101 protein-coding genes and 1 pseudogene (2 of these 102 only partly in view) are annotated in these 114,208 nt (G+C 72.0%); 60 read left to right on the top strand and 42 right to left on the bottom strand.

Features of this window, described 5'->3' with window-relative positions; all coding sequences use genetic code 11:
* Positions 1-67: the 5' end (the start) of an APC family permease gene (locus ACKUU6_RS13005; protein WP_407988666.1), read on the bottom strand. It extends 1,277 nt beyond the left edge of the window; 67 of the gene's 1,344 nt are visible here — the first part of the coding sequence; its start codon is at positions 65-67; its stop codon lies off the left edge, out of view.
* 87 nt (positions 68-154) lie between these two features.
* Here ACKUU6_RS13005 and ACKUU6_RS13000 point away from each other — a divergent pair, with 87 nt between their 5' ends.
* Entirely contained in the window at positions 155-1,129 is a 975-nt protein-coding gene (locus ACKUU6_RS13000; protein WP_407988665.1) for a 4-hydroxy-3-methylbut-2-enyl diphosphate reductase, read from the top strand.
* 67 nt (positions 1,130-1,196) lie between these two features.
* Positions 1,197-1,937, top strand: coding sequence for a polyphosphate--glucose phosphotransferase (gene ppgK, locus ACKUU6_RS12995; RefSeq protein WP_407988664.1), 741 nt, complete (start codon positions 1,197-1,199; stop codon positions 1,935-1,937).
* Positions 1,938-1,992: 55 nt separating this feature from the next.
* Here the strand turns inward: ppgK and ACKUU6_RS12990 are convergent, their stop codons facing one another.
* Positions 1,993-2,556 carry a DUF6542 domain-containing protein gene (locus ACKUU6_RS12990; RefSeq protein ID WP_407988663.1) on the bottom strand — a complete coding sequence of 188 codons (564 nt, stop codon included), beginning with the start codon at positions 2,554-2,556 and terminating at the stop codon, positions 1,993-1,995.
* Between the two features lie 236 nt (positions 2,557-2,792).
* Here ACKUU6_RS12990 and ychF point away from each other — a divergent pair, with 236 nt between their 5' ends.
* On the top strand, positions 2,793-3,866 hold the full coding sequence (gene ychF, locus ACKUU6_RS12985; protein ID WP_407988662.1) for a redox-regulated ATPase YchF: 1,074 nt from the start codon (positions 2,793-2,795) through the stop codon (positions 3,864-3,866).
* 79 nt (positions 3,867-3,945) lie between these two features.
* Here the strand turns inward: ychF and ACKUU6_RS12980 are convergent, their stop codons facing one another.
* From ACKUU6_RS12980 to ACKUU6_RS12970, 3 genes are all read right to left on the bottom strand, one after another.
* The gene (locus ACKUU6_RS12980) at positions 3,946-4,560 is read right to left on the bottom strand and encodes an antibiotic biosynthesis monooxygenase (RefSeq protein ID WP_407988661.1); all 615 of its coding nucleotides are present in this window, start codon (positions 4,558-4,560) and stop codon (positions 3,946-3,948) included.
* 153 nt (positions 4,561-4,713) lie between these two features.
* On the bottom strand, positions 4,714-7,251 hold the full coding sequence (gene lanL, locus ACKUU6_RS12975; protein WP_407988660.1) for a class IV lanthionine synthetase LanL: 2,538 nt from the start codon (positions 7,249-7,251) through the stop codon (positions 4,714-4,716).
* A gap of 1 nt (position 7,252) precedes the next feature.
* Positions 7,253-7,432 carry an SflA family class IV lanthipeptide gene (locus ACKUU6_RS12970; protein WP_407988659.1) on the bottom strand — a complete coding sequence of 60 codons (180 nt, stop codon included), beginning with the start codon at positions 7,430-7,432 and terminating at the stop codon, positions 7,253-7,255.
* Positions 7,433-7,766: 334 nt separating this feature from the next.
* On the opposite strand from ACKUU6_RS12970, the gene ACKUU6_RS12965 reads away from it, so the two are divergent.
* From ACKUU6_RS12965 to ACKUU6_RS12955, 3 genes and pseudogenes are all read left to right on the top strand, one after another.
* A complete protein-coding gene (locus ACKUU6_RS12965) occupies positions 7,767-8,876 on the top strand; it encodes a transposase domain-containing protein (RefSeq protein WP_407988658.1) in 1,110 nt (369 codons plus the stop codon).
* A 176-nt stretch (positions 8,877-9,052) separates the two neighbouring features.
* Positions 9,053-10,143 (top strand): annotated as a pseudogene (locus tag ACKUU6_RS12960) (dihydrofolate reductase family protein).
* A gap of 68 nt (positions 10,144-10,211) precedes the next feature.
* Positions 10,212-10,865 carry an HAD-IA family hydrolase gene (locus ACKUU6_RS12955; RefSeq protein ID WP_407988657.1) on the top strand — a complete coding sequence of 218 codons (654 nt, stop codon included), beginning with the start codon at positions 10,212-10,214 and terminating at the stop codon, positions 10,863-10,865.
* A 54-nt stretch (positions 10,866-10,919) separates the two neighbouring features.
* Here the strand turns inward: ACKUU6_RS12955 and ACKUU6_RS12950 are convergent, their stop codons facing one another.
* Positions 10,920-11,501: a pyridoxamine 5'-phosphate oxidase family protein gene (locus tag ACKUU6_RS12950; protein ID WP_407988656.1), complete on the bottom strand. Its 582-nt coding sequence runs from the start codon at positions 11,499-11,501 to the stop codon at positions 10,920-10,922.
* Positions 11,502-11,635: 134 nt separating this feature from the next.
* Here ACKUU6_RS12950 and ACKUU6_RS12945 point away from each other — a divergent pair, with 134 nt between their 5' ends.
* The 16 genes from ACKUU6_RS12945 to ACKUU6_RS12870 all read left to right on the top strand — a co-directional run bounded on the left by ACKUU6_RS12945 (position 11,636) and on the right by ACKUU6_RS12870 (position 34,620).
* Entirely contained in the window at positions 11,636-12,445 is an 810-nt protein-coding gene (locus ACKUU6_RS12945; RefSeq protein ID WP_407988654.1) for a methyltransferase domain-containing protein, read from the top strand.
* 138 nt (positions 12,446-12,583) lie between these two features.
* A complete protein-coding gene (locus tag ACKUU6_RS12940; RefSeq protein WP_407988653.1) occupies positions 12,584-13,006 on the top strand; it encodes a (deoxy)nucleoside triphosphate pyrophosphohydrolase in 423 nt (140 codons plus the stop codon).
* Positions 13,007-13,194: 188 nt separating this feature from the next.
* The gene (locus tag ACKUU6_RS12935) at positions 13,195-15,945 is read left to right on the top strand and encodes a SpoIIE family protein phosphatase (RefSeq protein ID WP_407988652.1); all 2,751 of its coding nucleotides are present in this window, start codon (positions 13,195-13,197) and stop codon (positions 15,943-15,945) included.
* Positions 15,946-16,076: 131 nt separating this feature from the next.
* Complete coding sequence (locus ACKUU6_RS12930; protein ID WP_407988651.1) at positions 16,077-18,659, top strand: SpoIIE family protein phosphatase; 2,583 nt, start codon at positions 16,077-16,079, stop codon at positions 18,657-18,659.
* 90 nt (positions 18,660-18,749) lie between these two features.
* Positions 18,750-20,477 (top strand): ABC transporter family substrate-binding protein, encoded by a 1,728-nt coding sequence (locus tag ACKUU6_RS12925; RefSeq protein ID WP_407988650.1) that lies wholly within the window; start codon positions 18,750-18,752, stop codon positions 20,475-20,477.
* 233 nt (positions 20,478-20,710) lie between these two features.
* A complete protein-coding gene (typA, locus tag ACKUU6_RS12920) occupies positions 20,711-22,579 on the top strand; it encodes a translational GTPase TypA (RefSeq protein WP_407988649.1) in 1,869 nt (622 codons plus the stop codon).
* Between the two features lie 414 nt (positions 22,580-22,993).
* The gene (locus ACKUU6_RS12915; RefSeq protein WP_407988648.1) at positions 22,994-24,619 is read left to right on the top strand and encodes a peptide ABC transporter substrate-binding protein; all 1,626 of its coding nucleotides are present in this window, start codon (positions 22,994-22,996) and stop codon (positions 24,617-24,619) included.
* Positions 24,620-24,756: 137 nt separating this feature from the next.
* The gene (locus tag ACKUU6_RS12910) at positions 24,757-25,683 is read left to right on the top strand and encodes an ABC transporter permease (protein ID WP_407988647.1); all 927 of its coding nucleotides are present in this window, start codon (positions 24,757-24,759) and stop codon (positions 25,681-25,683) included.
* Positions 25,676-26,620 (top strand): ABC transporter permease, encoded by a 945-nt coding sequence (locus ACKUU6_RS12905; protein ID WP_407988646.1) that lies wholly within the window; start codon positions 25,676-25,678, stop codon positions 26,618-26,620. Before ACKUU6_RS12910 ends, ACKUU6_RS12905 begins: the two co-directional genes overlap by 8 nt.
* A gap of 15 nt (positions 26,621-26,635) precedes the next feature.
* Positions 26,636-27,685, top strand: coding sequence for an ABC transporter ATP-binding protein (locus tag ACKUU6_RS12900; protein WP_407988645.1), 1,050 nt, complete (start codon positions 26,636-26,638; stop codon positions 27,683-27,685).
* Entirely contained in the window at positions 27,678-28,691 is a 1,014-nt protein-coding gene (locus ACKUU6_RS12895) for an ABC transporter ATP-binding protein (protein ID WP_407988644.1), read from the top strand. Before ACKUU6_RS12900 ends, ACKUU6_RS12895 begins: the two co-directional genes overlap by 8 nt.
* A gap of 152 nt (positions 28,692-28,843) precedes the next feature.
* Entirely contained in the window at positions 28,844-30,463 is a 1,620-nt protein-coding gene (locus tag ACKUU6_RS12890; protein WP_407988643.1) for a peptide ABC transporter substrate-binding protein, read from the top strand.
* A 79-nt stretch (positions 30,464-30,542) separates the two neighbouring features.
* Positions 30,543-31,469 (top strand): ABC transporter permease, encoded by a 927-nt coding sequence (locus ACKUU6_RS12885; protein WP_407988642.1) that lies wholly within the window; start codon positions 30,543-30,545, stop codon positions 31,467-31,469.
* Positions 31,462-32,469, top strand: a complete 1,008-nt coding sequence (locus tag ACKUU6_RS12880) for an ABC transporter permease (RefSeq protein WP_407988641.1) — start codon at positions 31,462-31,464, stop codon at positions 32,467-32,469. Before ACKUU6_RS12885 ends, ACKUU6_RS12880 begins: the two co-directional genes overlap by 8 nt.
* Positions 32,470-32,483: 14 nt before the next feature.
* Entirely contained in the window at positions 32,484-33,539 is a 1,056-nt protein-coding gene (locus tag ACKUU6_RS12875) for an ABC transporter ATP-binding protein (RefSeq protein ID WP_407988640.1), read from the top strand.
* Positions 33,529-34,620 (top strand): ABC transporter ATP-binding protein, encoded by a 1,092-nt coding sequence (locus ACKUU6_RS12870; protein WP_407988639.1) that lies wholly within the window; start codon positions 33,529-33,531, stop codon positions 34,618-34,620. The genes ACKUU6_RS12875 and ACKUU6_RS12870 overlap by 11 nt, the downstream gene beginning before the upstream one ends.
* 46 nt (positions 34,621-34,666) lie before the next feature.
* Here ACKUU6_RS12870 and ACKUU6_RS12865 read toward each other — a convergent pair whose 3' ends face one another.
* The 9 genes from ACKUU6_RS12865 to ACKUU6_RS12825 all read right to left on the bottom strand — a co-directional run bounded on the left by ACKUU6_RS12865 (position 34,667) and on the right by ACKUU6_RS12825 (position 45,373).
* Positions 34,667-35,743 (bottom strand): ABC transporter ATP-binding protein, encoded by a 1,077-nt coding sequence (locus tag ACKUU6_RS12865; protein WP_407988638.1) that lies wholly within the window; start codon positions 35,741-35,743, stop codon positions 34,667-34,669.
* Positions 35,744-35,762: 19 nt separating this feature from the next.
* Positions 35,763-36,836 (bottom strand): ABC transporter ATP-binding protein, encoded by a 1,074-nt coding sequence (locus tag ACKUU6_RS12860; RefSeq protein WP_407988637.1) that lies wholly within the window; start codon positions 36,834-36,836, stop codon positions 35,763-35,765.
* 67 nt (positions 36,837-36,903) lie between these two features.
* Entirely contained in the window at positions 36,904-37,881 is a 978-nt protein-coding gene (locus ACKUU6_RS12855) for an ABC transporter permease (RefSeq protein WP_407988636.1), read from the bottom strand.
* A gap of 129 nt (positions 37,882-38,010) precedes the next feature.
* Positions 38,011-39,783, bottom strand: a complete 1,773-nt coding sequence (locus ACKUU6_RS12850; RefSeq protein ID WP_407988635.1) for an ABC transporter substrate-binding protein — start codon at positions 39,781-39,783, stop codon at positions 38,011-38,013.
* Between the two features lie 98 nt (positions 39,784-39,881).
* Positions 39,882-40,910 (bottom strand): ABC transporter permease, encoded by a 1,029-nt coding sequence (locus tag ACKUU6_RS12845; RefSeq protein ID WP_407988634.1) that lies wholly within the window; start codon positions 40,908-40,910, stop codon positions 39,882-39,884.
* 535 nt (positions 40,911-41,445) lie between these two features.
* Complete coding sequence (locus tag ACKUU6_RS12840; RefSeq protein ID WP_407988633.1) at positions 41,446-43,536, bottom strand: hypothetical protein; 2,091 nt, start codon at positions 43,534-43,536, stop codon at positions 41,446-41,448.
* 281 nt (positions 43,537-43,817) lie between these two features.
* The gene (locus tag ACKUU6_RS12835) at positions 43,818-44,246 is read right to left on the bottom strand and encodes a DUF6113 family protein (RefSeq protein ID WP_407988632.1); all 429 of its coding nucleotides are present in this window, start codon (positions 44,244-44,246) and stop codon (positions 43,818-43,820) included.
* Positions 44,243-45,142, bottom strand: coding sequence for an N-acetyl-1-D-myo-inositol-2-amino-2-deoxy-alpha-D-glucopyranoside deacetylase (mshB, locus tag ACKUU6_RS12830; protein WP_407988631.1), 900 nt, complete (start codon positions 45,140-45,142; stop codon positions 44,243-44,245). Before mshB ends, ACKUU6_RS12835 begins: the two co-directional genes overlap by 4 nt.
* Before the next feature lie 36 nt (positions 45,143-45,178).
* Positions 45,179-45,373 carry a DUF2304 domain-containing protein gene (locus ACKUU6_RS12825; protein ID WP_407988630.1) on the bottom strand — a complete coding sequence of 65 codons (195 nt, stop codon included), beginning with the start codon at positions 45,371-45,373 and terminating at the stop codon, positions 45,179-45,181.
* Positions 45,374-45,603: 230 nt separating this feature from the next.
* Between ACKUU6_RS12825 and ACKUU6_RS12820 the strand changes: the two genes are divergently transcribed.
* The 5 genes from ACKUU6_RS12820 (at position 45,604) to ACKUU6_RS12800 (ending at position 51,396) form a co-directional block, all read left to right on the top strand.
* Positions 45,604-47,724 (top strand): S9 family peptidase, encoded by a 2,121-nt coding sequence (locus ACKUU6_RS12820; protein ID WP_407988629.1) that lies wholly within the window; start codon positions 45,604-45,606, stop codon positions 47,722-47,724.
* A 147-nt stretch (positions 47,725-47,871) separates the two neighbouring features.
* Entirely contained in the window at positions 47,872-48,822 is a 951-nt protein-coding gene (locus ACKUU6_RS12815) for an ABC transporter ATP-binding protein (RefSeq protein WP_407988628.1), read from the top strand.
* Positions 48,819-49,541, top strand: a complete 723-nt coding sequence (locus ACKUU6_RS12810) for an ABC transporter permease (protein WP_407988627.1) — start codon at positions 48,819-48,821, stop codon at positions 49,539-49,541. Before ACKUU6_RS12815 ends, ACKUU6_RS12810 begins: the two co-directional genes overlap by 4 nt.
* Positions 49,542-49,549: 8 nt before the next feature.
* Positions 49,550-50,794, top strand: a complete 1,245-nt coding sequence (locus ACKUU6_RS12805) for a sensor histidine kinase (protein ID WP_407988626.1) — start codon at positions 49,550-49,552, stop codon at positions 50,792-50,794.
* The gene (locus ACKUU6_RS12800) at positions 50,791-51,396 is read left to right on the top strand and encodes a response regulator (RefSeq protein ID WP_407988625.1); all 606 of its coding nucleotides are present in this window, start codon (positions 50,791-50,793) and stop codon (positions 51,394-51,396) included. Before ACKUU6_RS12805 ends, ACKUU6_RS12800 begins: the two co-directional genes overlap by 4 nt.
* A gap of 39 nt (positions 51,397-51,435) precedes the next feature.
* Here the strand turns inward: ACKUU6_RS12800 and ACKUU6_RS12795 are convergent, their stop codons facing one another.
* Together ACKUU6_RS12795 and ACKUU6_RS12790 are read right to left on the bottom strand one after the other, a co-directional pair.
* Positions 51,436-52,308 (bottom strand): transglutaminase family protein, encoded by an 873-nt coding sequence (locus tag ACKUU6_RS12795; RefSeq protein ID WP_407988624.1) that lies wholly within the window; start codon positions 52,306-52,308, stop codon positions 51,436-51,438.
* Positions 52,309-52,329: 21 nt separating this feature from the next.
* Entirely contained in the window at positions 52,330-53,343 is a 1,014-nt protein-coding gene (locus tag ACKUU6_RS12790; protein ID WP_407988623.1) for a GNAT family N-acetyltransferase, read from the bottom strand.
* A gap of 131 nt (positions 53,344-53,474) precedes the next feature.
* Between ACKUU6_RS12790 and fdxA the strand changes: the two genes are divergently transcribed.
* Positions 53,475-53,807, top strand: a complete 333-nt coding sequence (gene fdxA, locus ACKUU6_RS12785) for a ferredoxin (RefSeq protein ID WP_057227153.1) — start codon at positions 53,475-53,477, stop codon at positions 53,805-53,807.
* Positions 53,808-53,811: 4 nt separating this feature from the next.
* On the top strand, positions 53,812-54,957 hold the full coding sequence (gene dapC, locus ACKUU6_RS12780; protein ID WP_407988622.1) for a succinyldiaminopimelate transaminase: 1,146 nt from the start codon (positions 53,812-53,814) through the stop codon (positions 54,955-54,957).
* An 85-nt stretch (positions 54,958-55,042) separates the two neighbouring features.
* On the opposite strand, the gene ACKUU6_RS12775 is transcribed toward dapC, so the two are convergent.
* Together ACKUU6_RS12775 and ACKUU6_RS12770 are read right to left on the bottom strand one after the other, a co-directional pair.
* Positions 55,043-55,807 (bottom strand): hypothetical protein, encoded by a 765-nt coding sequence (locus tag ACKUU6_RS12775; RefSeq protein WP_407988621.1) that lies wholly within the window; start codon positions 55,805-55,807, stop codon positions 55,043-55,045.
* Between the two features lie 316 nt (positions 55,808-56,123).
* Positions 56,124-57,065 (bottom strand): hypothetical protein, encoded by a 942-nt coding sequence (locus ACKUU6_RS12770; RefSeq protein ID WP_415927190.1) that lies wholly within the window; start codon positions 57,063-57,065, stop codon positions 56,124-56,126.
* 96 nt (positions 57,066-57,161) lie between these two features.
* Here ACKUU6_RS12770 and dapE point away from each other — a divergent pair, with 96 nt between their 5' ends.
* Together dapE and ACKUU6_RS12760 are read left to right on the top strand one after the other, a co-directional pair.
* Positions 57,162-58,250: a succinyl-diaminopimelate desuccinylase gene (gene dapE, locus ACKUU6_RS12765; RefSeq protein WP_407988619.1), complete on the top strand. Its 1,089-nt coding sequence runs from the start codon at positions 57,162-57,164 to the stop codon at positions 58,248-58,250.
* Positions 58,251-58,314: 64 nt separating this feature from the next.
* Positions 58,315-59,121: a TIGR00730 family Rossman fold protein gene (locus ACKUU6_RS12760; protein WP_407988618.1), complete on the top strand. Its 807-nt coding sequence runs from the start codon at positions 58,315-58,317 to the stop codon at positions 59,119-59,121.
* Positions 59,122-59,232: 111 nt separating this feature from the next.
* Here the strand turns inward: ACKUU6_RS12760 and folP are convergent, their stop codons facing one another.
* Positions 59,233-60,045: a dihydropteroate synthase gene (folP, locus tag ACKUU6_RS12755; protein WP_407992114.1), complete on the bottom strand. Its 813-nt coding sequence runs from the start codon at positions 60,043-60,045 to the stop codon at positions 59,233-59,235.
* 155 nt (positions 60,046-60,200) lie between these two features.
* Here folP and ACKUU6_RS12750 point away from each other — a divergent pair, with 155 nt between their 5' ends.
* Complete coding sequence (locus ACKUU6_RS12750; RefSeq protein WP_407988617.1) at positions 60,201-60,662, top strand: DivIVA domain-containing protein; 462 nt, start codon at positions 60,201-60,203, stop codon at positions 60,660-60,662.
* Positions 60,659-61,228 (top strand): DNA-3-methyladenine glycosylase I, encoded by a 570-nt coding sequence (locus ACKUU6_RS12745; RefSeq protein WP_407988616.1) that lies wholly within the window; start codon positions 60,659-60,661, stop codon positions 61,226-61,228. Before ACKUU6_RS12750 ends, ACKUU6_RS12745 begins: the two co-directional genes overlap by 4 nt.
* Positions 61,229-61,290: 62 nt before the next feature.
* Here ACKUU6_RS12745 and ACKUU6_RS12740 read toward each other — a convergent pair whose 3' ends face one another.
* Positions 61,291-62,079, bottom strand: a complete 789-nt coding sequence (locus ACKUU6_RS12740; RefSeq protein ID WP_407988615.1) for an enoyl-CoA hydratase-related protein — start codon at positions 62,077-62,079, stop codon at positions 61,291-61,293.
* 293 nt (positions 62,080-62,372) lie between these two features.
* On the opposite strand from ACKUU6_RS12740, the gene ACKUU6_RS12735 reads away from it, so the two are divergent.
* Positions 62,373-62,540, top strand: a complete 168-nt coding sequence (locus ACKUU6_RS12735; protein ID WP_082597987.1) for a DUF3117 domain-containing protein — start codon at positions 62,373-62,375, stop codon at positions 62,538-62,540.
* Between the two features lie 85 nt (positions 62,541-62,625).
* Here the strand turns inward: ACKUU6_RS12735 and ACKUU6_RS12730 are convergent, their stop codons facing one another.
* Entirely contained in the window at positions 62,626-63,291 is a 666-nt protein-coding gene (locus ACKUU6_RS12730; RefSeq protein ID WP_407992113.1) for an O-methyltransferase, read from the bottom strand.
* A gap of 258 nt (positions 63,292-63,549) precedes the next feature.
* Here ACKUU6_RS12730 and sigE point away from each other — a divergent pair, with 258 nt between their 5' ends.
* From sigE to ACKUU6_RS12710, 4 genes are all read left to right on the top strand, one after another.
* A complete protein-coding gene (gene sigE / locus ACKUU6_RS12725; RefSeq protein ID WP_407992112.1) occupies positions 63,550-64,254 on the top strand; it encodes an RNA polymerase sigma factor SigE in 705 nt (234 codons plus the stop codon).
* A gap of 71 nt (positions 64,255-64,325) precedes the next feature.
* The gene (locus ACKUU6_RS12720; RefSeq protein WP_407988614.1) at positions 64,326-65,087 is read left to right on the top strand and encodes an anti-sigma factor family protein; all 762 of its coding nucleotides are present in this window, start codon (positions 64,326-64,328) and stop codon (positions 65,085-65,087) included.
* 109 nt (positions 65,088-65,196) lie between these two features.
* Complete coding sequence (locus tag ACKUU6_RS12715; RefSeq protein ID WP_407988613.1) at positions 65,197-65,622, top strand: sec-independent translocase; 426 nt, start codon at positions 65,197-65,199, stop codon at positions 65,620-65,622.
* A 110-nt stretch (positions 65,623-65,732) separates the two neighbouring features.
* Positions 65,733-66,401 carry a hypothetical protein gene (locus ACKUU6_RS12710; protein ID WP_407988612.1) on the top strand — a complete coding sequence of 223 codons (669 nt, stop codon included), beginning with the start codon at positions 65,733-65,735 and terminating at the stop codon, positions 66,399-66,401.
* 64 nt (positions 66,402-66,465) lie between these two features.
* Here the strand turns inward: ACKUU6_RS12710 and ACKUU6_RS12705 are convergent, their stop codons facing one another.
* The 5 genes from ACKUU6_RS12705 to ACKUU6_RS12685 all read right to left on the bottom strand — a co-directional run bounded on the left by ACKUU6_RS12705 (position 66,466) and on the right by ACKUU6_RS12685 (position 71,339).
* Positions 66,466-67,626, bottom strand: a complete 1,161-nt coding sequence (locus ACKUU6_RS12705; RefSeq protein WP_407988611.1) for an Mrp/NBP35 family ATP-binding protein — start codon at positions 67,624-67,626, stop codon at positions 66,466-66,468.
* Positions 67,627-67,682: 56 nt separating this feature from the next.
* Positions 67,683-68,255 (bottom strand): DUF1003 domain-containing protein, encoded by a 573-nt coding sequence (locus ACKUU6_RS12700; RefSeq protein ID WP_407992111.1) that lies wholly within the window; start codon positions 68,253-68,255, stop codon positions 67,683-67,685.
* Between the two features lie 49 nt (positions 68,256-68,304).
* The gene (locus ACKUU6_RS12695; protein WP_407988610.1) at positions 68,305-69,591 is read right to left on the bottom strand and encodes a magnesium transporter MgtE N-terminal domain-containing protein; all 1,287 of its coding nucleotides are present in this window, start codon (positions 69,589-69,591) and stop codon (positions 68,305-68,307) included.
* 235 nt (positions 69,592-69,826) lie between these two features.
* Positions 69,827-70,651, bottom strand: a complete 825-nt coding sequence (locus ACKUU6_RS12690; protein WP_407988609.1) for a MerR family transcriptional regulator — start codon at positions 70,649-70,651, stop codon at positions 69,827-69,829.
* Between the two features lie 136 nt (positions 70,652-70,787).
* Positions 70,788-71,339, bottom strand: coding sequence for a hypothetical protein (locus ACKUU6_RS12685; protein WP_407988608.1), 552 nt, complete (start codon positions 71,337-71,339; stop codon positions 70,788-70,790).
* Positions 71,340-71,432: 93 nt separating this feature from the next.
* Here ACKUU6_RS12685 and ACKUU6_RS12680 point away from each other — a divergent pair, with 93 nt between their 5' ends.
* Complete coding sequence (locus ACKUU6_RS12680; protein ID WP_407988607.1) at positions 71,433-72,413, top strand: DMT family transporter; 981 nt, start codon at positions 71,433-71,435, stop codon at positions 72,411-72,413.
* Here the strand turns inward: ACKUU6_RS12680 and ACKUU6_RS12675 are convergent.
* Positions 72,410-73,537: a magnesium and cobalt transport protein CorA gene (locus ACKUU6_RS12675; protein WP_407988606.1), complete on the bottom strand. Its 1,128-nt coding sequence runs from the start codon at positions 73,535-73,537 to the stop codon at positions 72,410-72,412. The genes ACKUU6_RS12680 and ACKUU6_RS12675 overlap by 4 nt on opposite strands.
* A 435-nt stretch (positions 73,538-73,972) precedes the next feature.
* On the opposite strand from ACKUU6_RS12675, the gene ACKUU6_RS12670 reads away from it, so the two are divergent.
* Positions 73,973-74,590, top strand: a complete 618-nt coding sequence (locus ACKUU6_RS12670) for a suppressor of fused domain protein (protein ID WP_407988605.1) — start codon at positions 73,973-73,975, stop codon at positions 74,588-74,590.
* A 7-nt stretch (positions 74,591-74,597) separates the two neighbouring features.
* On the opposite strand, the gene ACKUU6_RS12665 is transcribed toward ACKUU6_RS12670, so the two are convergent.
* The 6 genes from ACKUU6_RS12665 to ACKUU6_RS12640 all read right to left on the bottom strand — a co-directional run bounded on the left by ACKUU6_RS12665 (position 74,598) and on the right by ACKUU6_RS12640 (position 80,090).
* A complete protein-coding gene (locus ACKUU6_RS12665; RefSeq protein WP_407988604.1) occupies positions 74,598-75,212 on the bottom strand; it encodes a MarC family protein in 615 nt (204 codons plus the stop codon).
* Between the two features lie 86 nt (positions 75,213-75,298).
* Entirely contained in the window at positions 75,299-76,147 is an 849-nt protein-coding gene (locus ACKUU6_RS12660) for a PHP domain-containing protein (RefSeq protein ID WP_407988603.1), read from the bottom strand.
* 80 nt (positions 76,148-76,227) lie between these two features.
* Positions 76,228-76,866, bottom strand: coding sequence for a DUF6758 family protein (locus tag ACKUU6_RS12655; protein WP_407988602.1), 639 nt, complete (start codon positions 76,864-76,866; stop codon positions 76,228-76,230).
* A gap of 244 nt (positions 76,867-77,110) precedes the next feature.
* Positions 77,111-77,257 carry a hypothetical protein gene (locus tag ACKUU6_RS12650; RefSeq protein WP_184914594.1) on the bottom strand — a complete coding sequence of 49 codons (147 nt, stop codon included), beginning with the start codon at positions 77,255-77,257 and terminating at the stop codon, positions 77,111-77,113.
* Between the two features lie 308 nt (positions 77,258-77,565).
* A complete protein-coding gene (locus tag ACKUU6_RS12645) occupies positions 77,566-78,432 on the bottom strand; it encodes an alpha/beta fold hydrolase (RefSeq protein ID WP_407988601.1) in 867 nt (288 codons plus the stop codon).
* Positions 78,433-78,527: 95 nt separating this feature from the next.
* Complete coding sequence (locus ACKUU6_RS12640; protein ID WP_407992110.1) at positions 78,528-80,090, bottom strand: DEAD/DEAH box helicase; 1,563 nt, start codon at positions 80,088-80,090, stop codon at positions 78,528-78,530.
* A gap of 592 nt (positions 80,091-80,682) precedes the next feature.
* Here ACKUU6_RS12640 and ACKUU6_RS12635 point away from each other — a divergent pair.
* The gene (locus ACKUU6_RS12635) at positions 80,683-81,447 is read left to right on the top strand and encodes a ferritin-like fold-containing protein (protein WP_407988600.1); all 765 of its coding nucleotides are present in this window, start codon (positions 80,683-80,685) and stop codon (positions 81,445-81,447) included.
* 28 nt (positions 81,448-81,475) lie between these two features.
* On the opposite strand, the gene ACKUU6_RS12630 is transcribed toward ACKUU6_RS12635, so the two are convergent.
* From ACKUU6_RS12630 to ACKUU6_RS12620, 3 genes are all read right to left on the bottom strand, one after another.
* The gene (locus tag ACKUU6_RS12630; RefSeq protein WP_407988599.1) at positions 81,476-81,757 is read right to left on the bottom strand and encodes a hypothetical protein; all 282 of its coding nucleotides are present in this window, start codon (positions 81,755-81,757) and stop codon (positions 81,476-81,478) included.
* A 119-nt stretch (positions 81,758-81,876) separates the two neighbouring features.
* Positions 81,877-82,104, bottom strand: coding sequence for a DUF3107 domain-containing protein (locus ACKUU6_RS12625; RefSeq protein WP_407988598.1), 228 nt, complete (start codon positions 82,102-82,104; stop codon positions 81,877-81,879).
* Between the two features lie 120 nt (positions 82,105-82,224).
* Entirely contained in the window at positions 82,225-82,881 is a 657-nt protein-coding gene (locus ACKUU6_RS12620; RefSeq protein ID WP_407988597.1) for a TetR/AcrR family transcriptional regulator, read from the bottom strand.
* 237 nt (positions 82,882-83,118) lie between these two features.
* Here ACKUU6_RS12620 and ACKUU6_RS12615 point away from each other — a divergent pair, with 237 nt between their 5' ends.
* From ACKUU6_RS12615 to moeZ, 5 genes are all read left to right on the top strand, one after another.
* Positions 83,119-84,030, top strand: coding sequence for an alpha/beta fold hydrolase (locus ACKUU6_RS12615; RefSeq protein ID WP_407988596.1), 912 nt, complete (start codon positions 83,119-83,121; stop codon positions 84,028-84,030).
* Between the two features lie 284 nt (positions 84,031-84,314).
* Positions 84,315-85,832 carry a DUF3492 domain-containing protein gene (locus ACKUU6_RS12610; RefSeq protein ID WP_407988595.1) on the top strand — a complete coding sequence of 506 codons (1,518 nt, stop codon included), beginning with the start codon at positions 84,315-84,317 and terminating at the stop codon, positions 85,830-85,832.
* Entirely contained in the window at positions 85,832-86,884 is a 1,053-nt protein-coding gene (locus ACKUU6_RS12605) for a hypothetical protein (protein ID WP_407988594.1), read from the top strand. Before ACKUU6_RS12610 ends, ACKUU6_RS12605 begins: the two co-directional genes overlap by 1 nt.
* Entirely contained in the window at positions 86,884-87,834 is a 951-nt protein-coding gene (locus ACKUU6_RS12600; protein ID WP_407988593.1) for an NAD-dependent epimerase/dehydratase family protein, read from the top strand. The genes ACKUU6_RS12605 and ACKUU6_RS12600 overlap by 1 nt, the downstream gene beginning before the upstream one ends.
* A gap of 174 nt (positions 87,835-88,008) precedes the next feature.
* On the top strand, positions 88,009-89,187 hold the full coding sequence (gene moeZ / locus ACKUU6_RS12595; RefSeq protein WP_407988592.1) for an adenylyltransferase/sulfurtransferase MoeZ: 1,179 nt from the start codon (positions 88,009-88,011) through the stop codon (positions 89,185-89,187).
* Between the two features lie 49 nt (positions 89,188-89,236).
* Here the strand turns inward: moeZ and ACKUU6_RS12590 are convergent, their stop codons facing one another.
* Positions 89,237-91,843: a lysylphosphatidylglycerol synthase domain-containing protein gene (locus ACKUU6_RS12590; protein WP_407988591.1), complete on the bottom strand. Its 2,607-nt coding sequence runs from the start codon at positions 91,841-91,843 to the stop codon at positions 89,237-89,239.
* A 155-nt stretch (positions 91,844-91,998) separates the two neighbouring features.
* Between ACKUU6_RS12590 and ACKUU6_RS12585 the strand changes: the two genes are divergently transcribed.
* The 4 genes from ACKUU6_RS12585 (at position 91,999) to ACKUU6_RS12570 (ending at position 100,281) form a co-directional block, all read left to right on the top strand.
* On the top strand, positions 91,999-92,331 hold the full coding sequence (locus tag ACKUU6_RS12585; RefSeq protein WP_407988590.1) for an MGMT family protein: 333 nt from the start codon (positions 91,999-92,001) through the stop codon (positions 92,329-92,331).
* Between the two features lie 19 nt (positions 92,332-92,350).
* A complete protein-coding gene (locus ACKUU6_RS12580) occupies positions 92,351-95,623 on the top strand; it encodes an ATP-dependent helicase (RefSeq protein ID WP_407988589.1) in 3,273 nt (1,090 codons plus the stop codon).
* 52 nt (positions 95,624-95,675) lie between these two features.
* Positions 95,676-98,867, top strand: coding sequence for a UvrD-helicase domain-containing protein (locus ACKUU6_RS12575; RefSeq protein ID WP_407988588.1), 3,192 nt, complete (start codon positions 95,676-95,678; stop codon positions 98,865-98,867).
* A 283-nt stretch (positions 98,868-99,150) separates the two neighbouring features.
* Positions 99,151-100,281: a PP2C family protein-serine/threonine phosphatase gene (locus ACKUU6_RS12570; protein WP_407988587.1), complete on the top strand. Its 1,131-nt coding sequence runs from the start codon at positions 99,151-99,153 to the stop codon at positions 100,279-100,281.
* 34 nt (positions 100,282-100,315) lie between these two features.
* Here ACKUU6_RS12570 and ACKUU6_RS12565 read toward each other — a convergent pair whose 3' ends face one another.
* Positions 100,316-101,236, bottom strand: coding sequence for an endonuclease/exonuclease/phosphatase family protein (locus ACKUU6_RS12565; RefSeq protein ID WP_407988586.1), 921 nt, complete (start codon positions 101,234-101,236; stop codon positions 100,316-100,318).
* Positions 101,237-101,297: 61 nt separating this feature from the next.
* Between ACKUU6_RS12565 and ACKUU6_RS12560 the strand changes: the two genes are divergently transcribed.
* The 5 genes from ACKUU6_RS12560 to nudC all read left to right on the top strand — a co-directional run bounded on the left by ACKUU6_RS12560 (position 101,298) and on the right by nudC (position 108,130).
* Complete coding sequence (locus tag ACKUU6_RS12560) at positions 101,298-101,924, top strand: PadR family transcriptional regulator (RefSeq protein WP_407988585.1); 627 nt, start codon at positions 101,298-101,300, stop codon at positions 101,922-101,924.
* A 39-nt stretch (positions 101,925-101,963) separates the two neighbouring features.
* On the top strand, positions 101,964-102,734 hold the full coding sequence (locus ACKUU6_RS12555; RefSeq protein WP_407988584.1) for an ABC transporter ATP-binding protein: 771 nt from the start codon (positions 101,964-101,966) through the stop codon (positions 102,732-102,734).
* Complete coding sequence (locus tag ACKUU6_RS12550) at positions 102,731-105,622, top strand: FtsX-like permease family protein (protein WP_407988583.1); 2,892 nt, start codon at positions 102,731-102,733, stop codon at positions 105,620-105,622. The genes ACKUU6_RS12555 and ACKUU6_RS12550 overlap by 4 nt, the downstream gene beginning before the upstream one ends.
* Positions 105,623-105,758: 136 nt before the next feature.
* Positions 105,759-107,159, top strand: coding sequence for a dipeptidase (locus tag ACKUU6_RS12545; protein WP_407988582.1), 1,401 nt, complete (start codon positions 105,759-105,761; stop codon positions 107,157-107,159).
* A complete protein-coding gene (nudC, locus tag ACKUU6_RS12540; RefSeq protein WP_407988581.1) occupies positions 107,156-108,130 on the top strand; it encodes an NAD(+) diphosphatase in 975 nt (324 codons plus the stop codon). Before ACKUU6_RS12545 ends, nudC begins: the two co-directional genes overlap by 4 nt.
* Positions 108,131-108,237: 107 nt before the next feature.
* Here nudC and ACKUU6_RS12535 read toward each other — a convergent pair whose 3' ends face one another.
* Positions 108,238-108,732, bottom strand: a complete 495-nt coding sequence (locus ACKUU6_RS12535) for an ATP-binding protein (RefSeq protein WP_407988580.1) — start codon at positions 108,730-108,732, stop codon at positions 108,238-108,240.
* A 186-nt stretch (positions 108,733-108,918) separates the two neighbouring features.
* Between ACKUU6_RS12535 and ACKUU6_RS12530 the strand changes: the two genes are divergently transcribed.
* On the top strand, positions 108,919-109,770 hold the full coding sequence (locus ACKUU6_RS12530; protein WP_407988579.1) for a GntR family transcriptional regulator: 852 nt from the start codon (positions 108,919-108,921) through the stop codon (positions 109,768-109,770).
* A gap of 33 nt (positions 109,771-109,803) precedes the next feature.
* On the opposite strand, the gene ACKUU6_RS12525 is transcribed toward ACKUU6_RS12530, so the two are convergent.
* Positions 109,804-110,061 (bottom strand): mycoredoxin, encoded by a 258-nt coding sequence (locus ACKUU6_RS12525; RefSeq protein WP_350661091.1) that lies wholly within the window; start codon positions 110,059-110,061, stop codon positions 109,804-109,806.
* A gap of 157 nt (positions 110,062-110,218) precedes the next feature.
* On the opposite strand from ACKUU6_RS12525, the gene ACKUU6_RS12520 reads away from it, so the two are divergent.
* The 4 genes from ACKUU6_RS12520 to ACKUU6_RS12505 all read left to right on the top strand — a co-directional run bounded on the left by ACKUU6_RS12520 (position 110,219) and on the right by ACKUU6_RS12505 (position 114,109).
* Positions 110,219-112,489: an ATP-dependent DNA helicase UvrD2 gene (locus ACKUU6_RS12520; protein ID WP_407988578.1), complete on the top strand. Its 2,271-nt coding sequence runs from the start codon at positions 110,219-110,221 to the stop codon at positions 112,487-112,489.
* Between the two features lie 272 nt (positions 112,490-112,761).
* On the top strand, positions 112,762-113,190 hold the full coding sequence (locus tag ACKUU6_RS12515) for a hypothetical protein (RefSeq protein ID WP_407988577.1): 429 nt from the start codon (positions 112,762-112,764) through the stop codon (positions 113,188-113,190).
* A 164-nt stretch (positions 113,191-113,354) separates the two neighbouring features.
* Complete coding sequence (locus ACKUU6_RS12510) at positions 113,355-113,717, top strand: WhiB family transcriptional regulator (RefSeq protein ID WP_407988576.1); 363 nt, start codon at positions 113,355-113,357, stop codon at positions 113,715-113,717.
* 149 nt (positions 113,718-113,866) lie between these two features.
* The gene (locus tag ACKUU6_RS12505; RefSeq protein ID WP_407992109.1) at positions 113,867-114,109 is read left to right on the top strand and encodes a hypothetical protein; all 243 of its coding nucleotides are present in this window, start codon (positions 113,867-113,869) and stop codon (positions 114,107-114,109) included.
* A gap of 96 nt (positions 114,110-114,205) precedes the next feature.
* Here the strand turns inward: ACKUU6_RS12505 and ACKUU6_RS12500 are convergent, their stop codons facing one another.
* Positions 114,206-114,208 carry the 3' end of an ABC1 kinase family protein gene (locus tag ACKUU6_RS12500; RefSeq protein ID WP_407988575.1) on the bottom strand. It continues 1,350 nt past the right edge of the window, so only the last 3 of its 1,353 coding nucleotides appear in the window; the start codon falls outside the window, past its right edge; it ends in the stop codon at positions 114,206-114,208.

Raw genomic sequence — 114,208 nt, 5'->3', positions numbered from 1 at the left:
AGACCATCAGATCGCGTACGCCCAGGCTGCGGCGCAGCGCGCCCCGGGTCCCACTCTGCTCAGCCATGCTCAGATTTGAGCACTTCTGTCCCAATCTCTCCGGGAGCCGGTGCCCGTCGGCGCGGCCCGGGGGTCCGCCCGTACCATGGGAGCCATGTCCAACTCTGCGCAGCGCCGTGTCCTGCTCGCCGCCCCCCGGGGCTACTGCGCGGGCGTCGACCGCGCCGTCATCGCCGTGGAGAAGGCCCTGGAGCAGTACGGGGCCCCGATCTACGTCCGCAAGGAGATCGTCCACAACAAGTTCGTGGTGCAGACCCTGGAGAAGCAGGGCGCGATCTTCGTCGACGAGACGGAGGAGGTTCCGGAGGGCTCGATCGTGGTCTTCTCCGCGCACGGCGTCGCCCCCTCGGTGCACGACGAGGCCAAGATCGGCAAGCTCGCCACCATCGACGCCACCTGCCCCCTGGTCACCAAGGTGCACAAGGAGGCCGTCCGGTTCGCGGACGAGGACTACGACATCCTGCTGGTCGGCCACGAGGGCCACGAGGAGGTCGTCGGCACGATGGGCGAGGCGCCCGACCGGATCCACCTGGTGGACGGTGCCGAGGACGTCGCCAACGTGCAGGTGCGGGACGAGTCCAAGGTGGTCTGGCTGTCCCAGACCACGCTGTCGGTGGACGAGACGATGGCCACCGTCGGCGAGCTGAAGAAGCGCTTCCCACTGCTGGTCAGCCCGCCCAGCGACGACATCTGCTACGCCACCCAGAACCGCCAGGTGGTGGTCAAGCAGATCGCCCCCGAGACCGACCTGTTGATCGTGGTCGGCTCCAGGAACTCCTCCAACTCGGTGCGCCTGGTCGAGGTCGGCCTGGAGTACGGTGCCAAGGCCGCCCACCTGGTGGACTTCGCCGACGAGATCGACGAGAGCTGGCTGGAGGGCGTCACCACGGTCGGTCTGACCAGCGGCGCCTCCGTCCCGGAGATCCTGGTCGAGGGGGTGCTCGCCTATCTGGCCGAGCGCGGCTACGGCGACGTCCAGACCGTCAAGACCGCCGAGGAGCACCTGATCTTCTCGCTGCCCAAGGAGCTCCGCCGCGACCTGCGCGCGGAGGCGGCCGGCAAGCTGTAGCGCGCGGCGGGCCCCCGGCCCGTACGTTTGTCCACAGGTCTGTGGATTTCCTGGACGGAGACGCGTGGTGACGGCTGTGTTCGGTGTGGACATCGGTGGTTCGGGCATCAAGGGTGCCCCGGTCGATCTCGAACGGGGCACGCCGGCGGAGGAGCGCTACAAGGTCCTGACGCCGCGTCCGGCCTCGCCCTCGGCGGTGGTCGAGGCGGTCCGCGAGGTGGTCGAGCACTTCGACCACCAGGGCCCGGTCGGTCTGACCTTCCCGGGCGTGGTGGTCGGCGGCCGCATCCTGACCGCCGCCAACGTGGACGAGGACTGGATCGGGCTGGACGCCGCCGGCCTGTTCCGGGAGACCCTGGACCGGCCCGCCACGGTGCTCAACGACGCCGACGCGGCCGGTCTCGCCGAGGTCAGGTACGGCGCGGGCCGGGACCGGGGCGGCGTGGTGCTGATGCTCACCTTCGGCACCGGCATCGGCAGCGCCCTCTTCACCGACGGCGCCCTGGTGCCCAACACCGAGCTCGGCCACCTCGAACTGCGCGGCAAGGACGCCGAACGCCGGGCCTCCTCGGCCGCCCGCGAGCGGCACGAACTGAGCTGGCCCGAGTGGGCGGTGCGGGTGGACGAGTACCTGGACCTGGTGGAGCGGCTGTTCTCGCCGCAGCTGATCATCGTCGGCGGCGGCGTGAGCCGGAAGCACGACAAGTTCCTGCCGCTGCTCAAGGAGCGCACGGCCGAGGTGGTCCCGGCGGTGCTGCGCAACGACGCGGGGATCGTCGGCGCCGCGATGGCCGCGGCGAGCGACTGAGCCGCCGTCACCTCCGGAGGCCCGGGCTGCGCCGACGTGCCGTCAGCGCGGGGGATCAGGATGCCCGGCTGCGCCGGATGTGTCGCTGTGCCAGGAACCGGGCGGCCACGATCACCACGGCCAGACCGGTACCGGTGAACAGCCAGCCGGCCCGCAGCGCCAGCCCGCTGGCCAGTGCCACCACCTGACCGGTCACCCCGGAGGCGGAGCCCGGTGCGAAGCAGACCAGCGCCAGCGCGAACGCGATCGGCCCGCTGATCGGGGCGGCCGGCAGGTCCGCCAGCCGTACCCGGACGGCCAGTTGGAAGCAGACCACCAGGAACCCGAGCCCGAACAGCACCCCGAGGTCGTCGAAGAGCAGCCGGTCCACCGCCGCCGCCGCGAGGGTCGCGACCAGCGCCAGGACGCCCGTACCGATCGCCGTCAGCCGGGCGGGCGGCCCACTGCGCGCCTTCGACCTGGAGCGCCACTGCTGCGGCAACCGCAGGGGCAGCCGCAGCTTCGGAGCCGCGGTCCGGGCGTCGGGGGGCGAGGCAGGCCCCGGTACGGCGGCCCGACCGGCGCCGGCTGGCGGCCGGCGTCGGGGCCCTGGCGGCTGGGTACGGGTGCTCTGCTCCACCCGTCCAACGTACGGTCCGATCATCGCCACACGGTGTAATGGCGCATCCGTCTCATTCCGTGTCCCGGCCGGCGTAACGGTCCGGCTCCGCCGCTGGTACCCCGGTCGGCCCCCGCTCTCGTCTCCGGCTCCTCCCCACGGCCCGACGGCGTGGCGTGACCGGGGCCGTAGACTTGGCGATCGGCTCGGGGCACCCGCGCCGCTCCACGCCCTCCAAGCCCACGGGACTGCGCCACATGTCGCTCACGATCGGAATCGTCGGCCTGCCGAACGTCGGCAAGTCGACCCTGTTCAACGCCCTGACCAAGAACGACGTGCTGGCGGCCAACTACCCGTTCGCCACCATCGAGCCCAACGTGGGCGTCGTCGGCGTGCCGGACGCCCGGCTGGCCGTCCTGGCCGAGATCTTCGGCTCGCAGCGGATCCTCCCGGCGACGGTCGACTTCGTCGACATCGCGGGCATCGTCCGCGGCGCCTCGGTCGGCGAGGGCCTGGGCAACAAGTTCCTGGCGAACATCCGCGAGTCCGACGCGATCTGCCAGGTCATCCGCGCCTTCGTCGACCCCGACGTGGTGCACGTGGACGGCAAGGTCTCGCCCAAGGACGACATCGAGACCATCAACACCGAGCTGATCCTCGCCGACCTCCAGTCGATCGAGAAGGTCCTGCCGCGGCTCCAGAAGGAGTCCCGGCTGAAGAAGGAGTCCGCGGCCACCCTGGCCGCCGCCGAGGCCGCCCAGAAGATCCTGGAGTCCGGCAAGACCCTCTTCGAGGTCGGCTTCGACGCCTCCTCGGTCCGCGAGCTGCACCTGCTCACCACCAAGCCCTTCCTCTACGTCTTCAACGTGGACGAGGAGGAGCTCACCAACGAGGAGTTCAAGGCCGAGCAGCGGGCCCTGGTCGCCCCCGCCGAGGCCATCTTCCTCAACGCCAAGATCGAGTCCGAGCTGATCGGCATGGACGAGGACGAGGCCCTCGAACTCCTCCAGTCCATGGGCCAGGAGGAGACCGGCATGTCCACTCTCGGCCGCGTCGGCTTCGAGACCCTCGGCCTGCAGACCTACCTCACGGCCGGCCCGAAGGAGGTCCGCGCCTGGACCATCAAGAAGGGCGCGACCGCCCCCGAGGCGGCCGGTGTGATCCACACCGACTTCCAGAAGGGCTTCATCAAGGCCGAGATCGTCTCCTTCGACGACCTGGTCGAGTGCGGCTCCATCCCCGAGGCCCGCGCCAAGGGCAAGGCCCGCATCGAGGGCAAGGAGTACGTCATGCAGGACGGCGACGTGGTGGAGTTCCGCTTCAACGTGTAGTCCTGCGGCGAACGTGCAGGTCGGAAGGGGTCGGACTCGGTCGGGTCCGGCCCCTTCCGCATGTCCGTGCCGGAGTCCGTCAGGCGTTGGGGACCGTCGTGGCCACGAGTACCTCGAACTCCTCGAGGCTGCTGGTGCTGAGGCGGGCCTTCGCGGTGGCCTCGCCGCGGACCGCCGCGACGGCGCTGCGGGATGCCGTGAGTGCGGCGCGGTCGGTGTAGAGGGAGCCGACGGCGGCTCGGCCGCGGTCGCGGTCGACGATGAGGGAGAAGCCGGCCAGGCCGGGGATCTTCTGGAGCGTGGGCAACGAGGTGTTGCGGAACGTGTCCACCAGGAGGTCGATGCCGGCGGGCTCGACGTCCATGCGGACCAGCCGGAAGCCTGCGCCGGGCCCGAGGGTGTCCGCGCGGCGGACGACCGCCGCCTCCCAGTTGTCGACCGTCATGGTCTGCGCGAAGGGCGCCATCATCCCGGCCCGCTGCTTGCCCAGGTTCTCGTAGCTGGCCTGCCGGGTGGCCTCGTCCTCCCACCACGACCCGATCAGGATCTTGCCGAGCTCGCGGTCGACGTACAGCCCCATCCCGCGGTAGCCCGGCTGCGCCGCCAGCAGCTCCTGGCCCTCGGTCCGGAGCGCTTCGGCGACCCCGTCGAGCTTGGCCGGATCACCCGTCATGTAGATGCTGCGAACGTACATTGCGCCCTTCCCTGGCTTCCGGTGGCCCGTGCGGGCCCGTGTTTCCCTGCTCCATGCGATGGCCGGGGCGGGTGGCGGGCAACGCGGCAGCGGCGTTCGGGTGAGGAGCCGGGGCATCGGTCCGCCATGTGCAGGGCGGGGCCAGCGAAGTGGTCAGCCGATCAGGCCGAGGCGGGGGCCGCCGCGGGAGTGGAGGCGGCGGAGGAAGGCGAGGACGCCCGCTGAGCCGCCGGCCCAGGTGGGGGAGGGGGTGGTCAGGTCTGTGTTGGGGAAGAGGGGGCGGGACCAGGTGCCGCCGCTGCGGGCGAGGATGAGGGCCGCGATCGTGCGGGCGGCGTCCCAGAACTCCTCGGAGTCGGAGGGGATGGAGGAGCCGGAGGCCACCGCGACGTCCACCATCAGGTCGCCGACGCCGGCCAGGCCGCAGCACTGCGTGACCAGCGGCATGCGCGGCGCCAGCGCGGCGCAGGTGCGGGCGGTCTGCTGGGCGAGGGTGAGGTACTCCGGCTGGTCGAGGCGGTCGGCCGCTCGGACCAGTAGGGAGCCGAGGCCGGCCAGGCCCCGGCACCAGGAGCCGTAGCGGCGGGTCGCTCCCGGCGTGGTGGCCGCCGTGATGATGCCCGGGGTGAGGGCGGCGAGGCGGGCGCAGGCCGTCCGGGCGTGGTCGACGGCGGTTGCGTTCCGGGTGGCGGCGGCGTATTCGAGCAGGAAGTAAGCGGTGCCGGCCTCGCCGTGGGCGAAGCCTTCGCGGAGGGCGGCGCTTCCGACCGTGTCGGCGCCCGTGGGGGTCAGCCGGGCGGTGCCGGACGTGAGCATCCGGTGGCACTCGGCGGCGACGGCGAGGTGGTCGGTGGGGGAGGGGGCGAGCCGGGCGAGGAGCAGTCGGCCGAGGCCGATGCCCGCGACGCCCTCGATCTGGTCCGCTTCCGGTGGTCCGCCGGCCGGTCCTTCGGTCGGCAGGGCGGGGAGCTCGGTGCGACTGGTCGATCCCGCTGCGGTCAGGAAGAGTTGGACGCCGGTGTGCCCCGAGTAGAAGCCGGGTGACAGGGCCCTGGACTGGGTGGCGGTCCACTGCGCCAGTGCGTCGACGGTCTCCCGTACCCCGTCCCGGTGCGTGTGGTGCAGCAGTTCCAGGCCCAGCCCGGAGCTGCCGCCGTAGATGTCGACGGGAAACGGAAGAGCGCTGGTGGCCGCCGGGTCCACGATCCTGCGCGCCTCGCTGACGCAGTAGGAAGCGGTGTGCTCGACGATCTCCCCGAGCAGGTCGTCGTCGACCCGAGGCCGCCGGGCAGTCCGGGGCCGATCCACTCCGGACTGCCCCGCCCCGGACCGCCCCGCCGTCCCGGTGCGCAGCCGACCGGCGCCGACGGACCGTACGGAAGGGTCGAAGCTCATCAACTCGGCGATCGCCGAACGGATTTCGCGATGGTCCCGCCCGGGTAGCGCCCAGGCCAGGCCCAGCAGGGTGCGGTCCCGGTTGACCACGGCGTCGGAATCGACGATCACCGGGTCCATGCCGGTGGCGGCGAAGAACAGGGTCGCGCCCAGGGCGTAGTAGTCGTCGGCGGCCCGGGCCGGTCCGTCCGGGTGCTCAACCGGCTGGCTGTAGCCGGGAGTTGCACCGCTCGGTCCGGTGCCGTCCAGGGTGCTGACGCCGAAGTCGATCACCTGGCACCGGCCGGTGCGGTCGAGCACCACGTTGTTGGGCTTTAGGTCGCGGACGACCACGCCCTGGTCGTGGATGTCGTCCAGTACGCGCAGGAGTTGGATGGCGAGGCCGGAGAGGGTGCGGTCCTGCCGGGTGTCGTCGTCGCGGTAGGGGCCGTGTTCCTGGACCTCCCGGCGGAGGTCGCGGTCGCCGCAACTGCTCATCACCAGGTACTCGTCCGACCGGTGCCGGAAGTAGTCCACCACCCGGGGCACGCCCGCGACGGTACCGAGCACGGTGAGAACGGCGCGCTCGTTGCGCAGCCGGTCACGGGTGTCGGCGCCGGATTCGTCCTCGGCCACGAAGGCCCTCGCCTGTTTGACCACCACCGGATGCCCCGACTTCAGGTCGGTCGCGCGGTAGACGTTGCCCTGTGGTTTGCGCACGATGCCGGCGGTGACCCGGTAGCGTCCGCCGCCGAAGCCGGACGGTCTCCTGGTGCGCCGGGGTTCGCCGGCGAACGGATCCTCGGCCCACGGGGGACAGCGGTAGGAACCGGTGGCGAGTCCGTCGAAGACCTGCCCGTCCGGTCCGGTCATGACCGATTCCAGCCGCCCGCTGCGACCGGTCCGGTAGTCGCCGGTGAAAGGGCCGTACCGGTAGTAGACGGGGGCTCCGGGATCGACCCGCCGGTCGCTGACGATCTGCGGGCCCTCCCGGCCGCGCAGCACCGCGACGAGCTCCTCGGCGATCCCGGCGATGGTGCCCGGCGGCGGGTAGACCGTGATCGCCTTGCCGACCGAACCCGAGCTCCGCGCACCGGAGTTGATGGCTCGCAGGACCTCCTGGTCCTTGGCGAACTTCGCGTGGCAGACATGCCGCAGTAGTACCGGCAGCACGAGACCGGTCACGGTCTCCAGGTCACCGGGCCGGGCCGAGACGTGCAGTTTCCATCCGTGCTCCATCGCCGGCATCCGTGGATCGGTCAGGTACGACCAGACGTCGTCCGACCATCCGCTGCGGCCGGCGATGGGCCCGGTCACCTCAGGAGTTCTTCTCGCAGGCGAAGCGGGTGGTGGCGGTGACCCACGGGTCGGCGAGGCACGCCGTGTGCTCCAGGTCCTTGCGGTCGTCGTCCTCGAACACGATCACCTCGTCGTCGAGGTCGAGCGGTCCCGCGTCGCGGAAGTCGGTCTTCAGGAGTTCCAGCACGGCAGTGGGCATGTGACGCCTCCGGGTCTTGTCGCGCGTTCGATGATGGCGAAGGTCGCGGCCGGTGGGGACCGGTGGGTCCGTCGGGCCGGGGTCCTGGTCCACGAAGGTAGATAGCGCAGATCGACCTGACAAGGGGTCAGAAACCGTTAACTTAGCGGCCGTTCGTGCGCCATTCGGGCTCCGGAGCGGCTGGACTTCGTGCTCGGATCGTTCGCGAGTCCCCCACTGGTTCTCCATCGTTTGCACGCTGAAAGCTTCCATCGAACACACGGTCGTGGTTGCATGGGACCGCAGGGCGAGTGATCCATCGCGGGGGCGGACATCCGGGCGGGGGCTCGAAACCATGGCGCGCACCGGGCAGTTCCCGCCCGTACCCGGGGAGCGATTAGCCGACCTCCTCGGCGTCTGCGCCCTGACCTCGGCCCTGCCGGAGGCCCTGGTGGACCGGGCCGTCGCGGCCGCCGGCCGGACCGAGCGGCGCAGCCGGGCCCTGCCGGCCCGCACCGTCCTGTACTTCACCCTGGCGATGTGGCTCTACCCGTCCAGCGGGTACGGCGAGGTCATGCGGCTGCTCCTGGCCGGGCTGGCCCGCAAGCACCGGTGGGCACGGCCGGTGCCTGTGCCGTCGACGGCGGCGATCACCAAGGCCCGGCAGCGGTTGGGCCCGGGGCCGCTGCGCTCGCTGTTCGAGCAGGTCGCCGAGGTGTCCGACCCCGGTGTGGCGAGCGGGCGCCACCGCCGCCGGCGCCTGATGTCGCTGGACACGGCCCTGCTGGACCTCCCCGACTCGCCCGGCAACCGCAAGGAGTACGGCGGCTCCGCCGTCGCGGCTGACGCCCGGGCGCTGCCGCAGGTGCAGGTCGTGGCGCTCGCCGAGAGTGCGACCCACGCCGTCCGCGCGGCAGTGTTCGGCCCCCGCGGTGCCGATCTGGCCCGCGAGATCCTCCCGGCGCTGGGGCCCGGCCAGCTCGTCCTGGCGTCGTGCGGCGCCCTGTCGTACGACCTGTGGACCAGGGCCCGTGGGCGCGGCGCGGATCTGCTCTGGCAGGCGAAGCCCTCCCTGGACCTGCCGCCGCTGCGAGTCCTCGACGACGGCTCCTACCTCTCCCGGCTGGCCGGTCCCACGGCCGCCGACCGCCTCGTCCCGGTGCGCGTGGTCGACTGCGCCCTGCCCGTCCTGGACCGCTCGGGCCGGTGTACGGGCATCCGGGCCGGACGCCTGGTCTGCTCGATCCTGGAACCGGCCGGGGCCGCCGCCGCGGACCTGACCCGGCTGTACGGCGAGCGCTGGCGCCTCGACACCCTGCTGGACGAGCTCGACGCCCGCCGGGGCGGTGCCCGCCCGGTGCTCCGCTCGAAGACCCCGGCCATGGTCGAACAGGAGGTCTGGGCGATGCTCCTCGCCCACCACGCGATCCGGGCCCTCGTGGTGGGCGACGCGGAGGGCTGGTGAGCGCGGTCCCGCCCGGCTCGAAGGCGCGGTGGTCCGGCTCTCACCAGCGAGTCGGCGCCAGCGGAGGCCGTCGCCGACTCCGTAGCCGCTGACGCGCTGTCGTACGGTGGCGGCAGACCCCTAGAGAACGGACCGGTCCCGTGGCTCCTCGCCCGTACGTCCTGCTGAGCGCCGCGATGTCGATCGACGGGTACCTGGACGACGCCTCGGTGGAACGGCTGCTGCTCTCCGGGCCGGACGACTTCGACCGGGTGGACGAGCTGCGGGCGGCCAGCGACGCGATCCTGGTGGGGGGCAACACGCTGCGCCGGGACAATCCCCGACTGCTCGTCAACTCGCCTGCCCGGCGGGCCGAACGGCGCCGGGCCGGGCGGCCCGAGTACCCCGTCAAGGTGACCCTCAGCGGCAGTGGCGACCTGCCGAGGGAGCTCAACTTCTGGCACACCGGCGGCGAGCGGATCGCGTACACCGGGACCGCCGCGAGCGACCGGCTGACCGCCGAGCTGGCCGGGCTGGCCGAGGTGGTGGCGCTCGGCGAGCGGGTGGAACTGGGAGCGGTGCTGGACGACCTGGGCGCGCGGGGGGTGGGCCGCCTGATGGTCGAGGGCGGCAGCAGCGTGCACACCCAGTTCCTGGCCCAGGGGCTGGCGGACGAACTCCAGCTGGTGGTGGCGCCGCTGCTGGTCGGGCAGCCGACGGCGCCGAGGTTCGTCGGCCCGGCGGCCTTCCCGGGCGGACCGACCCGGCGGATGCGGCTGCTGGAGGCCCGTACGGTGGGTGACGTCGTGCTGCTCCGCTACGCACTCAAGGAGAACGCCTCGTGAAGACCGACGCCGACTGGCTGGCCCGGGCGGTCGAACTGTCCCGGCACTGCCCGTTCTCGGAGACCGCCTTCTCGGTCGGGGCGGTGATCGTCGGGGCGGACGGTGAGCTGCTCAGCGAGGGGTACAGCCGGGAGACCGACGAGAAGGTGCACGCGGAGGAGTCAGCGCTCGCCAAGCTGCCCGACGGTGACCCGAGGCTGCGGACCGCGACCGTGTACAGCTCGCTGGAGCCGTGCGGGGAGCGGGCCTCCCGGCCGCGCACCTGCGCGCAGCTGATCATCGCCGCTGGGGTGCCCCGGGTGGTGCTGGCCTGGCGTGAGCCGGACCTGTTCGTGACCGGCTGCCAGGGGACGGCGCTGCTCACCGCCGCGGGCGTCGAGGTGGTCGAGCTGCCGGAGCTGGCCGAGAAAGCTCGGGCGGTCAACGCGCACCTGCTCCGCTGACCCCTCGGTCACCGGCGGGCCCGAGCTTTGTAGCCTGGTATGACAAACCCGCTCGGAGGAGTCTGCCCATGCCTGTCACCCTGTCCGCCCGCGCCCTGCTGCTCGACATGGACGGCACCCTGGTGAACTCCGAGGCTTCGGTGGAGCGTTGCTGGCGACGCTGGGCCGCCGAGCACGGGATCGACGGCGACGAGGCGATGCGGGTCGTGCACGGCCGGCAGGGCCACCTGAGCATGGCGATCCTGCTGCCGGACCGCCCGATGGAGCAGAACCTGGCGGACAACCGGCGGATGCTGGCCGAGGAGAGCGCCGACCTGGACGGTGTGGTCGAGGTGCCGGGCGCGGCGGTCTTCCTGGCGGCGCTGGAGCGGCTGCCGCACGCGCTGGTCACCTCGGCGGACGAGACGCTGGCCAGGGCCCGGATGACGGCGGCCGGGCTGCGGCTCCCCGACCTGCGGGTGACCGCCGAGTCGGTGGGTGCCAGCAAGCCGGACCCGGAGGGCTTCCTGAAGGGCGCGGCGGGCCTGGGCGTGGACCCGGCGGACTGCGTGGTCTTCGAGGACTCCGAGGCGGGCATCACGGCGGGCCTGGCGGCCGGCATGCGGGTGGTCGGCGTCGGCCCGCGCGCGGCCGCGTTCGGCCCGACCGTGCAGGTGGACACCCTGGAGCAGGTCCGGATCGTCCCGGCCGCCGACGGCGGCCTGCTGCTGGAGATCGGCTGAGCACCCGTCGGACCAGGCCCGTCGCTCCTCCCGGACGCGGCGGGCCGTCCGACCTCAGGGTCGGGGCGGCAGCGGCAGCGGCAGTGCGGGCAGGCCGTCCAGGCTGACCGGGACGTGCGGCTTGCCCTCGCAGTAGGTGGCGAACTCCTCGTCGGTCTTGCGGTCGAAGTACTCCGCGTGCAGCGAGCGGTCCCCCTGGTAGTCCATCAGCGGCACGGCGAAGCCGCAGGAGTCGCTGACCCGGGTGGCGTGCACCAGCACGATGCAGCGTAGGGCGCTGCCGTCGGCGCTCGGGTCGAAGCGGCCGAGCAGCTCGGCGAACCGCGGATCGTCCCGGAACACCGGCTCACCCCGGCCGTGCACCCGGACCACCGTGGGCGGCCCGGTGAAGGCGCACCACATCAGCGTGATCCGGCGGTTCTCCCGCAGATGGGCCAGGGTCTCGGCGGTGCTGCCGCCGAAGTCCAGGTAGGCCAGCGTCAGTTCGTCCAGCACCACCAGCGTGCCGGCCCGGCCCTTGGGCGAGACGTTGACGTGGCCGTCCTCGGACAGCGGGGCGGTGGCGGTGAAGAAGACCGGCTGGCTCTCGATGAACTTCCGCAGCCGACCGTCGATGCGCTCGTATGTCTTTCCCATGGGCTGATTGTGGCGAACCGGGTTCGCACGGGCGATCGGTGTCTTGTCATGCGAGACGGATATTCTCAAGGTGCGAGACGGGACGTACGCTCGAGGCAGCGGCGAACGGGCCGTCAGGACGAGGGGAATTCACCGTGAACGACCGTCAGGCCGTCTACACCCATGGCCATCAGGACTCCGTACTGCGCTCGCACCGGTCCCGCACGGCTGCCAACTCGGCGGCCTACCTGCTGCCCGAACTGCGGGCCGGTCAGGCCCTGTTGGATGTCGGCTGCGGCCCGGGAACGATCACCGTGGACCTGGCCGAACTGGTCGGTCCGACCGGACGGGTGGTCGCGGTGGACCGCTCGGCCGAGGTCCTGGCCCAGGCGGCCGGGTACGCGGCCGGGCGTGGGATCGGCAACGTGACCTTCGAGTGCGCCGACGCCTACCGACTGCCGTACGCGGACGGCGAGTTCGACGTGGTGCACGCGCACCAGGTGCTGCAGCACGTGGCCGAACCGGTGGCGGTGCTGCGCGAGCTGCGCCGGGTGACCGCGCCCGGCGGGGTGGTCGCTTTCCGGGACGCCGACTACGCGGCGATGGCCTGGTACCCCGAACTTCCGGAGCTGGCCGACTGGATGGCGCTGTACCAGCGGGTCGCGCGGGCCAACGGTGGGGAGCCGAACGCCGGGCGAAGGCTGGCCGCCTGGGCCAGGGCGGCCGGGTTCGACGCGGTCGAGTGCTCCTCGTCCACCTGGACGTACGCCACGGCCGAGCAGCGCGCCTGGTGGGGGGAGAGTTGGGCGGACCGGGTGGTCGGCTCGGACTTCGCCCACGGGGCGAGCGCCTTCGTCGGCGCCGGGGAGCTGGCCGGGATCGCCGCGGGCTGGCGGCGCTGGGCCGCTGACCCGGACGGCTGGTTCGCCGTACTGAGCGGCGAAGTGCTGGCCCGGGTCCGGTAGTTCGCCCCCGGCCCGCCGCTTACCTGCCGTTAACCGCAGCCGTACCCGCCGGTAGCAGAGCGGCCGTAGCTTTCGGGGTGCACCTGGCCCGGCCCGCCCCCCACCGGGCCGGGCCGCTTCGGCTCGTAGGGTGTCGCCATGGGCACGTACCGGGTGGAGCGGCAGGACGACGACGGCAACCGGATCGTGGTGGGCGGCGCGCTCATCCACCGGGGCCGGGTGCTGGCCGCCCGGCGCAGTGCCCCGCCCGAGGTGGCGGGCGGCTGGGAGTTCCCGGGCGGCAAGGCCGAGCCGGGGGAGACCGAACAGCAGGCCCTGGAGCGGGAGCTCCGGGAGGAGCTCGGGGTACGGGCCCGTGCGCTGCACCGCCTGCCCGGCAGCTGGCTGGTCCGCCCCGGTCTGGAACTCCGGATCTGGGCCGCCGAACTGCTCACCGGCGAGCCGCAGCCGCTCCAGGACCATGACGAACTCCGCTGGCTCGGCCCCACCGACCTCACCACGGTCGACTGGCTGGCCCACGACCGCGAGGTGCTTCCGCACGTGGCAGCCCTGCTGCACTGAGGGGCGGCTCGGCCGCTGTCGCCCTTGGCCCCGCCGCCGAGGCCCCTGCCGAGAGTGGAGCGTCCTCCCGTAGCGGGGTTGGGCCAGGTAGGCCAATCGGAAAAGCCGACGCGTCCGCCGGGGTAGCCTGGCGTTCGGTTGGGTATGTCACTTTTCGGCAGTATTCGTCACCATAGGTGAGGCGGTCGGTGTCGAGCACGGGTAACGAGGGCGGAGAGCAGCCGTCCAGGGACGGAGCCTCCCGGCGGGGGCCGCAGCGGGCGGCAGCCGGTGCGGGGGCGAGCCCACGGCCCAGGACGGTCGGCAGTGCTTCGGCCCGCGCCCGCCTCCGCCGTCTGACCCCGAAGCCGGCCGCCTCCAGGGCCGGCACCACCCAGGCTCCGCGCCCGTCCGCCGAACCCCGGACATCGAGCGCCCGGGGCGGCCCGACCGTCCCGTACCCGGGGCTGGACAGGGCACCCGTGGAGGCGCTGGGTGAGCGTGCCGAGGGCAGCCTGTTCGACGTGGTGAAGGTCGCCATCGCGATCCTGGACACCTCCGGCCGGGTGGTGCTCTGGAGTCCGGCCGCCGAGCAGCTGCTCGGGTGGCCGAGCGAGCTGCTGGTCGGCCGCCGGATCGACGAGCTGATCGCGGATCAGGGCCTGGTGGGGCGGGTCAAGGCGGCGATCCAGGAGACCCTGCGCAACGGCCACTGGCAGGGCTTCACCTCCTTGCAGCACCGGGACGACGGTGAGGTCGGGGTGGAGGCCAGGATCTCGCTGCTGGTGGATGGTGACGGCACCCCGTTCCTCCAGGTAGCGCTGGCGGAGGCCGGTGCGCTGCGGGCGGTCGAGCGCGACCTCGCGGTGCGGGACGCGCTCTTCGAGCAGTCCCCGCTGGGCATCGCGATCCTGGACACCGACCTGCGGTACACCGCTGTCAACCACACGCTGGCCGAGATGAACGGTGTCCCGGCGGAGGAGCACGTCGGCCGGACCACCGGGGAGACGCTGCCCGAGCGGGCCGCCGACGAGATCACCGCGATCCAGCGGCAGGTGCTGGCCACGGGCGAGCCGGTCATCGACGTCACGCTGGCCTCGCCGGTGACCGCGCGGGGCGGCTTCCGGTCGATCTCGTACAGCCGGATGACCGACCGGGCGGGCCGGGTGCTCGGGATCTCCGGGACCGTCATGGACGTGACCGAGCGCTACCGGGCGGTGGCCAAGGTCGAGCACGCCCGGCGCAGGCTGTCGCTGCTCAACGAGTTCGGGTCCCGGGTCGGGGACCTGCTGGACGCCGCCCGGATCGCCCAGGAGCTGGCCGGCGCGGTGGTGCCCAGGCTGGCCGACTACGCGGCGGTGATCCTGCTGCAGGCGGTCGCGCACGGCGACGACCTGCCCCGGCACGGCCACGACCGCAGGACCTCGCTGCTCCAGCTCGGCACCGCCTCGGTGCAGGACGCCCCCGAGGTCGAGGTGATGCTCCGCCGGGGAGCCAGGATCACCTTCGCCGACGACTCCGCCTTCGGCCGCGCGCTCCGTACCGGTATCCCCGAACTCCTTTCGGGTCCTGACGAGTTGAGCGAACTGACCTACCCCGGCGACCCCAAGGTGCAGGCCGCGCACGACCTCGGCGTGCACTCCAGGCTGGTGGTCCCGTTGCGGGCCAGGGGCATCGTGATCGGCCTGCTGGTGATCAGCCGGGCCGGGTACCGGGAGGGCTTCGACCGGGACGACCTGGCGTTCAGCGTCGAGCTCGCCGACCGTGCGGGCAGCTCGCTGGACAACGCCCGGCTCTACGCCCGGGAGCGGACCGCCGCGCTCACCCTGCAGCGCACCCTGCTGCCGCAGCAGGTCCCGCAGCCCGCCGGGGTCGAGGTCGCCTACCGGTACGTGCCCGGCAGCAGCGGCACCGAGGTCGGCGGCGACTGGTTCGACGTGATCCCGCTGCCGGACGGCCGCACCGCGCTGGTGGTCGGAGACGTGATGGGCCACGGCCTGCGGGCCGCCGCCACGATGGGACGGCTGCGCACCGCCGTACGCACCCTGGCCGGGCTCGACCTGGCGCCCGAGGTGCTGCTACGGCACGTCCACGAGCTCACCGACGACCTGGCCCACGGGCCGGACGAGGCGCTGCTCGCCACCTGCGTGTACGCCGTCTTCGACCCGTCCACCCAGCGGCTGACCGCGACCAAGGCGGGCCACATCCCGCCGATCCTGATCGTGCCCAAGGAGACGGCGAACGAGCCTTCCCGGGTTGGCAGCGCGCTGCCCGGCGGGGTCGGTCAGATCCTCGACCTGCCGTCGGGGGCCCCGCTCGGCGTCGGCGGGGTGCCGTTCGAGTCGATCGAACTGGAGATTCCCGAGGGCAGCCTGCTGGTGCTCTGCACCGACGGCCTGGTGGAGTCGAGGGACAAGGACCTGGACGTCGGCCTCGGCCGGCTGCTGAGCGTCCTCGAACAGCCGTACGCTTCCATCCAACAGGCGTGCGAAGCCGTCCTCGACACCATGGAGCAGGGTCGCGAACCCGACGACGTGGCGCTGCTGCTGGCCCGGCTCGGCCGGGGCCGGGCGGGCATCCCGACCGCAGGCTGGACGCTGCCCGCCGAGCCGACCGCGGTCTCCCGGGCCCGGCGGCTGGTCCGCAGCACGCTGGCCGAGTGGGAGGTCGAACACCTCACCGACACGGCCGAGTTGCTGGTCAGCGAGCTGGTCACCAACTCCGTCAGGTACGCCAGCGCCCCGATCGGTGTCCGGCTGACCCTCGGCGACACCCTGCTGGTGGAGATCACCGACCCGCTGCCCGACCCGCCCCGGGAACGCCACGCCGCCGAGGCGGACGAGGGCGGCCGCGGCCTGGAGCTGGTCGGTCGGCTGGCGCTGCGCTGGGGAGCCCGGGCCGAGGGTATGGGAAAGGTGGTCTGGTTCGAACTCGACCCGGCGGACGACCATCTGGAGTAGCAGGGCCGCCGACCTGTGATCTTGTGGATCGCCGGAGGTTCGAACAGCCCCCTCCGGGTAAGGAGGAGCAGGGGCAGTGGAGTCCTGAGTCGATTTGTGATGTTGGGGGCGTGTGCGCCTGCCCTCCGATGATGAATACTCGGTGTTCTCGACATCCGGATGGGCGCGGGTTGGAGGGGATCGGACCGTTGAACAGCATCCCGGCGTGGAAAGCGTCGAGCGACAGCGGCCACGTCGTCGTGCCCGGGCAGCCAAGCGGTCCGAGTCTCCGGGCGGCCACGGCCACCGCCGACTGGGGTGACTACGACAAGTCCGGCACGATCTACGACTACATCCGGGTCGCCACCTTCGCGATCGGCCCGGACGGCCGGATCACCCAGTGGAGCGCCCGCGCGGCCGAGTTCTTCGGCGTCCCCGCCGCGGAGGCGGTCGGTACCGACCCGGTGACCACCTTCGTCCCGCGCGAGCTCTGGCAGCGCGGCCGGGCCCGGCTGGAGAGCATCCTCGCGGGCGAGGAGTGGGTGGGCACCGCCCCGTACCGGGACGCCACCGGCACCGAGGGCCTGGCCGAGCTGTACGTGATGCCGGACAGCGGCACCCCGGGCGCCACCTGCCTGGCCGTCGACCTCGGCCGGCTGCGCCGGATCGAGACCGACCTGGCCGCCTCCGAGGCGGTCTTCGGGCAGACCCCGACCGGCTTCTTCCTCTTCGACCCCGAACTGCGCCTGCAACGGGTGAACCAGGCGTTCGCCTCCGCCGTCGGCCTGCCCACCCACGAACTGCCCGGGCTGAACCCGTACGACCTGTTCCTCCCCGGCGAGGCGGACCGGCTGCTGGTCGCGCTGCGCAAGGTGCTCGCGGGCGGCGGTCCGGTGCTCGACCTGCGGTTCACCGGCGCGGTCCCGCGTACCGCCACCGTGCCGGCCAGGGACGGCGGCCGCCGCTGGGCGATCTCGCTGTACCGGCTGAACAGCGCGAACGGCCGCCCGATGGGCGTGGCCGGCCAGGTGCTCGACGTGACGAGCCGTCATGTCGCCGAGCGCGAGGCGGCCGGGGTCCGGCGCAGCCTCGCCCTGCTCAACGAGGCCAGCACCCACATCGGCTCCACCCTGGACCTGGAGACCACGGCCAAGGAGCTGCTGGACGTGATCGTCCCGCAGTTCTGCGACCTGGCCAGCGTCGACCTCTACACCGCCCTGCTGTCCGGCGAGTCGGGGCCGGTCTCCGGCCAGAGCGGCGCTGCCGACGGCAGCGGCGAGCTGCGCCGGGTGGCCGTCTCCAGCGTGGTCGGCGGCGCCTCCAGCGTGCTCGGCGCCGAGGGTGCCGTCCCGGTCGCCGAGGCCGGCGGCTCGCTCTGTTACCCCCGCCGCTCCCCGCACGCCCGCGCGCTGCGCACCGGCCGCAGCGTGGTCCCCCAGCCGGGGCCCGACCCGCTGCTGCGTTCCACCCTCGTGGTCCCGCTGGTCGCCCGCGACCAGGTGCTCGGCCTGGTCCAGCTCTCCCGTGCGATCGGCAGCGAACCTTTCGACGCCCGGGACGTGGCGATCGCCGAGGAACTGGTGGCCCGCGCCGCCGTCTGCGTCGACAACGCCCGGCTCTACCGCCGCGAGCACGAGCGCGCGCTGATCCTCCAGCGCAGCCTGCTCCCCCCGGGCAACCCGGCCGCCACCGGCCTGGAGATCGCCCGCCGCTACCTGCCCAGCAACAACAACACCGAGGTCGGCGGCGACTGGTTCGACGTGATCCCGCTGCCCGGCAGCCGCACCGCGCTGGTGATCGGCGACGTGATGGGCCGCGGTCTGCGTGCCGCCGTCGCGATGGGGCAACTCCGCACGGCCGTACGCACCCTGGCCCTGCTCGAACTCGACCCGGCCGAGGTGCTCACCGCCCTCGACGAGATCGCCCGCGGCCTCGGCGGCGACACCACGGCCCCCGGCGAGGAGGCCGAGGTCTACCTCGCCACCTGCGTCTACGCCGTCTACGACGCGGTCAAGCAGCGCTGCGTCTTCGCCAACGCGGGCCACCTGCCACCCGTCCTGCTCAGCCCGGGCGAACCGGCCCGGATGCTCGAAGTCCCGCCCGGCCTCCCGCTCGGCGTCGGCGGCGAGCCCTTCGAGGAGGTCACCGTCACTCTGCCGGACGGCGCGGTGCTCGGCCTCTACACCGACGGCCTGGTGGAGTCCCGCAAGCACCAGCTGGACGAAGGCCTGCGCGCCTTCCGCACCGCCCTCAACGGCGGCTCCCGCGAGCTGGAGAGCCTCTGCGACGAGGTCCTGCACGAGCTGATCCCGCACCACGGCGAGGACGACATCGCCCTCCTGATGGCCAAGGTCCAGCCCCTCCCCGAGGACGCCGTCGGCGACTGGAAGCTCCCCTCCGAACCCACCTCGGTCAGCAAGGCCCGCGACCTCGCCTGCTCCTGGCTGCTGGTCCGCGGCCTGGACGAGCTGGTCGACACCACCGAGCTGCTGGTCAGCGAACTGGTCACGAACGCCCTCCGGCACGGCCGCGGCGACATCCGGCTACGACTGCTCAGGGACCGGACGGTGGTCTGCGAGGTCTGGGACGACGGCTACGCCCAGCCCCGCCAACGCCGCGCCCAGGAGACCGACGAAGGCGGCCGCGGCCTCCAGCTGGTCAGCCTCCTCGCCGAACGCTGGGGCAGCCGCCGCACCCCCAACGGCAAGATCGTCTGGTTCGAGCTCACCCTCTGAGGGCTGTCCGACAGCGCCGAACGGGTGCTTCCGGGAACGCTCACGCCGTGTCAGCCCCGAGCAGGTGTCGGTTGCCGCTTCACTCGGTGGATGCGTGCCCGCAAGCTTCTCGCCGTCGCCGTCCTGACCGTGCTGCTGGCCGGATGTTCCGAGGACCCGGCGTCCCGGCCGGCCGCGTCGGACGTCACCACCGTGGCCCGTGACCAGGTGCGGGACGGTGGGACGCTGCGGTGGGCGGTGGAGACCGTCCCGGCGACCCTGAACGTGTTCCAGCCCGAGGCCACCGCCGACTCGGAGCTGCTCGCCGAGGCCCTGCTGCCGCACCTGTTCCGGCTGGACGACCACGCCCGGGCCACCGCCGACCCGGACTACCTGGCCGCCGCCGAGTCCACCCCGGCCGGGCAGACCCCGCAGACCGTCACCTACCGCCTCAACCCGAAGGCGGTCTGGTCCGACGGCACCCCGATCACCGCCGCCGACTTCACCGCCCAGTGGCACGCCCTCGGCGAGGGCGCCGACCCGGCCTACCGCAGCGACCACCCGGCGGGGTACGCCGCGATCTCCGCCGTCACCCAGGGCGCGGACGCCCACGAGGTCAAGGTCACCTTCAAGCAGCCGTACGCCGGGTGGCGGACGCTGTTCAGCCCGCTCTACCCGGCCGCCGCCACCGCGACCCCGGCCGCGTTCAACCAGCCGCTGACCAACGCCCCCTCGGCCGGCCCGTTCACCGTGAAGACGTACGACCGGGACGGCGGCAAGGCGACCGTGGTCCGCAACCCGCTCTGGTGGGGCGACCCGGCCAAGGCGGAGGCCATCGACTTCGTGGCGACCCCGGCCGCCAAGCGGCTGGACGCCCTGGACCAAGGCGCGCTGGACATCGCCGCACTCACCGACAGCGTCGACCACGCCACCCCGGCCGATCCGAAGACCAGCGCCGCCCCGCCGGACGCGGCCGCCCTCGCCGAGGCGTCGGCCCAGGCGCTGCGCCGGGCGGAGGCGCTGCCGGGCCTGAAGCTCTACCGGGCCGCCGCCCCGTCCTTCGCGCAGCTCACCCTGAACGGCACCCGCGGTCCGCTGGCCGACCCCGCCGTCCGCCGGGCGGTGGCCCGCGCGGTCGACCGACAGCGGATCGCCGACGCCGCCGTCACCCCGCTCGGACTGGCCGCCGTGCCGCTCGGGCACCACCTGCTGATGGCGGGTCAGGACGGCTACCAGGACAACAGCAGCGCCATCGGCACCACCTCCGCCGCCGAACTGCTCGACCGGGCCGGCTGGCACACCGGCGGCGCCGCCAGGACGAAGGACGGCAAGGAGCTGGCGCTCGGCCTGCTGATCCCGGAGGGCTCCGCCTCCGCCCGCCGGGTGGCCGACGCACTGACCGCCGAACTGGCCGCAGCGGGCATCACGCTGCGCCCGCAGGCCGTACCGGCGGAGAGCTTCCTGCGCGACCACCTGGCCACCGGTGAGTACGACCTGGCCCTGTTCTCCTGGCCGGCCACCTCGGACCCGGCCGGGGCGAGCGCCCGCTACAGCAAGCCCCGTCCCGGGCCGGACGGTCTGCCGGTGGTGGGCCGGAACTACGCCAGGACCGGTAGCGAGGAGATCGACCAGCTGCTCGCCGCGGCGGGGGCCGAGCTCGACCCGGCGGCGCGGCAGGCCGTGCTGCAGAAGGCCGACGCGCGGATCTGGCAGCTGGCCCACTCCGTCCCGCTCTACCAGCGCCCCGACCTGGTGGCGGTCCGTACCGGGGTGGTGAACGTGGGCGCCTTCGGCTTCGCCACGCCGCGCTTCCAGGACCTCGGTCTGCGCCGGAGCTGACGGCCCGGTAGGGGGCGCTGACCCGTCCGGCCTGCCCGTTTCGGTGCCGCTGGGTGGTTCCACGTACCATAGGAGGAAGCCGTGGCATGTCGTGCCCGGCGGGTGGACCGGTAGTAGCAGGCGGAACGGGCGGCAGCGATCAACAGGATCGCCAGTCACCCGCGGCGAAGACGCTGATCAACGCTGAACGCAGCCGGGCGCCGTAACCCACGATCCGGGAGATTCCGCTCAGCATGCCCACGCGCAGTGACATCCGTAACGTTGCCATCGTCGCCCACGTCGACCACGGCAAGACGACCCTGGTCGACGCCATGCTGAAGCAGGCCGGCGCCTTCGCCGCCCACCAGCACCTCGATGACCGGATGATGGACTCCAACGACCTGGAGCGTGAGAAGGGCATCACCATTCTCGCGAAGAACACGGCAGTGAAGTACCACCCCAAGGAGGGTGGCGCGCCGATCACCATCAACATCATCGACACTCCCGGCCACGCCGACTTCGGTGGCGAGGTGGAGCGCGGTCTCTCCATGGTCGACGCCGTCGTGCTGCTGGTCGACGCCTCCGAGGGTCCGCTGCCGCAGACCCGCTTCGTGCTCCGCAAGGCGCTGACCGCCAAGCTTCCGGTCATCCTCTGCATCAACAAGACGGACCGCCCGGACTCCCGGATCGACGAGGTCATCAACGAGACCTACGACCTCTTCCTGGACCTGGACGCGACCGAGGACCAGATCGAGTTCCCGATCGTCTACGCCTGTGCGCGTGACGGCGTGGCTTCGATGACCAAGCCGGAGAACGGCACCGTCCCGGCCGACAGCGACTCGCTCGAGCCGTTCTTCTCCACCATCCTGGAGCACGTCCCGGCGCCGGTCTACGACGACGCCGCCCCGCTCCAGGCCCACGTCACCAACCTGGACGCCGACAACTTCCTCGGCCGCATCGCGCTCTGCCGCGTCGAGCAGGGCGAGCTGCGCAAGGGCCAGCAGGTCGCGTGGATCAAGCGTGACGGCAGCATCCAGAACGTCAAGATCACCGAGCTGCTGATGACCGAGGCGCTCACCCGCAAGCCGGCCGAGGTGGCCGGTCCCGGCGACATCTGCGCCGTCGCGGGCATCCCGGACATCATGATCGGCGAGACCCTGGCCGACCCGGAGAACCCGATCGCGCTGCCGCTGATCACGGTCGACGAGCCGGCCATCTCGATGGTCATCGGCACCAACACCTCGCCGCTGGTCGGCAAGGGCGGCAAGGGCCACAAGGTCACCGCCCGCATGGTGAAGGACCGCCTGGACCGCGAGCTGATCGGTAACGTCTCGCTCCGCGTGCTGCCGACCGAGCGTCCGGACGCCTGGGAGGTCCAGGGCCGTGGTGAGCTCGCGCTCGCCATCCTGGTCGAGACCATGCGCCGGGAGCTGTTCGAGCTCACCGTCGGCAAGCCGCAGGTGGTCACCAAGGTCATCAACGGCAAGGTGCACGAGCCGGTCGAGCGGATGACCATCGACAGCCCCGAGGAGTACCTCGGCGCCATCACCCAGCTGATGGCGACCCGCAAGGGCCGCATGGAGACCATGACGAACCACGGCTCCGGCTGGGTCCGCATGGAGTTCATCGTCCCGTCGCGCGGCCTGATCGGCTTCCGGACCCAGTTCCTCACGGACACCCGTGGCACCGGTATCGCGCACTCCATCTTCGAGGGCCACGAGCCGTGGTTCGGCGAGCTCCGGATGCGCAACAACGGTTCGCTGGTGGCCGACCGCGCGGGCGTCGTGACGCCGTTCGCGATGATGGGCATCCAGGAGCGCGGCACGCTCTTCGTGGAGCCCACCACCGAGGTGTACGAGGGCATGATCGTCGGCGAGAACTCGCGCCAGGACGACATGGACATCAACATCACCAAGGAAAAGAAGCTCACCAACATGCGTGCGGCTTCCTCCGACACCACCGAGAACCTGGTGCCGCCGCGCAAGCTCTCACTGGAGCAGAGCCTCGAGTTCTGCCGCGAGGACGAGTGCATCGAGGTGACCCCGGAGACCGTGCGCATCCGCAAGGTCGTCCTGGACGCCAAGGAGCGTGGCCGTACGGCCTCGCGCGCCAAGAAGAACTGACCCACCCGCTCCACCGGCCCGGCCGGGCACTCCTCCTCGGAGTGCCCGGCCGGGCTTTTTCGTGACGCTGTGCTGTCAACGCGCGTAGCGGGGGTGAATTGACGGTGTTCGGTAATCGGACGTGACGAGCTGTCATTCATGACAACTGTCCGTTTAGTACCTGTCTGGGTATGTCTGCTATGTCCGATTTCTAAAACCAAGTGACCTTTCATGTGACCAAAATGAGATCAGTAATGGCCTGGTTCGTATCCGAGCGTGACGGATAGTGGGTTCAGTCGAGCTCGGGTCAAAGGTCTGCGCAGGGGTGCGCGCCGAACCTGAGCGAGGAAAGCACCGTCTGACCCACGGCGATGACGCCGGTCAGCCCCCGCGGTGCACTCCACGTTCGCAACAGGAAATTCAGGAGGCACACCCATGCGCGGTGCCAGCCAGGCCAAGTGGGTCGTCGCAGCAGTCGCGGTCGCCCTTGCGGCCACCGCCTGCGGTAGCGGTTCGTCGTCCAGCTCGGGCGGAGCGGCCAACGCGGCCGGGACGTTCAGCTACCAGAGCACCGAGCCGCAGAACCCGCTGCAGCCGGCCAACGCCATGGAGGTCGGTGGCGGTCGCATCATCAAGACCCTGTTCAAGGGTCTGGTGGACTACGACCCCGCCAACGGCCAGCTGCGCAACCAGGTCGCCGACAAGATCGAGACCACCGACGCGCAGAACTACACCGTCACCCTGAAGTCGGGCTGGACCTTCCACGACGGCACCCCGGTGACCGCCGCGTCCTTCGTGGACGCGTGGAACTGGGCCGCCAACGTCAAGAACAACCAGATCAACTCCGACTGGTTCTCCGACATCGCGGGCTACGACGCGGTCCACCCGGACAAGGGCGAGCCGACCGCGGACAAGATGTCCGGCCTGAAGGTCGTTGACGACACCCACTTCACCATCGGCCTGACCGGCCCGGTCTCGTACTTCCAGTACAAGCTCGGCTACACGGCCTTCTCGCCGCTGCCGAAGGCGTTCTTCACCGACCCGGCGGCCTACGGCCAGAAGCCGGTCGGCAACGGCCCCTACAAGTTCGTCTCGTGGGAGCACAACCAGGCCATCACCGTGGCCTCCTACGACAAGTACGCGGGGACGGACAAGCCGAAGAACGGCGGCATCGTCTTCAAGAACTACGCGCAGGCCGACGCCGCCTACAAGGACCTGGTCTCCGACAACCTGGACGTGCTCGACCAGGTCGACCCGAGCGACCTGGCCTCGTACAAGAACGACCTCGGTGACCGTGCGGTCGACCAGGCCCAGGGCGCCATCCAGAACATCTCGTTCGCGATGTACCAGGACGGCTGGAAGGGCGTCGACAAGGCGAAGGTCCGTCAGGGCCTCTCCATGGCGATCGACCGCGACACCATCACCAAGACGGTGCTGAACGGCTCGCGCCAGGCCGCCGACAGCTGGGTCGCCCCGGGCGCCATGGGCTACAAGGCCGGCACCTGCGGCGACGCCTGCAAGTACGACCCGGCCAAGGCCAAGCAGCTGGTGACCGAGGGCGGCGGCGTCCCGAACAACAAGCTGACCATCACGTACAACGCCGACGGCGGCCACAAGGAGTGGGTGGACGCGGTCTGCAACTCCATCCGCCAGGCCACCGGCGTGGAGTGCGTCGGTGACGCGAAGCCGGACTTCAAGACCGCGCGCGACATCATCAAGAAGAAGCAGGTCCCGAGCATGATGCGGACCGGCTGGGTGCAGGACTACCCCCTGAACGCCAACTTCCTGCGTGACGTCTACGGCACCGGTGCCGCGGCCAACGACGCCGGCTACTCCAGCGCCGAGTTCGACAAGTTCGCCGCCGAGGCGGACAAGGCGACCACGGTCGAGAAGACCGCCGAGCTGTACCAGCAGGCCGAGGCCCAGCTGGCCAAGGACATGCCGGCCATCCCGCTCTGGTACTACAAGACCACCGCGGGCTACTCGAAGAACGTCCAGAACGTGAAGTACGACTCCTTCGGCGACCCGGTCTTCACCCAGGTCGAGGTCAAGCAGAAGTAACCAGGCCAGCACCGCGCGGCTTGAAGCGACACGGCCGGTGCCCACTCCGCCTCACGAAGGCGGTCCGGCACCGGCCGTTGTCATGAGAACCCTCTGAATCGGGATGACGGCCCGTCAGAGCATCAATTGGAGGCATGATGGGGCGCTTTGTCGCGAGGCGACTGCTCCAAATGATCCCGGTCTTCTTCGGAACCACCGCGCTGATCTTCTTCATGGTCCGCGTACTCCCGGGAGACCCGGTCGCCGCGATGTGGGGCGACAAGGCGCCGGACCCGGCCCAGCTCGCTGCGCTGACGCACCAGATGGGTCTCGACAAGCCGCTGCTCCAGCAGTACCTGCAGTACATGGGTGACCTGTTCACCGGCGACTTCGGCCGGACCATGGCGGGTCGTCAGGTCATCGACGTGATCGGCGAGGCCCTCCCCGTCACCGTCCGGCTGGCGCTGATGGCCTTCGCCATCGAGATCGTCTTTGGCGTCGGGATCGGCCTGCTGGCCGGCCTCAAGCGCGGGAAGTTCGCCGACAAGGGGACCCTGGTCTTCACCCTGATCCTGATCTCGATCCCGGTGCCGGTGCTCGGCTACCTGTTCCAGACGCTCTTCGCGGACCAGCTCAAGTGGGTCACGCCGACCGTCCAGGACTCGATGAACCTGGGTCAGCTGCTGCTCCCCGCCGTGGTGCTGGGCTCGCTCTCGCTGGCGTATGTGGCCCGGCTGAGCCGCACCTCGATCGTGGAGAACATCCGCGCCGACTACATCCGCACCGCGGTGGCCAAGGGCCTGCCGCGCCGCCGGATCATCGGCACCCACCTGCTGCGCAACTCGATGATCCCGGTCGTGACCTTCCTCGGCACCGACCTCGGTGCCCTGATGGGCGGCGCGATCGTCACCGAGGGCATCTTCAACGTCAAGGGCGTCGGCAACGCGCTGTTCCGCGCGATCGGCCAGAAGGAGGGCTCCACGGTCGTCGGCTTCGTGGTCGTCCTGGTCATCGTCTACCTCGTCGCCAGCCTGATCGTCGACCTGCTCTACGCGGTCCTGGACCCGAGGATTCGGTATGCCTGACCTGATCGAGAAGAAGACCACCGCCAAGATCCCGGGGCAGAGCGGCAGTCCGGCCCCGGCGCCGAAGCCGGAGAAGGCCCGTAGCCTCGGCTCGGACGCCTGGGAGGAGCTGCGCCGCCGCCCGATCTTCCTGATCTCGGCCGGGCTCATCCTGGTGCTGATCGTGATGACCGTGGCTCCCGGCCTGTTCACCTCGGTGGACCCGCGCGCCGGTGACCTGCGCAACCACTTCCTGACGCCGCCGAACTACGGCCACCTGTTCCAGGCGGACTGGTTCGGCTACGACGGCCAGGGCCGGTCGATCTACTCCCGCGTGGTGCACGGCGCCCGGGCCTCGATCATCGTCGGCATCTGCGTGACCGCTGCGGTGACGCTGACCGGTGGCTTCGTCGGCATGCTGGCCGGGTACTTCGGCGGGTGGATCGACACCGTGCTGTCCCGGCTGACCGACATCTTCTTCGGCATCCCGCTGCTGCTCGGCTGCCTGGTGGTGCTGAACGCCTTCACCGAGCGCACCGTCTGGTCGGTGGTCTTCGCACTCACCGCGCTCGGCTGGACCCAGATGGCCCGCGTGATGCGCGGATCGGTGATCACCGTCAAGCAGGCCGACTACGTGACCGCCGCCAAGGCGCTCGGCGCCGGTACCGGCCGGATCATGCTCAAGCACATCCTGCCGAACGCGATCGCCCCGGTGATCGTGGTGGCCACCATCGCGTTGGGCGGCTACATCGCCACCGAGGCGACCCTGAGCTTCCTCGGCATCGGTCTCCAGGACCCGACCATCTCCTGGGGCATCGACATCAACTCGGCCCAGAAGTCGATCCGTACCGCCCCGTTCGTGCTGTTCTTCCCGGCCGGAATGCTCAGCCTCACGGTGCTGGCCTTCATCATGATGGGCGACGCCGTGCGTGACGCCCTCGACCCGAAGCTGCGCTGAGAGGCGGTAGGCACCATGACCACTGTGATCGAGAAGGCTCAGGCGGCCGACCGCCTGACCCCGGGCACTCCGCTCCTCGAAGTCCGGGACCTGCACGTCGAGTTCAAGACCAAGGACGGCATCGCCAAGGCCGTCAACGGCGTCAACTACAGCGTCAGCGCGGGCGAGACCCTGGCCGTGCTCGGCGAGTCGGGCTCCGGCAAGTCCGTCACCGCCCAGACCATCATGGGCATCCTGGACATGCCGCCGGGCCGGATCACCTCCGGGGAGATCCTGTTCCGCGGCCAGGACATGCTCAAGATGACCGACGAGCAGCGCCGGCAGATCCGCGGCCGCAAGATCGCGATGATCTTCCAGGACGCGCTGTCCTCGCTCAACCCGGTGCTGAGCGTGGGCTACCAGCTCGGCGAGATGTTCCGGGTGCACGAGGGCGCCTCCCGCAAGGAGGCCAAGGCGAAGGCCATCGAGCTGATGGACCGGGTCCGGATCCCGGCCGCCAAGCAGCGAGTCGGCGACTACCCGCACCAGTTCTCCGGCGGTATGCGTCAGCGGATCATGATCGCGATGGCGCTGGCCCTGGAGCCGGACCTGATCATCGCGGACGAGCCCACCACCGCCCTGGACGTCACCGTCCAGGCCCAGGTGATGGACCTGCTGGCGGAGCTCCAGGCCGAGTACCACATGGGCCTGATCCTGATCACCCACGACCTCGGCGTGGTCGCCGACGTCGCGGACAAGATCGCGGTGATGTACGCCGGCCGGATCGTCGAGACCGCCCCGGTGCACGAGCTGTACGCCAACCCGGCGCACCCGTACACCGAAGGCCTGCTCCGGTCGATCCCGCGCCTGGACCAGAAGGGCCAGGAGCTCTACGCGATCCAGGGCCTGCCGCCCAACCTGCTGAAGGTGCCCGCCGGTTGCGCCTTCAACCCGCGCTGCGACCGGGCCACCGACCTGTGCCGCAGTGAGATCCCCGCGCTGCACCAGGTGCTCGACCGGGACGGCGCCGAGCTCGCCGGCCGGAAGAGCGCCTGCCACCTCTGGAAGGAGACCCTCCATGGCTGAGCCCATCCTGGAGGTCAAGGACCTGGTCAAGCACTACCCGCTCAGCCAGGGCGTCCTCTTCAAGAAGCAGGTCGGCGCGGTCAAGGCGGTCGACGGCATCTCCTTCGAACTGATGCAGGGTGAGACCCTCGGCATCGTCGGCGAGTCGGGCTGTGGCAAGTCCACCCTGGCGAAGGTGCTGATGAACCTGGAGCGGGCGACCGCCGGCCAGGTGCTCTACAAGGGCGAGGACATCTCCAAGCTCTCGGGCGCCGCGCTGAAGGCCGTCCGTCGCAACATCCAGATGGTCTTCCAGGACCCGTACACCTCGTTGAACCCCCGGATGACGGTGGGCGACATCATCGGCGAGCCGTACGAGATCCACCCCGAGGTGGCGCCGAAGGGCGACCGCCGGAAGGCCGTGCAGGACCTGCTGGACGTGGTCGGGCTCAACCCGGAGTACATCAACCGGTACCCGCACCAGTTCTCCGGTGGTCAGCGTCAGCGGATCGGCATCGCGCGGGGTCTGGCCCTCAAGCCGGAGATCATCATCTGCGACGAGCCGGTCTCCGCGCTGGACGTCTCGGTGCAGGCGCAGGTGATCAACCTGCTGGAGCAGCTGCAGGGGGAGTTCAACCTCTCCTACATGTTCATCGCGCACGACCTCTCGATCGTCCGGCACATCTCCGACCGGGTCGGCGTCATGTACCTCGGCAAGATGGTCGAGATCGGCACGGACGAGGAGATCTACGAGCACGCCACGCACCCGTACACGCAGGCGCTGCTCTCCGCCGTGCCGGTGCCCGACCCGACCGCGCGGGCGAACCGGGACCGGATCGTGCTGGTGGGTGACATCCCGTCACCGGCCAACCCGCCGAGCGGCTGCCGCTTCCGCACCCGGTGCTGGAAGGCGGAGGAGCGCTGCTCGACCGAGCTGCCGCTGCTCGCGGTGCCGTCGCTGGACGGCCCGGCGGCGCACGAGTCGGCCTGCCACTTCGCGGCGGAGCGTGTCCTCAGCACGGTCTGACGCCTGCTCAGTCTGACGGCCCCACAGCTTCGGCTGTGGGGCCGTCGGCGTTGTGGCCTCCACCCATCCGGCGGTACCACGGTCGCGTCGTCGGTTCCGAGCGCTTCGAATGGGGTGTGATGCGTCACAGACCTTCTGAGGAGGAGCCCTCCATGCCCGCAGCCACCCGAACCCGCTGGGCCGTTATCGGTGCGACATCCGTGGCCCTGGTGGCCACCGGATGCGGAAGCAGCGGGAACAGCGGCGGTTCGTCCGACGCCGGCAAGTCCTTCAGTTACCAGAGCAGCGAGCCGCAGAACCCGTTGCAGCCGGCGAACGCCAACGAGACCGGCGGCGGCCGGATCGTACAGAACCTGTTCAAGGGGCTGGCCGACTACGACCCGAGCAGTGGCAAGCTCCGGATGCAGGTGGCCGAGAAGATCGACACCACCGACTCGCAGACCTTCAACGTGACGCTGAAGTCCGGCTGGACCTTCCACGACGGCACCCCGGTCAAGGCGAAGAACTTCGTGGACGCCTGGAACTGGGGCGCGAGTACCGCGAACAGCCAGATCAACAGCTCCTGGTTCTCCGACATCCAGGGCTACGCCGACGTGCACCCGAAGAGCGGCACGGCGGCCCAGAAGACCATGTCGGGCCTGACCGTGGTGGACGACACCCACTTCACCATCAAGCTCACCGGCAAGGTGTCGTACTTCCCGTACAAGCTCGGGTACATCGCCTTCTCGCCACTGCCGGACGGGTTCTACGCGGACCCGACCGGGTACGGCCAGAAGCCGGTCGGCAACGGCCCGTACCAGTTCGTCAGCTGGGACCACAACTCACAGGTCGTCACCAAGGCCTACCCGAACTACCAGGGCGTGGACAAGCCGAAGAACGGCGGTGTGGTGTTCAAGATGTACACCACCGCCGAGGCCGCCTACGCGGACCTCCAGTCCAACAACCTGGACGTGATGGACCAGGTGCCGCCGTCGGCGCTGGCCAACTACAAGAACGACCTGGGTGACCGGGCGATCGACTCCCCGCAGGGTGCCATCCAGAACATCGGCTTCACGCTCTACCAGGGCGACTGGGCCGGGGCGAACAAGGCCAAGGTCCGGCAGGGCCTGTCGATGGCGATCGACCGCGACACCATCACCAAGACGGTGCTCCAGGGCTCCCGCAAGCCCGCCAGCGCGTGGGTGGCCGAGGGTGTCGAGGGCTACAAGGCCGGCACCTGCGGCGACTTCTGCACCTTCAACGCCGACAAGGCCAAGCAGCTGATCACCGAGGGCGGCGGCGTCCCGAACAACAAGCTGACCATCACGTACAACGCCGACGGCGGCCACAAGGAGTGGGTGGACGCGGTCTGCAACTCGATCCGCCAGGCGACCGGTGTGGAGTGCGTCGGTGACCCGAAGACCGACTTCAAGACCGCCCGGGCGGCGATCACCGGCCACACCATCAACGGCGCGTTCCGCACCGGCTGGGTGCAGGACTACCCGCTGAACGCCAACTTCCTGTCGGACGTCTACAAGACCGGTGCGGCCTCGAACGACTTCGGTTACAGCAGCCCGCAGTTCGACCAGCTGGCCAACACGGCCGACCAGGCCGACTCGATCCAGGCCTCGGCCACCGGCTACCAGTCGGCGGAGGCGGTGCTCGCGCAGGACTTCCCGGCGATCCCGCTCTGGTACTACCGGACCAACTCCGGCTACTCCACCAAGGTGCAGAACGTGAAGTTCGACTCCTTCGGCAACCCGGCCTGGACCCAGGTCGAGGTCAAGGGCTGACCCTGATCCGCGTCGGCCCCGCCCTCCCATGCGGAGGGCGGGGCCCGGCCACCAAGTCATCCCCTCGGAAGGAGGTTCAATGGGCCACTACGTCATGCGGCGCGTGCTGCAGATGATCCCGGTCTTCTTCGGCGCCACGTTCCTGATCTTCGTGATGGTGTACGGCCTGCCGGGCGACCCGATCGCGGCGATGTTCGGGGACAAGGCCGCCGACCCGGCGACCGTCGCGAACCTGCGGCACCAGTACCACCTCGACGAGCCCTGGTGGAAGCAGTACCTGATCTACATGGGCAACGTCTTCCAGCTGGACTTCGGCACCAGCTTCACCGGCCGTCCGGTCTCGGAGATCATGGCGGACGCCTTCCCCGTGACCATCCGGCTCGCCCTGGTCGCCTTCTTCTTCGAGATCGTGATCGGCCTGCCGCTCGGCCTGCTGGCCGGCCTCAAGCGGGGCTCCTTCGGCGACACGAGCGTGCTGATCATCACCCTGATCGTGATCTCCATCCCGGTCTTCGTGCTCGGCTACATCGCCCAGACCGTCTTCGCGATCGATCTCGGCTGGGTCACCGCCACGGTTCAGGACTCCACCGACATCCTCCAACTGCTCCTGCCAGGGCTGGTGCTGGCCTCGCTCTCCCTCGCGTACGTGGCCCGGCTCACCCGGACCTCGATCGGCGAGAACCTCCGGGCCGACTACCTGCGCACCGCGGTGGCCAAGGGGCTGCCCCGGCGCACCATCATCGGCCGGCACCTGCTGCGCAACTCGCTCATCCCGGTGGTCACCTTCCTGGGCACCGACCTGGGCGCGCTGATGGGCGGGGCGATCGTCACGGAGGGCATCTTCAACATCGCGGGCGTCGGCAACATCCTCTACAAGGCGATCCGGACCAAGGAGGGTCCGACCGTGGTCGGCATCGTCACCGTCCTGGTGATCGTCTACCTGGTCGCCAGCCTCGTCGTGGACCTGCTGTACGCCGTCCTGGACCCGAGGATCCGCTATGCCTAGCACCGACCTCCCCGACGACCACGACCCGCTGCGGCGGATCCCGCCGACGGACAGCGACCACCTGGACTACGTGGGCCAGCAGGGCCTGGCGGTTGAGCAGGACACCTTAATCGAACCGGACCCCGCCAAGCGTGAAGCGGCCCGCAGCCTCTGGGGCGACGCCTGGCGGGACCTGCGGCGGCGGCCGATCTTCATCATCTCGGCGCTGCTGATCGTGCTGCTGCTGCTGATGGCCATCTGGCCCGGCCTGTTCACCGACACGAACCCGCGCCAGGCCGACCTGGCGAAGAACTACCTCAGGGAGCCGGACTGGGCCGACGTGTTCGGGGCCGGCTGGTTCGGCTACGACGGCCAGGGCCGGTCGATCTACGCCCGGGTGATCTACGGTGCCCGGGCCTCGATCACCGTCGGCATCTGCGTCACCCTCGCGGTCACCCTGCTCGGTGGTCTGACCGGCATGGTCGCCGGGTACTTCGGCGGCTGGACGGACGCGGTGATCTCCCGGATCATCGATATCTTCTTCGGCATCCCGCTGCTGCTCGGCGCTCTGGTGCTGCTGAACGCCTTCGCCACCCGCACGGTCTGGTCCGTGGTGATCGCGCTGGCCGTGCTCGGCTGGACCCAGCTGGCCCGCGTGATGCGTGGCTCGGTGCTGACGGTCAAACAGGCCGACTACGTGGTGGCCGGCCGCGCCCTCGGCGCCGGAACGGGGCGACTGATGCTCCGTCACATCCTGCCCAACGCGGTCGCCCCGGTGATCGTGGTCGCCACCATCGCGCTCGGCGGCTACATCACGGCCGAGGCGACGCTGAGCTTCCTCGGCATCGGCCTGCAGGACCCGACCATCTCCTGGGGCGTGGACATCTCCTCGGCCCAGAAGGTGATCCGCACGGCTCCGTTCGCGCTCTTCTTCCCGGCCGCCGCGCTCTCCCTGACCGTGCTGGCCTTCATCATGATGGGCGACGCCGTGCGTGACGCCCTCGACCCGAAGCTGCGCTGAGAGGAAGGGCTGTGATGAGTAGTACAGCGGTCGACACCGGCAAGCCCGCCCGCCAGGCGCCCTACGAGGGTCCGCTGCTCGACGTCCGGGACCTGCACGTCGAGTTCAAGACCCGGGACGGCCTGGTCAAGGCGGTCAACGGGGTCAACTACAGCGTCAGCGCGGGCGAGACGCTGGCCGTGCTCGGCGAGTCGGGCTCAGGCAAGTCCGTCACCGCGCAGGCCATCATGGGCATCCTCGACATGCCGCCGGCCCAGATCCCGCACGGCGAGATCCGCTACCGGGGTCAGGACATGCTGACCATGGACAAGGAGAGCAGGCGGCAGATCCGCGGCCAGAAGATCGCGATGATCTTCCAGGACGCGCTCTCCTCGCTCAATCCGGTGCTGACCGTCGGGTACCAGCTCGGCGAGATGTTCCGCGCTCACCACGGCACCTCACGCAAGGACGCCAAGGCGAAGGCGATCGAGCTGATGGACCGGGTGCGGATCCCGGCCGCCAAGGACCGCGTCGGGGACTACCCGCACCAGTTCTCGGGCGGTATGCGTCAGCGGATCATGATCGCGATGGCACTGGCCCTGGAGCCGGACCTGATCATCGCGGACGAGCCGACCACGGCGCTCGACGTGACGGTGCAGGCGCAGGTGATGGACCTGCTGGCGGAGCTCCAGGCCGAGTACCACATGGGCCTGATCCTGATCACCCACGACCTCGGCGTGGTGGCCGACGTGGCCGACAAGATCGCGGTGATGTACGCCGGCCGGATCGTCGAGACCGCCCCGGTGCACGAGCTCTACGCGCGCCCCGCGCACCCGTACACGCGGGGGCTGCTGGACTCCATCCCGCGCCTGGACCAGAAGGGCCAGGAGCTCTACGCGATCCAGGGCCTGCCGCCCAACCTGCTGCGGATCCCGCCGGGCTGCGCGTTCAACCCGCGCTGCCCCCGGGCCCAGGACATCTGCCGCCAGGAGGTGCCGCAGCTGTTCCAGGTCACCGACCGGGACCAGGTGGAGCTGCCGGGCCGGCGGAGTGCCTGCTTCTTCTGGAAGGAGACCCTCGATGACGCCTAACGGCGCGAGCGCGCTCGGCAGCACGGAGCCCGAGGAGGTGGTCTTCCGGCACAAGGTGTCGAAGGGCGAACCGATCCTGGAGGTGCGCGACCTGGTCAAGCACTTCCCGCTGACCAAGGGCGTCGTGTTCCGGAAGCACGTCGGAGCGGTCAAGGCGGTCGACGGGGTCTCCTTCGACCTGATGCAGGGTGAGACGCTCGGCATCGTCGGCGAGTCGGGCTGTGGCAAGTCCACCCTGGCCAAGGTGCTGATGAACCTGGAGCCCGCCACGGGCGGGTCGGTCCGCTACAAGGGCGAGGAGATCTCCCGACTGAGCGGGGCCGGTCTCAAGGCCGTGCGACGCAACATCCAGATGGTCTTCCAGGACCCGTACACCTCGTTGAACCCCCGGATGACGGTGGGCGACATCATCGGCGAGCCGTACGAGATCCACCCCGAGGTGGCGCCGAAGGGCGACCGCCGGAAGGCCGTGCAGGACCTGCTGGACGTGGTCGGGCTCAACCCGGAGTACATCAACCGGTACCCGCACCAGTTCTCCGGTGGTCAGCGTCAGCGGATCGGCATCGCGCGGGGTCTGGCCCTCAAGCCGGAGATCATCATCTGCGACGAGCCGGTCTCCGCGCTGGACGTCTCGGTGCAGGCGCAGGTGATCAACCTGCTGGAGCAGCTGCAGGGGGAGTTCAACCTCTCCTACATGTTCATCGCCCACGACCTCTCGATCGTCCGGCACATCTCCGACCGGGTCGGCGTCATGTACCTCGGCAAGATCGTGGAGATCGGGACCGATCTGGAGATCTACGACCACGCGACCCACCCCTACACGCAGGCGCTGCTCTCGGCGGTGCCGGTGCCCGACCCCGCGGCCCGGGTCGACCGGGACCGGATCGTGCTGGTGGGTGACGTGCCGTCACCGGCCAACCCGCCCTCCGGCTGCCGGTTCCGCACCCGGTGCTGGAAGGCGCAGCCGAAGTGCGCGGAGGAGGTGCCGGCGCTGATGGCGCGGGAGTGGCTCACGGAGCTGGCGGCGCACGACTCGGCGTGCCACTTCGCGGCGGAGCGAGAAGTGGACCTGCGGAAATGACGGAGGGCCGCCCCACCGGGGCGGCCCTTTCGCCTGACAGCTCCTCTTACAGCTCCTTGGCGTCCCGGGGCTCCGGGACCGCGGCGGTGCTGCCGTCCTCCGGGAAGTGGCAGGCCGTCAGGTGGCCGACCTCGCTGCCGGAGAGCTGCACCAGCGGCGGCTCCTCGGTGGCGCACTTGTCCTGGGCCTTCCAGCACCGGGTGCGGAAGCGGCAGCCGGAGGGCGGGTTGATCGGCGACGGGACGTCACCGACCAGCCGGATCCGCTCGCGGACGTCGTCCGGGTCGGCCTCGGGCACGGCGGAGAGCAGCGCGTGGGTGTACGGGTGCCGGGGGCTCTCGTACAGCGACTTGCGGTCCGCGATCTCGACGATCTTGCCCAGGTACATCACCGCGACGCGCTGCGAGAAGTGCCGGACGATCGAGAGGTCGTGCGCGATGAACAGGAAGGCGATGCCGAGGTCCTTCTGCAGCTGCTGCAGGAGGTTGACGACCTGGGCCTGGATCGAGACGTCGAGCGCGGAGACCGGCTCGTCGGCCACGATCAGCTTCGGGCTCAGCGAGAGCGCGCGGGCCACGCCGATGCGCTGGCGCTGGCCGCCGGAGAACTCGTGCGGGAAGCGGTTGTAGTGCTCCGGGTTGAGACCGACGGTCTCCAGGAGCTCCTGCACCTTCTTCTGGATGCCGCCGGGCGGGTTGATGCCGTTGATCTCCATCGGCGCGCCGATGATCGCACCGACGGTCTGCCGGGGGTTCAGCGAGGAGTACGGGTCCTGGAAGATCATCTGGATCTCGGACCGGATCGGCGCCAGCTGCTTGCGCGAGGCGTGCGTGATGTCCTGCCCGGCGTACGTCAGCTTGCCGTCGGTCGGCTCCAGCAGCCGGGTGACCAGGCGGCCGAGGGTCGACTTGCCGCAGCCCGACTCGCCGACCAGGCCGACGGACTCGTTCGGGTACACGGAGAGGTCGATGCCGTCGACCGCGTGCACGGCGCCGACCTGGCGCTTGAACAGGAAGCCGTCCATCACGGGGAAGTGCTTCTTCAGACCGTGCAGCTCGAGCAGCGGTTCGCCGGCGGCCGGTACGAGGCCTTCGGACTTGTCGAGGGTCAGTTCGTTGCTCATGGTGTGTAACCGGTCCCTCTCAGCCGAGCCGCGGCTGGATCTGGTCGATGAAGATGTCCTGCTTCTGCCCGGCGGACAGGTGGCAGGCGGTGGCGTGCCCAGCGGCGGGGGCGAGCGGCGGGCGCTCGGTGGTGCACTTCCCGCCGATGACCTTCTCACGGTGGTCGCAGCGCGGGTTGAACGGGCAGCCGGTCGGCAGGTTGATCAGGCTCGGCGGGGTGCCGCGCACCGGCCGCAGCGGCACGTCGACCGGGCCGGTCAGGTTCGGCATCGAGGAGAGCAGGCCCCAGGTGTAGGGGTGCTGAGGGGTCTTCAGCACCTCGCGCACGGTGCCGCGCTCGACCGCCCGGCCCGCGTACATCACCATGATGTCCTGCGCCGTCTTGGCCACCACGCCGAGGTCGTGGGTGATCAGGATGATCGCGGTGCCCATCTCCTGCTGGAGGTCCTTGAGCAGGTCGAGGATCTGGGCCTGGACGGTGACGTCCAGCGCGGTGGTCGGCTCGTCCGCGATGACCAGCTTCGGGTTGCAGACCAACGACATGGCGATCATCGCCCGCTGGCGCATACCGCCGGAGAACTGGTGCGGGTAGTCGTCCACCCGGGTGGTCGGCTGCGGGATGCCGACCTTGGTCAGCATCTCGATCGAGCGGTCCCGGGCTTCCTTCTTGCTCGCACCGGTGTGCTTGCGGTAGGTCTCGCCGATCTGCTTGCCGATGGTGTGGAACGGCGACAGCGCGGTCAGCGGGTCCTGGAAGATCATCGACATGGTGTTGCCGCGGAGCTTCTCCAGCTCCCTGGTCTCCAGGCCCACCAGCTCCCGGCCGGACAGCCTGATCGAGCCGGTGATCTCGGTCTTCGCCGGGTTGTGCAGCCCGAGGATCGCCAGGTTGGTCACGGACTTGCCGGAACCGGACTCACCGACGATGCCGAGGGTGGTGCCCGCCTCGACCTCGAAGGAGAGCGAGTCCACGGCCCGGACCACGCCGTCCTCGGTGCTGAAGCGGACCGAGAGGTCGCGGACGGAGAGGAAGGGCGAGCTGCCGCCGCCGTGGCTGGCGGCCGCCTCCTCGGGCTTGGCCTGGGTGGTCATGGACGGGGCTCCTCGGTGCGGTACGTGAGGTCGGAACGGCTGGGACGGCCAGGGGTGTCGGCCGGGGTCAGGCCAGGCGGATGCGCGGGTCGATCAGGGCGTACATGGCGTCCACGATGATGTTGAAGATCACGATCAGGGTGGCGGCCACCATGGTGACACCGACCAGCATCGACAGGTCCGAGTCGTTGTAGGCGCCGATCGCGAGCTGGCCGAGACCGTGCAGACCGAAGGTGGTCTCGGTGATGATCGCGCCGCCGAGCAGGACGCCGAGGTCGATGCCGAAGACGGTGACGATGGTGCCCATCGCGCCGCGCCAGGCGAACCGGAGGAAGACGGAACGGCCCGACATGCCCTTGGCGCGTGCGGTCCGGACGTAGTCCTCGGAGAGCTGCTCGACCATCGAGGAGCGGGTCATACGGGTGTAGTTTGCGGTCCAGATGAGCGACAGCACGATCCACGGGACGAGCAGGCCGCTGGCCCAGCCGATCGGGTCCTCGGTGAACGGTACGTACGTGGGCTGCTTCAGCCAGTCGGTGCTGTAGACGAACACGACCAGGGCGAGCGGGCCGGCGACGTAGATCTGCATCGAGGTGGCGATCAGCGAAGCGGCGCTGGCGATCTTGTCGGCGGCCTTGCCCTGCTTGTGGGCGGCGAGCATGCCGGTGCCGATACCGAAGATCAGGAAGACGACGGCCGAGCCCACGGTGAGGGACACCGTGGTCGGGAACCGGTCCAGCAGGACGTCGGTGATCATCTCCTGCTTGACGTAGGAGTAACCGAAGCAGGGGGCGTCGCAGTGGCCGGCGGAGAAGTCACGGCCGGTGAAGATCCCGCTGAACCAGTGCCAGAACTGCATGATGACCGACTCGTCGAGTCCCATGCTGTGCCTGATCAGGGTCAGGTTCTCGGGGGTGCAGACCTTGCCGCAGGAGAGGCGCGCCGGGTCCGCCGGAATGGCGAAGAACAGCGCGAAGGTGACCATGCTGACGATCAGCAGGATGACGAGTGCGCCGAGTGAACGGCGGACGAGGAAACGGAGCATGGGTCGGGCTCTCCTGGTCGGGGCGCCGGCTGCGAAGTGCGGTGGGCGGAGCAGGGCGGGGAATGGACCCCGTCAGGGGGCCCCGGCCACTTGGATTGCAAGCGGGCGGGGCCCCCTGACGGTCAAGGACTACTTGACGTAGATGTTCAGCGGGTACTGCAGGCCGAAGATCGAGTCGTACTTCACGCCGCCGAGGCCCGAACCGTAGAGGCTCAGCGAGCGCTGGTAGACGTCCGGGATGGACGCGGCAGCGTCCTGCAGCTTCCGGTCGATCGCGGCCCACGCCTTGCCCTGCGCGACCGGGTCCGCGATCTTCGCGGCCTCGTCCATCGCCTTGTTCAGCTCGGGGTCGTTGTAGTGCGCGTAGTTCGACGCACCGTCAGCGATGGTGCGACCGTCCCACGGCTGGAGCGAGGTGTAACCGGTCGGCCAGTCGGCGCCCCAGCCACCCCAGTAGAGGTCGTACTCGTTGTTGATCAGGCCGATGGCGTCGTAGTACGTCTTCGGGTCCAGCGGCTTCGGGACGAACTTGAAGCCGGCCTTCTCCAGGGCGACGCGGATCGACTCGGTGAGCTGCTGCTGCACCGGGGTGTTGTTGAACGCGTAGACGATCGTCTGACCGGTGGCGCCGGCCTCGGCGAGCAGCTTCTTGGCCGCCTCCGGGTCGCCCTCCGGGTGCTTGAGGATGTCGTACTTGTCGTTCGCCTCGTAGCCGAGGACGGTCGGGCTCATGTAGTTGGTGGCGTAGTCACCGTAGCTGGTGCCACCGGAGAGCTGACGCGTCTGCTGGTGCGGGAACGCGCGGATCAGCGCCTCGCGGACCTTCTGGTCCTTGATGCGGCTGTTGTTGATGTAGTAGTAGTCGACGTACGGCGTCAGACCCTGGAGCGTCCGGGCCTTGAGCTTCTCGTCGCCGTTCTTCACCTGGTCGATGTAGGTGCGGTAGACCGTGTTGTGGAAGCTGAAGGCGGTCTTGTCCGGGCCGTTGTCGGCGAGGAAGCGCTCGGTCGACGGCTGCTGCTGGACGCCGAACTCCATGTGCCACTTGTCCGGGTACGCGTTCCGGATCGGGTCGGTGGCCGGGTCCCAGTTGGGGTTGCGGACCAGGTCGAGCGACTTGTCGGTGACGTGCTCGGCGATCTGGTACGGGCCCGAGGAGAAGGGCTTCTTGTCGTACGCCTCCTTGGTGTCCTGAGCCTTCGGCACCACGCCGTAGCCGGTCATGGCCAGGGTGAAGTTGGCGTCCGGGTGGACGTCCGCGAAGGTGATCACGACGGTCTTCGGGTCCGGGGTCTGGACGAGGTCCAGCTCCTTGCCCTCGTACGGGCCCGGGTAGAACTCGCGGTACTTGTCGACGCTGCCGGACAGCCACTGCTGGATGTACGTCGGGCCCGACTTCACGAACGGCGCGAAGGTGCGCTCGATCGAGTACTTGATGTCGGCGGAGGTGATCGCGGTGCCGTCCTGCCACTTCACCCCGTCCTTGAGGGTGAACTTCCAGGTCTTGCCGCCGTCGGTGGTGGTGCCGGTGTCGGTGGCGAGGTCACCGACCAGCTTCTGGGTGCCGTCCGGCAGGTACTTGTAACCCGTCAGCTGACGGGTGAACAGGAGGGAGACCTCACTGTTGGTGTTGACGTAGACCTGCGCCGGGTCCAGGTGGCTGAAGTCGTCACGGTCAATCATGTTGACCGTGCCGCCCTTCTTCGCGTTCGGCTCCGCAATGGCCGGGCCGGTCGAGTCGGCGGCGGTGCCGACCGCGACGGAGGCCGCAGCGATCTTGCTCTTCGAGGCCTCGGGCTTGGCGCCGTCGCTCGAGTTGCCGCTGGAGCAGGCGGTGGTGACGGTCAGTGCCCCGACAACCATGACGGCTGCGGCGAGCCGCCGTGACTTGCGTGCGTTCATTTTCGTCCTGCCTAGTGAAAGTGCCGGAATATTCGGTGGGTTGCCCGGGGCGGGCGTGCCGATCCCCCCGGAGTCTGTGAGTGACGCTCAGAGTGGCGTCAGCGGTTGGCCTTCGGGTCGAAGGCGTCGCGGACGGAGTCCCCGAGGAGGTTGAAGGCGAGCACGAACAGCACCATCGCCAGACCGGGGAAGAGCAGGAAGGTGACGTCGGACCGGAGGTACTCGGCGGCCATCGCGATCATGCGGCCCCAGTCGGGGGTCGGCTCGCTGACGCCCACGCCGAGGTAGGAGAGACCGGCCTCGGCGGTCACGAAGGCGGGGAGCGCGAGGGTGGACTGCACCAGGATCGGGGTCCACAGGTTGGGCAGCAGCTCCTTGAAGATGATCCGGCCCGGGGAGGCGCCCGTCACCTTGGCCGCCTCGATGAACTCCCGCTCGCGGAGGGAGAGCGTCACACCGCGAAGGATGCGGGACAGCGACATCCAGCCGAGCAGCGAGAGCACCAGGGTCACCGCCACGAACGGCAGCCAGGTCGGCGTGGCCTCGTCCTTGGCGACCAGCAGGCCGGTGACCACCGGCATGGTGGCGACCAGGAAGATCTGCGACGGGAACGACATCAGGATGTCGATGGCGCGGCCGATGAAGTAGTCGGTCTTGCCGCCGAGGTAGCCGGCCGCGATGCCGAGGGCCACACCGATCACCGTGGTGAGCAGCGTGGTGGCGAAGGCGATGATCAGCGAGGTGCGGATGCCGTAGATCAGCTGCGTGAGCACGTCGCGGCCCAGGCCCGGCTCGATGCCGAACCAGAAGTCGCCGCTCATGCCCCCGTTGGGGCCGACCGGCAGGGCGCTGTCGGTCAGCAGGGTCGGGTCGTTCTGCCCGTACGTGGTGTTCGGGTCCTTGCCGTACAGCATCGAGATCAGCGGAGCGGCGATCGCGATCAGGATGAAGAACAGCACGATCACCGCACTGACCACGCCGGTCCGGTCGCGCATGAAGCGGCGACGCATCAGCTGGCCGGGAGAGAGCCCCCGGAAGACCGCGGCGGACGAGGCTTCGGTCTGGCTGAGGGTATCGGCCGTCCCGAGAGTGTCGGCCTCGGTCGGGGCCTGAGTGGGGTTAGTCATGGTGCTGGAGCTCCCGCCCGGGGTGTAGCGGCTGCAAAAAGGTGATCGCACGGACTCTTGCAAGTCGTTTATCGAACGTCAAGAGTTCCTCAGTTGCTGGCCGTGCATTTCTTGGTTCGTGTTGGAATGTCAACCACTTCGTAGTTCCAGACACCTTGACAAGCGTTCGGCGATACCGTCAAAAGCGGACATAACATTGCAAAGAGAGTTCACGCGTCCGTAACCCGCACTTGGTCGCTCCGGTATCTGAACAGACCGTGTGCGCGTTCGATGATGTGATGCGCGTAGACCATGTGTCCGTTATGGCGGCTATCACGGAGAATGTCCCGTGCAATTGCATGTCCGATAATCGGACACTACCGCTTTGTTGGGCTCGGCAGGGAATTTGGGGGTCATCGACCCAATTCACCCGGGGCCGTTGTCACGCACCGTTGCTGGCAATTTCACGCCACTGGCGAGTATTCGCCGCCCGATGGACCCGAAAAGCGCGGGTCGGGACCGTGTCGGTCCCGACCCGCGCTGGAGCTGACGTGGGTCAGCTGAACTTGTACGCCCGGGTGCCGGTCTTCTCCAGCATCGAGGCGATGCCGTCCGCGACGTCCTGGGTGGTGATCGGGACCAGGGCGTTGCCCTTCTTGGTCTTGCTCTTGGCGAAGGCACCGTCCAGCTCGGCGGTGAGCTTGTCCAGGTCCCAGGTGAGCACGATCTTCCCGGAGGCGTCCGGGGCCAGCGTGAGCACCTTGGCGGCGACCGCCTTGGTGAAGTCCCAGCGCTTGGTGCCCGCCGTGACCGAGACGGGGCCGCTGGTGACCTGCTTGCCGAGCGACTCGGCGGCGGCCTTGAGGGCGTCCTCGGAGACCTTCGGCTGAGCGGCCGTCACCGGCACGGTCAGCACCGCGTCCGGCTGCCCGGCGCTCCGCGCCCGGTAGGCCTGCTCGACCGTGTCCATCGCGGCGGCGGCGTCCACCTGCTGGCCGGCCCGGCCGGGGACCACTTCGGTCTTGCCGTCCGGGGTGAACCGGACAAAGCCCTCCTGGAGGCCCAGGCTGGACTTGGCGCTCAGACCCTCCAGCGCGGCCTTCAGCTTGGCCCGGTCCACCCGTACCTCGGGAGCCACCGCCTTGCTGCCGCCGGCCAGTGAACCGATCACCTCGACCGGGTTGTAGCTGTGCCGGGTCAGCCCGTCCACCGTCGCGGTGGTGTCGAAGCCGAGCCCGGCGGCGGTCGGGTCGAGGTCCACGGTCTGCTCGCCGAGCTTGAGCTTGAGCGGCTGCAGCCCCGTCTTGGCGACCGTGCCGTCCAGCACGCTGACCGCCTGGTCCCGGGTGTCACCGCCGATGTCGGTGCCGAGCACCGTGGTGCCCTTGGGGATGTCGGCCTGATTGAGCATCAGCCCGGTGCCGTACGCGGCCGCGCCGGCGAACAGCACCAGGACCACGCCGTACGTGGCCAGCTTGCGGCCCTTGCCGCCCGACGGGCGGGCCGCCGCCGGTGCCTTGGCGGCGGGCTTCGGCGCGGGCTCCTCAGCCTCGACGGCCGGCTCGGGCACCGCGGTACCGAACGGGTCGGCGGATGCGGGCGGCCCGGCCGTCGCGAACGGGTCGGTGGTGGCGAAGGGGTCCGACGCTCCGAACGGGTCGGCAGCGGGCAGTCGGCCGCCGGTCGGGCGAGTGCCGGGGAACGGCTCGGCGGGCTCGTACGAGACGTCGGCGAACCGCCCGGGCGCGGGCGACTGCCCGGTGCCGAACGGGTCCTTCGGAGGCTGCGGGGAGGCCGGGGGAGCGGAGCCGAACATCGCGGCACCGCCAGGTATGGCGCCGGGCCGGGGGGCCGGGGTCTCGAACTCGTTCTGGATCGGGTCGAAACCGCCGATCTGGGTGTCCTCCGGCTCGCCGGCGTATCTGGGCGCGAACGGGTCCGCTCCCTGCGGCGCCTGACGGACCGGCTCCTCGCGGAACGGGTCCGCCGCGTACGGGTCCGCCGCGTACGGGTCGTTGGAGTACGGCCCGGCGGGCGGTCGGCGGTCGGCGTACGGGTCGTCCGCCCGGCCGGTCGGCGCCGGCGGCCCGGACGGGGCGAACGGCGAGGCCGGGGCGCCGGAGGGCCTCGGCGCGGGCTGCTGGGCGGCGGCCTCGGCCCGCGGCGCACCTGCGGTCACCGGGGCCGGCGCGCCCTTCTGCCGGGGGCGGAACCACTCGCCGGTGGACTCGCCGTCGGGCGGCCCGGCGGGAGCCTCCTGCTGCCACTCCGGCGGCAGGTTGGCCGGCGTGCTGCTCGGTGCGGCCGCGTCGACCACGCCCAGCACCGGGGAGGACGGGGCCGAGCGGTGCCTGGGCCCGGCCGGTTCAGCCGGTTCGCCGTTCTTCACCGTGCTGCGCACGACCACCGGCGGGATCGGCCGGGAGCCGGGGATGTTGATCCTGACCCGGGTGGTCAGCGTGGTCTCGGTCTTCGGGACGTCCTCGGCCTCGGCCGGCCGGGCGGCCGCCTGCTGACCGCCCGTCGGGCCGAACGGGTCGGCGCCGTTCGGGATGCCCGTGCCGTACGGCGGGGTGCCCGACGGGTAGGCATCCGGCCCGGTACGTCGGGGCGACGGATGCGCGCTGTCAGATTCGCGGCTGCTCAATGCTGCTCTGCTCCGGGTTCGCGGCCGCGCCGTGGGAACGGCGGTCGCGGGTTGTGGGACGACGGTCTTCCGGCGGCGGCTGCTGCACCGGCCGATGGGACCGAACACCCCTCCGACACCAGCTCTTCACATAGCTTCGGCAGGCCGGCAGGCCTGTCGCGGCACCACCTTACTGGGCAAACGTACGTGGTGAACTGGTTCGGATAGAACCCGTTACGTCCCCTTTTTCCGGGAAAGGTGGGGCAGTCTCCGGGAAAGGTGGGGTCACCGCTCCCGGACCGTCAGCGCGTCAGAGTCCCGTAGCCGAAGCCCGACCTGGTCGGCAGGGTCGCGCAGACCACCCCGCCGACGGCGCCCAGGAACAGGTAGGCGTACGAGGTGAACCCGGCCGCCAGGACGAAGTCACCCTCCGGGCGCGGGGCCATCAGGACCAGCAGCAGCAGGAACCAGCCCGCCAGCGGCACCCCTGCCCCGAGCTTGGTTCCGGTCACCCGCACACCGCCGTAGAACACCGCGACGGTCGCCGTCAGGGACAGCAGCAGCCCGGCCGGCGGCCAGAGCGACTGCACGAAACAGCCGCAGAGCGAGACCAGGGCGCCCAGCACGAACAGGACGGGATAGGCCACCAGGCGCCCGGTGCGCGACGGCTGACGCTCGGCCAACCGCTCCTCGCGGCTGCCGAGTACCCGGGCGGGCAGGGTGCGGATCATCGGTGCGCCTCCAGCCCGAGACCGGCGAAAAGGTCGGTCTCCGGCAGCTCGGGTCCGGGCTCGCCCCGGACCAGCTGGTAGTACTCGGTGGCCACCAGCGGCTGTCCGAGGTCGTTGCTCAGCGCGAAGTGGGCGCCGGACACGGTGATCTGGGTGGCGTGCGCCGCCATCGCGGCCGCCTTCGCCCCGGCGTACGCCGTGCCGTCCAGCACCGTGGTGACCAGCTCGTCAGGCACCACGCCCGGCACGTCGGCCGGGACGGCGACCCCGGGGAACGGTGCGGCGGCGGCGGTCGCGGCCAACCCGGCCTCGATCACCGAGCGCGGCATCCGGTTCCAGTACACCTTGGCGATCCGCCAGGCCGGCCCGAGCTCCGGCCGCCAGGCCGGGTCGGCGGCCAGCTCGTACGCCCGCATGGCGACCTGATGGGCCTTCACGTGGTCGGGGTGCCCGTAGCCGCCCTGCTCGTCGTACGTGACCAGCACCTGCGGCCGCAGTTCCCTGACCACCGCCACCAGGTGACCGGCGGCCTCATCCAGCGGGGCGCGCCAGAAGCAGTCGGGGCGGTCGTTCTCCGGCAGGCCCATCATCCCGGAGTCCCGGTAGCGGCCCGGGCCGCCCAGGAAGCGGACGTCGGTGACCCCCAGCGCGTCCATCGCGGCGGTGAGTTCGCCGATCCGGTACGTGCCGAGGGTGTCGCTCCGGTCCGCGGTCAGCTCCGCCAGTTCCGGCGGGATCACCTCACCGCCCTCGCCGAGCGTGCAGGTCACCAGGGTGACGGCGGCGCCCTCGGCGGCGTACCTGGCCATGGTCGCGCCGTTGCCGATCGACTCGTCGTCGGGGTGGGCGTGCACCAGCAGCAGCCGGCGCGCGGGCCGGTCGGAGGCAGCGGTCATACCGGGCAGCCTACCGACCGGCCCGTCCGGGCCGGCTCAGAGCTTGATGCCGTTGATCATGCCGGCCACGTTGCTGGTCACCTGCTGGATCGAGGGGGCGATCGAGCTGGACGCCAGGTAGAAGCCGAGCAGCGAACAGATGATCGCGTGCGCCAGCTTGAGCCCGGAGCGGCGGATCAGTACCACCACGATGACCAGCATCAGGACTGCTGCGGAGATGGAGAGAGCCATCAGGCTCACACCCTTCTTTCTCGGGTGCACCGCCCTGGGCGGGGCGGCGGGGACATGTGGCTCAAGGAATACCCGATGAGTGAGCGACGCATTACGTTCGGTGAGACGTCCGGCCCGTTCGGAGCAGCCCGTCACCCGGCCCCCGGGCCGGTGGGAAGGGGCGCGGAGGCCCGGTGACGCGGGTTACGGGTCCTGCTCCGAACGAGTGATCACCGTCTAGGGTCGGTGCCATGACCACCGACACATTTCCCCGGCAGTACGCGCGCACCCAGCGCTTCACCGTCGGCGCCCCCCGGTCCTTCGCCGTCGCACCCGACGGGTCCCGGGTCGTCTTCCTCCGTGCCAGGGGCGGCGAGGAGCGCGCCAACCTGCTCTGGACCCTGGACCCGGCCACCGGTCTGGAGCGGATCGCCGCCGACCCGGTGGCCCTGCTCGGCGGCGGCGAGGAGAGCCTGTCGGCCGCCGAGCGGGCCCGCCGGGAGCGGAGCCGGGAGGGCTCGGCCGGCATCGTCGGCTACACCCTGGACGGGACCGGGGCGCTGACCGCCTTCGCGCTCTCCGGCCGCCTGTTCGTCGCTGACCTGACGGGGGAGCGGCCGACCCGCGAACTGCCCGCCGCCGGGCCGCTGGTCGACCCCAGGCTGTCGCCGGACGGGAGTCACGTGGCGTACGCGACCGTCGAGGGCGAGCTGCGGGTGACCCGTACCGACGGCTCCGGGGACCGGGCGCTGGCGACCCCGGAGCGGGCCGGGGTGACGTGGGGTCAGGCGGAGTTCATCGCGCAGGAGGAGATGGACCGGGACCGCGGCCACTGGTGGGCCCCGGCCGGTGACCGGCTGCTGGCCGCCAGGGCCGACGACGCCCCGGTGCAGCGCTGGTGGATCGCCGACCCGGCCAACCCCGGCAGCGTGCCCGCCGAGGTGGCCTACCCGGCGGCCGGCACCGCCAACGCCGAGGTCGGCCTCTGGCTGCTCGGCCTGGACGGCTCCCGCACCGAGCTGAGCTGGGACCGTGCGGCCTTCCCCTACCTGGCCCGGGTGCACTGGTCCGAGCAGGAGCTCACCTTGCTGGTGCAGGCCCGCGACCAGCGCAGCCAGCGGTATCTGACGGTCGACCAGGCCACCGGCGCCACCAGTACGGTGCTGGAGGAGAGCGACCCGGTCTGGCTGGACCTGTTCTCCGGGGTCCCGGCCAGGACCGCCGAAGGACAGCTGGTCCGGATCGCCGACCAGGACGGCGCCCGGGCCCTGGTGGTCGGCGAGCGGCAGCTGACCGACCGTCGGCTGCACGTCAGGTCGGTGCTCTCGGTGGGCGCCTCGACCGTGCTGTTCACCGCGAGCGGCGGCAGCGATGAGAGCGACCCGGTGCCCGGCTGGATCGGCACCTTCGAGATCGGCCTCGACGGCACCGGCCTGACCAGGCTCGGCGCCGCCGGTGCGGTCTCCGCCGTCCGGGGCGGCGACGTCACGGTGCTGGTCAGCGCGGACCCGGCCTGGTCCGGCGGCCGGGTCGAGGTGCTGGTGGACGGCGAGCCGCTGGCCACCGTCGTCTCGTACGCCGAGACGCCGCTGATCACCGCCCGCCCGGAGTTCGTCTTCGCGGGCGAGCGCAGGATCCCGACCGCCGTCCTGCTGCCGACCGGCTACGACCGGGAGCGGGACGGGTTGCTGCCGGTCCTGATGGACCCGTACGGCGGCCCGCACGGGCAGCGGGTGGTGCGGTCGCAGAACCCGCACCTGACCTCGCAGTGGTTCGCCGACCAGGGCTTCGCGGTGATCGTGGCCGACGGCCGGGGCACCCCGGGCCGCAGCCCGGAGTGGGAGAAGGCGATCGCCTTCGACTTCGCCGGGGCCACCCTGGAGGACCAGGTGGACGCGCTCCGGGCGCTGGCCGACCGGTACCCGCTGGACCTGGAGAAGGTCGCCATCCGGGGCTGGTCGTACGGCGGGTACCTCGCCGCGCTCGCGGTGCTGCGCCGCCCCGACGTGTTCCACGCGGCCGTCTCCGGCGCACCGGTCACCGACTGGCGGCTCTACGACACCCACTACACCGAGCGCTACCTCGGCCACCCGGACCAGCATCCCGAGGTCTACGACACCAACTCGCTGACCGCCGACGCCGCAAAGCTGGAGCGCCCGCTGATGCTTGTGCACGGTCTCGCCGACGACAACGTGGTGGCCGCGCACACCCTGCGGCTGTCCTCCGCGCTGCTCGCCGCCGGGCGCCCGCACACCGTGCTGCCGCTCTCCGGGGTTACCCACATGACCCCGCAGGAGCAGGTCGCGGAGAACCTGCTGCTGCTTCAGGTCGACTTCCTGAAGCGGGAGTTGGGGCTCTCGATCAACAGCTGACGGTCGGTCACGGCCCCGGCGTCACGCCGGGGCCGTGACATCCGTCATGCGGAGCACACGACGGTGCACACTGACGGCGCACCCCCTGTTCCCGGGATTCTTGAGTGGTCGGGCCGAGAGGCGGACCGAACGGGGAGAGGACAGGACATGGGCACGGTGACAGCGGCGGAGACCGAGGTGGCCGCCTTCCGTCAGGTGAGCAAGAGCTACGGCTCGGTGCAGGCGGTCAACGGTCTGGACCTGGTGCTGCGGCCCGGTGAGACGGTCGCGCTGCTCGGCCCGAACGGGGCCGGCAAGTCCAGCAGCCTGGACCTGCTGCTCGGTCTGCGGGAGCCCGACCAGGGCACCGTCTCGCTCTTCGGCGGCAGCCCGCGGGCAGCCATCGAGGCCGGCCGGGTCGGCGCGATGCTGCAGAGCGGCGGCCTGCTCGGCGAGGTCAAGGTCCGCGAACTGGTCGGGTTCGCCTGTGACGTCCACCCCCGGGGGCACAACCCGACGACGGTGATGGAGCGCGCCGGGATCACCGAGCTGGCCGAGCGCAAGGTCGACAAGCTCTCCGGCGGCCAGGAGCAGCGGGTCCGGTTCGCCCTCGCGATCGCCGGGGCCAACGACCTGATCGTGCTGGACGAGCCGACCACCGGCATGGACGTCTCGGTCCGCCAGCAGTTCTGGGCCGCGATGCGGGCCGAGGCGGACGCGGGTCGCACGGTGCTGTTCGCCACCCACTACCTGGAGGAGGCGGACTCCATCGCGGACCGGGTCCTGGTGCTGCACCGGGGCCGGTTGATCGCCGACGGCACCTCCGCCGAGATCAAGGCCAAGGCCGGCGCCCGCCGGATCTCCTTCGAGCTGCACCCCGCCGACGGGACCGCCGAGGAGAGCGTGCTGCGCGCCCTGCCCGGCACCGTGGGCCTGGACCTGACGACCCGTCCGGACGGCGTGCGCGGTGTCCGGATCCGCAGCACCGACGCCGACGCCGGGGTGGCCGGCCTGTACCGGGCCGGGCTCTACCCGCGGGCCCTGGAAGTCACCAGCCTGGGCCTCGAGCAGGCCTTCCTGACCATCACCGGCGAGGCCGACGAGGAGAACGCGCGATGAAGACCCTGGTGCAGCTCGAGATCATGCGGACCTTCCGCAACAAGCGCTACCTGATGTTCACGGTGCTCTACCCGGCCCTGCTCTACGTCTTCTTCATCAACGCCTACGACGGCGGGACGGTGGCCGGCGGGGTGTCGGTGAAGGCGTACTTCATGGTCTCGATGGCCACCTTCGGCGCGGTCGGCGCGGTGCTCACCGGAAGCGCGCAGCGGATCTCGCTGGAGCGGAAGAGCGGCTGGGTGCGGCAGTTGAGGCTGACCGCCCTGCCCGGCCGGGCGTACACCGTCGCCAAGATCGCCTCCTGCGCGGTCACCACGCTGCCCGCGATCCTGGTGATCTTCGTGATCGGCGCCTTCGAGGGCGTCGAGCTCTCGGCCGCCGAGTGGCTCGGCCTCGGCGTGGCGCTCTGGCTCGGCAGCTTCGTCTTCGCGGCGCTCGGGGTGGCGCTGGGCTACGCGGCCCAGCCGGACGCGGTGCAGCCGATCGTGATGATCGTCTACATGCTGATGGCGCTGTTCGGCGGCACCTGGTTCCCGGTCGGGGACTCGCTCAAGACGGTGGCGCGGTTCAACCCGGTGTACCTGTACAACCAGTTGGCCAGCTTCGTGCAGCCGGGCAAGTCGCTCGACCTCGGCGCGGTGGCCGGACTGGCCGGCTTCCTGGTGGTCTTCGTCGCCGGGGCGGCCTTCCTCTACCGCAAGGACACCAAGCAGGCATGATGACCGGCATGTCGAAGTTCCTCCCCGCCCGCTTCCGTCCCACCGGGACGGCGGCGGGCGGTGCCGCTGACTCGTTCGCCGTCGTGCCGGGCGCCCGGGTCGAGAACGTCCGCCAACTGGTGGTCAAGCTCGCCTGGATGCTGCTCTGGATGGTCTACCTCTACTACCCCGTGGAGGACCTGCTCGGCGACGAGCACACCCTGGCGGGCAAGATCGCCGGCTGGGCCGCGCTGTCCGCCTTCCTGGCCGCGTACCTGGGCGTGGTCGCGGTCCGTTCGATGGCCTCCCCGCACTGGCACGGCGGGCTGGCGGTGGCCGGCGTGATGCTGGTGCTGGCGCTGGCCACCTCGCTCACCTTCGGGGTGCCCTGGCTGGTGCTGTTCACCTACACCTCGGTCTGCGTCGGAGCCGTACTGCCGCCCAGGCTCGGCCTGATCGGGGTGGCCTCGATCACCGCGATCGCCGTGCTGGTCGCGCTGGTCATCAACACCGAGCGGGACACCATGGCGGCAATCGTGCTGCCCTGCTTCCTCAGCGGGCTGGCCATGAACGGCCTGCAGCGGCTGATCAGCACCATGCGCGAACTCCGCGAGGCCCGGGCCACGGTGGCCCACCTGGCGGCCTCGGAGGAGCGGCTGCGGCTCGCCCGCGACCTGCACGACCTGCTCGGCCACTCGCTCTCGCTGATCACCATCAAGGCCCAGCTGGCCGGCCGGCTGCTCGACCAGGACAAGGGCGAGGCGGGCCGGTCCCAGGTGGACGACATCGAGCAGGTCGCCCGGCAGGCGCTGACCGACGTCCGGGAGGCGATCGGCGGCTTCCGCCGTCCCACCCTGGCGGTCGAACTCGCGGCCGCCCGCAGCGCCTTGACGGCGGCCCAGATCACCGTCGAGGCCGACCCGGCGATCGCCGACCCGCAGCCCGACCTGGACGCCCCGGAGGCCGCCGCGCTGGCCTGGGCGCTCCGGGAGGCGGTCACCAACGTGGTCAGGCACGGCCAGGGCGCCACCAGGTGCGGCATCGGGCTCGACCGGACCTGGGAGGAGGACGGCAGCCGGTTCGCCGTCCTGGAGGTCAGCGACAACGGCCGAGGGCCGGGCAAGTCCCCGGCCGGGAACGGGCTTTCGGGCCTCCAGGAGCGGCTCGCCCTGGTCGGCGGCCGGCTCGACACCGGTCCCGGGACCCGCGGCAAGGGATTCCGGCTGCGGGCGCTGGTCCCGGTCCGGGTGGTGGCCGATAGTGTGCCCGAATGATCAGGGTGCTGCTGGCCGAAGACCAGGGAATGGTGCGGGAGGCGCTGGCCGCGCTGCTCTCGCTCGAGGGTGACATCGAGGTGGTCGCCCAGGTGGCGCGTGGCGACGAGGTGGTGGCCGCCGTGCTCGACCACCAGGTGCAGGTCGCCGTACTGGACATCGAGATGCCCGGGATGACCGGCATCGAGGCGGCGGCCGAACTCCGCAGGGCCGCACCGGACACCAGGGTGGTGATCGCCACGACCTTCGGACGGCCCGGCTACCTGCGCCGCGCGATGGAGGCGGGGGCCGACGCCTTCCTGGTCAAGGACGCCCCCGCGGCGGAACTCGCCGAGGCGGTCCGGCGGGTGCTCCGGGGCGAGCGGGTGATCGACCCGACGCTGGCCGCCGCGGCACTGGCGGAAGGTGCCAACCCGTTGACCGCCCGCGAGCGCGACGTCCTCGGCGCGGCGGCGGACGGTGCGGTGAACGCCGAGATCGCGGCGCGGCTGCACCTTTCCGAGGGGACGGTACGGAACTACCTGTCGATGGCCATCCAGAAGACCTCGGCCCGCAACCGGGCCGAGGCGGTACGGCTCGCCCGCGAAAAGGGCTGGCTATAGGCGCTGCGGCGGCCCGAACCGAGAGTCCGGCAGGCGACTTCAGTTGAGCCGGTGTCGCGCGGCGCGGGCTTCGTGGCGGGTGCGGGAGGCGCCGTCGGGGTCGAAGGCGTCGAGGATCTCCGCGTAGGCGTCCATTTCGGCTGCTCCCGCGATGAAGTCGCCGGTGCGGACCAGGAGTTGGGCGCGTTCCAGGCGCAGCTGCGCCGGGTGGCGGGGGAGCAGCAGGGAGAGTTCGGTGGCCCAGAGCTGGGTGCGGGCGTGTTCGGGGCGGTCGGCGGCCCAGCTCCGGATGTTGCCGAGCACCCGGAGGACCACGTCCAACGGCTGGGCGGGGGAGAGCATTTCGGGTGAGAAGTGGTGTCCGGCGGCGGTGGCCAGCCGGGCCACGTCGGGCAGGTCGAGCAGTCGGCCGCCGTGGTACGGATCGGCGAGGACGTACTCCTCGCCGCCGGCCGGGTCGCCCACCGCGACGATGAAGTGGCCGGGCAGGGCCACGCCGCGGACGGTCAGCCCGGCCCGGCGGGCCACCGTCTGCCAGACCAGCGCCAGCATGATCGGCAGGCCGCGCCGCCGCCGCAGCACGTCCGGCAGCAGCGAGGACTCCAGCCGCCGGTAGTCGGCCGGCCGCCCGTGGAACCGTTCCCGGCCGCCGAGCACGGCCGCCAGCAGGGCGGCCACCTCGTCGGCGCCGGCCGGTGCCCGCTCACGGACCGCCAGCCGGACGGCGGCGGCGTGCCGGTCCAGGGCGGCCTGGCAGGCCGCCACCAGCTCGTCCAGGGTCGGCGGTTCGGAGCCGTCGGCGGGCGGCTCGGCCAGCGTGTGCTCGGCGGCGGCGAGCACACAGAGCAGCACCGGGTCGGGGTCGTCGGCCCTGGCCTCGGCGCGGAAACGTGCACGGCTCTGCTCGGTCACTGTCCACACTCTCCGGTGACGCTACCGCCGGGGCAGGCCGGCGTAGTGGTAAGTGTGACTGGTGGTGAAGCCCAGGTGGTCGTAGAGGGCGATCGCGCCGGTGTTCACCGCCTCGACCTGGAGGTAGGCGCCGGTGGCGCCCTCCTCGGCGGCGCGGGCCGCCAGCACGGCCATCACGGTGGAGGCCAGCCCGGTGCGGCGGGCGTGCGGGGCGACCTCGATCGCGCCGAAGCATGCCCAGGGGCCGTCGATGACGCACCGTCCGATCGCGATCGGCGGCTGTCCCGGCACACCGGGCACCGTGGCGAACCAGACCGAGGGGCCGCCGTGCAGCACCTGGTGGGCGGCCCGTTCCACCTCGGGGTCGTCGGTGACCCGCCGGTAGCGGGAGAGCCAGGCGGCGTCCGCGGTCCGGGCGAGCCGTACGCGGTCGTGCCCGGAGCCGAGCCTCACCAGACCGGCCAGCGGTGCGACGCGGACCGTGGTGGGGGCCTCCTCGGCGCCGAGCCGGGCCAGTTCGGCGGCCAGATCGGGCGGCGAGCCCGGGGTGGTCACCTCGACGACTGCGGGCAGGCCGCGCGCGGCGTACCAGTCCTGGACCGCGTCCAGCGCCTCGGGCAGCGGGAGGCCCGGATCGCCGAGGGTCTGGACGGAGTTGGCCCGCCGGGTGAAACCGGCGGAGGCGCGCAGTGTCCAGTCACCGAGCTGCTCCTGCTCGACGGCCGGCCAGCCGCGGGAGGCGATCCGCTGCAGCTCCACCGGGGAACTGGCGGGCAGTGGGGCGCGCCGGCCCGGGAAGAGCGGGACCGCCTTGCCTGCCACCAGCAGATCCTCCGGGAAGGTGACCTCCGGGCCGGTCCTGGGCACCACGGTGAGGCCGTGATCGTCCCAACGGGCGAGCACCCCGATCACATCGCGGAACACCGGCCGGTCGTTCACCAGCTCCGAAATGCGCCGTACCGAGACCCGTCGCCCCACGTCAGAGCGGTCGAGCCGGACCTCGGGACGGCCTCCGGCGACGGTTCCATCCATCATCAAGGGCACCTCCTGTGCAATTGCGGTCTCTGACCCGCGATACTAGGGGCGGGCATCGACGACGCCGCGCGTATCCGCGCACGCAAGCAACTAGTTTGGGCTGCCACGCCCAACCGAGGAGGAACGACAGCGTGACCTACGTCATCGCGCAGCCTTGTGTCGACGTCAAGGACAAGGCGTGCATCGAAGAGTGCCCTGTTGACTGCATCTACGAGGGTCAGCGTTCGCTCTACATCCACCCGGACGAGTGTGTCGACTGCGGTGCCTGCGAGCCGGTCTGCCCGGTCGAGGCGATCTTCTACGAGGACGACACCCCGGAGGAGTGGAAGGACTACTACAAGGCCAACGTCGAGTTCTTCGACGACCTGGGTTCCCCGGGCGGCGCCTCCAAGCTCGGCCTGATCGACTCGGACCACCCGTTCATCGCGGCCCTCCCGCCGCAGAACGCCGACAGCGGCCACTGAGCGAGTGAGCACCGAAGACACCACGCGCGCGCCGCTCCCGGGTCACCCGGGGGCGGCGCGCCGCGTCTCAGACCTGTTGCCCACCTTCCCCTGGGACAAGCTGGAGCCGTACAAGCGGACGGCGCTGGCCCACCCGGACGGACTCTGCGACTTCTCCGTCGGCACGCCGGTGGACCCGGTCCCCGACGTGATCCAGAAGGCGCTGGCGGCCGCCACCGACACGCCCGGCTACCCGACCGTCTGGGGCCCGGCGGAGCTCCGCGAGGCGATCGCGGGCTGGCTGCGCCGCCGGCTCGGGGCCGAGATCGGCCCGGAGGCGATCCTGCCGACCATCGGCTCCAAGGAGCTGGTGGCCTGGCTGCCCGGCCAGTTGGGGCTCGGCCCCGGCGACCAGGTGGCCTACCCCACGCTGGCCTACCCGACCTACGAGGTCGGCGCCCGGCTGTGCGGCGCCGAGCCGGTCGCGTACGACTCGGTGGACGAACTCGACCCGGCCCGGGTCCGGCTGCTCTGGCTCAACTCCCCGTCCAACCCGACCGGTCGGGTGCTGACGGCGGACCAGCTCCGGCACGCCGTGGCCTGGGCCAGGGAGCACCGCGTGCTGCTGGTCAGCGACGAGTGCTACCTGGAGCTCGGCTGGGAGGCCGACCCGGTCTCGGTGCTGAACCAGGACGTCTGCGGCGGCGACCACGAGGGCCTGCTCGTCGTGCACTCGCTCTCGAAGCGGTCCAACCTGGCCGGCTACCGCGCCTCGTTCGTGGCGGGCGACCCGGTGGTGGTCCGGGAGTTGCTGGAGATCCGCAAGCACGGCGGGATGATCGTGCCCGCGCCGGTGCAGGCCGCGACGGTCGCGGCGCTGGCCGACGACCGGCACGTGGCCGAGCAGCGCGAGCGGTACGCGGCTCGCCGGTCCGCACTGCGGGCGGCCCTGGAGGCGTACGGCTTCCGGATCGAGCACTCCGAGGCCAGCCTGTACCTGTGGGCCACCCAGGACCGCCCCTGCTGGGAGACGGTCGCCGAACTCGCCGAACTGGGCATCCTGGTGGCGCCCGGCGACTTCTACGGCCCCGCGGGTGACCGGTTCGTCCGGGTGGCCTTCACCGCCACCGACGAACGGGTCGCGGCGGCGGTGGCGCGCCTCAAGCGCTAGAAGCTGCCGGCGGTGCGACTGAGCGCCCTGCGCAAGGCGAAGGCCCCTGCCCGATCCGGGCAGGGGCCGATTTTTTGACGGAGGATCAGCCGCCGAGCGGCAGGCCACCGGGCAGGCCGCCACCGAGCAGGCCGGTCACCGGGCCGAGCGCACCGCCGCCGAGGCCGCCGCCGCCCAGGCCGGGAGCGCCGCCCAGGCGGTTGCTGCCGTCGGTCGGGTCCTGGGTGTCGATCGGGAGCTTGCCGGTGTCGGGCAGGGCATTGCCCAGGCCGGCCGGGAGGGCGCCGGTGAGCTGGTGGGTGTCGGGCATGCCGCCGGTCGGGAGGGCGCTGGAGGCGAGGCCGGTGAGCGAGCCCGAGGTGAGCTGGCCGAGCGGCAGGCCGGGGACGGCGGCGCTGCGGGTGCCGGCCGCGGGGGAGCCGGGCAGGTGCGGCACCTTGTCGGTGACGGCGGGGGCGAGCCGGTCGACCAGGGCGGGGGCGGCCTTGCCGGCGACGGCGGCGAGCACGCCCGCGGTCTCGGTGGTCTTGGCGGCCGGGGCGGCCACCTTGCCGAGGGTCTGGTCGGCGTCCGGGAGGGCGCCCGCGACGGCCTTGCCCGCGACGTCGGCGGTGGCCGGGACGCCGGTCTGCACGGTGGCCGCAGTGGTGTCGGCGGCGGCGTGGCCGGCGTCGTGGGTGGCCCCCTGGAGCGTCGCGTTCGGCTGGTCGAGCTGGCTCAACCCGGCCCCCAGGTCGGTCGGCGGCACCAGGTCGGCGGCGGACGCCGCGCCTGCTGCGGCCATCGGGGTCGCGGCGGCGGCAACGAGCAGCGCGGCCTGGGCGATCCGGCGCGTGAGGGGGAGAGACATGGTGCTCCTAAGAGGTGAGGTCCCCCCGGCTGTGCACGTACTCGGGCCAGGGGTGTCCGTCGGGCGGACGACGTTATTACCGCTGGAGGAGCCAGAAGGTTTCGCCGCTCGAAGGTCAAGAACCGGCAAAGGAGCAGCGATCCATTCTTGGACACTCGCGACATTTCGCCCCGCTCGCCACGGGCTGACGAAACGTCACACCTCTTGGTGCACAAGGAGAGTACGGAGACTCCTGCCCGGCCCGCCCGGGAGCCTGGAGCCGTCCACCAGGATTGACCGGAATCACCCGGTCGGCCGGTGGTAGCTCATCAGTGCGTCAACCGGTCTTCGGGGCACCCAGCGTGACCAGCACCCGGTCCGCGCCGACGCCCTCGGCCCCCTTCGACTGCCAGCCGTCGGTGGGCCTGTCGACCTTCCAGACCTTGCCGTCGTACGAGACCTGACCGATTCCCAGGTCCCCGGCCTGGGCCACCGCCCACTGGGCCACCGCCCAGCCGGTCTGCCGCTGGGTGGCCCCGGCCTGCGGGGTCAGCGCCATGCCGGTCCGGGTCTCCTTGCCGGCCGGCGGGACCGGCGTGGCGGTGACCAGCCTGCCGAACTCGCGGCGGGCCCGGTCGGCGAGGCCCGGCTGTGGCACGTCCTGGTTGGCCGCTGCGGCGGTGGCCGCGAGGTCGTGCACCACGCAGCTCAGGGCGGCGGGCTCGCGGCCGGTCAGGGCCGAGGCGAGCAGGGTCGCGTTGGTCTCGTGCTTGGCGTACGCCTGCGGAAAGCCGCTGCGCTGCACCTCCTGGGCCGCGTCGGTGAGCGGCAGCCGGGCATAGCCGGGCACCTTGACCAGGCTGTCCAGGAACTTGTTGGTGGCGTACACCGGGTCCCTGATCTGCTCGACGGTGCCCCAGCCCTGCGACGGGCGCTGCTGGAACAGGCCGACCGAGTCGCGGTCGCCGCCGTACAGGTTGTGGATCTTCGACTCCTGCATCGCGGTGGCCAGTGCGATGGTGACGGCCCGCTCGGGCAGGCCGCGGGAGAGGGCCACCGCGGCGATGGTGGCCGCGTTGGCTGCCTGGGCGAGTTCGAGGTCGCCCTTGCCCGTACCGGTGGCCACGGTGCAGCCCTCGGGCGGCGGGACCAGCTTGTCCCGGTTGAGGTAGAGCACGGTGCCCGCGAGCACCGCGAGGGCGGTGAGCCCGACCAGTACCCGGGCCACCGGCCGACGCCGACGGCCCGTCGTCTCCTCTGCCGCAGTCTCGGCCACCACAACCCCTCTCGCCTCGCGTTCTCGCCCGCACACCGTACCCACTCGGACGGCTGTGCGGTGGCGGTGGTTGCAACGGCGGCTACTACGCTGGCGGCCATGACCAGCCCTGAGATCTCCCTGCACCAGAGCCTCGACCTCGGCCTCGACGGCGGCACGCTGACCGCCAGGCTGGTCGACTTCCCCTCCGTCAGTGGGAGCGAGGGCCCGCTGGCCGACGCGGTGGAGGCGGCGCTGCGGGCGTACCCGCACCTGACCGTCGACCGGTACGGCAACAACGTGGTGGCCCGCACCGACCTCGGCCGGGCCGAGCGGGTACTGCTGGCCGGGCACCTGGACACCGTGCCGATCGCCGACAACGTGCCCTCGCACGTCGAGGGCGACCTGCTCTACGGCTGCGGCACCTCCGACATGAAGTCCGGTGTCGCCGTGCAGCTCCGGCTGGCCGCCACCCTGCCGGAGCCGAACCGGGACCTCACCTTCGTCTTCTACGACTGCGAGGAGATCGAGGCGTCCCGGAACGGCCTCGGCCACCTGGTGGACCGCCACCCCGACTGGCTGACGGCCGACTTCGCGGTCCTGATGGAGCCGAGCGGTGCGGTGGTCGAGGGCGGCTGCCAGGGCACCCTGCGGGTCGACGTCCGGCTGACCGGCACCCGGGCCCACTCGGCCCGCAGCTGGCTCGGCGACAACGCCATCCACAAGGCGGGCGAGGTGCTGCGGCGGCTCTCCGAGTACCAGCCGCGCCGGGTCGAGATCGACGGCCTGGAGTACCGCGAGGGCCTGAACGCCAACCTGATCAGCGGCGGGGTGGCCGCCAACGTGATCCCGGACGAGTGCGTGGTGCACGTCAACTTCCGCTTCGCGCCCGACCGGAGCATCGCCGAGGCCGAGGCACACGTCCGCGAGGTGCTGGCCGGCTTCGAGGTGGTGGTCACCGACGCCGCCCCCGGCGCCCTGCCCGGGCTCGACCAGCCCGCCGCCCGGGACTTCCTGGCCGCGGTCGGCGGTCAGGCCAGGGCCAAGTACGGCTGGACCGACGTGGCCCGGTTCAGCGCCCTCGGCGTCCCCGCAGTCAACTACGGCCCCGGCGACCCGAACCTGGCGCACAAGCGCGACGAGCACTGCTCGCTCAGCGCCATCACCGAGGTGGAGAACCGGTTGCGGGCCTGGCTGACGGCCAACTGACCGTCATCCGACGTACCTTCCGTTGTTCCCCTGATTCGGCGAACAACGGGCGTAGGGTTTCGTCATGACAGCCACTGGAGACGAAAAGCACTACGCGGACAGCCCTGACCAGGGCCAGGACCCCGACCGGAAGAACGTTCCGGAGAAGCGGAAGGGCCCGGTCCTGCTCCGTCGCGACCAGGTCGGCACCAGCACCACCGACCAGCGGCTGCTGGACACCACAGGCCCGACCGACTGGCTGCACACCGACCCCTGGCGGGTCTGGCGGATCACCTCCGAGTTCGTCGAGGGCTTCGGCGCCCTGGCCGAACTCCCGCCCGCCATCAGCGTGTTCGGCTCGGCCCGGACGCCGGTCGACTCACCCGAGTACGCGGCCGGGGTGGCCATCGGCCGGGCCCTGGTGGACGCGGGCTACGCCGTCATCACCGGCGGCGGCCCGGGCGCCATGGAGGCGGCCAACCGGGGCGCCTCCGAGGCCGGCGGCCTGTCGGTCGGGCTCGGCATCGAGCTGCCCTTCGAGCAGGGGCTGAACGAGTTCGTCGACCTCGGGCTGAACTTCCGGTACTTCTTCGTCCGCAAGACGATGTTCGTGAAGTACGCGCAGGGGTTCGTGGTGCTGCCCGGCGGTCTCGGCACGCTGGACGAGCTGTTCGAGGCGCTCACCCTGGTGCAGACGAAGAAGGTCACCCGGTTCCCGGTGATCCTGTTCGGCTCGGCGTACTGGGGCGGGCTGGTCGACTGGCTGCGGAACACCCTGGTCGCGCAGGGGAAGGCGAGCCCGAAGGACCTGGAACTCTTCCACGTCACCGACGAGATCGACGACGTCCTCAAGATCATCGACGAGAGCCGTCAGCCGGCCGCCGAGATCTGATCAGTCCGCAGGGCGCCCGGTTGCGGCGGACCGGGGGTTCTGCCGGTGGCGTCGCCCACGCGGCGGAGCCGCACACCGGCACAGCCCCGGGCCCCTGTCGGCCGAGTACACCTAGGCCAGACCCCGGCGGGCGACGGCCGGGGGGCGGCTGCCCTGGATGGAGGCGACCATGTCGAGGACCTGGCGGGTCTCCGCGACCTGGTGGGCGCGGTAGATCCGGGCGCCGAGCCAGGCGGAGACCGCGGTGGTGGCCAGGGTGCCGAGCAGGCGCTCGTCGACCGGGCGGTCCAGGGTCTCGCCGACGAAATCCTTGTTGGAGAGCGAGACCAGCACCGGGAAACCGGTCGCGGTCATCTCCGGCAGGCGGCGGGTCGCCTCCAGCGAGTGCCGGGTGTTCTTGCCGAAGTCGTGGCCGGGGTCGATGATCAGCGCGTCCCGGCGCACCCCGAGCCCGGCGGCCCGCTCGGCCAGCCCGACGGTGACCCGCAGGATGTCGGCCATCACGTCCTGGTAGCCGACCCGGTGCGGCCGGGTCCGGGGCTCCGCCCCGCCGGCGTGGGTGCAGACCAGACCGACGTCGTACCGGGCCGCGACCTCGGCCAGCTTCGGGTCGACCCCGCCCCAGGCGTCGTTCAGCAGGTCGGCGCCGACCTCGCAAACCGCCTCGCCGACCTCGTGCCGCCAGGTGTCCACGCTGATCACGGCCTCGGGGTGGCGCTTCCTCAGCTCGGCCACGAACGGGACGGTCCGGCGCAGCTCCTCCTCGACCGTCACCTCCTCGCCCGGCCCGGCCTTCACCCCGCCGATGTCCAGGATCGCCGCGCCCTCGGCCACCGCCCGGTCCGCGGCGGCGAACGCCGCCTCGTCGGCGAAGGTCGCGCCACGGTCGAAGAACGAGTCGGGAGTGCGGTTGACGATGGCCATGATCACCAGCTCGTCGTCGCCGAATTCACGTGGGCCCAGACGGAGTGCCACCGGTGTCTCCTCCACAGCTCGCCCGGGTGCAATGATGGGCCCCGGTCTGGTTGGGGACCATGATCCCATCTCCGGGTCCACCGGAAAGTACTGGAGGACGGCTCGTGTTCTGGTTGGTCGTGGTGGCGATGGCCGTGGTGATCGGCGGAACCGCACTGGTGGCGTTGGGCGGCGGCGGGACCCTCCCCGAGGCGGTGCATGACCGGATCGCGGCGCGGCTCCCCCAGGACCGGCCGCTGAGCCGGACCGACGTGGACGAGATCCGGCTGCCGATGGCCGTCCGCGGCTACCGGATGGACGAGGTCGACGACGTGCTCGACCGGCTCGGTGCCGAACTCGCGCTGCGCGACACCCGGATCGCCGAGCTGGAGGCCGCCGCGGTGCTGGTCGGCGCGGTGGCGGCGAACACGCCCGAGGGCGAGGAGCCGTTGCCGGGTCTTGAGGAGTTCGCCAAGGTGACCAGCCGGCAGGCGACCGACCGGCAGGTGGCCGACCGGCAGGTGGCCGACCGGCAGGTGGCCGACCAGCAGGTGGCCGACCAGCAGGACGGCGAGGCCGGGCGGTGACCGGGGCGGTGCCGGGTACGGACGGCCTGCTGCGCTGCGGCTGGGGCGACTCGACGGACGACTACCGGGTCTACCACGACACGGAGTGGGGCCGTCCGGTGCACGGTGACGACGCGCTGTTCGAACGGGTCGCCCTGGAGGCGTTCCAGTCGGGGCTGTCCTGGATCACCATCCTGCGCCGCCGGGAGGGTTTCCGGGCCGCGTTCGCGGGCTTCGAGATCGCCCGGGTGGCGGAGTTCGACGAGGCGGACGCCGAGCGCCTGCTCCAGGACCCCGGCATCATCCGGAACCGCGCCAAGATCGCCGCCACCATCGCCAACGCCCGGGTCGCACGCGAGCTGGACGGTGGACTGGACGCCCTGATCTGGCAGTTCGCGGTCGAGCCGGGCTCCCGGCCGGCGCCGCGCACCCTGGCGGACGTACCGGCGGTGACGCCGGAGTCCACGGCGCTGGCCAAGGAGCTCAAGAAGCGGGGCTTCCGCTTCGTCGGACCGACCACGGCGTACGCCCTGATGCAGGCCTGCGGCCTGGTCAACGACCACCTGATCGACTGTCACGCCCGCTGATCCTCCGGCCGGTGGCCCGCCACGGCGCAGCCGGGCCCCAACCGCGGACGCCCGGACAGGGCCTAGCGGCCCAGGTAGACCGGCTGCTCCTTGGCGATGAAGGCGTTGACCGCGATGCGGTGGTCCTCGCTGGCGCCGGCCAGGGTCTGGAGCTCGTCCTCCTTGTCCAGGAGTTCGCTCAGGGTGTGGGTGGCCCCGTACGCCAGCGCGGTCTTGATCGCGCCGAGGGCGACCGTCGGCCCCTGGGCCAGTCGCTGGGCGAACTCCCGGGCGGTGGCGGCCAGTTCGGCGGAGGGTACGACCTTGGTGGCCAGCCCGAGTTCGGCCGCCTCGGCCGCCTTCACGGTGCGCGGGAACATCAGCAGTTCGGTGGCCCTGGCGTGCCCGACCAGCCGGGGCAGGGTCCAGGAGGCACCCGAGTCGGCGGTCAGCGCGACCCCGGCGAAGGAGGTGTTGAAGCCCGCGGTGTCGGCCACGATCCGGAAGTCGCAGGCGAAGGCCAGCGAGGCCCCGGCGCCGGCGGCGACCCCGCCGACCGCCGCGACGGTCGGCTTGTTCATCCCGGCCAGCGCCCGGACCAGCGGGTTGTAGTGCTCCGAGACGGTCTTCAGCGGTGCGTCGCTGGTGCCCAGCAGTCCGAGGTGCTCCTTGAGGTCCTGGCCGACGCAGAACGCCTTCTCACCCGCACCGGTGAGCAGCACGGCCCGGACGGCGCTGTCCTCGGCCGCCGCGATCACGGCGTCCCGGAGGGCCACCTTGGTGGCGATGTCCAGGGCGTTCATCGCCTCGGGCCGGTTGATGGTGATGACGGCCAGGCCGCCGTCGAGTTCGAAGAGCACGGAGTCGGACATGGGCGAGGGCTCCCTGAGGTGTCGAGGGTGGGACGGAGCCAGCATGCCCGAGTGGTACGGGTGCCGGGGAGTGTGAGGTCGGGCACCTTTTGGCGGCGTCACCGGAGCGGTGCCGCCGGGCCTTCTGGCGGGTAATGCGGTGCTCTGGGCGGGTGTGGCCGGTGGTGCGGAGAGAGTGACGTTGGTCATCGAGCCGTCCGATGCGGGATAATGGCTTCCGATCAATGCGTTCGATACCGGCGGTGGACGGACTGCCGGGACGTAGCTGAGCGGTTGCAGGAAGGGGAACGAGCATGGCGGCCATGAAGCCGCGGACGGGTGACGGCCCGCTCGAGGTCACCAAGGAGGGGCGGGGCATCATCATGCGAGTGCCGCTCGAAGGCGGCGGACGCCTCGTGGTGGAGCTCACGCCGGATGAGGCGAGCGCCCTGGGTGACGCCCTGAAGGCAGCCACCGGCTGACTTAGCGGGTGCCCCGCGTTCTCCCCGGAGACACGCGCACAGCACTGGGCCCGGCCCCGGATCTCCGGGGCCGGGCCCAGTGCTGTCACCGTTTCACGGCGCAGAGCAGCCCGTCGCTGACCGGCAGCAGGGCGGGGAGCAGCAGGTCGCTCTCCCGGACGTCCCGGACCAGCTCGCGGACGGCGCGGGTCTGCGGGTCGTGGTGGTCGGGTTCGGCCAGCCGGCCCTCCTGGAACACCCCTTCGAAGCAGACCACGCCGCCGGGGCGGAGCAGGCGCAACGATTCTGCAAGGTACGCCTGCGATTCGGCCGGGTCGCCGTCGCAGAAGACCAGGTCGTACTGACCGTCCGCCAGTCGCGGCAGCACGTCCAGCGCCCGGCCGGGGATGAAGCGGGCCCGGTTCGGGGCGAAGCCGGCCGCGTGGTACGCCTCCCGGGCGTACTGCTGGCGCACCGGTTCGAGGTCGACGGTGGTCAGCACGCCGTCCGGGCGCATGCCGCGCAGCAGGTAGACCCCGGAGACGCCGGTGCCGGTGCCCACCTCGGCGACCGCCTTGGCGTCCACGGCGGCGGCCAGCAGTCGCAGCGCGGCACCGCCGCTGGGCCCGATCGCCCGGATGCCGGTCCGCGCGGACTGGGCCCTGGCGTAGGTCAGCACCGCGTCCTCGCCGACGTAGGTGTCGGCGAGAGCCGCGTGCGCGGGCCCGAACTCGGTGATGGCTGCCTCTTCCGGAGCGCCTGATGTCGATATTTCCAGCCACAGATTACTGGCCGGGCGGGAACCGCGTTCGAAGACCGGCCGTTGACCCGGAAGGGAAGTGGTGATCGGCCCACGGAGCAGGTGCTCCCCGGGCGGGAATCGGTGCTTTATCCGGATCTGACGGGTGAGGTGGATATGGTGGTGGCCCTGCTGGGCAGAAGAGCCGACCGAGGAGGTGTGGCTGAGGACGACGTCCTGACGCCGTGGCACCTGAGCGGCTCTACGTCGGCCCGTACGCCAAAGCCCGTGATGAACCAGCCTGCGCACTCCCCCCTGGACAAGTCGACCGCAGCCGACACCGTGGTGGCCGACGCCCCCGCCCCGCTCGCGACCTTCGCCGAGGGCCCCGACGCGCAGACCTGGACGCCGCCGAGTTGGGCGGAGATCGTCGAGGCGCACAGCGCTCGGGTGTACCGGCTGGCCTACCGCCTGACGGGCAATCAGCACGACGCCGAGGACCTGACCCAGGAGGTCTTCGTCCGGGTCTTCCGTTCGCTCTCCACCTACACCCCCGGCACCTTCGAGGGCTGGCTGCACCGCATCACCACCAACCTGTTCCTGGACATGGTGCGCCGCCGTCAGCGGATCCGTTTCGACGCGCTCGGCGACGACGCCGCCGAGCGGCTGCCGAGCCGTGAGCCGAGCCCGGCCCAGCACTTCAGCGACACCCACTTCGACGCCGACGTCCAGCAGGCGCTGGACACGCTGGCGCCCGAGTTCCGCGCCGCCGTGGTGCTCTGCGACATCGAGGGCCTCTCGTACGAGGAGATCGCCGCGACCCTGGGCGTCAAGCTCGGGACGGTCCGCAGCCGGATCCACCGCGGCCGTTCGCACCTGCGTGCCGCGCTCAAGCACCGTGCCCCGGGGTCCGCTCCGGGCCGGGTGCGCCGGGGCGGGGCCGAGCCGGTGGCGGTGGGTGCCGAGCCCGCCGGGGTCGATCGGGGGTCGGCGTGACCTCCGCCGAACCTACCGGCCGGGCCGGACGAGTCGCCGGCTGGGCCCAACTCGGCCGTCGCGCTGAGCCGGTGACGGAGCTTCGGTCCGTCCCGCTGCGGGCCGCCGCCGATCCGGTCGCCGAGCAGCACCACCTCGGCGACCGGCTCTCCGCCTTCGTCGACGGCGAGTTGGACCACGACGCCCGTGAGCGGGTCCAGGCCCACCTGGCCACCTGCCCCGACTGCCTCGCCGAGGCGGACGAGAGCCGGGCCGCCAAGCAGCTGCTGACCAGTAGTGCCGCGCCCGACCCGTCCGCGCTGCTGATGTCGCGGCTGCTCGCGGTCGCCGCGCTGCCCGAGGAGGACGAGCACCCCGGGGGCGGCGGCCCCGCCGTGCCCGGCGTCGGCACCTTCGGCGGCAGTCGGCTCACCGGCGGTTCGTTCGGCCGTGGTGCCGGGGCCTCCTTCGGGTCCGGTGCGCTCGGCGCGGGCGCCCCGCTGCCGGGGGTGGACCCGAGGGCCCGCCGCACGTTCCGTCCGCTGGCGGCAGCGGCCGAGCCGCCGGTGGCCAGGTCCGCTCCGCTCGGGCGGCGGTTCGTCTTCGCGGCGGCCGGGGCCTTCTCGGTCGCGGCGGTCACCCTGGGCGGCGTCTCGGCGGTCTCGGGCGAGGAGCAGCACGGCTCGGTCACCCCGGTGAGCGGCCCCGGCGGCGGCTCCGTGGTGGTCCCGGTGGACTTCCCCGCGGCGTACCCGGTGCGGACGCCCGGTGGCCTGATGGCGGCGCTGCCCAGCTGGAGGCCGAGCGCGGACGGGGACCGCTACTCCGTCGCGCCGCAGCACTACCCCCGCTGAGCCACCCGCTTCTTTGCCACAGCTTCATCAGACCGGGACCTCGGGGCGCGCCGGTGGCCATTACTCTGTACTGACGCTGTCCAGATTTCATCAGGTGCCGGGAGCTCGGGTGTTCACAGACGTAGGCCCACTTGAGGTCGTGACGCTGGTCATCCTCGCCATCGTGATCTTCGGCCCGGACAAACTGCCGAAGCTGATCCAGGACGTGATGGGCTTCGTCCGCAAGGTGCGCAGCTTCGCGGACAGTGCCAAGGAGGACATCCGCTCCGAGCTCGGCCCGGATTTCAAGGACTTCGACTTCGAGGACCTGAACCCGAAGACCTTCGTCCGCAAGCAGCTGCTCGGCAACAACGAGGACCCGCTGGGCTTCAAGGAGATCCGGGACGGGCTCGACATCAAGTCCGTGCTCAACGACGCGGCGCCGGGCCGGGCGGTCACCGACCTGACCAAGTCCGCGTCTCCCGTCGCCCCGCCGGCCGCCGCTGAGCCGCTGGCGAAGGACGAGCGGCCGCCGTTCGACCCGGACGCCACCTGACCTTCCGTCCTCCCGACGCCCCGCCCGGCCGCCGTGCTGAGCGGGGCGTCGGCGCGTCCGCCGCTATTGTGCTGAGTGCTATCGATCAGTGCTGTACGAGGAGGCCCGGGATGGACGCGACGAGTCGTGCGGTGGGGACGGCCACGGTGGGTGTCACGGTGGGACCCCAGGCCCGGGTGCCGGCCGACCCGCTGGCGCCGTACCTGGCGGCCGACTTCCCCTGGTACGGCCTGGACGACGGCTGGACCGGGCGGCGCTGGCTGATGCAGGCCGGGGCGACGCCCGGTCGGCCGGACCAGCCGATCGACTACGGCACCCTCGGCCACGGCGAGGAGCCCGCCAGACACTACGAGGCCCGGGACGTCCGCAAGTTCGCCGTGGTGGTCACGGTGGCCTGCCGGGACAGCCGCCGCAGCGCCGACAACACCGGCATGCTCGAGGCCACCTCCGCCTCCTCCGCCGCCTGGCTGGCCGGCTCCGGCCTGCTGTCCGCCACCTGGCCCGGCCAGCTCGACCGCGCCCGCCGCCAGGACTGGCTCGACCAGCAGAGCACCCTCGCCTGGGACCTCGCCGACGACCTCGACGGCCCCGGCTGGTCCCCCCTCACCCTCCCCGTCAACGGCCTCCCGCAGCCATTCCGCTACCGCGAGTCCGAATACGGCTGGGTCCTGGCCGGCGAGGCCCCCGGCGTCCTCCTCGGCGCCTACGGCCGTGGCATCAGCGCCTACGGCGCCGGCTTCGCCACCGTCCCCGACCTGACGGCCTACACCGGCCGCTGAAGGCCCCGGAGACGCGGCCGGCCCCGGAAGCAGCAGCTCCCGGGGCCGTGCGCCTGACGTGCGGTCAGAACTTGTTCTTCGGGGTGAGCCCCAGGGAGAGGCCGGAGAGGCCGCGCTGGCGGCCGCCGAGCTTGCCCGCGATGGTGCGGAGGGCGGTGGCGGCGGGGGAGTCGGGGGCGGCCAGGACGACGGGGCGGCCGTCGTCGCCGCCCTCGCGGAGGCGGACGTCGATCGGGATGGAGCCGAGGACGGGGACGGTGGCGCCGACGGAGCGGGTGAGGGCGTCGGCGACGGTCTGGCCGCCGCCGGTGCCGAAGACGTCGATCATCTCGTCGCAGTGCGGGCAGGGCATGCCCGACATGTTCTCGATCACGCCGACGATCTTCTGGTGGGTCTGCAGCGCGATGGTGCCGGCCCGCTCGGCCACCTCTGCGGCGGCCATCTGCGGGGTGGTGACGATCAGGATCTCGGCGTTCGGGACCAGCTGGGCGACCGAGATGGCGATGTCGCCGGTGCCCGGCGGGAGGTCGAGCAGCAGGACGTCGAGGTCGCCCCAGTAGACGTCGGCCAGGAACTGCTGGAGCGCGCGGTGCAGCATCGGCCCGCGCCAGACCACCGGAGCGTTGCCCGGGGTGAACATGCCGATTGAGATGACCTTCACGCCGTTCGCCGACGGCGGCATGATCATGTCCTCGACCTGCGTCGGGCGGCCCTCGACGCCGAGCATCCGGGGGATGCTGTGGCCGTAGATGTCGGCGTCCACCACGGCTACCTTGAGGCCGTCGGCGGCCATCGCGGCGGCCAGGTTGACGGTGACCGAGGACTTGCCGACGCCGCCCTTGCCGGAGGCGACGGCGTAGACCCGGGTCAGGGTGCCCGGCTTGGCGAACGGGATCTCCCGCTCGGGCGCACCGCCGCGAAGCAGCTGGGAGAGCTCCTTGCGCTGCTCCTCGCTCATCACGTCGAGCTCGACCTGAACCTCCGTCACCCCGGCGACGCCGGAGACGGCGGTGGTCACCCGTTCGGTGATGGTCTCGCGCATCGGACAGCCCGAGACGGTCAGGTAGATCGCGACCCGGACGGCGCCGCCGTCACCGATCTCGACCGATTTCACCATGCCGATCTCGGTGATCGGGCGGTTGATCTCCGGGTCGTTGACGGTCGCCAGCGCCTCGCGTACGGACTCCTCCGTGACGCCTGCCGCAACCTCTGTCTCGTTGGCCATGCCTTGATGGTACGGCGCGCCGAAACGTCGCCGACCCGGCGGTAACGTGCCGCCGGTCACAGCCGGTCGGCGACGTCCCGGCGTTCGTCCAGTTCCTTGAGCAGGGCCTGCAGTTCGGAGCGGACGAAGTCGCGGGTGGCGACCTCGCCGAGCCCGTGCCGCAGGGCGGCGACCTCGCGGGTCAGGTACTCGGTGTCGGCGATGTTGCGGTCGCTGCGGGCCCGGTCCTGTTCCATGTTGACCCGGTCCCGGTCGTCCTGGCGGTTCTGCGCGAGCAGGATCAGCGGGGCCGCGTAGGAGGCCTGCAGCGAGAGCATCAGAGTGAGGAAGATGAAGGGGTAGTTGTCCCAGCGCAGCCCGGCCGGGCCGACGGTGTTCCAGAGCACCCAGGCGATGATCACCACCGTCATCCAGACGATGAACCGGCCGGTGCCGAGGAAGCGGGCGATCCGCTCGGAGAGTTTGCCGAACGCCTCCGGGTCGTACGAGGGCAGGCTGATCAGCCCGGGCCTGGCGGTACGCGGCTGGTCCAGCCGGCTGCGGGCCGGAGCGCTGGGCTCGGGGCGGGCCGTACGGCGCTGGGAGCCCTCGCGGGCGCGCAGCTCACGGAGTTCGCGCAGTTCCCGCAGCTCGCCCTGGAGGCGCTGGCGCGGGGTCTCGTCCCGGCGGCTCTTCCGGTCAGCGTCCACCACTCGCCTCGCTCTCGTGTGTTTCGCTCCCGTGCAGGGCGGCCTCGCGCCAGTCGTCGGGCAGCAGGTGGTCGAGCACGTCGTCGACGGTGACCGCGCCGAGCAGGTGGTCGCCCTCGTCCACCACCGGGGCCGCCACCATGTTGTAGGCGGCCAGGTAGCTGGTGACCAGCTGCAGCGGGGTGTCCGGGGGCAGCGGGTCGAGGTCGTCGTCGACCAGCGAGCCGACCAGGGTGTACGGCGGCTCGCGGAGCAGCCGCTGGAAGTGGACGGTGCCGAGGTACTTGCCGGTCGGGGTCTCGTTCGGCGGCCGGCAGACGTAGACCTGGGCGGCCAGCGCGGGCTTGTTGTCGGAGACCCGGACCCTGGCCAGCGCCTCGGCCACGGTGGCGTCCGGCTCCAGCACGATCGGCTCGGTGGTCATCAGACCGCCGGCGGTGTTCTCCTCGTAGCTCAGCAGGCGGCGGACGGAGGCGGCGTCCTCGGGCTCCATCAGGCGCAGCAGCCGCTCGGCCGCCTCCTCCGGGAGGTCGGAGAGCAGGTCGGCGGCGTCGTCCGGGTCCATCGCCTCCAGGACGTCGGCGGCGCGTTCGTCCTTGAGCTTGCCGATGATCTCGACCTGGTCGTCCTCCGGCAGCTCCTCCAGGACGTCGGCCAGCCGGTCGTCGTCCAGCGCGGCGGCCACCTCGGCGCGGCGCTTGGGGGAGAGGTGGTGCATCACGTTGGCCAGGTCGGCGGGCCGGAGCTGGTCGAAGGTGGCCAGCAGGTTGGCCGCGCCCTGACCCTCCTCGACCAGGGCGAAGCCGCTGACGGCGGACCAGTCCAGGGTGAGCGTCTCGCCCTTGGCCTTGCGCAGCCGGGAGACCTTGCCGACCTGGACGAAGACCTTGCTGATCTCCCACTCGCGGACCCGGGTCTGCACCATCGCCACGTCCAGCACGGTGACCTCGGCGCCGGTCTTGGTCCAGGTGACGGTGCGGTCCAGCAGTTCGGCCAGGACCAGGGTCTCGGACGGGCGCTGCTCGAACCGCCGCATGTTGATCACGCCGGTGGTGAGCACCTGGCCGGACTCCAGGCTGGTCACCCGGGTCATCGGCAGGAAGATCCGGCGTCGGCCGACCACCTCGACCACCAGGCCGAGCACCCGGGGCGGGCGTCCGCCGATCCGCAGCGAGACCACCACGTCGCGGATCCGGCCGACCTGGTCGCCGTTCGGGTCGAAGACCGCGATCCCGGAGAGATGGGAGATGAAGACCCGGCTGCCTGGCCCTGCCATGGACTTCCTCTCTACGCGACGCTCGGGGCCCAGGCTACCTGGCCGCGGACCCCGTAGCCCGCCGACGGGCGCGTGCTGCGGTGGGGCCCAGGACCGAGAGGGGAGGATCGTGGACGGGTCGTCACGTACCGGGACGCGTGGGGCGTGACGGTGGAGGACCCGGACGGCCACCGGTTGGTGCTCTCCACCGGGGGGTGGTCCAACGGCTGACTGCCGTCCGGGTCCTGAGCCGGGGTCAGGCCGTGGCGACCGGCTCCTGGAGCTCGGTCACCCAGGTGGACGGGTCGCCCTCGCACTGGAGGTACAGCTCGCGGGTGTAGCCGAGCGAGCGGTGGCCGGTGGAGTCGATCCAGCGGGCCAGGGTCTGCGAGGTCGGCAGGATGTCGTCCATCGCCCCCCGGTGCACGATGGTGGCCGCCACCGGCAGGGCGGGCAGGTCGGCGACCTCGAAGCCGTACGCCGGGTCGGGCTCGGCGCCGACCGGGATCGCCACGAAGGCGCGGACCTGCTCGGTGTCGGGACCGACCTGTTCGTAGTACGCCAGGCTCGGGCCGGTCGCGGTCAGTCCCGCCTCGGCGAGCAGGTCGCAGAGCCGCCCGAACAGCGGGCCGACCACCGGGCCGATGTGCTCCGGCTCGAAGCCGTCCGCCACGGCGGACAGCCGGGCCACCCGGACCGCAGGGATGCTCTTGACCACAACGTCGTCGGAAGGCATGTGCCCCTCACTCTCGATCGTGCGGAGCCTCGACTCGACCCGGGCCAGCCGGACGGCTGCCTCCTGCACCGCCGCCGCCAGTTCCGCCTGCCGCAGGCGGAGCATCCCGCGCAGCTCCTCCGCGCTCACCTGCTCGTCGACGATGCCGGCCACCTGCTGGAGGGTGAAGCCGAGGTCCTTGAGCGCGATGATCCGGTTGAGCCGGGCGAGTTGGGCCGCCTCGTAGCCCCGGTACCCGGTGAACGGGTCCACCCGGGCGGGGAGCAGCAGGCCGATGGCGTCGTAGTGGCGGAGCATCCGGACCGATACCCGGCCGTGCTTCGCGAAGTCTCCGATGGTGAACATGATGGGGCTACTCCACGGCCTGACACGGTGTGAGGGTCAACTCCCGGACAGGCGCTCGGGGAACGGTGTCGGTTCGTGGCTGGTGGGTATCCCGGCGAAAGCGCCCCGCAGGTGGCTGGGCGTCGAGGGCACGTGCCTAGCGGGAGCGCTTGAAGAGGAGCTTCGGCAGACCCGCCGGGATCGGCTTGCGGGTGGTGGCCGGGGTGGGCATCGGGGTGGCGGCGTGGGAGGCGTCGGGCATGCTGCCCGGCTGCTCGGTGAGGGGGCCGGCCGGTGCGAGGCGGAGGACGCGGCAGTCGCGGGCCCAGCGCTCCGCGATGGTGTCGGTGTCGGGGGCGTTCAGACGCTTGCCCTTGAGCTCCTCGACGGCGCCGAGCCAGGCGTCACTGCCGGGGGCGAGTTCGGTGACGGTGGCCGGCCAGCTGGTGAGGCGGCCCCACTTGTCCTTGCTGCGGACGGTGACCTCGGCGGGCTGACCGGCCGTCAGCCCGTGCAGGGGCTGTTCGATGCCGTCGCCGACCACCACCACCGCGCCGTCGTGCCAGGCGTGCCAGAGGGCCCGGCTCCGGGACTCTCCCTCGGCCCGGACCCAGAGCAGGCCGGACTTCTTCGCGGCCTCCTCCAGCAGGGCCCGATCCAGCGTGGCCCGGTCGGGTCCGGTGGCGGCGTCGGTCGTCGTAGGCTCCATGGCCGACAGCGTAAGGCTTCACCGGCGGACGCCGCCCCGGCGGTGTCTCACGGCTCAGGACGACAGTGCCATGGCTCCGTTACAGCCCTTACCGTGGTGTCCACCGAATTCGTCCTCCCGAGGAGTGCTGTGCCCGCCGCCCGGCCCGACACCGCCACACCCGCCCCGGTGGCGGCACCCGCGCCCACCACGCAGCCGGTCAAGCTGCCCAGGACCGACCTGCTGCTGCTGGCGGTCTCGATCGCCGGCATCTCGCTTTCCGCCCCCCTGATCAGCGCCACCGCCGCACCGGCGCTGGCGATCGCGTTCTGGCGGAACGTCATGTCGGTCGGGGTGCTAGGCCCGTACGCGCTGCTGCGGCACCGGGTCGAGCTGCGCGGGATCGGCCGCCGGGCCCTGCTGCTGGCGGTGGCGGCCGGAGTGCTGCTGGCGCTGCACTTCGCGCTCTGGATGCCGAGCCTGCGGATGACCTCCGTGGCGTCGGCGACCGCGCTGGTCACCACCACGCCGCTGTGGACCATCCTGCTGATGCGGCTGTTCGGCCACCGGCCGCCCCGGCTGGTGTGGATCGGGACGTGCGTGGCGTTCGCCGGGGTACTGGTGCTGACCGGTGTCGACATGTCGCTCTCGCCGGACGCGCTGCTCGGTGACGCGCTGGCCCTCGGTGCCGGACTGGCCGCCGCCGGGTACATGCTGCTCGGCGCGGAGGTCCGACGGACCGTCAGCACCACCGCGTACACGCTGGTCTGCTACGCCACCACGGCGGCGGTGCTGCTGGCGGTCTGCCTGGTCGGCGGGGTGCCGATGAGCGGCTGGCCGGCCGGGGTCTGGTGGCAGATCGCGCTGCTGATGGTGGCCGCCCAGCTGCTCGGCCACTCGCTCAGCAACCGGGTGGTACGGACCCTGGGCCCGTCGGTCACCTCGACCGCGATCCTGTTGGAGACCCCCGGCGCCGCGCTGATCGCGGCCCTCTGGCTCGGCCAGCTGCCCCCGGTCGCCGCGTACCCGGCGCTGGTGGTCATCCTGCTCGGTCTGGTCCTGGTCGCCCGGGGCGGCCGCAACAGCAGCAGCTAGAGCCAGCCGTTGCGGCGGAAGCCCCGGTACATGCCGATACAGAGGACCGCGATGGCGGCCATCACGACCGGGTAGCCGTACCGGGAGTGCAGCTCCGGCATGTAGTCGAAGTTCATCCCGTAGACGCCGGTGACCATGGTGGAGACGGCGAAGATGGCCGCCCAGGAGGTGATCTTGCGCATGTCCTCGTTCTGCGCGACCGAGACCTGGGCCAGGTTGGCCTGGAGCAGCGAGTTGAGCAGTTCGTCGAAGCCGTGCACCTGCTCGACCACCCGGGTCAGGTGGTCCGCGACGTCGCGGAAGTACTTGCGGATGTCCGGGTCGACCAGCCGCTGGCCGGGCTCGGAGAGCTGCTGCATCGGGCGGAGCAGCGGCGACACCGCGCGCTTGAACTCCAGCACCTCGCGCTTGAGCTGGTACACCCGTCCGACGTCCGCGCCCCGGCCGCCCTTGTTGGCGAAGACGTCGAACTCGATGTCGTCCACATCGGTCTGCAGCCGGTCGGCCACCAGCAGGTAGTTGTCGACCACCTGGTCGGCGATGGCGTGCAGGACGGCGGACGGCCCCTTGGCCAGCAGGCCGGGGACGTCGCCGGTCTCGCCCGCGCTCTCCAGCCGGCGACGCAGTTCGTGCAACGAGCTGTGGCCGCCGTGGCGCACGGTGATCACGAAGTCGGGGCCGACGAAGACCATGAGCTCGCCGGTCTCGACCACCTCGCTGGTGGGGGTGAGCTGGTCGTGCTCCACGTAGCGGATGGTCTTGAAGACCGCGAACAGCACGTCGTCGTAGCGCTCGACCTTGGGGCGCTGGTGCGCGTGCACCGCGTCCTCGACCGCCAGCGGGTGCAGCCCGAAGCGCTGGGCGATGCCCTCGAACTCGGCCTCGGTGGGCTCGTGCAGGCCGATCCAGCTGAACGATCCGGCCGCCGTCTCCCGGGCCGCCCGGACCCGGCGGGCCGCCTCCCGGGGGCTGCACCGCTCGCCGTTGCGCTTGCCGTCCTGGTAGACCGCGCAGTCCACCACGGCGGACGGGGTCTGGCTCTCGTGCGCCGGGTCGAAGCCGTTCAGCCCGCCCCGGCGGGGGCGAGGACGGACGGCGGCGCGCAGGTTGTTGATCATCGACATGACGGACTCCTCGGGCAGGAGGCGTCGCACGGGCGGCGCGTGACTGACGGACCGTGGGTGCGACGGCGGGGCGGCACGTTCATGGCCGGCCTTGGCCGGTGTTCCGGAGCCGTGGAAGTCCAGGTGCCTTGCTGGGGCGCGGTTTGGACCGTACGACTCCGGGGAATGAGCCCTCCCGGCCGGACGTGACGCTGCCTCAGGAACTCCGTCGAGGAGTGGTGCCGCCGCTCAGACGAGGGCGGGGTGAAGGCGACGCGGCCGGGCAGAGCTGCCGGTACTGCATGGTCGGCTGGTATCCACCGCGAACCACCTCCTTCACTCGCGGCCCTGTGGGTGAAGATTTCCCAGTGGCCGACTACATACCCTAACAGTTGACACCGCGCCAGCGCTGGGGTCTGCACCGGTCGGGCACCGCCGGGACGTTAGGGTCTGGCCATGGCGCACGACTTCCACGACCCCGCCGAGCTCTCCCGCGCGTCCGTGCTGGCCGCGGTCGAGGCCCGTCTGCTGGCAACTTTCGGCGAACCGAGCGGCCGGGCCGCCGTCACCTTCCTGGGCGCGGACCGGATCGAGGTGCTGCGGTTCGGTCCGGACGCCGAGGGTCTGGTGAGGTATGTCACGCTCGGGATGTCCGCCGCGCCGATGGCCGACCCCACCTCGGTGGTCGCCGACCCGGTCCGCGGCCCGCGAGCGGAACTGGTGCTGACGGTCCGTGGGAGCCACGACGACGTGCTCCGTACGCTCGCCACCTTCGCCGCCACCCCGCAGGTCGAGGGTCTGGTGCTGGCACCCGGCGGTTCGCTCGACCTCGGTGCGCCGCTCTGGAAGGGCGCGCCCTTCACCTCGGTGCTGGCCGCCGAACCCGGCGGCCTGGTGCCCGACCTGGCGCTGGCCGAACCCGCCGAGCCGGTGCGCTTCCTGCCGCTGCTGCCGATGACGCCGAACGAGGCCGGCTACAAGCGGGTGCACGGCGCGGCCGTGCTGGAGGAGCGCTGGCTGCGGTACGGCACCGACCTGCGGGACCCGCTGCGCCGGGGCGTACCGCTGGACTGACCAAGGGTCAGTGGTAGTCCTTGACGAAGCCGTAGACGCCGCTGGCCACCAGCTGGACCGCGATCGCCGAGAGCAGCAGCCCGGAGAGCCGGGTGATCAGGACCACGCCGCCCTCCTTGATCAGCCGGATGATCACCAGTGAGAACCGCATGGTCAGCCACAGCACCACGTGCATCGCCAGGATCGCGGTCCACACCGCCACGTCCTGGGCCGCCCCGTGCGAGCCCTGGACGGCCAGGATCACCGCGACGATCGCGCCGGGGCCGGCCAGCAGCGGGGTGCCGAGCGGTACCAGGGCGACGTTCACGTCCTTGGTCTGGGTCGGTTCCTCGATCTTGCCGGTGAGCAGGTCCAGGGCGATGAGCAGCAGCAGGATGCCGCCGGAGACCTGGAGCGCGGGGATCGAGACGTGCAGGTAGTCGAGGATCTGACGGCCGAACAGGCCGAAGCAGGTGATCACCCCGAGCGCGACGGCGGCGGCCTGCCAGGCCATCTTCCGCTGCACCTTGGCCGCCCGACCCGAGGTGAGCGCCAGGAAGATCGGGATGGTGCCCGGCGGATCCATGATCACGAAGAGGGTGACGAAGAGCGACCCGAAGGTCGTGACGTCGAAGAGGGTCATCGGCGGGCGCTGCTCTCAGGGTGAAACGCGGCCTGTGTGACGAATCGTCCGATTCTGACACGGGCGGCGCTCCTGAGCCCTCCGGCTCACCCGGTGATCGGCTTCGCGCCCGTCGCTTGGGCCACCAGAGCCTGGTACACCGCCGGGTCGGTGGTGTACTCACCGAGCCGGACGGTCTTGCGGTGGCCGTGGTAGTCGCTCGACCCGGTGGTCAGCAGCCCCAACTCACCCGCCAGCCCGCGCAGTCGGGCCCGGGTCTCCTCGTCGTGGTCCAGGTGGTCCACCTCCAGGCCGCCCAGCCCGGCCGCCGCCAGATCGGCGATCACCTGGTCGGAGACGGTCCGGCCGCGCTTCACCGCGCCCGGATGGGCGAACACCGGCACTCCGCCCGCCGCCCGGACCAGCCGGACGGCCGTGACGGGATCGGTCTCGTGCTTGGGTACGTCGGCCCGGCCGCCGTTGGCCAGCCAGTCGTGGGTGAAGGCGTCCGAGACGGTCGCCACCACGCCCGCCTCGACCAGCGCGCTGGCGATGTGCGGACGGCCGACCGAACCGGACCCGGCGATCCGCTCCACCTGCTCCCAGCTGATCGGCGCGCCCAGCTCCCGGCAGCGCTCCACCACCGCCCGCCCCCGGCGGAACCGGTCCGTGCGGACCAGCTCCCGCTCGGCGGCGAACGCGGGCTCGGCCGGGTCGAAGAGGTACGCCAGCAGGTGCAGGCTGATGCCGCCCACCCGGCAGGAGAGCTCCGCGCCCGGCACCAGGGTCAGCCCGGTGCCGAGGACCGCCTCGGCCGCCTCCGGGTGGCCCGCCACCGTGTCGTGGTCGGTCAGGGCGACCACGTCGAGGCCGGCCGCCACGGCGTTGGCGACCAGCTCGGCGGGGGAGTCGGTGCCGTCCGAGGCGTTGCTGTGGGCGTGCAGGTCGATGCGCACGGGTGACGGCTCCTCGGGGTCGGCTGACCCCCAATCTACGCGGCGGCGGCCGGTCCTCCGACGAGGTCGGCCGGACCGGTCTACCCGAGCAGCCTCGGCGACAGCGCCCCGCAGGGCAGCAGGCCGAGCTCGGCCCCCGCGTCCCGCAGATCGGTGAGCACCAGCTCGTCGTACATCATCAGCGCCGACTGCTCTGGCCAGGCGATCGCCCAGAGCCAGAGCCCGCGCGCCTCGCCGACGTAGACCGCCCGGTCGTCCGGCGCCTCCGGAACGTGGAACATCGGGGTGGGCCGCCCGGCGGCCGTCACCTTGGCATCGGCCGGCTTGTAGAGCGAGACGCTGGGGCCGGGATCCGGGCCCGGTAGGCCCGCGTACCTGGCGCCCAGGCCGACGCCGAGCTCCTCGGCGACCAGCACCAGCTCGCCGAAACCGCCCAGCGGAGCGGGGCCCGAGCAGGCCACGGCGGTGGCGCGGGCACCGGAGACGTCGTCCCCCGCGTGCGCGATGCCGGTGAACAGCCAGCCGACCGGCAGCGGCCACGGCAGCCAGACCGGCACCTGGGACCGCGTCACGGCGACACCCAGCGCCTCCACACTCGGTGGCAGCACCGGCTGCATCGGGTGCACGGCGCCGTGCTGGTCGCACTGCCAGGTGTCGGAGAAAAGACCGGGCGCGCGAACCCGGCCGGCGCACCTCGGGCAGCTTGGCTCGCCCCTCATAACGGACAACGCTCCTCCCTCCGGAGCGCCGCGTCAAGGACGATCACCCGGATGGAGTGCGGTTCCGCCCGGGCCGGTGGCAGCCCCGTTGGGGGATGTCCCGTGGCGGGCGACGGCAAACGTACGCCAGCTCGGAGCCGGTGGTGCGGCGGACGCACTGACGCCCCGTCACCGGTGCTGCTGGTGACGGGGCGTCAGTCGGGTATCGGGATCTCGGGACCGGCCGAAGCCGACCCGGTCCCCGTCACACTGTCTTGAACGGGCGGATGTACAGGCGCTCGCCGGTGCGGGCGGCCCGCTCCACGAACTCGCGGACGGTGTCCGCGTCGGCGATCAGGGTGTCGGTGGCGGTGCCCTGGACGTCGTCCAGGCGGAGGATCTCGAAACGCATGGGTCTCTCCCTTCCCTGCCTCACTGCATGGCTGAGGCTTCAAATGACAGCTCGGTCTTCGTCGTCCGGGGTGTGCTGTCCCACTTCGTGAACGGGCACCGGGGTGGAGACCGATCCAGCCTCATCGACCACGGTGCCGTACTGCTGCTTCGGGGCGGTTGCCCACCCGTAAAGTCCCGGTTTCGGCGCACTGGGCGCCGTTCTCATCAACAGGGCGCGGAGCGCGATGATTCCCGGACAGAATCAAATATTACCTGAACTAACGAATCTCCGGCAGTGTGAGCCTGACGGAGCGCGCTGACCAGGGGTTATTCGGCCACGTTCCAGAAGTCGGCGAGCACGGCGGCGGTCGCGGCCGGCTGCTCCGCGTTCGGCGAGTGCAGGGCGCCGGGCACCGTGGTGTGCCGGGCATCCAGCCGGTCGGCCATCGCGATCTGCTCCGGCACCGGCCAGGCGTAGTCCTGCTCGCCCGAGACCACCTGCTTGGGCAGCTCGACGGCGGCCAGCTCGGCGACCAGATCCGGCGCGGAGACCAGGTGCCCGCCCATCACGGTCAGCGCCTCTGGACGGTTGGCGACCCAGCGGCGGTGCAGGAACTCGCCGATCTCGGCGGCGGGCCGGGGCTTGCCCTCGTCCAGCTGCTGCATCAGCTGCCAGATCTCCTCCAGGCCCAGCCCGCCCAGCGCGTCGATCAGCAGCTTGGTACGGGCCGCCTCGTTCGGGTCGATCGCGCCCGGCCCGGTGGAGAGCAGTGTGAGCGAACGCCACGGCAGCGCGCCGCCACGCCGGTCCGCCGTCAGCACCGCCTGTCGGCACACCTGACCGCCGAAGGAGTGCCCCAGCAGATGCAGCGGCGTACCGGTGCCGAGCGCCGCGCTCAACGCCAGCAGATCGAGCCCGAGCTCCTCGATCGCGTACGCAGCGGGTTCGCCCGGGCCGCCGGTCTCGTACTGGCCGCGCTGGTCGACCGCCACCGTGCGGTAGCCCCGCTCGGCGAGCGGCTCCAGGAGGGCGATGAAGTCCTCCTTGCTCCCGGTGAACCCGGGCACGAGCAGCGCGGTCCCCCGCACCGGCCCGGCAGGCTCGGCGACCAGCGACGCGAAACTCCCCCGCGCGGTCGCCAGCCGGACGGCACTGGCACAGACGGGCAGCTTCAGAAACGGCGGAGTACTCACACCGCGAGCCTAGTGGGCACGGGCCGAGGGCTCCGGGAACCGCGACGCCGACCCGGTGAAAGGTCGGCGTCGCAGGTCCCCGGGTGGTGCAGTAATCAGCTCTCGTCGGTGGCGGTGGTGGTGCGCCGGGTGCGCGTCCGCCGACGCGGGGCGTCGCCCTCGGCGGCGGTCTCGACCGCCGGAGCCGTCTCGGTGCCGGCGGCGGCCGAGCGCGGGCGCCGACGACGCCGACGCGGCGCGTCGCCCTCGGTGGCGGCCTCGACCGGCGCGGCCTCGACCGGCGCGGCCTCGACCGACGTCGCCTCGACCGTCTCGGCCACGACGACCGCACCGTCGGCGGCGGAGCCGCCCCGGGTCCGGCGCCGCTCACGCGGTACGCGGGCCGGGCGCTCGGCGGCCGGGGCCTCGGCGGCCTCGGTGCGGCGGCCACGGCCACCACCCGCGGTGCTGCGCGCACCACGCCCGCCGGTCTCGCCCAGGTCCTCGATCTCCTCGGCCTTCAGGCCGGCCCTGGTCCGCTCGGAGCGCGGCAGGACACCGGTGGTGCCGGGCGCGATCTTGAGCAGCTCGTACAGGTGCGGTGAGGTGGAGTAGGTCTCCTCCGGGTCCGGGAACTTCAGGTCCAGCGCCTTGTTGATCAGCTGCCAGCGCGGAATGTCGTCCCAGTCGACCAGGGTGACGGCGGTGCCGAAGGCGCCGGCCCGGCCGGTGCGGCCGATCCGGTGCAGGTAGGTCTTCTCGTCCTCGGTGCACTGGTAGTTGATGACGTGCGTGACGCCCTCGACGTCGATGCCACGGGCGGCGACGTCGGTGCAGACCAGGACGTCCACCTTGCCGGCCCGGAAGGCCCGCAGCGCCTGCTCGCGGGCGCCCTGGCCGAGGTCACCGTGCACGGCGCCGGCCGCGAAGCCGCGCTGGGTCAGCTGGTCGGCGACGTCGGCGGCGGTGCGCTTGGTCCGGCAGAAGATCATCGCCAGTCCGCGGCCCTCGGCCTGGAGGATCCGGGCGACCATCTCGACCTTGTCGAGCGAGTGCGCGCGGAAGATGTGCTGGGTGGTGTTGGCCACGGTGTGACCGGTGTCGTCCGGAGCGGCGGCCCGGATGTGGGTCGGCTGGCTCATGTAGCGGCGCGCCAGCGAGATGACCTGGCCCGGCATGGTGGCCGAGAAGAGCAGGGTCTGCCGCTTGGCGGGCAGCATGGTGATGATCTTCTCGACGTCCGGCAGGAAACCCAGGTCGAGCATCTCGTCGGCCTCGTCGAGCACCAGCGCCTTGACCTTGGAGAGGTCCAGCTTGCGCTGTCCGGCCAGGTCGAGCAGGCGGCCCGGGGTGCCGACGATGATGTCGACGCCCTTCTTGAGCGCCTCGACCTGCGGCTCGTACGCCCGGCCGCCGTAGATCGCGAGAACGCGGACGTTGCGGACCTTGCCCGCGGTCTGCAGGTCGTTGGTGACCTGGGTGCAGAGCTCGCGGGTGGGCACCACGATGAGCGCCTGCGGGCCGTCGGAGAGCTGCTCCTCGGTGGCCCGGCCGGCGTCCACGTCGGCGCGGACCACGACGCGCTCGATCAGCGGGAGGCCGAAGCCGAGCGTCTTGCCGGTGCCGGTCTTGGCCTGCCCGATCACGTCGTGGCCGGTCAGGGCCACCGGGAGGGTCATCTCCTGGATCGGGAACGGGTGCAGGATGCCGACGGCCTCCAGGGCCTCGGCGGTCTCCGGGAGGATCCCGAGCTCCCGGAAGGTGGTCTTGGTGGGTTCAGCGGTGGTGGACAGGGTGCTGCCTCTTCCATGTGGTGGGGCCGAGAGCGAGAGGGCGGGCGGGCAGCCCCGTGTCGGCAGCGGGCCGCAGAACAGCCTGACCCGTCGGATACGAGGTCGCACAACCGCGCCGGCCCCCGCCGCTCGCCGACCCGGACAGCCCGCTGACGGGCGCTTCGGTCGACGGCGTAAGGGAGGATTCCCGTGAGGGGCCAGGCGCGGGACCTGCGCCGGAGCGGCGTGGTCCGCGGCGGCCCTCGCTCGGCCACTGATGCGGTGCCAGGGCCCGAGGTCCGGGCCATGGTCGGAGCCGATCGGGTCTCCGACCGGGCATCCGCGTACGTGAACGCCCGGTGTCCGTACGCGGCACTTGCACGTGCCGCCGGGATACATCGAGCTTCCCTACCACCATACAGTCAGGCGACGACTCGAACACGTGACGTGCCCTACTCCGCGCCGGGCGGGCCGCGGTACGGGCGATAGGGTGACCCCAATGGAGACTCAGGCAGCCGACGACGGCACCCCGCTGGACGCATCCGTCACTCCCGTCGCTTCCGACCCGCCCGCCTCGATCGGCGGCTGGGCCGTCCGCGCGGCCGACCCGGACTATCGGGCCGCCGTGCTGGACCTGCTCGGCGCCCTGGCGTACGGCGAACTGAGCGCCTTCGAGCGGCTCGCCGAGGACGCCAAGTTCGCGCCCGCGCTGGTCGACAAGGCGGCGCTGGCCAAGATGGCCTCCAACGAGTACCAGCACTACCAGCTGTTGCACGACCGGCTGGTCGAGGTGGGCGCGGACCCGACCGGCGTGATGACCCCGTTCGTCGAGCCGCTGGAGAACTTCCACCGGATGACCGCGCCCTCGGACTGGCTGGAGGGCCTGGTCAAGGCGTACGTCGGCGACGCGATCGCGACCGACTTCTACCGCGAGGTGGCCGTCCGGCTGGACGACGACACCCGGGACCTGGTGCTCCGGGTCTCCGGCGACACCGGGCACGCGCAGTTCGCGGTGGACCGGATCCGGCAGGCGATCGAGGACGACCCCCGGGTCGGTGGCCGGCTGGCGCTCTGGGGCCGGCGGCTGATGGGCGAGGCGCTCAGCCAGTCCCAGCGCGTGGTGGCCGAGCGGGACGCGCTCTCCAACCTGCTGGTCGGCGGCGCCGAGGTGCAGGGCTTCGACCTGGTCGAGGTCGGCAAGATGTTCAACCGGATCACCGAGGCGCACACCCGCCGGATGGCCGCGCTCGGCCTCGCGTCCTAGGCAGGACGGCCCTGGGCCCGGACAGGCCCTAGGCGTGCCGGTGTCGGTGCCGTCCCGTCCCGGTCACTTGGTCGGGGCGGGCGAGGACCGAGACCAGGAGTACCGAGCCGACCGCCGAGAAGAGCAGCGCCAGCCCCGGCAGGTGGTCGTCCAGCGCGTAGCGGGAGATGCCGCCGCCGAGCAGGGCGGCGATCACCGCGGTCGCCACGGTCAGCGATCGGGCGGCGGGGAAGTACGCGGGCAGTGTCACCAGCGCGCCGAATCCGACGGCCAGGCCGATGAGCGCGAAGGCGATCGTTTCGAGGACCACGGGCTGCCTCCCTGGGGGTTCCCTTCCGGCCATACCCCGCAGCCCCGGTCGGTACGCGCACAGACGCCGAACGGCCGCCCCCTGATCGGGGACGGCCGTCCGGTCCTGCTCCGAACGCGTCAGATGGTGCCGAAGCCCACCTTGCGCACGTTCGGCTCGCCGATCTCGACGTACGCCAGGCGCTCGGCCGGGACGATGACCCGGCGGCCGTGCTCGTCGGTCAGCGTGAAGAGCTTCGAGGTGCCCTCCAGCGCCTTGGCGACCGCGCTCTCGACCTCATCGGCAGTCTGCGTGCTCTCGAGAACGATCTCTCGAGGCGCGTTCTGCACGCCGATCTTGACCTCCACGGCTTCCGTCCCTCCGGGTTGCAGCCATCCACACGCTCGAACCGCTGTTCGCGGGCGTCGCGCCGTACGGCTTCACCATAGAGCAACCACCACCGGGAACGGCGAAGGTCCGTTGATCGCCTATTCGGCGGAAGGGTCCGAGGGCTCCTGGGTGGGGTGCATCGGGAAGCCCTTGAGGCCGCGCCAGGCGAGGCTGGCGACCAGCTTCACCGCCGCGTCGCGGGGGATCTCCAGGTCCTGGGAGAGCCAGTACCTGGCGGTGATCTGGGCCAGGCCGCAGACGCCGACGGCGAGCAGCTTGGACTCCGCCTCCGGCAGGTCGGTGTCCTCCGCGATGACCTGGCTGACCAGGGTCGCGCTGGCGTCGGCGGCCCGCTCGACCCGGTCGCGCACGGCGGGCTCGTTGGTCAGGTCCGACTCGAAGACCAGCCGGAAGGCACCGGACTCGCTGGAGACGTAGTTGAAGTACGCCTCCATGGTCGCGGCGACCCGCTGCTTGTTGTCGGTGGTGGTGGTGAGTGCCTCGCGGGTGGACTCCACCAGGGCGTCGCAGTGCTTGTCGAGCAGTGCGAGGTAGAGCTCGAGCTTGCCGGGGAAGTGTTGGTAGAGCACCGGCTTGCTGACCCCGGCGCGGTCGGCGATGTCGTCCATGGCCGCGGCGTGGTAGCCCTGGGCGACGAACACCTCCTGCGCGGCACCGAGCAATTGTTCACGGCGGGCGCTGCGCGGCAGGCGGGCACCACGCGGGCGCTCCTGCGCCTCCTGGACGGCCGTCACGGGCGCTCCTCACTTCACGGTCTGCGGCAGCGCCCCCTGGGGCGGGTGTGCCGGGCATTGCTGGCAAGGTGACTGATTCTACTTTTGGGTAACCCGATCCGCGCCGGGCGAGCGCGAGAAAAGCACCCGGACCCCCTTGTCGGAAGCACACAATACGGGGCTCACCTGCGCTGTCCAGAGCCTGAGACGCCGTGGATGCCGGGCCGGGGACGTTCACGCTCACTACGATCGTGCCTCATGAGCACTGAACAGCGGGTGGCGGCCGACGAGCCGGGACCGGAGCGGATCGTGACGGTCCCCGGGGCGGTACTGGCGGTGCGGGGCCCCGCCGCGGGCGCCGAGGGGCTGCCCCCGGCGCTGTTCGTGCACGGGCTCGGCGGCTCCGGGGACAACTGGACCGAGCTGATCGCCGAGCTCGACGGGGAGCTCGCGGCGGAGACGGTGGACCTGCCCGGCTTCGGGTGGTCCGAGCTGCCGCAGGACGGGAACCTGTCCCTCACCGGCCACGTCCGGGCGGTGATCGGCTACCTGGAGGCGGTGAACCGGGGCCCGGTGCACCTGTTCGGCAACTCGCTCGGCGGCGCGGTGGCGGTCCGGCTGGCCGCGCTCAGGCCCGATCTGGTGCGCAGCCTCACGCTGATCTCGCCCGCGCTGCCCGAGCTGCCGCCGCAGCGCACCGCCTGGCCCACCGGTCTGCTCGCGCTGCCCGGCGTCGCGGCGCTGCTGGCCCGGACCCGGAGCGCCGACGGCGACGTCGAGCGGGCCACCCGGGAGCTGCTCGCGCTGGTCTACGGCGATCCGGCGGCCGTGCCGTCCGCGCAGTGGGACCGGGCGGTGGCCGAGTACCGCCGCCGGGCCGGACTGCCGTACGCGCTGGCGGCGCTGGCCGGGTCGGCGCGCGGGATCGTCTCGGCGTACACCGAGCGCGGGGAGCAGGCGCTCTGGCGGCAGGCGGCCCAGGTGAAGGCGCCGGTGCTGCTGGTGTACGGGCTGCGCGACAAGCTGGTCTCGTACCGCTCCGCCCGGCGGGCCTGCGAGGCGTTCGCGGACGCCCGGCTGCTGGTGCTGCCCGAGTCGGGGCACGTGGCGATGCTGGAGCACCCGGAGCTGGTGGCGCGCTCGGTGCGGGAGCTGCTGGCCGAGAGCTGACGGCGGGTCGGACGGCCGGAGAACGGCGGACTCCGGCCGAGGACACGCGGTTTCACTCGTTCAGGTGGCAGCCCGGTCGGTGACCGATGGGTCGTCAGCGTTTCGTTCTACCTTCGTGGTGTCGGACCGAACAGGTGTGGGGGAGCAGCAGGCGTCAGCGGCTGCGCAGGGTCGAACGGTGCGGTGTCGCCCGTCGGGAGCCCGTTCTGAGGACCGGTACGTCGGCCGAGGCCGTCGCGTCACCGCACCCGGTCAAAGGGAACCGCTCTGCTCTGGAGGTCGTCGTGCGCATTGCTCTGCTCACCGAGGGTGCCAGCTCGTACGCACAGCGTGCCGACAGCTGGTGCGGGCGGCTGATCGAGGGGTTGCCGGAGCACGAGTTCCGGCTCTACCTGCTGGGCGGGAGCGGCCGTCCCGCCGAGGGAGGGCCGGTGCCGGTCGCCGAGCTGCCGCTCTGGGGGCGGCGGCCGAAGGGGCACGCGCCCGCGCTGCACCGGCGGCGGTCCTACCAGCAGGCGTACCGGGCACTGATCCGCTCGCTGGTGATACCCGGCGAGCGGGAGTCCTTCGGCCCCGCGCTGCACCGGCTGGCGGCACTCGGGCGGGAGGACGGCGCACTGCCGGCCTTCCTGGCCTCGGGACCGGCCCAGCGGGTGCTGGAACAGGTCTGGCGTTCGCCCGCCGCCGATACGGCGGCGGGCCAGCCGCAGGTCAGGGACGTCCTGGTGGCGGCGGACCTGCTGGAGCAGTGCCTCCGGCCGCTCTCCGCGCCCTGGTACGGCACCGGTCCTGACGGGTTGGGCTCGGCCGATCTGTGCCACGTGGTGGGCGGCGGTCCGGCCGTGCTGCCCGCGCTGGTCGCCAAGCAGCTGCACGGCGTCCCGTTCGTGATCACCGAGCACGGGCTGCACCTGCGTGAGCAGTACCGCAGCTACCGCACCGCGCCGTACCGCTGGCCGGTCCGCGCGCTGCTGATCGGCTTCTTCCGGCTGCTCACCGAGGAGACCTACCGGCAGGCCGCCGTGCTCACCCCGGGCAGCGACTACGACCGGCACTGGCAGGAGCGCTGCGGCGCCGACCCGGCCCGGATCAGGGTGGTGCACGAGGGCACCCCGGCGGTGGCCAGGGCCGCGGCCGGGCCCGAGCCCGAGGGCCCGGTGCTGGTCTGGGCGGGAGCGCTGGAGCCAGGGCGCGATCCGGCGCTGATGCTGCACGCCTTCGCCCGGATCAGGGCCGAGCTGCCCGAGGCCCGGCTGCGGATGTACGGCGAGGAGGGTGCGCCCGGGTACCTGGCGCACTGCCGGGAGATGGCCGAGCGGCTCGGCGTGGACCGGGCCGTCGACTTCGAGGGCAGGCCCGAGGGCGGCCCGGCCGGGATCTGGGCGGCCGGCAGCCTGGTGGTGTTCTCGGCGCTCGCCCAGCGCAGCCCGCGCCTGCTGGCGGATGCGATGCTGAGCGGCCGCGCGGTGGTAACGACCGAGGTCGGGGTGGCCCGCGAGGTGGTCGGGCCGACCGGCCTGCTGGTCCCGCCGCGCGATCCCGCCGCCCTGGCCGCCGCCTGCCTGGCGCTGCTCGGTGACGAGGAGCGGCGGGCCAGGCTCGGTCTGGCCGGACGGCTGCGCGCGCAGGAGCGTTTCGCGGTGGAGCCGGTGGTGACGGCCTTCCGGGAGGTCTACCTGGAACTGGTCTCCCGCTGGCCCGCCTTCCCGGCCGTGGCGAAGGCGGCGGCCCGGCCGTTCGCCCGGCCCGCCGAGTACTGGGTGGCCGGGCCCGCCGCCGGGTCCGTGGCCGAGGCCGTCTGATGACCGGGCGGGAGGTGGATCCGGTACGGGAGCTGATGCAGCGTCACCGCACCGTGTGCGAGCAGGCCGTGGACGCACTGGAGATCGCCGCCGCCCTGGAGGACGCCGGTCTGGGCCCCGCCGAGGTGGCCCGCTGCCGGCACGCCGACGTGTTCTCGCTGGCCGAGGAGCTGTACGCCCGGGTCCCGCGCCGACCGCCGACCGCGCCGGCGCCCGGACGCCCGACCCGCTGGCGGCAGCGGTCCTGGCAGGCGCTGCGCAGTGCCGTCCGGCACGGTCTGCCCGCGGCGGCGATGGCCGGCGGTGTCGCGGTGCTGCCCCCGGCGGCCCGCGGGCCGGTCGCGGTGCTCTGCGGCGGCTGGCTGGCCTGGGCCGCCGCCCGTCCGGCCCCGCTCCCTGACGAGGCGTCACCAGGCGGAACGGTCCTGCAGCGGGTCGGTTACGGCACCGGAGTGGCCCTGCTGGTGGCGTTGCCGGTGACGGCGGGCGGCCCGGCCGGGGCGGTGCTCGGCGTGGCGGCCGCGACCGCCGTCGGGGCGGCGGAGTGGGCCACCGGCCGGCTGCGGCAGGTGGGCTGGGAGCAGCTCGGCGCGGCCCGCACCATGGCCGACTTCCGGTCCCGGATGTGGCCGGCCCTGCCGGTGGCGTCCGGGCTGCACCTACTGGTGGCGGCCGGGCTCGGCCTGGCCGGCCTGCTGCTGCTCACCGGCGTCGGCCCCGGACCGGCCGACGGTCTGCTGTTCCGGGCCGTGCACCGGGCGACCGGCCCGCAGTGGGCCGGTCAGGCCGCGCTCGGGCTGCTGCTGCTCCCGGCGGCCGTCCTGCTGCGCTCCGGCCGGGCGGCCCCGGCGGTGGCCGGCCTGCTGGTGGCGGGACCGGCCGGTCTGCTGCTCACCACGGTGGCCCGGTACCGCCCGGAGACCGCCCAACTGCTCGCCTGCGGCTCGGTGGCAGCGCTGCTGCTGCCGTACGCCTGGCTGGTGCTCGGCCGGCCCGGCGCGCACCGCCGCCTCCAGACCCCCGTACGAATCTCGTGGAAGGACACCCCCTGATGAGGGTGCTGCTGCTGGGCGCCGACGGCTTCATCGGCCGTCGGGTCGCCGAACGCCTGCTGGTCGAACCGGACCTCCAGGTCACCGTGCTCGGCCGACGCGACTCGGCCGACATCCGCTTCGACCTGACGGCGGGCAGTCCCGGCGCGCTGGCCAGGTTCCTGGACGCGGTGGCCCCGCAGGCGGTGATCAACTGCGCCGGGGCGACGTACGGCAGCTCGCGGGCCCTGATCCGGTCCAACACGCTGGCGGTCGCCACCGTCTGCGAGGCGATCCGGCGCAGTCGGGAGCCGGCCAGGCTGGTGCACGTCGGCTCGGCCGCCGAGTACGGGCCGATGCCCTCCGGCGTGCCGGTCCCGGAGAGCGCGGAGCCCCGGCCGGCCGGTCCGTACGGAGTGTCCAAACTGGCCGGGACGGAGCTGGTGCTCGCCTCCGGTCTGGACGCGGCGGTGCTCCGGGTCTTCGACGTGGTCGGTCCCGGATCGCCCGCCGCCTCGCTGTTCGGACGGCTGGCGGAGGGGCTGCGCCGGGCGCTGGAGCAGGACGAGCGCCAGGTCCGGATGCCGGACCTGTCCGGATACCGGGATTTCGTCGATGTCAGGGACGTCGCCCGGGCGATCCAGTCGGCCGCCGTGTCGGCCGCCACCGGCGTGATCAACATCGGCAGCGGCCATGCCGTCCGGGCCAGGGACGCGGCGCAGCTGCTGGTGCGGGCCGCCGGGTTCGAGGGCTCGATCAGCGAGGACGCCCGGGTGGCGGCGCTCCCGGTGCAGCCCGGGGCGGGACAGGAGCACCCCCCGCACTACCCGCCGCACCGCCCGTCCGGGGAGCCGGTGCAGTGGCGGCAGGCGGACGTCCGGACGGCCCGCGACCGTCTCGGCTGGCGGACACAGGTGCCGCTGGAGGAGTCGCTCGGTGACATCTGGTTGGAGACCGCCTGCCGGGTCTGACCGCTGCCACCAGGGAAGTTGGGGCGTCGGCGGTGGTCCCAGCATCCGGCGCCGACCGTCTCACCCATCGGACCTGCTGTCTCGGAATACCTCGACCGAGTGACACTGTTGGCGTATCAGAGTCACCGATGGTGGCTCACGCCAAGCCCCGAACTGACGACCATCGGAGTCCCCGTGTCGCTGCCACCCCTGGTCGAACCGGCCGCCGAGCTCACCGTTGACGAGGTCCGCCGGTACTCCCGCCACCTGATCATCCCGGATGTCGGGATGGCCGGGCAGAAGCGGCTGAAGAACGCCAAGGTGCTCTGTGTCGGCGCCGGCGGCCTCGGCTCGCCCGCCCTGATGTACCTGGCGGCGGCGGGTGTCGGCACGCTCGGCATCGTCGAGTTCGACGTCGTCGACGAGTCGAACCTGCAGCGGCAGATCATCCACGGCCAGTCCGACATCGGCCGCTCCAAGGGCGAGTCGGCGCGGGAGTCGGTCAAGGAGATCAACCCCTACGTCAACGTGATCCTGCACGAGGAGCGCCTCGACAACGACAACGTGATGGAGATCTTCTCCGGCTACGACCTGATCGTCGACGGCACCGACAACTTCGCCACCCGGTACCTGGTGAACGACGCCGCGGTGCTGCTCGGCAAGCCGTACGTGTGGGGCTCGATCTACCGCTTCGACGGCCAGGCCAGCGTGTTCTGGGCCGAGCACGGCCCGTGCTACCGGTGCCTCTACCCCGAGGCCCCGCCGGCCGGCATGGTGCCGTCCTGTGCCGAGGGCGGCGTGCTGGGCGTGCTCTGCGCCTCGATCGGTTCGATCCAGGTCACCGAGGCGATCAAGCTGCTGGCCGGGGTCGGCGAGCCGCTGGTGGGCCGCCTGATGATCTACGACGCCCTGGAGATGAACTACCGCCAGGTCAAGATCCGCAAGGACCCGGACTGCGCGCTCTGCGGTGAGAACCCGACGGTCACCGGGCTGATCGACTACGAGGCCTTCTGCGGCGTCGTGTCGGAGGAGGCCCAGGCCGCGGCCGCGGGCTCGACCATCACCTCCAAGCAGCTCAAGGAGTGGCAGGACGACAAGGAGGACATCCTCCTCATCGACGTCCGCGAGCCCGGCGAGTACGAGATCGTCAACATCCCGGGTGCCGTGCTGATCCCGAAGAACGAGTTCCTGATGGGGAACGCGCTGGAGACGCTGCCGCAGGACAAGAAGATCGTGCTGCACTGCAAGTCGGGCGTCCGCTCGGCCGAGGTGCTGGCCGTCCTCAAGTCGGCGGGCTTCTCGGACGCGGTGCACCTCGGCGGCGGCGTGCTCGGCTGGGTGAACCAGATCGAGCCGCACAAGCCGGTCTACTAGGACTACCCGGAAGGGGCGCGGGGCCAGTGGCCCCGCGCCCCTTCCGGCGTTACAGCGCGTCCCTGCGTTGCAGGACGTTGTAGCAGAGCCAGCCGGGGATGACAGGGAGCCAGAAGGTCAGCGCCCGGTACAGGAAGACCGCCGAGGTGGCGATCGGCGCGGGCACACCGCTCAGGGTCAGCGCACCGATGGTGGCGAACTCGACCGCGCCGATGCCGCCCGGGGTCGGGATCGCCGAGCCGGCTGCGTTGGCGGTCAGGAAGACCACCGCGACGGCGGAGAAGCTCATCGAGTACCCGAAGGCCCGGATCGAGGCGTCCAGGCAGGCGGTGAAGCTCAGGGTGAGCAGCAGGATGCCGCCGAAGCCGGTGAGCAGCTTGGTCGGGGTCTGCATCAGGTCGAGCATCCGGGGCACCACGCCGAAGAACAGCGAGCGCACCCGGGTCACCACGAAGCGCCGCAGCGGTGCCACCGCCGCGACCACCAAGGCCAGCACCGCCGCGGTCAGGATCGCGATGATCACCGCCTTGTCGGTGCCCTCGCCACCCTTCTTCTGAGTGCCCGTCACCAGACCGAAGACGAACAGCAGCAGCAGGTGCCCACCCAGCCCGGCGAGCTGGGAGGCGCCGACGCTGGCCACCGCCGGGCCGGAACGGATGCCCGACTTCTGCAGGTACCGGGTGTTCAGCGCGATGCCGCCGATCGCGGCCGGCGCCACCAGCTTCACGAACGAACCGGCCACCTGCGCCGCCACCGTCCGCTTGAACGGCAGCCGCTCCGGCACGAAGCCGGTCAGGCTCATCGAGGCCGCGACGTAGGTGAAGGCGGCGGCCGTCAGTGCGGCCGAGGCCCACCCCCAGTTCATCCGGTCCAGGTTGAACTGTTCGGGCTTGATGGTGGTGAGCGCGAAGTACGCGGCGAAGGCCAGGGCCACCACGGTGATCACGGTCTTCGGCTTGAGCCGTTCGAGCTTCTCCGGAGCCAGCGGGGCCTCCGGCACGACCTGGAGGATCTGGCCGCGGATCCGGCTGAGCAGGTCCTCGCTGGCGACCGCGATGTCCTCCTCGGCCTGCTGCTGGGTCCGCTCGCCGGAGGCCACCTGTTCCACCGCCGTCGCCTGGGCGGCGGCCCTGCGCTCCTTGTTCAGCTTGGCCAGGTCGACCCGGGTGGACCGGCTCAGCCCGACCGGCTGGAGCAGCGGCAGCGCGGCGGCCACCCGGTCGGCGCCGAGCACCGCGTTGGCGACCGCCACCGCGCGCTCCGGGCCGATCCGCAGCGCGAAGGTGGTGAGCAGCTGGGCGACGTCGATCCGCAGCGTCAGGTCGCCCGCCGCGATGTCACCCCCGGACAGGTTGACCAGGTAGCCGGTCCTGTCGTCGACCACCAGCAGGGATTCGCCGGTCAGCCGCCGGTGCGCGATCCGGCGTTCGTGCAGGGCGTCGACGGCCTCCCAGAACGAGGCCATCACCTGGTCGGTGATCTCCTGGTCGCCCAGCTCGTCCAGCGGCCGGCCGGTCAGCTTCTCGTACACCAGGATGGCGGCGTCGGGACCGAGCTCGGAGGTGGCCACCAGCTGGGGCGCCCGGGCCCCGGAGGCGGTGGCCGCGTACGCGATCAGGGCCTCCTGCTCCAGGGCCTGGCGCAGTGACTGAGGGCTGCGGCGGACCGCGACCGAGCGCAGCCGCAGGCGCCGCCAGGCCCGGTAGAAGAAGCCGGAGGCCTGCTGCTCGCGGTCGATGATGTGCACGTCCAGCGGCGGGCCGGAGTGCTGTTCGACGTAGTACCTGCGGGTGCCGCCCGGGGCGTCCGGGGCTCGGTGCGCCCTGGCCGGGGCGAAGCCGACCTTGCGCAGGCCGATCATCAGGTGCTGCCCGGTCGGGCGGATGTTGGGCGAGCCGATCGCGTACAGCGTGGCGTACGCCACCGACCAGCCGATCAGCACGGTCAGCAGCAGCGCGAGCACCGTGGTGTACCCGCTGATCAGCTCGGTCAGGCCGCTGACCAGCACCACCGACCAGAGCGTCACCCGCCAGCGCGGGCGGCTCGACATGCCGACCGCCGTCATGTAGGCGATCACCGGCGCCAGGTAACCGTGCACCGGATCGGTGATCACCTGCGTACCGCTCAGGGTCAGCTGGGTCAGCGACTCCTGGACGGTGACGGGGGCGCCGGCCGCGACCCACCAGTCCACCCCGAGCGAGGTCCCGTACGCCAGCACCGCCGCCAGCACGCCGTCGGCGACCCGCAGGCCGTCCCGTTTGATCAGACGCTCGACCGCGAAGGAGAGTGGAACGGCCAGCACCGCGAAGCTGGACACCAGGCCCGCGACCGTGGTCAGCCAGCCCGGGATGCGGCCCGCGTTCACCGTGATGTCGGCTTCGAGCCCGGAGGTCGTGGAGACCGCGAAGCGGGCCACCAGGAAGAGCGCCACTATGCCGGAGAGTCCGGCCAGGAAGCGCAGCAGATCGGACGGGCGGTGCGCCCGGGCGGCGAGCAGCGGTTCGTCGACGGCGAGGTTGTCGCCGTCCGGTGGCTCCTCGGCCACTCCTTCTTCCCCCTCGGTACCCTTGGCCAACGACAGTGGCGGTGGTACGGGAGATGCGGTGGCGGACCCGCACGGGCCCTCGTCCACGTCCACTTCTACCGTCCTGGTCATCTGGTCTTGTCCTCGTATCACCACTCACCGCCCCGAAGATGGTGGCACGCCGGGTGGTCCCATGAGGGACAGGGGCCACAAAGGGCGCGCCGAATCCCTCCCTGGGAGTGCCCGGATCGACCGGATGGTGCCGGGGCCGGTCCGGTTTTGGCAGGATGCCGGGGGTGACGAACCTTCAGCCGCCGGAGCTGCCGCCGTACGCCGAGTCGGTGCTCGACCTCACCGAACGCATCCCGCCCGGCCGGGTGATGACGTACGGGGACGTCGCCGAGTACCTCGGCCGGGGCGGCCCCCGGCAGGTCGGCCGGGTGATGGCGCTGTACGGGGCCGGGGTGCCCTGGTGGCGGGTGGTCCGGGCGGACGGCCGCCCGCTGCCCGACCACGAGCACCGGGCGCTGCCCGAGTACCGGGCCGAGGGTACCCCGCTCAGGCTGGTCGGCGGCGAGCCCCGGGTGGACCTCCGGCTGGCCCGCTGGGACGGCAGCTGACGCGGGTAGGCTCGTCCGGGTGTCCTCCCCGTTCCGTCTGGTCCGCAGTCCGCTCGCGCAGCCGGCCCCGCCCGTGCTGGACGAGTACCAGCGGGCCGTGGCCGAGCACGGCGACGGGCCGCTGCTGGTGCTCGCCGGGCCGGGTACGGGCAAGACCACCACGCTGGTGGAGTCCGTGGTGCGCCGGATACGGCGCGGCACCGATCCCGAACGCATCCTGGTGCTCACATTCAGCCGCAAGGCCGCGATGGAGCTGCGGGACCGGATGACCACCCGGCTCGGCAACGGCTCGGCCACCCCGCAGGCCACCACCTTCCACTCGTTCTGCTACGCCCTGCTCCGGGCCGAGCAGGAGCCCGCCGCCTACGCCGAACCGCTCCGGCTGCTCTCCGGACCCGAGCAGGACGTGATGGTCCGTGAGCTGCTGGCCGGTCACGCCGAGGACGTCAGGACCGGCGCGGGCGGCATCTCCTGGCCGCTCGACCTGCGGGCCTGCCTGACCACCCGCGGCTTCGCCGACGAGGTCCGCGCGGTGCTCGCCCGCAGCCGGGAGCTGGGCCTGGGCGAGGCCGAGCTGAGCCGGTTCGCCGCCGGGGTGCAGCGCCCCGACTGGGCCGCCGCCGCGCACTTCCTGGCCGACTACCTGGACGTGCTCGACCTGCGCGGGGTGCTCGACTACGCCGAGCTGGTGCACCGGGCCGTGCTGCTGGCGGAGCGTCCCGAGGTGGGCGACCGGCTGCGGGACCGCTACGACGTGGTCTTCGTGGACGAGTACCAGGACACCGACCCGTCCCAGGTCCGGCTGCTGCGCCAACTCGCGGGCGGCGGAAGGGATCTGGTCGCGGTCGGCGACCCGGACCAGTCGATCTACGCCTTCCGGGGCGCCGACATCAACGGCATCCTCGACTTCCCCGCCGCCTTCCCGAAGGCCGACGGCAGCCCGGGCGAGGTCAGGGTGCTCCGGGTCTCCCGCCGCTCCGGCGCCGTCCTGCTGGCCGCCACCCGGGAGCTCGCCCGGCGGATGCCGATGGGCAGACTGCCCGCCGACAAGCTGGCGGCGCACCGCGCCTTGCTGCCCTCCCGCGAGGGCGGCCGGGTCGAGGTGTACACCTACCCCACCCCCGGCGCCGAACTGGACTCCGTCGCCGACCTGCTGCGCCGGGCCCATCTGGAGGACGGCGTGCCGTGGGGTGAGATGGCGGTGCTGGTCCGGGCCGGCGGCCGGTCCATCCCCGGCGTACGGCGGGCGCTCGGCGCGGCCGGGGTGCCGTTGGAGATCGACGGCGATGACCTGCCGCTCCGCGAGGAACCTGCCGTCACCCCGCTGCTGACTGCCCTCCGGGTCTGCGCCCACCCCGCCGAGGAGTGCACCGCCGAGCAGGCGCACACCCTGCTGACCGGCCCGCTCGGCGGACTGGACGGCTCCGACCTGCGCAGGCTCGGCCGGGCCCTGCGCGAGGAGGAACGGCAGGCGCTGCGCGGCGCGGAGGAGCCGGTGGTGGTCCGTCCGGCCGAGGAGCTGATCCGGGAGGCGCTGGCCGAGCCGGACCGCCTGGTCGCGATGGAGCCCGGCTACGCCCGCCGGGCCCGCGAGCTCGGCGTGCTGCTGCGCAAGGTCCGCGAACAGCTCGCGGGCGGCGGGGGAGCCGAGGCCGCGCTCTGGGAGCTCTGGGACGGCAGCCGTCGCTGGCGCGAACGGCTGGAGCGGGCCGCCCTGCGCGGCGGTGCCGCAGGCCGTAACGCAGACCGGGACCTGGACGCGCTCTGCGCCCTCTTCGAGACCGCCGCCCGCTCCGAGGAGCAGGTGGCAGGGCACCGGGGGGCGCTGGAGCTGCTGGCCGAGCTGGAGGCCCAGGACATCGCGGCCGACACCCTGGCCGTACGGACCGTGCGGCCGGAGGCCGTCCGGCTGATGACCGCGCACCGGTCCAAGGGTTTGGAGTGGCGGGTGGTCGTGGTGGCAGGCGTACAGGACGGCCTCTGGCCCGACCTGCGCCGCCGCGGCTCGCTGCTGGAGGCCGACCGGATCGGCCGGGACGGCCTGGCCGAACCGCTCTCCCCGGCCGCGCTGCTGGGTGAGGAGCGACGCCTCTTCTACACCGCCGTCACCCGGGCCAAGGACCGGCTGATCGTCACGGCGGTGAAGGCCCCGGCCGAGGACGGCGACGAGCCGTCCCGCTTCCTGCGCGAGCTGTACCGGGAGGAGCTCGACCCCCGGACCGGCCGGGTGCTGCGCCGGACCCCGCAGGTGACGGTCGAGGAGGTGACGCATCGTCCGAAACGGCCGCTGGCGGTCTCCGCGCTGGTCGCCGAGCTGCGGGCGGTGACGGTGGACCCCGCGCGCCCGGCGGAACTGCGGCGGGCCGCCGCCGAACGGCTGGCCGTGCTGGCGGCGGCCACCGACGAGGACGGCGCCCCGATGGTCCCCGCCGCCCACCCCGACCGCTGGTGGGGCCTGGTGGACCGGACCGAATCGGCCGAACCGCTCCGGGACGCCGAACTGCCCGTACGGCTGTCCGGGAGCGGCCTCGAGCAGCTGGAGAACTGCTCGCTGCAGTGGTTCCTGGAGAAGGACGTCAAGGCCGGCAGCACCACCACCGCGGCCCAGGGCTTCGGCAACGTGGTGCACGCCCTCGCCGACGAGGTCGGCTCCGGGCGGACCCCGGCCGACCTGGCAGTGCTGATGGAGCGGCTGGACACGGTCTGGGACGCGCTGGCCTTCGACGCGCCGTGGAAGTCGCAGCAGGAGAAGGAGCAGGCCCGCGCGGCACTGGAACGCTTCCTGCACTGGCACGTCCTGGAGCGGGGCCGGAGCACGGTCGCCACCGAGCACGACTTCGACCTCACCCTGCCGGTCGGGGACGTCAGCGTCCGGATCCGGGGCTCGATGGACCGGGTCGAACGGGACGAGGCGGGCCGGGCGTACGTGGTCGACTTCAAGACCGGCAAGCAGCTGCCGACCGACAGGTCACTTCCGCAGCACAAGCAGCTGGCGGTCTACCAGCTCGCCGCCCGCGCGGGGGCGCTGGACGAGCTGTTCGAGCAGCGCCCCGAGGTCGGCGGCGCGGAGCTGGTCCACCTCAGGGCGGAGGCCTCCAAGGCGGAGCCGGACGCCCCGAAGGTCCAGCACCAGGGGCCGCCGGAGGAACCGTGGGTCGAGAACCTGCTCGCGGACACGGCGGGCCGGGTCCTGGCGGAGCGGTTCAGCCCCAGGGCCGGTGAGTCCTGTGCCCGGTGCAGCTTCCGCGGCAGCTGCACGGCCCAGCGGGACGGGCGGCAGCTGCTCGACTGACCGGGAGCACCGGCCCCTCGGGCCGGAGCGTCCGGTGGTTACCCTTGGCGGAATGCGATCCCTGCTCAGTGACCCGGTCCAGCTCAAGGAGCTGCTGGGGGTCCCGTTCAACCGGGAGCAGATGGCGGCGATCGGGGCGCCGCTGGAGCCCGCGGTGATCGTGGCGGGGGCCGGTTCGGGGAAGACCACGGTGATGGCGGCCCGGGTGGTCTGGCTGGTCGGGTCGGGGGCGGTGCGGCCGGAGCAGGTGCTCGGGCTGACGTTCACCAACAAGGCGGCGGGAGAGCTGGCCGAGCGGGTCAGGACGGCGCTGCTGCGGGCCGGGGTGCTGGAGGACGACGAGGACTCGCTCGGCGAACCGGAGATCTCCACCTACCACGCGTTCGCCGGCCGCCTGCTGAAGGAGCACGGCCTGCGGCTGGGCATCGAACCGGACGTCCGGCTGCTCGCCGACGCCACCCGGTTCCAGCTGGCCGCCCGCGTGCTGCGGCACTCGCGAGGCCCGTACCCGGCTCTGACCGGCGCGTTCTCCGGTCTGGTCGCCGAGCTGATCGCGCTGGACTCGGAGCTGGCCGAGCACCTGGTGGAGCCCGCCCGACTGCGGGACTTCGACCGGGAGCTGCTGGACCACGCGGCCACGGTGAAGCTGAGCAACGACGACCTGCGGGCGATCCCGGTGACGGCCGGGGCCCGGCTGGAGCTGCTGGAGCTGGTGGAGGAGTACCGCCGCCGCAAGCAGACCGCCAATCTGATGGACTTCGGCGACCAGATCGCCGCCTCGGCCCGGCTGGCCCAGCAGCGGCCCGAGGTCGGGGCGCTGCTCAGGGAGCAGTTCCGGGTGGTGCTGCTGGACGAGTACCAGGACACCTCGGTGGCCCAACGCCTCATGCTGGCTGGCCTGTTCGGGTCGGGTACCGGTCATCCGGTGACGGCCGTCGGGGACCCGTGCCAGGCGATCTACGGCTGGCGCGGTGCCTCGGTCGCCAACCTGGACGACTTCCCGCACCACTTCGCCCGCCGGGCCGGCACCCCCGCGCACCGCTACTCGCTCAGCGAGAACCGCCGCAGCGGCGGCCGGCTGCTCGCCTTCGCCAACCAACTGGCCGCGCCGCTGCGGGAGATGCACGCGGGCGTCGAGGCGCTCCGGCCCGCCCCGGGCGCTGAGTCGGACGGTTTCGTACGCTGCGCGCTGCTCCCCACCCACGTCGAGGAGGTGGAGTGGCTGGCCGACCGGATCGCCCACCTGACCGCCACCGGCACCGCGCCCGGCCGGATCGCGGTGCTCTGCCGCAGCGGTTCCGCCTTCCCGGACATCCACGCCGCGCTGGTCGCCCGGGAGGTGCCGGTCGAGGTGGTCGGGCTCGGGGGGCTGCTCCAACTCCCCGAGGTGGCGGACCTGGTGGCGGTCTGCGAGGTGCTGCAGGACCCGACCGCGAACGCCTCGCTGGTCCGGCTGCTGATCGGTCCGCGCTGGCGGATCGGCCCGCGTGACCTGGCGCTGCTCGGCCGACGGGCCGCAGCGCTGGTACGGACCGGGCAGGCCGGCGCCGGCGACGCGCTGGCGGCGGCGGTGGCGGAGACCGATCCGACCGAAGTGGTGTCGCTGGCCGACGCGTTGGAGAGCTTCCTGGACAGCGACCAGCCGGACGAGCTGCCGTTCTCGCCGGAGGCCAGGGTCCGGTTCGCCCGCCTGGCCCGGGAGACCAGGGAGTTGCGCCGCTCGCTGGCCGAGCCGCTGATGGACGTGCTGCACCGGGTGCTGGCGGTGACCGGCCTGGAGGTCGAACTCTCGGCCTCGCCGACGGCGTTGGCCGCCCGCCGCCGGGAGACCCTGCACTCCTTCCTGGACGTGGCCGCCGGTTTCGCCGATCTGGACGGAGACCCCGGCCTGTCCGCCTTCCTGGCCTTCCTGCGCGCGGCGCAGGAGTACGAACGCGGCCTGGACAGCAGCCTGCCGGGCGGCGAGGACACCGTGAAGGTGCTCACCGCGCACAAGTCCAAGGGCCTGGAGTGGGACGTGGTGGCCGTCCCCGGGCTGGTCAAGGAGGCGTTCCCGAGCGCCAAGGGCCGGGAGCGCTGGACCAGTACCAAGAAGGTGCTGCCGCACGCCCTGCGCGGAGACGCCGCCACCCTGCCGGTGCTCGGCGACCTGACGCCCAAGGAGATGAAGCTCTTCAAGGCCGAGATGGCCGGGCACTCCGCCACCGAGGAGCTCCGCCTCGGCTACGTGGCCTTCACCCGCCCCCGGGAGCTGCTGCTCGCCTCCGGCCACTGGTGGGGCCCGAGCCAGAAGCGCCGCCGGGGGCCCTCCGACTTCCTCACGAAGCTGCACGAGCACGCCGCGCGGCCCGGCAACGGCGAGGTCGAGATCTGGGCCGAGCCGCCGCTGCCGGACGCAGAGAACCCGGCCCTCGACACCTCGGTGGAGACGCCCTGGCCGCTGCCGCTCGACCCCGACGCGCAGCTGGCCCGCCGCCGGGTCGCCGAGGTGGTGCACCGCCGGCTGGCCGGCGAGCCCGCACCCGCTCCGGAGCGGATGGCCCCGGAGGCGGAGCGGCAGGTCGCCTCCTGGGACCGCGACCTGACGGCCCTGCTGGGCGAGCTGGAACGTTCCCGCCGGGCGGTTCGGGAGGTCCCGCTGCCCGCCTCGCTCTCCGCCACCCAACTGCTGCGGCTCTCCGCCGACCCGGACGGCTTCGCGCGGGAGCTGGCCCGTCCGATGCCGCGCCCGCCGCAGCCCGCCGCGCGCCGGGGCACCCGCTTCCACGCCTGGGTGCAGGCCAGGATCGAACCGCTGCTGCTGGTGGAGCCGGACGCGCTACCCGGGGTGGACGACGACGGCATCGAGGACGAGCACGACCTGGACCGGCTCAAGGAGGCGTTCCTGCGCAGCCCGTACGCGAGCCGCCGGCCGTACCGGGTGGAGGCGCCGTTCCAGCTGGTGCTGGGCGGGCGGGTGGTGCGCGGCCGGATCGACGCGGTCTACCAGGAGAGTGACGGTGGCTCAGGGTCACCAGCAGCCCCCCGCTGGGAGGTGGTGGACTGGAAGACCCACCGCGAGGAGACCGCCGACCCGCTCCAGCTGGCGGTCTACCGGCTGGCCTGGGCCGAGCTGGTGGGGGTCGAGCCGGAGCAGGTCACCGCTTCGTTCCTGTACGTCCGCAGCGGGCGGATCGAAAGACCGGCCGAACTTCCTGGCCGAAAAGAGTTGACTCGGCTTCTGATCGGGAATGACACAAGTTGAGTCACGCAGAGCATCCAATTCGTCACAGCATCGCGCGAAACCTGTGCGCTGTGCACTATTCGCGCCTATTGTGGGGTCGGTAACCGGTCACCCCCGAACTCCGGCCACCTGTCAGGGCTCCACGACCTGACCCTCCGTCATCACCGCAGGTGTCCCAGGCACCGGCCACCTTCTGCTGGAGAGACCGACGTTGAGCGCGACCGGATGGATCAGAGACCGGCTCGCGGGGCCGACCCCGGGGGCTGTCCCAGGCACGGTCACGGGGACGTGGCCGAAGACCTCGTTGGCGCTGCCGTTCATCGGCATGGTGCTGGTGCTCGCCCTCGACTTCCTCAGCAACTCGGCGGTCACCGTCGAACCGGCGCTGACCGCCGTCCCCGCGCTGGCCGCGGTGGTGAGCCGGCGCACCTGGTACCCGCTGCTGATCGGCCTGTTCACCGAGATCGCCGCCTTCGCGCTGGCCGGCTACCACGACCTGCTCGGCCAGTCCGTGCACAGCGCCACCGTCTTCGCGATCGCCCTGGTCGCCGGGATCGGCTGGGTCAGCGCCACCCTGAGGGTCCGCCAGGAACAGGCCCTCGCCGACGCCCAGCTGGTGGCCGAGATCGCCCGCCGGGTCCTGCTGCGCTCCGTCCCCGACCGGGTCGGCAGCGTACGGGCCGCCGTGCACTACGCCGCCGCCGCCGAGCACGCCTCGATCGGTGGCGACCTGTACGAGGTGGTGAACACCCGGCACGGCGTCCGTGCGGTGATCGGCGACGTCCGGGGCAAGGGACTGGCCGCCGTGGAGACCGCCGCCGCCGTGCTCGGCGCCTTCCGCGAGGCCGCCCACCAGGAGCCGGCCCTCGACCGGGTGGCGGCCTGGCTGGCCGTCAGCCTCGACCGGGCCCTGCACGAGAACGACCATCCCGGGGTGGAGGAGGAGTTCGTCACCCTGCTGCTGATCGGCGTCCGCCCGGACGGCACCGCCGAGATCGTCAACTGCGGCCACCCGGCCCCGCTGCTGCTCCGCCCCGACCAGGCCCCGCAGCCGCTCGAACTGCCCGAGACCGTGCCGCCGCTCGGCGTCCTCGACCCGGCCGACGTCCGGCCGCCGGTGCAGCGGGTCCGGATCGAGCCCGGCGACCGGGTGCTGCTCTTCACCGACGGCGTGATCGAGGCCCGCGACCACCGCGGCGTCTTCTACCCCCTCGCCGAGCGCCTTCCCTACTGCGCCGTCGGCTGCCCGGTCGAGGTGCTCCGCCGCCTGCACGACGACGTGGTCCGCCACGTCGGCCGCAAGCTCGGCGACGACGCCGCGATGCTCCTGCTCCAGTACGAGCCGGTCCTGCCCCAACTCCCGCACCAAGCCGCCCCCGCCAAGCAGCTGCTCCAGGCGCACGGCCCGGAGGACGGGGCCCCGGGGCTCCGCTGAGGTGCGACGCCGGCCCCGGGGAGGCGGCAGCAGGCTAGAGGTCGACCTCGACCAGCAGGGGCCGGTGGTCGGAGATGCCCGTCTGCGGTGCGCGGGAGGAGCCGACCGCGGTGCGCGGTACCCCGGTGGCGAGGACGTGGTCGAACTGGACGGCCGGTCGGTGCGCGGGGTAGGTGGGCGTCTTCGCGAGGTCGTGCCAGCCCTGGAGGCGGGGCCGGGGTTCGCGGCTGCGCCGCCGCCGGTGCAGTTGCTGCGGCCGGCGGCCGAGCGCGGTGGCACTGCCGAGGACCGTGCGCGGCACCGCCCCGACCAGGTTGAAGTCACCGAGCACCAGGTGCGGCTTCGGCAGGTCGGCGATCCACCGCCGGATCGCCGCGAGCTGGGCCATGTTCCACCCGGGCACGAAGGAGAGGTGGGTGGCGACCACGGTGAACTCGCCGCGCTCGCCCTGGAGCACGGCGGCCAGGGCGGCCCGTGGCTCGTCCGGCACCGGGATCAGCCCCCGCCGCCCGGCGACCCGGAGCGGCAGGCCGAACGGCGCGGGGGCGAAGCGGCGGGCCCGCCAGTGGCTGACGGGCAGTCGGGTGAGCAGGGCGGTGCCGTACGAGGGGACCTCCGGGGAGTCGCCGACCTCGTCCGGGCCGTACACCTGGAGCCCCGGAACGGCGGGGTCGACGATCCAGCCGGTGGGGGCCGCCGGGCGGCCGTGCAGCGCGGCGGCGAAGCGCCAGTCGGCCGCGCCCATGGCCTTGGCGGCCACCGCGGTCTGGTCGGCGAAGCCGGAGCGTTCCTGGTAACGGTCCACCTCCTGGAGCGCGAGCACGTCCGGGGCCAGCCCCGCCACCGCGTCGGCCAGTGGGTCACCCGGCTCGGCGGGGTAGGGCAGCGGGCTGCCGTCGGCGGCCAGCGGCTGGCCGTGCAGCAGGTTGAAGGTGGCGATGCGCAGCGGGCTCACAGCAAGTGACGGTACCGGCTGGGCTTGAGGCTGTGGAGCATACCGGGTATACATACTGGGTATGTCCATCCGTCACGGTCTGCTCGCCCTGCTCGACCAGGGCCCGCGCTACGGCTACCAGCTGAGAACCGAGTTCGAAGCCCGCACCGGTGCCACCTGGCCGCTCAATGTCGGTCAGGTCTACACCACGCTCGGCCGGCTGGAGCGGGACGGCCTGGTCGCCCCGCACGGTGAGGACGACGAGGGGCACGTCTACTACGCCGCCACCGATCAGGGACGCGTGGAACTGCGCCACTGGTTCGACACCCCGGTGCCCCGGACCAATCCGCCCCGGGACGAGTTGGCGATCAAGCTGGCGATGGCGGTCACCGTGCCGGGGGTGGACGTCGAGGCGGTGGTCCAGGGCCAGCGCAGGCACAGCATGAAGGCGCTGCAGGACTACACCCGGCTCAAGGGCCAGGCGCTGACGGCCGAGGGGGAGGGCCGCTCCGACCTGGCCTGGCTGCTGGTGCTGGAGCAGCTGATCTTCCAGACCGAGGCGGAGATCCGCTGGCTGGACCACTGCGAGGTCCGGATCGCGCAGTACGGGCCCGTCGCCGACCCGGCGCCGCCACCCCCGCCCGCTCCGCCCGCTCCGCCCGCCCAGGCCAAGGCGGCTCCGCGCGGCCTCCGGCGCGTGCGTTTCTGACCCACCGTCATCCGATCGAACCTCACAGCAGGGGGAGAGTTGACCACTCAGCAAGCCCGGTCCGGTACCGACGCGGTGCTGCACCTGGAGAACATCACCCGGGTCCACGGCCACGGCGCGGCCGAGGTGCACGCCCTGCGCGGGGTCGACCTGAAGGTGCACCCCGGTGAGCTGGTCGCGGTGATGGGCCCGTCCGGCTCCGGCAAGTCCACCCTGCTGACCCTGGCCGGCGGGCTGGACAGCCCGACCTCGGGCCGGGTGCTGGTCGAGGGGCACAGCCTCGGCGACCTCTCCCGCAAGCAGCAGGCGCAGATCCGCCGCCGGGCGATCGGCTACGTCTTCCAGGACTACAACCTGATCCCCGCCCTGACCGCCGCCGAGAACATCGCGCTGCCCCGCGAGCTGGACGGTGTCTCGACCCGGGCCGCGCGCCGGGAGGCGTACGCCGCGCTCACCGAGCTCGGCATCGAGGAGCTCGCCGACCGCTGCCCCGACGACATGTCGGGTGGGCAGCAGCAGCGGGTGGCGATCGCCCGGGCCCTGATCGGCGAACGCCGCCTGGTGCTCGCCGACGAACCGACCGGCGCGCTGGACTCCACCACCGGCGAGGCCGTGCTCTCCGTCCTGCGGGCCCGCTGCGACGCCGGCGCGGCGGCCATGCTGGTCACCCACGAGGCCAGGCACGCCGCCTGGGCGGACCGGGTGGTGTTCATCAGGGACGGCAGGGTGGTGGACGAGAGCGTCAGCCGCGACGCCGCCAGCCTGCTGGTCTCGGCCGCCACCAACAGCACCGGCCCGGTCGCGGAGTGAGGCTCAGCGCGTGGCGGGTGGCACTGCGGATCGCCCGCAGGGACGCGCTGCGGGCCAAGGGCCGCAGTGCCCTGGTGATCGCGATGATCGCCCTGCCGGTGCTCGGCGTGGCCGGGGTCGACGTGATCTTCCGCAGCGCCCAGCTGGAGCCGGCCCAGCGGATCGCCCGGACCATGGGCGAGGCCGACGCGACGGTCTCAGGGCAGGGGCCCGGCCTCAACGTCTCCCAGGCACCGGACCCTGACCAGGGCTCGACGAGCAGCCCGGCGAAGAAGGGGAGCCGACCCACTCCGGAGCAGATCCGCAGTCAGGCCACCCCCCAGGACGAACTGATCACCCAGCTGCTGCCCGCCGGTGCCAGCCTGGTCCGGCTCGGCAGCGTCGAGGGCACCGCGGCCACCACCGCGAGCGGCCTGCTCAAGGTGGGAGCCCTGGAGGCCGACCTGACCGACCCGGTCTGGCGCGGCCGGATCAACCTGACCGGCGGGCGCGCGCCGGCCGCTCCGCAGGAGCTGGCCGCCACCGACGCGTTCCTGCGGACGGCCGGCCTCCGGATCGGTGACACCACCACCCTGCGCGGACTGGAGGGCAAGCCCTTCACCATCACCGCCTCGGTGGAGTACCCCGAGCAGCTGAAGGAGAGTCAGCTGGTGGTCCGGCCCGGCGCGCTGCCGGCACCGGCCGAGCAGGGCCGGCCGCTGGGCAGCGGCCGCCTCGGCAACGCCAACTGGCTGGTGAAGCTGCCCGCCGGGGCCGTGCTGGACTGGCCGAAGGTGCTGGAACTCAACAAGTACGGCTTCACCGTGGCCTCGCGTGCGGTGCTGCTCGATCCGCCGCCGCGCTCCGAGGTGCCGTACTACCGCGACCAGGAGCGGTCCGGCGGCAGGGGCCTGACGCCGGACGTGACCGCCCTGGCGGTCGTGGCCACGGTGGCGGGCATGGCGTTGCTGGAGATCGTGCTGCTGGCCGGACCGGCCTTCGCGGTCGGCGCCCGCCGTTCGCGGCGCCAGCTCGGACTGCTGGCCGCCGGCGGTGGTGACCGTTCGCACGTCCGCTCGGTGGTGCTGGGCGGTGGTGTGGTCCTCGGCCTGGCCGGGGCGGTCACCGGCGTGGTGCTCGCGGTGCTCGCCGTCGCGGTTGCCAGGCCCTGGCTGGAGGAGCTGGCGGGCAGCCGGTTCGGCAGCTTCGACCTGGCCCCGCTGGACCTGGCCGGGGTGGCCGCGATCGGCTTGGTCACCGGCCTGCTGGCGGCGGTCGTACCGGCGTTCCAGGCGTCCCGGCAGGACGTGGTCAGCGCCCTGACCGGCCGCGGTTCGGTCAAGCCGCCGAGCCGGAAGCTCGCCCTGGTCGGCCTGCTGATGCTCGGTGGCGGCGCTGCGGTCGCGCTGCTCGGCCCGACCGTCGGCGGGCAGCTCGGCCGGCGCGGGGCGCTGGCCGTGCTCGGTGGCTCGGTGATCGCCGAGCTCGGCATGGTCGCCTGCACGCCGATGCTGGTCGGTCTGTTCGGCCGGATCGGCCGCTGGCTGCCGCTCAGCCCCCGGCTCGCGCTGCGGGACTCGATCCGGCACCGGGGGCGTACCGCTCCGGCGGTGGCCGCCGTGATGGCGGCGGTGGCCGGATCGGTCGCGGTCGGCATCTACTCCGCCAGTGCCAACCTGGAGCACCGTCAGAACTACCAGGCCTCGCTGCGCAGCGGAACGGTGCTGCTCGACCGGGGCCACGACGAGGGCGACGCCGCGCAGTTCCCGGCCCGCCGGGACGCGTTGGAGCGGATCATGCCCAACCTCGGGCCGCGCGGCGACGTCTCCGAGGCCAGGTACGCCACCTCCGAGCGGAACGTCCGGGGCGGGTACGTGGACCTGCAACTGCCGATGGACCTCCGCTGCCCGCTGTACGCCGGGGAGCGGAGCGACGGGCCCACCGAGGCGGAGCGCGAGCGCTACCGGAACGACCCGCGCTGCCTCCGTCCGGCGGGCAGCTACCAGTCCGCGTTCAGCGGGCCGCTGCTGGCGGGTGACCCCACCGCGCTGGGCAACCTCACGGGGGTCCGCGACCCGGCCGCCGCGGCGGCGCTGGCCCAGGGCAAGGTGATCGTCTTCGATCCGGCCTACCTGCGGAACGGCAAGGTCACCTTCACGCTGGTCGAGCCCATGTCCGAGGAGCCGTCGGCCGGTCCGCCGGAGCCGGCGGGCGGGATGTCGGAGCCGTCGAGCGGGATGTCGGAGACCAGGGCGGCCCCGGCCAGGCCGGCGCACCACGACATCTCGGTGGAGGCCGTGCTGTTCGAGCCCGAGGTGCGCAACGCCGGTGCCTTCGCCGCTCCGGAGACCGTGAAGCGGCTCGGCCTGACGGTGGTCGAGGCCGGTACGGTCTGGACGCCCGCGGCGGTGCCGGGCAGCGGTGACGAGCAGAAGGTCGAGGCCGCGCTCGCCAAGCTCGGCGGGGACGGCCGGTTCACCGTCGAGCGCGGCTACCGGGACGAGAGCAGCCTGGTCACTCTCGGCCTGGCGGCCTTCGCCGCGATCGTGGCCCTGGGCGCGGCGGGCATCGCCACCGGTCTGGCCGCGGCCGACTCGCAGCAGGACCTCGGCACGCTCGCGGCGGTCGGGGCGACCCCCGGGATCCGGCGCCGGCTGTCCGGGTTCCAGTGCGGGGTGATCGCCGCGATGGGTGCGGTGCTCGGGACCATCAGCGGGGTGGTGCCCTCGGTCGCGCTGCGGATCATCGAGAGCATGCCGCAGTACCCCGGGGACGTGGCCAAGGACGCGGTGATCGCGGTCCCGTGGCCGACGCTCGCGCTGACCCTGCTGGTGCTGCCCACCGTGGCGGTGCTGCTGGCGATGCTGTTCACCCGCTCCAGGCCGGGCCTGGTGCGGCGCTCGGCCTGAGCCTCCGTCACCCGCGTCGCCCTTCCTCCCCGGGCGACGCGGGTGACGCGGGTGACGAGTGGGGTGACGCAGGTAACGGGTCCGCTCCTCGGGAGCACGGCGCATCCGGTCCTGGTGGCGAACTAAAGTCGTCCGTATGACGAAAACCCCGGACAGCGTCGTCCGCTCCTTCATCGACCAGCACCAGGACGAGTTCCTGCGCGATCTCGCCGACTGGCTGCGCATCCCCTCCGTCTCCGCCGACCCGGCCAGGGCAGGCGAGGTCCGCCGCTCCGCGGAGTGGCTGGCGGAGCGGCTGCGGGCCACCGGCTTCCCGGTGGTCGAGGTCTGGGAGACGGACGGGTTGCCCGCGGTGTTCGCCGAGTGGCCGTCCGGGGACCCGGCCGCGCCCACCGCGCTGGTCTACGGGCACCACGACGTACAGCCGGCCGCGAAGGAGGACGGCTGGGCGACCGAGCCGTTCGAGCCCACCGTGGTCGGCCGTCGGCTGTACGCCCGGGGCGCGGCCGACGACAAAGGCCAGGTCTTCTTCCACACCCTGGGTCTGCGGGCCCACCTGGCCGCCACCGGCCGGACGGCGCCCGCGGTCAACCTCAAGCTGCTGGTCGAGGGCGAGGAGGAGTCGGGCTCGCCGAACTTCGAGGCGCTGGTCCGCCGCGAGGCCGGCCGGCTGGCCGCCGACGTGGTCTTCGTCTCCGACACCGGGATGTGGTCCGAGACCACCCCGACCGTCTGCACCGGCATGCGCGGCCTGGCCGACGCCCAGCTCGACCTGTACGGCCCGGACACCGACATCCACTCGGGCTCCTTCGGCGGCGCGGTGCCCAACCCTGCCGAGGTGGCCGCCGAGCTGGTCGCCGCCCTGCACGACGAGGACCGCCGGGTCGCCGTCCCGGGCTTCTACGACGGCGTGGTGGAGCTGACGGACCGTGAGCGGGAGCTGTTCGCGGCGCTGCCCTTCGACGAGGAGCAGTGGCTGCGGGTCGCCAAGTCGTACGGCACCCGGGGCGAGGCCGGCTACTCCACCCTGGAGCGGGTCTGGGCCCGTCCGACCGCCGAGGTGAACGGCATCTGGGGCGGCTACACCGGCCCGGGAGGCAAGACCATCGTGCCGTCCGAGGCGCACCTCAAGCTGTCCTTCCGGCTGGTCGCGGGGCAGGAGGTGGAGAAGGTCAGGGAGGCCGTCCGCGACTGGGTGGCCGAGCGGGTGCCCGAGGGCATCCGGTACGAGCTGACCTTCCCCGGCGCCACCCGGCCGTGCCTGACCCCGCTGGACCACCCGGCGCTGCAGGCCACCGTCCGGGCGATGGGCCGGGCCTTCGAGCAGGAGATCCTGTTCACCCGGGAGGGCGGCTCGGGCCCCGCCGCCGACCTACAGGACGTGCTCGGCGCACCGGTGCTCTTCCTCGGCATCTCGGTGCCCTCGGACGGCTGGCACTCGGTGAACGAGAAGGTCGAGCTGGACCTGCTCGCCAAGGGCGTGGAGACCGCCGCCCACCTGTGGGGCGAGCTGGCCGAGAGCTGGCCGCAGGCATGAGTCTTCCGCAGCCACCGATCGAACGGGGATGGACCGAGTTGAGCACCGCGCCTGACACCAAGCAGCTCGCGCTGGCCAGGGCCGGCGTGGACCGGGCCGCGCACCACCGCTTCGACGAGCCGTGGCTCGCCGCGGCCTGGAGCCACCCGACCACCAAGGTGCTGCCGATCGCCGGCGGCGAGGTCTTCGTGGTCGACACCGAGCTGGGCACCGAGCTGGTGCTGCTGCCCTCGTTCGAGGCGCCGCAGACCGGCGACCGGTACTTCCTCGGCACCGACGAGGAGGGCACCTCCTACTTCGCGATGGCGGGCTCCAGCCTGCCGGGGCGGCTGGACGGCGACGCCCGGCCGGCCGGTCTGCGCGAGGTCGGGGCGCTGCTCTCGGACCGGGACGCCGGGCTGCTGGTGCACGCCGTCGCCCTGGAGCACTGGCACCGCCTGCACAGCTTCTGCTCGCGCTGCGGCCAGCCGACCGAGAAGGCCGGGGCCGGGCACGTCCGACGCTGCACCTCCTGCGCGGCCGAGCACTACCCGCGGACCGACCCGGCGGTGATCATGCTGATCACCGACGAGCAGGACCGCTGCCTGCTGGGCCGTCAGGCGATCTGGCCGGAAGGCCGCTGGTCCACCCTGGCCGGGTTCGTCGAGCCGGGCGAGTCGATCGAGCAGGCGGTGGCCCGCGAGGTGCTGGAGGAGGCCGGGGTCAAGGTCGCCGAGGTCAGCTACGTGGCCAGCCAGCCGTGGCCGTTCCCATCCAGCCTGATGCTCGGCTTCCTGGGCCGGGCCGACCCGGCCGGCACCACGATCACGGTGGACGGCGAGGAGCTGGCGGAGGCGCGCTGGATCTCCCGGGACGAGCTGCGGGCCGGGATGGGGGCCGGTGAGATCCTGCCGCCGTCCGGTATTTCGATCGCCCGTCATCTGGTCGAACTCTGGTACGGGGAACCGCTGCCGAGTGCGGCTCGCTGGTAGTCCGGCAACTGGAGTGAAAAGGGGCGTGCGGCTTATTGCCGTACGCCCCTTTCTTCTCTCATGATTCCGCTGTCCGGCTATTTTCGACCGAATTCGAAAATATCCGCTCAGTCGTTCTTCGGGCCGACTTCCAGCCAACAGCTGACGGTCTTTCCGGTCAGCCGGGTGGTGACCGACCAGTCGGTGCAGAGGGCGCCGACGATGGCCAGGCCGCGGCCGTGGCTGTCCTCGTCGGCCGCCTCCCTGGCCTCCGGCAGGCTGCGCCCGAAGTCCGCCACCGAGATCTGCAGCGTGCGGTCGGTCAGCGCCAACGTGATCGACACCGCGCCCCGGCCGTGCCGCAGCGCGTTGGTGACCAGCTCGGACATCAGCAGCTCGGCGCTGTCGGTGAGCTCGGTGGCACCCCAGGCGGCCAGGGCCGTACGGGTCAGCTGCCGGGCCCTGGCCACGTTGTGCGGCTGCGGCGGGAAGCTCGCGGTGGCGGACCAGGCGCCCCGGTCGGCCGCCTCCAGGGCCCGTCCAGGGCGATGGTCGGCACCGGCGGCCCCGGTGTGTGGAAGATTGATCGGCCGCGCCTTGAAGTGGCGCGCGGTACTGGTCACGGGCATGGCTCCGCCCCCGGGTGTACGTGGCTGGATGCGACTCGCCGGTCAGGGCTTTGCCAAGACCGGAGAGCCGCCGGGCGACTGCGAACGACCTGGTCGGGGTCAATACCGAGTTCCCCGATCTCGGCCAATATTGGCCGGTTTCGCTGAAATGGCGCAAGCCGGATCGCTACATTCACTCGGGTGACAATTCCTCGGGGCAGTACCCAATCACCGAAGTACCAACGACTCGCCGCCGATCTGCGCCGCCGGATCGCCGCCGGGGAGTGGCGGGGCGACTCGCCACTGCCGGTCGAGACCGAGCTGGAGCAGCAGTACGGCGTCGCCAGGAACACCGTCCGGCTCGCGGTCGACGTGCTCGTCAACGAAGGCCGCCTGGTCCGGCTGCAGGGCAAGGGCACGTACCTCAAGGAGCACCCGGTGCTGGACCACCGGGTGTACGGCCCGGCCCTGCTGCCGGGTCAGCTGCCCGGGCAGCGGGACTGCCTGGCGGCGCCGACCGAGGTGTACGCCAGGGAGGCCAGGGCGGCCGGGCGACGGCTCACGGTCGACTTCGAGATGCTGATCGTCCGGGCCAGGGAGGACATCGCCGAGCGGCTCGGCCTGCGGCCCGGCGAGGCGGTGGTGGTGCGCCGTCAGCTCCGGCTGCTGGACCGCGAGCCGTACTCGATCGAGGAGAGCCACTACCGGGCCGGGCTGGCGGCCGGCACCCCGCTGATGGAGCCCGACCCGGTGCCGGGCGGGGACGAGGAGGTGCTCGCCGCGCTCGGCCGGACCGAGATCGGCGCGGTGGACCACCTGGTCTCGCGGATGCCGGGCCCGGAGGAGGCGGCCTGGTTCCAGGGCGGCCCCGGCGCCCCGCTGCTGGTGCAGACCCGGGTCGGTTACGACGCGCGCGGGCCGGTCCGGGTGATCGAGACCCGGTACTCGGCGGACCGCTGCCGACTGGTCTACGGGCTCGGCGAGCTGGGGGCCAGGCCGATGCCGGAGACGCCGGTGGCCCCGCCCCGGGAGGAGCGGAGCCACGGGTTCTGACGCCCGGTCAGAAGGCTTCGGCGGCGGGTTCCGTCAGCCGGCCAGCGCGGCCTGCACCTGACGGAGGCTCGGGTTCGTCATGACGACCTGCTCGCCGCCGTTGACCGGCTTGACGATCACGGTCGGCACCACCTGGTTGCCGTTGTTGACCGACTCGACGTAGGAGGCCGAGGCCGGGTCCTCCTCGATGTTGATCACGTCGTAGCCGATGCCCTCGCGATCCAGCTGGCTCTTCAGCCGGTTGCAGTACCCGCACCAGGTCGTGCTGTACATCGTGACGCTGCCGGACATGGCGGTGGACTCCTTCGGGAGGGGGCGTACGGTCTGAGCCGACAACGTCGCGGCGGCAGCGGAACATTCCGCGCGCGCCGGTCGGCGGGCCGATTATCCGTTGAGCGGGCGGGGCCTGTGGACAACCCGGACCGGATCGTCCGTCCGTCCTGCGAGGATGGACGGCATGCAGGAAGAGCTCTCGGGTCTCCCCGACCGGTACGACACCCCCTACGGCGCCGCCTACGGCGATCCGGCGCCCAGCGGCGCCGACGCGGTGCTCGCCGGGCTCGATCCTGAGCAGCGCGCCGTCGCCACGGCCCTGCACGGCCCGGTCTGCGTCCTCGCGGGCGCGGGCACCGGCAAGACCAGGGCGATCACCCACCGGATCGCCTACGGCGTGCGCAGCGGCGTCTACCAACCGCAGCAGGTGCTCGCGGTCACCTTCACCGCCCGCGCCGCCGGGGAGATGCGCGGGCGGCTGCGCCAGCTCGGCGCCGAGGGCGTGCAGGCGCGGACGTTCCACTCCGCCGCGCTCCGCCAGCTCCAGTACTTCTGGCCGCGCGCGATCGGCGGCGAGGTGCCCCGGCTGCTGGAGCGCAAGGTGCAGCTGGTCGCCGAGGCGGCAGGGCGCAGCGGCCTCCGGGTCCAGCGCACCGAGCTGCGCGACCTGACCAGTGAGATCGAGTGGGCCAAGGTCACCCAGATCGTTCCGGACGACTACCCCGCCGCCGTGCTCAAGGCCGGCCGCGAGGCCCCGCGCGACCCGGCCGAGATCGCCCGGGTCTACGCCACCTACGAGCAGTCCAAGCGCGACCGCGGCGTGATTGACTTCGAGGACGTGCTGCTGCTCACCGCCGCGATCCTGGAGGACCGACCGGAGATCGCCGGCCAGGTCAGGGCCCAGTACCGGCACTTCACGGTGGACGAGTACCAGGACGTCTCGCCGCTCCAGCAGCGCCTGCTGGACCAGTGGACGGGCGGCGGCGCCAGCCTCTGCGTGGTCGGTGACGCCAGCCAGACGATCTACTCGTTCACCGGCGCCACCCCCGACTACCTGCTCAACTTCCGGGCCCGGCACCCCGAGGCCACCGTGGTCAAGCTGGTCAGGGACTACCGCTCCACCCCCCAGGTGGTGCACCTGGCCAACGGCCTGCTGGCCAAGGCGAGCGGGCAGGCCGCCCAGCACCGGCTGGAGCTCATCTCGCAGCGCGAGGCCGGTCCCGAGCCGGTCTACGCCGAGTACGTCGACGAGCCGACCGAGGCCGAGACCACCGCCCGGGAGATCAAGGGGCTGCTCGCCAGGGGCGTCCGGGCCAGCGAGATCGCGGTGCTGTTCCGGATCAACAGCCAGTCCGAGGTCTACGAGCAGGCGCTCGCCGACCTGGGCATCTCGTACCAGCTCAAGGGTGCCGAGCGGTTCTTCGAGCGCCCCGAGGTCCGCGACGCGGTGATGCTGCTGCGCGGCGCGGCCCGGGCCGGCTCCGACCCGCTCACCGCCGACGCGCCCGATCTGGCCGGTCAGGTCCGTGCGGTGCTGGCCAGCCGCGGCTTCACCCCCGCACCGCCCGCCGGTTCGGGCACGGTGCGCGAACGCTGGGAGTCGCTGGCCGCCCTGGTCCGGCTCGCCGAGGAGTTCGAGGCGGCCCGGCTGACGGCCGGTCAGGCCACCGACCTGGGGGCGTACGTGGGTGAACTGGACGCGCGCGCGGCGGCCCAGCACGCCCCCGCCGTCGAGGGCGTCACGCTCGCCTCGCTGCACGCCGCGAAGGGGCTGGAGTGGGACGCGGTCTTCCTGGTCGGCCTGACCGAGGGCACGCTGCCGATCATCTACGCCAAGACCGACGAACAGATCGAGGAGGAGCGCCGGCTGCTCTACGTCGGCGTCACCCGCGCCCGGCTGCACCTGTCGCTCTCCTGGGCGCTCTCCCGCTCCCCGGGCGGCCGGCCGAGCCGAAAGCCCACCCGCTTCCTGGACGGCCTGCGGCCCGGCTCCAGCGCCTCGGGCGCCCGCACCAAGGGCGGTCGCGGCGGCGTCGAGTTCGGCGCCGAGCGGTCCGCCGCCCGCAAGGTGCGCGGCCCGGTCAAGTGCCGGGTCTGCGACCGCACCCTGACCGACGCGGTCGAGCGCAAGCTCCGCCGCTGCGAGAGCTGCCCGTCCAACATGGACGAGGCGCTGTACGAGCGCCTGCGCGAGTGGCGGTCGGTGCAGGCCAAGAAGCAGGGTGCGCCCGCCTACGTGGTCTTCACCGACGCGACCCTGATGGCGATCGCCGAGGACGTGCCGGCCAGCGAGCGCGAGTTGGCCGTGATCTCCGGTGTGGGCGCGATGAAGCTGGACAAATACGGGGCCGCCGTGTTGTCGTTGTGTGCCGGGGAGGAGCCCGTGGACGAGTCCACGGACGAACCCCTCGACGAGACTCAGGGGGAGTCGGAGGAGTCGGCCTGAGCCGCTCCCGAGAGCCGCCCAGGGCGCTCTTCGAAACTCGCCGTAAAAATAGTTTGCGCGCCGTACACACCGCGCAATAGCCTGCCGGAGCGGTCAAGGGGACGAGATCGCAAGGCCGCGAGGGTCTCACTTTCGCGCGCCTGCCCGGCGTCACGCGCAGTTCCCAGCAGTTCTGCACCCAGCGCCACCGCACCACCTGCACCACCGACCAACATCCGAACATCGGGGCCCGGGAGACCAGGCACCGCGAGCGCCGAGAGGAGGCGAAGACAGTGGAAACCAAGATGATCACCAACCTGACTGGCCGGACCGTCATCGCCATGCCCTCGTGCGTTCCCTCGCAGGTCGGCAGCCTGAACGGTCCGGGTCTCAACGGCACCGGTGTCTCCGGCGTTGTCAGTGGCCTGCCCGTTAATGGGCTGGGCAACGGCATCTTCGGCACCTCCGTCGAGACGGGTCTGTCCCTCACCGGGACGACGTTCGGCGGCGGCCGCGAGATTCGCAGCGACCGACCGCTCCAGGCATCGAAGGCAGCAGTAGCGGCCGCCAAGCATGGCGACTACGCGCAGCTGGTCGGCGATGCCGGAGCCGCCGAGCAGCAGGATGAGAAGCAGATGAAGGCCATGGCCGCCCTGGGGGCTGCCAAGGCCGTCCGGATGTGGGCCTTCCGCGGCCCTGAACCCTGGAGAGATCAAACCTGAGTCGCCTCAGGTCGAGCCTCCAGGGCCGCGGAACCCGTCTACACCGGGATTCGCGGCCCTCTTGTTTTGTCCGGTACGTCAGACCCACCCAGGTCCTCCGGGACCTCCGGCCCGCCCCACCAGCCAGCTGGCCGGATCCACAGCAGAAGACGAGGAAGACGCCAGTGTCCACGGTCATCACACCGCCACTCCCGTCCGTACCGACAGACATCACCAAGGCCGACCAGGCCGACCCACCGGAGGTATCTCTCATGCAGCTCACCGCGATCGACGGGGCCGAGGTCAACGGCCAGCCCATCCCGTGCCGCGCCTTCGACCCGGAGGTCTTCTTCGCCGAGACCCCGGCGGACGTCGAGTACGCGAAGTCGCTGTGCGGCACCTGCCCGGTCAAGGACGCGTGCCTGACGGGCGCGCTGGAGCGGCGCGAGCCGTGGGGCGTGTGGGGTGGCGAGCTCTTCGTGCAGGGTGTCGTGGTTGCCCGGAAGCGGCCGCGGGGCCGTCCGCGCAAGACCGAGGTCGCGGCGTGAACGCCGTGTCCGGTGCGGTGACCGTCCGTCGGGGTGAGCAGCCCCCGCTGGGCAGCGCACTGCGCAACTCGGTCCGCATCGCGGCCGCCAAGGCCGATGCAGCCAACTCCCGTCCGTTTCCGAGCACGCACCACGAGCAGGACCACCTCATGACCGCCGCCGCCAAGCAGACCGTCCGCCTCGAGCAGACCAAAGAACTTCTGATCCAGAACAGGACCCGCGAGATGCAACTCATGCAAGAAACCCTGGCCCGCGCCCATATGCAGGAACGCCTCCAGGAGGCCGAGCACCAACGGGTGGGCGAGCGAGTCGCTCGGGCCGCCAAGCTGGTGCGGCGGGCCGAACGCGCTTCGCTGCGAGCCCGCAAGGCGCTCGCCGTCGCCCTGATGTGAGACCTGACGGAGTGACAGCACCACCCCCGTGACGACGATGGCCGCCCCACAGCAGTGGGGCGGCCATCGTCGCGTGCGGCGTCTCCTGACCGGTCGTCA

Origin of the sequence: Kitasatospora sp. CMC57 (assembly GCF_045866025.2) — a bacterium.
GTDB lineage: Bacteria > Actinomycetota > Actinomycetes > Streptomycetales > Streptomycetaceae > Kitasatospora.
This window is presented reverse-complemented; position numbering and strand designations above follow the sequence as displayed.

Bases quoted from the DNA above. Each gene is read 5' to 3' on its own strand.
- ACKUU6_RS13000 (WP_407988665.1), top strand. From the start codon at position 155: ATGTCCAACTCTGCGCAGCGCCGTGTCCTGCTCGCCGCCCCCCGGGGC.
- ychF (WP_407988662.1), top strand. From the start codon at position 2,793: ATGTCGCTCACGATCGGAATCGTCGGCCTGCCGAACGTCGGCAAGTCG.
- ACKUU6_RS12980 (WP_407988661.1), bottom strand. From the start codon at position 4,560: ATGTACGTTCGCAGCATCTACATGACGGGTGATCCGGCCAAGCTCGAC.
- ACKUU6_RS12970 (WP_407988659.1), bottom strand. From the start codon at position 7,432: ATGCCCACTGCCGTGCTGGAACTCCTGAAGACCGACTTCCGCGACGCG.
- ACKUU6_RS12965 (WP_407988658.1), top strand. From the start codon at position 7,767: ATGGCGCGCACCGGGCAGTTCCCGCCCGTACCCGGGGAGCGATTAGCC.
- ACKUU6_RS12955 (WP_407988657.1), top strand. From the start codon at position 10,212: ATGCCTGTCACCCTGTCCGCCCGCGCCCTGCTGCTCGACATGGACGGC.
- ACKUU6_RS12950 (WP_407988656.1), bottom strand. From the start codon at position 11,501: ATGGGAAAGACATACGAGCGCATCGACGGTCGGCTGCGGAAGTTCATC.
- ACKUU6_RS12940 (WP_407988653.1), top strand. From the start codon at position 12,584: ATGGGCACGTACCGGGTGGAGCGGCAGGACGACGACGGCAACCGGATC.
- ACKUU6_RS12930 (WP_407988651.1), top strand. From the start codon at position 16,077: ATGAATACTCGGTGTTCTCGACATCCGGATGGGCGCGGGTTGGAGGGG.
- ACKUU6_RS12925 (WP_407988650.1), top strand. From the start codon at position 18,750: ATGCGTGCCCGCAAGCTTCTCGCCGTCGCCGTCCTGACCGTGCTGCTG.
- typA (WP_407988649.1), top strand. From the start codon at position 20,711: ATGCCCACGCGCAGTGACATCCGTAACGTTGCCATCGTCGCCCACGTC.
- ACKUU6_RS12915 (WP_407988648.1), top strand. From the start codon at position 22,994: ATGCGCGGTGCCAGCCAGGCCAAGTGGGTCGTCGCAGCAGTCGCGGTC.
- ACKUU6_RS12910 (WP_407988647.1), top strand. From the start codon at position 24,757: ATGGGGCGCTTTGTCGCGAGGCGACTGCTCCAAATGATCCCGGTCTTC.
- ACKUU6_RS12905 (WP_407988646.1), top strand. From the start codon at position 25,676: ATGCCTGACCTGATCGAGAAGAAGACCACCGCCAAGATCCCGGGGCAG.
- ACKUU6_RS12900 (WP_407988645.1), top strand. From the start codon at position 26,636: ATGACCACTGTGATCGAGAAGGCTCAGGCGGCCGACCGCCTGACCCCG.
- ACKUU6_RS12895 (WP_407988644.1), top strand. From the start codon at position 27,678: ATGGCTGAGCCCATCCTGGAGGTCAAGGACCTGGTCAAGCACTACCCG.
- ACKUU6_RS12890 (WP_407988643.1), top strand. From the start codon at position 28,844: ATGCCCGCAGCCACCCGAACCCGCTGGGCCGTTATCGGTGCGACATCC.
- ACKUU6_RS12885 (WP_407988642.1), top strand. From the start codon at position 30,543: ATGGGCCACTACGTCATGCGGCGCGTGCTGCAGATGATCCCGGTCTTC.
- ACKUU6_RS12880 (WP_407988641.1), top strand. From the start codon at position 31,462: ATGCCTAGCACCGACCTCCCCGACGACCACGACCCGCTGCGGCGGATC.
- ACKUU6_RS12875 (WP_407988640.1), top strand. From the start codon at position 32,484: ATGAGTAGTACAGCGGTCGACACCGGCAAGCCCGCCCGCCAGGCGCCC.
- ACKUU6_RS12870 (WP_407988639.1), top strand. From the start codon at position 33,529: ATGACGCCTAACGGCGCGAGCGCGCTCGGCAGCACGGAGCCCGAGGAG.
- ACKUU6_RS12865 (WP_407988638.1), bottom strand. From the start codon at position 35,743: ATGAGCAACGAACTGACCCTCGACAAGTCCGAAGGCCTCGTACCGGCC.
- ACKUU6_RS12860 (WP_407988637.1), bottom strand. From the start codon at position 36,836: ATGACCACCCAGGCCAAGCCCGAGGAGGCGGCCGCCAGCCACGGCGGC.
- ACKUU6_RS12855 (WP_407988636.1), bottom strand. From the start codon at position 37,881: ATGCTCCGTTTCCTCGTCCGCCGTTCACTCGGCGCACTCGTCATCCTG.
- ACKUU6_RS12850 (WP_407988635.1), bottom strand. From the start codon at position 39,783: ATGAACGCACGCAAGTCACGGCGGCTCGCCGCAGCCGTCATGGTTGTC.
- ACKUU6_RS12845 (WP_407988634.1), bottom strand. From the start codon at position 40,910: ATGACTAACCCCACTCAGGCCCCGACCGAGGCCGACACTCTCGGGACG.
- ACKUU6_RS12835 (WP_407988632.1), bottom strand. From the start codon at position 44,246: ATGATCCGCACCCTGCCCGCCCGGGTACTCGGCAGCCGCGAGGAGCGG.
- mshB (WP_407988631.1), bottom strand. From the start codon at position 45,142: ATGACCGCTGCCTCCGACCGGCCCGCGCGCCGGCTGCTGCTGGTGCAC.
- ACKUU6_RS12825 (WP_407988630.1), bottom strand. From the start codon at position 45,373: ATGGCTCTCTCCATCTCCGCAGCAGTCCTGATGCTGGTCATCGTGGTG.
- ACKUU6_RS12820 (WP_407988629.1), top strand. From the start codon at position 45,604: ATGACCACCGACACATTTCCCCGGCAGTACGCGCGCACCCAGCGCTTC.
- ACKUU6_RS12815 (WP_407988628.1), top strand. From the start codon at position 47,872: ATGGGCACGGTGACAGCGGCGGAGACCGAGGTGGCCGCCTTCCGTCAG.
- ACKUU6_RS12810 (WP_407988627.1), top strand. From the start codon at position 48,819: ATGAAGACCCTGGTGCAGCTCGAGATCATGCGGACCTTCCGCAACAAG.
- ACKUU6_RS12805 (WP_407988626.1), top strand. From the start codon at position 49,550: ATGTCGAAGTTCCTCCCCGCCCGCTTCCGTCCCACCGGGACGGCGGCG.
- ACKUU6_RS12800 (WP_407988625.1), top strand. From the start codon at position 50,791: ATGATCAGGGTGCTGCTGGCCGAAGACCAGGGAATGGTGCGGGAGGCG.
- ACKUU6_RS12790 (WP_407988623.1), bottom strand. From the start codon at position 53,343: ATGATGGATGGAACCGTCGCCGGAGGCCGTCCCGAGGTCCGGCTCGAC.
- ACKUU6_RS12775 (WP_407988621.1), bottom strand. From the start codon at position 55,807: ATGTCTCTCCCCCTCACGCGCCGGATCGCCCAGGCCGCGCTGCTCGTT.
- dapE (WP_407988619.1), top strand. From the start codon at position 57,162: ATGACCAGCCCTGAGATCTCCCTGCACCAGAGCCTCGACCTCGGCCTC.
- ACKUU6_RS12760 (WP_407988618.1), top strand. From the start codon at position 58,315: ATGACAGCCACTGGAGACGAAAAGCACTACGCGGACAGCCCTGACCAG.
- folP (WP_407992114.1), bottom strand. From the start codon at position 60,045: ATGGCCATCGTCAACCGCACTCCCGACTCGTTCTTCGACCGTGGCGCG.
- ACKUU6_RS12740 (WP_407988615.1), bottom strand. From the start codon at position 62,079: ATGTCCGACTCCGTGCTCTTCGAACTCGACGGCGGCCTGGCCGTCATC.
- ACKUU6_RS12735 (WP_082597987.1), top strand. From the start codon at position 62,373: ATGGCGGCCATGAAGCCGCGGACGGGTGACGGCCCGCTCGAGGTCACC.
- sigE (WP_407992112.1), top strand. From the start codon at position 63,550: ATGAACCAGCCTGCGCACTCCCCCCTGGACAAGTCGACCGCAGCCGAC.
- ACKUU6_RS12710 (WP_407988612.1), top strand. From the start codon at position 65,733: ATGGACGCGACGAGTCGTGCGGTGGGGACGGCCACGGTGGGTGTCACG.
- ACKUU6_RS12705 (WP_407988611.1), bottom strand. From the start codon at position 67,626: ATGGCCAACGAGACAGAGGTTGCGGCAGGCGTCACGGAGGAGTCCGTA.
- ACKUU6_RS12695 (WP_407988610.1), bottom strand. From the start codon at position 69,591: ATGGCAGGGCCAGGCAGCCGGGTCTTCATCTCCCATCTCTCCGGGATC.
- ACKUU6_RS12690 (WP_407988609.1), bottom strand. From the start codon at position 70,651: ATGTTCACCATCGGAGACTTCGCGAAGCACGGCCGGGTATCGGTCCGG.
- ACKUU6_RS12685 (WP_407988608.1), bottom strand. From the start codon at position 71,339: ATGGAGCCTACGACGACCGACGCCGCCACCGGACCCGACCGGGCCACG.
- ACKUU6_RS12675 (WP_407988606.1), bottom strand. From the start codon at position 73,537: ATGTCGATGATCAACAACCTGCGCGCCGCCGTCCGTCCTCGCCCCCGC.
- ACKUU6_RS12670 (WP_407988605.1), top strand. From the start codon at position 73,973: ATGGCGCACGACTTCCACGACCCCGCCGAGCTCTCCCGCGCGTCCGTG.
- ACKUU6_RS12665 (WP_407988604.1), bottom strand. From the start codon at position 75,212: ATGACCCTCTTCGACGTCACGACCTTCGGGTCGCTCTTCGTCACCCTC.
- ACKUU6_RS12655 (WP_407988602.1), bottom strand. From the start codon at position 76,866: ATGAGGGGCGAGCCAAGCTGCCCGAGGTGCGCCGGCCGGGTTCGCGCG.
- ACKUU6_RS12650 (WP_184914594.1), bottom strand. From the start codon at position 77,257: ATGCGTTTCGAGATCCTCCGCCTGGACGACGTCCAGGGCACCGCCACC.
- ACKUU6_RS12640 (WP_407992110.1), bottom strand. From the start codon at position 80,090: ATGACCCTCCCGGTGGCCCTGACCGGCCACGACGTGATCGGGCAGGCC.
- ACKUU6_RS12635 (WP_407988600.1), top strand. From the start codon at position 80,683: ATGGAGACTCAGGCAGCCGACGACGGCACCCCGCTGGACGCATCCGTC.
- ACKUU6_RS12615 (WP_407988596.1), top strand. From the start codon at position 83,119: ATGAGCACTGAACAGCGGGTGGCGGCCGACGAGCCGGGACCGGAGCGG.
- ACKUU6_RS12605 (WP_407988594.1), top strand. From the start codon at position 85,832: ATGACCGGGCGGGAGGTGGATCCGGTACGGGAGCTGATGCAGCGTCAC.
- ACKUU6_RS12600 (WP_407988593.1), top strand. From the start codon at position 86,884: ATGAGGGTGCTGCTGCTGGGCGCCGACGGCTTCATCGGCCGTCGGGTC.
- ACKUU6_RS12590 (WP_407988591.1), bottom strand. From the start codon at position 91,843: ATGACCAGGACGGTAGAAGTGGACGTGGACGAGGGCCCGTGCGGGTCC.
- ACKUU6_RS12585 (WP_407988590.1), top strand. From the start codon at position 91,999: ATGCCGGGGGTGACGAACCTTCAGCCGCCGGAGCTGCCGCCGTACGCC.
- ACKUU6_RS12575 (WP_407988588.1), top strand. From the start codon at position 95,676: ATGCGATCCCTGCTCAGTGACCCGGTCCAGCTCAAGGAGCTGCTGGGG.
- ACKUU6_RS12560 (WP_407988585.1), top strand. From the start codon at position 101,298: ATGTCCATCCGTCACGGTCTGCTCGCCCTGCTCGACCAGGGCCCGCGC.
- ACKUU6_RS12545 (WP_407988582.1), top strand. From the start codon at position 105,759: ATGACGAAAACCCCGGACAGCGTCGTCCGCTCCTTCATCGACCAGCAC.
- nudC (WP_407988581.1), top strand. From the start codon at position 107,156: ATGAGTCTTCCGCAGCCACCGATCGAACGGGGATGGACCGAGTTGAGC.
- ACKUU6_RS12525 (WP_350661091.1), bottom strand. From the start codon at position 110,061: ATGTCCGGCAGCGTCACGATGTACAGCACGACCTGGTGCGGGTACTGC.
- ACKUU6_RS12520 (WP_407988578.1), top strand. From the start codon at position 110,219: ATGGACGGCATGCAGGAAGAGCTCTCGGGTCTCCCCGACCGGTACGAC.
- ACKUU6_RS12505 (WP_407992109.1), top strand. From the start codon at position 113,867: ATGACCGCCGCCGCCAAGCAGACCGTCCGCCTCGAGCAGACCAAAGAA.